The organism is Legionella pneumophila subsp. pneumophila str. Philadelphia 1, assembly GCF_000008485.1.
Taxonomy (GTDB): domain Bacteria; phylum Pseudomonadota; class Gammaproteobacteria; order Legionellales; family Legionellaceae; genus Legionella; species Legionella pneumophila.
Window position 1 is genome coordinate 1,302,059 of the sequence record NC_002942.5, and the last position, 115,343, is coordinate 1,417,401.

The following is a 115,343-nucleotide window of genomic DNA, read 5'->3' on the forward strand; positions in this document are numbered from 1 at the left end:
TTATTATTAGAGGCGACAGAAACTCTGATTAACTCTTTAAATAAGGCATAGTCCAAAGAATCAGTATAATGTTTTTTAGGCAAACGGCTGGTTCTGTTTTCAGCCTCAGCTATCCTGTCAGCATCCAGGGGGTGAGTCCGCAGTATTGCTGGAATATTGGCAGTGTAATAATAACGGGAATTTTCTTGCATTTTATTAAAAAATGCGGCCATACCTTGAGGATTGAAGCCTGCCTTAATCAGCATGTCTATACCAATTCTGTCGGCTTCTTTTTCTTTTGAGCGTGTAAAATTGATGTTGTCCTGGGAAAATCCGGAAACGGATGCCATCATAGCGCCCATCCCGACAGTTGGATTCAAGACGCCCAAGGCTGCAGACGCCAGAATAGAGGCTAATAATGGAACACGCATCTGTTTTTGGTGTTCTATAATGCTGTAAAGATGATGTAAGCGAACATGCGCAATTTCATGAGCCATTACAGCTGCCAGTTCACTTTCATTGCTGCTCGTTAAAATGAGTTGGGTATTAATGCCTATGTACCCTCCTGGACCTGCAAATGCATTGATTTCTTTGGATTTAACAATAAAAAAATAAGGTGTTTTGATACGGCCATAATGTGCCAGTTTTTTTCCTATGGAGTTGATGTATTGACTGGCCAAAGGATTGCGCTCTACGCTGTCCGACTGATTAATAAGTTGAATAAATTCTCTTTCTAATTGTTCCAGTTCTTTGGTTGTATAGGGTGAAAGACTCCCGGCATTAGTTGTAGGTGCTAAAAAAAAGAAGACGATCCCCAAACCCCAGTAAAATAGTTTAGGTAATGTCTTTTTCGTGATTAACTTATAATTTAAGTTCAATTTAATCATTAGGCTACTCAATAATTGAATAATTTGTTATCATTCGACCACATTAAGAAGGTGGTTAATATATGCACGAACAGTTTCTGCTTGCAGCACTTGAACAAGCCAAACTGGGGAGAGGCTTTTGTGCCCCCAATCCCAGCGTTGGGGCGGTTGCTGTGCAAAATGGTAATATTATAGCACAGGCATGGCATAGAGGTGCAGGTACACCGCATGCAGAACAATTATTGTTATCACAAATTCCACCCCAAACGCCAGGGGTTACGCTTTATGTCACGCTGGAGCCTTGTAATCATTGGGGCAAAACTCCCCCTTGTGTTGATGCTATTATCAATCATGGTATAGAGGAGGTTGTTTTTTCCTATTTTGATCCAAACCCCATTGTTGCCAAAAGTAACTCCTCAGAAAAATTACGTGAACATGGAATACAAGTCAGGCATATTCCTGTAAAGGCAATTGATGTGTTCTATAAAAGCTATGCTTATTGGACTATGACCCATAAACCAAGAGTCACTGTTAAAATAGCACAAACTTTTGATGGTAAAATTGGAAAGTCTGAGGGAGCTCGAGTGGTTTTGTCCAATGCTTTATGCGAACAGTTCACTCATCAAATGCGTGCTGCCAGTGATGTCATATTAACCAGTGCCAAGACAGTTCAAATGGATAATCCAAGAATGAACGCCAGATTAGATAGTGGATTGGTAGCAAAGCCAGTTGCCATTGTTGACCGCAATTTAAGTTTGTCTGATGACACAATCATTTTTTCGACAGCAAAACATTGCCACATTTATCATCAACCACAAGCAAATCAGGCAAAGACTTATCCTAATAGCACTCATTATGCGATGCCTTTGCAAAATGGGTTGATGGACCTGGAGGCAATAATAACTCATCTTGGTCAACTGGGATATCATGACGTATGGGTTGAGGCGGGCGGAGCTATTTTTTCTGCGTTACATAGTAAGGGATTGGTGCATAGAACCTATTTGTATTTAGTTCCCGGCAGTTTAGGGCATCAAGCGATTTCAGCTTATCAACAACAGGGGATTTTTGAAAAAGCTCATACGGTGAGTTGGCAAGCTATGGGTGACAATATGATAGCATGTTTGGATTGGCAGGAGGATGAGTGTTTACCGGATTGATAGAAAATACAGGCAAAGTATTAATGAATAGGCAAGGAGAAAATTCTAGTCGTTTAGTCGTATCTTCAAGCTATCAGGATTTGAAACCTGGTGAGAGTATCGCTGTAAATGGGGTTTGTTTAACCCTTTTGCCAGCAGATTTTCCTGAACTGTGTTTTGATATTTCACCTGAAACTCTGCATGTTACCACATTGTCAAAATTATCATCTGGCGACATGGTTAATCTTGAAAGAGCTATGCTGGCATCAACCCGCTTTGGTGGTCATTATGTATCGGGTCATGTAGACACCAGGGCCAAAGTGAAATCCATTCGTGCTGTTAATGAATTTATCGCGATGGATTTGGATGGTTTTATCCCAGAACATAATCATTATTTAATACCCAAAGGTAGCATTACAGTAGATGGAGTTAGCTTGACTATTAATACTGTATCAGAACAAACCGTCGGACTCATGCTGGTGCCACATACATTATCAATGACCAATCTCGGTTCATTGAGAGTGGGCCAGCAAGTCAATATTGAATTTGATTATCTTACCCGTATTGTGGCTCATCAGCTTCAAATTATCGGGAAATTGAACCTAGAGGAAGTGTCATGAAACATTCATTAGCAACAATAGAAGAGGCTGTGGCGACACTTAAAGCCGGTAAAATGATTATTCTAATGGATGATGAAGATAGAGAGAATGAAGGTGATTTGGTGATTGCTGCTGAGCACGCTACTCCTGAAGCCATTAATTTTATGTCTCGTCTTGGTTGCGGTTTAATTTGTTTGCCTATGGCTGAAGAATTGATAGACAAACTCCAACTGCCCATGATGGCTCGGCATAACAAATCGCCGTATGGAACGGCGTTTACGGTTTCGATTGAAGCAGCTAACGGTGTCTCCACAGGCATCTCAGCAAGAGACAGAGCTCGAACAATTCAAGTGGCTATTGATCCAAAAAGCGGGCCATCTGATATCATTTCACCTGGACATGTTTTTCCTTTACGGGCTAGAAAGAGAGGAGTTTTAGAAAGACCAGGTCAAACAGAAGGCAGTGTTGACTTGGTAAAACTTGCCGGATTGACCCCGGCCGCAGTGATTTGTGAAATCATTAATGAAGATGGAACAATGAGCAGACGTGATGAATTAGCTCTTTTTTCAAAAAAACATCAAATCCCTTTAGTCACCATTAAAGATTTAATTCAGTACAGAGTACGGCATGAAAATCTGATTCATCCCGTTGCAACCACACAAATTCCTCTGGAGGAGAACGGTGTTTTTACTATGACTGTTTTTGAGAATCAGATAGATTCCTGTGAACATTTTGTCTTGGTTAAACCCCCTTTGTATGGTAATCAAGTGCCTTTGGTTCGAATTCATTCTGAGTGCATAACAGGTGATGTTTTTGGCTCCAGAAAATGTGATTGTGGAAAGCAACTGGAGTTGTCTTTATCCCAGATCGGAGCGGAAGGCGGTATATTAATTTATTTGCGTCAGGAAGGCCGCGGAATAGGTTTGGCAAACAAATTAAAGGCGTATGCTTTGCAAGAGCAGGGGTTTGATACAGTCGATGCTAATCTGGAATTAGGATTGCCCGCTGACGATAGAGATTATGCCGTAGCATACCAAATACTGAAATATTTAGGGGTTGAAGCATTAAGGTTGCTGACAAATAATCCTTTAAAAATCGCTTCTCTTGAGCGTTATGGAATGAAGATTACTCAACGCATTCCTTTGGAAATTGAGCCCTCCAGAGAAAATCACAGTTATTTAAAAACCAAAAAAATAAAACTGGGGCATTTATTAGCCATTGATTAGGATAAACATGAGAGAGATAAAAACAATTGTTAGTGATGGTGTCACGTTTCCAATAGCGCTAGTTGTAAGTACTTTTAATGAACTGATAACCTCTGCATTAAAAAAAGGGGCGTTAGATAGATTGACTGAACTGGGTTTTAAATCGGAGGACATTACCTTAGTTGAGGTTCCTGGCGCAGTAGAGATTCCGTTTGTTGCACAGTTGCTAGCGAAAAAACAAAAAGTAGAAGTCATAGTGGCACTTGGAGCAGTTATCCGTGGTGAAACCTCTCATTATGATTACGTTTGTGATCAGGTCAGCCAGGGATGCCAAAGGGTTATGTTAGATTATAATATTCCGGTTATCTTTGGTGTATTAACTACTGAAAATGATGAGCAGGCTTTGGCAAGAGTGGGAGGAACTCACGGCCATAAAGGGAGAGATGCGATAGATTGTGCGGTTTCCATGCGTTCTATTAAACAACAATTGCAATAGTTCTATTAATTTTGCTCAAATTTCTGTTATTTATATCTTCATTTTGATAGAATTGAATCCCGTTTACATGCAAATTAAATTGAACACCAAATTGGTGGATTCGGCATTTTGAGCGGGGTCAAAAAATGACAAAATATATTTTTATTACTGGCGGGGTTGTGTCTTCTTTAGGAAAAGGCATAGCAGCCGCATCTCTTGCAGCTATTCTTGAAGCTCGTGGTCTTCGCGTTACGTTGATAAAGCTTGATCCCTACATTAACGTTGATCCTGGTACTATGAGTCCCTTTCAGCATGGCGAGGTTTTCGTAACGAATGACGGGGCGGAGACCGATTTGGATTTGGGACATTATGAGCGCTTTGTTAAAACAACAATGACCAAGCGTAATAATTTCACATCGGGAAAAATTTACGAAAATGTAATTAAGAAAGAAAGACGTGGTGATTATTTAGGAGGGACAGTTCAGGTTATTCCTCATATTACTAATGAAATCAAACGCTGTATCAAACTCGGTGCGGATGCATTCGATGTGGCTATGGTTGAAATAGGAGGAACTGTTGGTGATATTGAATCATTACCCTTTCTTGAAGCAATTAGGCAGATGCGTATTGAGTTAGGTTCACAACGAGCGATATTTATTCATCTTACTTTGGTTCCTTATATTGCTACTTCTGGGGAAACCAAAACCAAACCAACTCAACACTCGGTAAAGGAATTGCGTTCTATTGGTATCCAGCCAGATGTATTGATTTGCCGTTCAGAAAAACCATTATCCATGGCAGACAGGGCTAAAATCGCACTATTCACTAATGTTGAAAAAGAAGCTGTGATTTCTCTTGAGGATGCGAATAGTATTTATCAAATACCTATGATTCTACATGCGCAGCATTTAGACGAAATTGTTGTTAAGAAACTAAGCCTGGAAGCTAAGCAGGCTGATTTGAGCGAGTGGCAACGAGTAGTTGATATGCAAGCAGTTCAAACGATGACAGTGAAAATCGCTATGGTAGGTAAATATACGGAGCTGAATGATGCCTACAAGTCGATTAATGAAGCTTTATTGCATGCTGGAATTCATACTGAAACAAAAGTAGAAATTATCTATTTTGATGCTGAGATGATAGAAAAGCATGGCGCTTTATTGCTTGAATCCATTGATGCTATTTTGGTACCTGGTGGTTTTGGTGAGAGAGGAGTCGAAGGCAAAATTAAGGCTATCCAATATGCTCGGGAGCATAAAGTTCCTTTTTTAGGGATATGTTTGGGTATGCAAACAGCTGTTATTGAATTTGCGAGAAATGTAGTCGGTTTGACAGGAGCTAATTCGACCGAGTTCAATAAAGAAACATTGTATCCAGTGCTTGGTTTAATTAGTGAATGGATGGATGCCGATGGCAGCAAGCAGATCAGGGACGAAAATACTGACTTGGGTGGAACCATGCGTTTGGGCGGACAATACTGTCATCTTGCTGAAGGCACTCTGGCAAGAAAAGTTTATGGCAAACCACAAATTATAGAGCGCCATCGCCATCGATATGAAGTCAATAACAAGTATGTGGATAGTTTGGTAAAACATGGCTTAATTATTTCAGGGCGATCAGCAGATAATTCACTGGTTGAGATGATAGAATTAGCGGACCACCCCTGGTTTTTAGCTTGTCAGTTTCATCCTGAATTCACATCAAATCCAAGAGATAGTCATCCTCTATTTAAGGAGTTTGTACTTGCAGCTCGTATTCACCATCAAGAGAAGGACAAAAAATGAGATTATGTGGTTTTGAAGCAGGCTTGGATAAGCCATTGTTTTTGATTGCCGGCCCTTGTGTTATTGAAAGTGAAGAATTGGCTTTAGAGACCGCAGGATATTTAAAGGAAATGTGCAGTCAGTTGAATATCCCTTTCATCTATAAGTCTTCTTTTGATAAAGCAAACCGTTCATCTATTTCCAGTTACAGGGGGCCTGGCTTTGAAAAAGGGTTATCGATTCTGGAAAAGGTTAAATCACAAATAGGTGTTCCTGTTTTGACTGATGTTCATGAAGACACGCCCTTATTTGAAGTCTCCAGTGTGGTAGATGTATTACAAACGCCAGCCTTCCTATGCAGACAAACCAATTTTATCCAAAAAGTTGCTGCCATGAATAAGCCGGTTAATATTAAAAAAGGACAGTTTCTTGCTCCCTGGGAAATGAAACATGTTATTGCGAAGGCAAAGGCGCAAGGTAATGAGCAAATTATGGCTTGTGAGCGAGGAGTGAGCTTCGGCTACAATAATTTGGTTTCTGATATGCGTTCCCTCGTTATCATGCGTGAAACCGGCTGTCCAGTGGTTTATGATGCAACACATTCGGTTCAATTGCCCGGGGGCAATAATGGTGTATCCGGGGGGCAGAGAGAATTTATTCCGGCTCTTGCAAGAGCAGCTGTAGCTGTTGGAATATCAGGGTTATTTATGGAAACTCACCCTGATCCGGATAAGGCACTAAGTGATGGTCCCAATAGTTGGCCTCTAGATAAAATGAAACAACTTTTGGAATCATTGAAAGCAGCGGATGAAGTATATAAAAAGTACAGTACTGATTTCTAAATTAAATGATATCCCGTGTAAAAAGAAGTATGGCACGGGAATATTTTTTATTTTGCTCCTCGCTGTTATCTGATTAATCATACCGTTTTTGATTTGATTCGAAAGAGACAATGATGGTGTTAATATAATCACATTGATTCTAATGTTTTCTTGATGAATAAAATGTTACAATATGTGCATTGAGAAAATATTGGAGCCAGTCATTATGTCCGGTATTAAAAAATTCAATTTAACTTATCAGCAAGTACCTAAAATATTTTCATTGCCTGAAAGTGTATTTTTATCCAAAGATGTTGAGTTAATTCCTGAAGAAGTATTGAAACAAACCAAAACACAAAAAAATATTGTTGCTAAAACTATTGAGCAAATCGATAAAGATCTTGAAAGAACCTGTTACGTGGATTTTGATGGACTTACTGTTGCGCAATTAAAATCTGATTGGTTAACTGTCAATCCACAAGGTGATTTGGCGCTATCAGAAGGTGTTTATCCATCCTTTTCTCAGGGAGACAATACCGGTGCGGTAATAGGAGAAATTCTTCAAACCAAACATTTTTCGTTACCTTTGTCAGAAGAAGACCCTAAAGCATTCATGGAAGTAACAAGAAATACAACGAGAATTTGTTTTTCTTATAAAAATTCTGCTGGACAACCCTCAGGATTTTCCCTGGTTGCCGCTCCAAATGGTGATAGTGAAGGAAATCATAAAGGCTGGATTATTTCAGTTATCCAAAATACCGTTGGGAATTACAAGGGCAGGAAAGTATCAGTTCTTGCTTCTCCAAATTATGTAAGGTCTGAAGCTCAATCAACAGTCGATATGGACACTCCTGATGCTATTGAAAGAGAATTAAAGAGAGTCATTAATAATGATAAAGTCGCCAGTTTAATAAAAGGCATTTTTAAGGAAGATGGAACACTCAATGCGGATTATATTCGACAATTGGCTTCACGGATCAAAGGGAATCGAAATATAGACGATCGTGACCGAAAATCTGCACAATTCAATATTCTCATCGAATTGGCAGAACAATTGGATGATGAAAAATTAAGACACTATATCAATTCAATAAAAGCTGATATGGCTGCAGATATTGAGTTTTTCAAAGATGGAATTTATGAGCAGCATCTAAGTGAGTTATCCAACAAGATTTCCTTATCGTTAAGTAAGATGCCTTCTGTAAATAAAAAAACTACTGAAATAGGCAGAATATTAAATAATATTTCTGAGCGTTATGCACAGATTAAAATGATTGAGGATGCACAGAGAAAGAACCCGGAGTTATCCCATATTTTTAAGGCAATGGCTCAAAAAATAAAATCCGATTTCCATGATATAAAATTTGATGGAACACATCATGATAATCGAAATATTTTGCTCTTAAGTCAATTTGAAGTCGCAAGTGTTGAACAGAAGATTAGAAACTATTATCAAACCAATCCTCTGGTAAAACAATATTTTGTAGATAAAGATAAAGCAAATCATCATTTACAAGTTGAGCTAAGCCGGTTATCTCCTCCCAAAAATGAGGGTTTTTTCAGTAGAAATAAAGATTCATTTGGATTTAGTATTTTTATGGGTCTAATCGTAGGAGTCAGTGCGGCATTATTTTTGACTGGCGTTCTTGCCCCCATCGGAGTAGCTCTCATTGCTGTTGGAGCAGCCTTGATTACAACAGGACTGGTAGGGTCAATCGATATTTATGTCAATGAGAAAGAGTACGCTAACGAAACATCGCATTATTCTCATGAGGTAAAATGCTTAAGGAGTGCTCATAGGGAGCATTTGGTTCGTTTAGAAAAAAATTTACATGAGCAAATCAACCTTTCTGATTTTCTAACTCCTGATAAGCCGGAGTTTTTATCAGGCATCAAAGTCAATAAGAAAAAACCGCTGACTCCGGAGAGAGTGGCCCATGCTTTATGGCTACAGGATAAAAGTGCTCGAGATACTTCAGTAGCAAAAAATAGATTTTCGATATGGGCTGCCAAGCAGGAAAACCTGGATTTTGGTATAGAGGAAGTGGAAAGCGTAATCAAACAAAGATATGTCATGAAATCATAAAAAATATTGAGAATTCAATGAAGCAGACATTTATAACTCTTGGCAAAATATAGCAAACGAATCAGCTGATTGGATAATACGGTAAAAAAATATGTTAACTGATGCTCAAATTCAACACGCTATTAATAATCTTAATATACTTATTGCACACTATAACTCGCCAATATCCTGCTTTTCTTTTGACAATGAGCGAGTTACAAGGAACTGGTTTTTCAAATCTGAATCAACACATGCTACTGCCCTGAGTAATTATTTAAAGAAAATTATCGATGAAGTTTCAAGCGACAAAGTAGATAAGACTAATAGTTTATATTCTAGTTTGTTTATTAGCTTACAAAATTTCCTTCATTTACAACCGAATCGGGTAATTGAAGGCTTGAATTTTAATTTAGAGAATAGTCAGTACCTGAAACGCAAAAACTTGATTATTAAGAGACTGGAACATTTTCATATCGAGAATCAATTCAGGGATGATCTGAAACGACATCTTCTTCCTGAGATTCAATATGATACGTGCACTGGGCATTATACCTCGCCAGACGATGATAAAGCGCATCAACATGGCTCAGAAGCCCAGCGAATTTTCTTCTCTACTCAATGGGAAAGATTAAAAGCCTTATGCAATTGGTTATTGGCTAAAATGGGTATTCATATTTTTGAAACCGCACGTTATAAAGAACATGACTATTTGGATAGTGAGGTCTATGCCAATGATCCCGCGATTGAACCAGGGGTAAGCCCACAACAATCAGCCACTCATTACTGGATTGGCCATGCATCAAATCTAATGACCATACCGGCCCATGATTCGCCATTGCATGTAGTCACTGATCCTGTTGAAGGTGATTTGGCTCCATTTCTATACCCGCGTATGACAAAAGAAGGGAGTTTAATTGATGGAACTGGCAGTAAAAAATTACCCAAAATTGATATAGTAGTGATTTCTCACAATCACCATGATCATGTAAGTCAGTCCACATTGAAGCGCCTATTAAAACAGCAACCCAAGATGGTAGTTCCGGAAGGTGACGAATCATTCTTTTTAGGCATGGGATTTACCGATGTTGTAGGGTTGAAATGGTGGGAACAAGCAAAGATTACAGATTTCCAAGGGAATGAATTATTAAGGATAACTGCAGTGCCTGCCAGGCATTGGTCGGGTCGATCGCTGACCGATGCTCATTGCTCAGCATTTAATGGCTATGTGCTGCATGCAAATCAATTAGATGGAGATATTTATTTTGCTGGGGATACCGCGTTAATGGATGACATGTTATCACAGCCCATTTTTGAAAAATTCAATATCGTTACCTCTATTCAACCCGGTGGTCCAGATGAGCGGCGTGAAGACATGGAGTCTACTCATCAATCTTCTGCGGATGCAATTCTGATGCATTTTAAAATATTAGCTGCACAATATCAAAAAATGAAAGAGAAGAATGAGAGTTTATCTCTTGATGATTTTTTAATTGAAAATCAACATCTTAAAACTCTTTATAACCATACTGCTACTTTCAAATTAGGAAATTTACGTCTGAAAGATACCTATTACAGTTATCAGAGAATGGTTGCTGCATTTAGGGAAGATGCTCAATGGAGAGCTGATCATTTACCAAAGCATGAGCAAAAGGTTTACGATCATATTCAACTTTTGATAAGCAATATGGTTTTCAAAGATAATCAACAGCTTAGTAATCGGCAAATTGCCGATCTGATTCTGGGCAAGGTAGTTATTCCCAAAATTGGTCAAAGACAACCACTTTATTTTAAAGAAAAACCGATAAAGACAGAAACATTTCAATATCGTAATCTGATTACTAATCGTCGTGCTTTACTCGAGTTTGACATGTTGCTGCAAGAATCCATTGCTGAGTCGAATGAATTCTTTAATATCAAACGACTTATTTTAAATCTGTTGCGAGCCTATCAAAATCCCTGGCATGCCTTTTTTTCCCGAACGCATCTTGGAGTAGGTAATTACGAGCAAGATATCCGCAATTGCCAGAGTAATAGCGATTTACTCGCTGTATTAAACCATATGGAAAGAAATCTAGGCAAAAGAAATCCACATGGCCACATGCAGAGTTTGATTTATTATGCTAAATGGGTAATTGATTTTTCCAATAAATATCAACATGAAACTCTAATGAAATTTAAAGAATATTTTGCTTGCCAACAGATAAGAAAATTGGCTGATCAAGAGATTCATCATGCTGGCCTTATAGTGGGTTTCGGAGATCGCCAAGCGAAGCAACAGCGGTTTAAAGTACTTTCAAACGAATTGGCTGATTTGCCTGAGGATGTTGCAGAATATAGAAAAGCTATCGATAATTGGCTTGCCACACGAGTTAATGATGGACAATCTACCCAACAATTGCTTAGTGAAAATCGCTCATCTGTTTTTGCAAAAAAAGTAACCCGTGGAGAAAGCACCGTGCTCCATATCAAAACAACTCTTGATCTGGCAGTATCAAGTTAATAGATACAATGACTTTAGTCTTTTGTATTAATGGGTTGGATGTCATTCACTTACTTTTTGTACTTGAAGAATAGAATAACGCTAAAGTGAAATTGGTTGTCTCGGGGAAATATACCATGGTAATGTTGTCTGGCGGAGAGACAGGGATTCGAACCCTGGGAAGGTTGCCCTTCAACGGTTTTCAAGACCGCCGCAATCGACCGCTCTGCCATCTCTCCGGTCGAGAATACTATATGAACGCCTATCATTTTGCAAATGTTTTTTTATAGATAAATAAAAGAATAATAGGTTGTTCGCAAATTAACTGGTCCTAGGTATAATGTCCCAAATTTTCCAGTTGCTGTACTTATAAATACAGCAGATATAATTGATAGGTGTGCTTTATGAAACGAATTCATGTGTTATTTCTTATTGGGTTAGTTGTTGGAATCTCATCGTGTACTAAATGGGGAAAAGATGATGAGGATAATAACCCATATAAAGGCATGACAGCTAAACAGCTCTACACTGCGGCACAAACCTCTTTAAAAAAAGAGGAATATGCTACTGCTGCCAAACAGTTGGAAGCCATGGAGTCTATGTATCCTTTTAGTGACTATACTGAAAGCTCTCAAATGCAGCTTATTTATGCCTATTATAAAGACGAAGATTATCCTTCTGCTGCAGCAACGGCGGAGCGCTTTATTCATCTGTACCCACGCGCAAAAAACGTTGATTATGCCTATTATATGAGAGGTTTGGCTAACTTCCAGCAAACACGAGGCGTATTTGCCAAAATGCTTCCTATGGATGAATCCTGGAGGGACCCTGGAACACAAACTCAAGCACTGGTTGACTTTGCTACTTTAATTCAGAAATTTCCTGACAGCAAATATAAAGCCAATGCTTTGCAACGTATGATTTATCTACGAAATATGTTTGCTCAGCACGAACTCAATGTCTCTCTTTACTACTTCAAACGTAAAATGTATGTGGCTGCCATTGAACGGGCCAGTTATCTAGTGAAAAACTATCCTCAAGCTCCCAGCGCTCAAAAGGCTTTAGTGGTAATGTACGAAGCCAATAAAGCATTAGGGCTTAACAAGGCAGCGGAGGATGCTATGGCTGTTTACAAGGCTACTTATCATACTTCTAATATGATCAGAATTAATTCTTGATGAGTACAAAAATTTATAGAGTTTATTCTGTCAGCTGGGTTAAGCAAGTGATGTGCAATCCACTCGTTTTCTCTTGAATCAAGATGAGAGGGAGCTCTGTTAGCAAAGGAGCTCCCTCGATAGGTTACGGGTTAAAATGATACGACTTTATATTGTGCAATCTTCTGCAACTTTTTCAATTTGAGCCGATTTCATTTCTGCATGATTAACAAATATCTTCATTAATCCGTTACTAAGTTCTCTTAACTCCCCACTTAATAAGGTCAACGCGGCATCTTGTCTTTGATACTCTTCTTCCAATTGTCTGATCTCATTAAAATCGTCGATCAGATAATCAAGGCTTTTCAGTTTTTTAAAAGTAAAATCCTGCGTCAAGGTGAACTGAATCCGCTCTTTCCAAATTAATGAGATTTCTGCAGTCCCCATACCTTGAGCCAATAGAGTCAGGATTTCTTCGGCAGGTAATTCGTAGCCTTTACAATGGACTCGTTTTTTTTCATCTTCAAGAGAAAAGAGTAAACAATCGGAGGCTAATTGAAAGTCATCAGGTAGAGTTGCTGGAGAATGGATCCATTCTGCGAATCGCAAGGCAAGATTTTCGGTAAGGTTTAATGGTTCTATCACAATACCAGGGATTGATTTACGCAAAAAAGAAGTCAACTGAGACGCCTGATTGTTGCTTGAAGTATTAATAATTAATCTCTGACTGACACTATCAAGAATCGCTAAAAGTTTTTTTTGAACACAGAAGGATTTAGGCAATAGTTCAAATTCAAGATCCTCAGCCATTTGAGCCTTTTCTGCGCGTTTTACCGGTCGACCCTGGGCTGCTTCTATTTGCTGAATTTTTTCTTTGAGCATTTTATTAATGACTCCTCTAGGGAGAATTCGCTCTTCTTTACCCAGGCAAATAAGCGTGCTACCAGCTACTTCATGCACCATTTCCTGCTCAAACGCAGGAACCCAGCCATAAGTAAAGCGAGCATGGGGGGGGCAGGGCTTAAGCGCTTCTTCAGTCAAAGAATGGTTTAAATCACATCCACCGTCTAGTTTGTATTGAAACATCAGTGCATTATTGAACCACATAATCAGTCCTTAAAATAAATTTGCGATGTTATCACGGATAGCATTTTACTGCGATGATTAGGGGCTGTTGCCATTTCGACGCAAGAGAGCAAACTGCCAACAGACCCTGACCAAAACTCATAAAATACAATAGGTACCTATTGCTATAGTTCTATTGTAAGGTAATTTATAGAATTCAATATTTAAATTCGCTGAGTAATTGCGCATCAAGAAAGCAAACAGTTTTTCTTGCCAATAAAAACTTAGTGATCTTTTTTCTTTCGAAGCCATAATATTGGGTATTTCAACCATAAATGTTGCTGTGTCAACATTGAACTTAAAAGGAAGTATATTTTTATTGCAAGCTTTTTCCAGACTTCTTGGGATATTAATTGTTTCCATAAAGCCATAATGTATTACTAGTTTACATACTTTTTCATCAAGGCAAACAATTTCATAGCGCTGGCTATAATGAACATAAGGAATGTTATCAACAATATAATTTACAATTAAGACATTTTCCGGTACTGAGCGGTTTAGTTTAAGAAAATGGAGAAAGCTACCACCACTTTTGTCATAAACATCAGTAATAAAAATCGCCGAAACACCGGGCAGTTGATTTAAACTTTTATATTGTAGTTGTTTTAAAATTTTAGAGATATCTTCTTTGTTCATATAAAAATTATCTCTTAAATACTCTAACCCATAGCGCCAACTGTACATAATGAAGGCTATAAAGAAAGCTAAAACAATTGGAACCCAGCCACCTGTAATGAATTTATGAGTATTAGCTCCTAAAAAGGCTAAATCAATCAAAAGGAATAGACCAAAGAGAAATATCACATTGAATGTTGACCATCTCCATATTGAAACAGCAGCATAAGCAACCATGGCATCAACTAAAAGCATTTCAAGGTTTACAGCAATTCCATAAGCATGAGCCAGGTTATCCGAGGTTTTGAAAGCCAGGCAAAATGCCATGGTACCAATAAATAGAATAAAATTGATTTGTGGAACATAGATTTGTCCTGAATGTAGCATGGAGGTCTGGACAATTGGAATTTTGGGGCATAAACCTAACAACACGGCTTGTTTGGTTAGTGAAAAAGTTGCTGAAATTACTGCTTGAGATGCGATCACTGTAGCAACAGTTGCAATAATAATTAAAGGCAGATAAAACCATGGTGGCGCAATCATGAAAAATGGGTTGCTTATTTCTTCGGGGCGTACTATCAGGTTAGCGCCTTGGCCAAAATAATTTAATAGCAGGCAAGGAAGCGCTATAAAAAACCAGCTGAATCGGATTGGATTTTTACCAAAATGACCTATGTCTGCAAATAAGGCTTCACCTCCTGTTACTACAAGGAAAATACCCCCCAGTAAAAAATATCCTCTCAGGCCTTCGTCAACCAAAAATGCAATGGCATGGTAGGGGTTGATCGCTTGCAAAACTACTGGATGCTCTACAATTTGCAATATTCCTAATATGGCTATGGTTATAAACCAAATAAGTATAAGTGGCCCAAAAAGATAGCCTATCCTTGCTGTGCCTTTGGCTTGCAAAGAGAAAAGCAAAACGAGGATCACAGAAGCAATGGGGAGAACGTAAGGGTAGAGCTTATCCGAAAGAGTTCCAAGACCTTCTACCGCACTGACAACGGAAATGGCCGGGGTAAGCATACCATCACCTAATAACAAACCGGCTCCAAATATGGCGACTATGTAAAATAGAGGTTGATATTTGGTACTCTTATGCTTCATTAAAGCAAGAAGTGCCAAAATTCCTCCTTCCCCATCATTGTCAGCCCTAAAAATAATCATCAAGTACTTAAAAGAAACAATGATGATTAATGACCAAAAAATGAGCGATAATACGCCTAATATATTGAATTGATTGATAGGAATGCCTGATAAGGTAACTTTTAAAGCATACAGTGGGCTAGTACCTATATCACCAAATACAACCCCAAGAGCTCCAAGGGCAAGGCCATAAGTGAACCTGTTTTTTTTCATTTCATAGGAGGAATAACGCATGTGCTATCACCAAAAGGCATTAATTGCCAGTACATAGGTCATATAATGAGAAGTATTGATTCCACTCACGGGAAACCAAACTCCACCAATTACTCCAATGTTTTCATTGAAGTTGTATTCTATTGCCGGAGCTAGTGCTTCTTCTCTAAATGAGGCGTTGCCAATAACTACGGGGGCAGCATCCAAATCACTGACATTGACCGGCGGGCTGCCAATGTTGTTAAAGTTTAAAATACCGTTAAATCGAGTGGCTTTACCAGTTGCAATATAACCTTCCATTACGGCAACCCAGTGTTGAGTAAGAGTAAATTCGAAGGCCAAGTCTAAGTTATTTTCAATGCCGGGTTTAACCGTCCCATGAGTATTTATTGAACCACCATAACTACTTAGTCCATCAATATGAACATTACTGGAAAAAAGGCGTGATGCAATAAATCGTGTTCTTAGATAATGGGTTTTAAAAACTTGTAATAAATATTGAAAGTCTAAGCCCACTAACGTTTGGTAGCTTCCAAGACCAGTGGCATCCGTACCAAGTAAAGCCGGATTCAATTGGTCATAACGTCCAGTGGGTATTGTTTCCTGTAAAAGGACACGAAAATCGATTCTTTTAGGGGAACCTTTTTGCTCTAGGATTTGTATTCCCAATGCAGTTGAAACATCAGCCAAATGGTTCTCATGGACTCCGCGTGTCGAGTTGAATAAATAAGGCACGGTCAACTGCACATCCAGCCAGTCAGTAAAGCCATGAGTGAGTATTGGGTTGGCGGCAAAGGTTTTAAACTTGGGTGTGGATATTCTTTGTCCAGATGCATTGTATTGCCCATCAGTAAAGACATCAATGCCATAAACTTCGAGGTTGGTATGGCCCTTGGGGACGGTATGGCCTGCGGGTGCCAATAAAGGTCCAGTGAACCAGGGACCGGCATAAGCAACGCTCACTGAAGATGAAAATAGAAAAATGGTTAGGTATTTTGTAAATTGCCGCATATTTGTCCTTCTTTCCATTGCAAGTATAATTCTTGATAGTGTAGATTAACTGACTTTTAGGTTTTGGGAAATAGAGAATGAAAGCGAAAGTTATTTTAGTTAGTGGAAAGCAAAACACTGTATTAAGAGGTCATCCCTGGATTTTCCCCAAAGCCATAGCTCAATATTCTGGCAAGCTAATTACAGGTGAATTGGTTGAGATAATTGGCTCTGAAGGTGAGAGTTTAGGATTCGGAGCCTATAATGAGCACTCTTTATATAGAGTAAGGGTTCTTGCTCTCTCCAATGAACAGATAAATAGTTTCGATTACAAGTCTTTAATTACTCATAGAATCAAGCAAGCCAGTCTGGTGAGACGATGTCTTGATTTACCAAATGAACAGACTAATGCTTATCGATTGTTCAACAGTGAAGCGGATGGACTCTCTGGTTTAACGATTGATTGCTTTAATGACTATTGTGTTATAGCAAGTTCTGCCTATTGGGTAGAATTGAATAAATCGATTATTGTTCATGTATTACAAGAGTTACTCCCGCATAATCATATCATTTGGCTTCCTCAAAACAAGCCATTATCTCAAGATGGCTGGAAAGAAATTCATACAGAGAAAAGTCAGGGTAGCACTCAGGTTTTGGAAGAAGGTGTTCTGTATCATGTTGAATTTGCGCAAACCCAAAAAACTGGATTGTTTCTTGACCAAAGAGAAAATCACAAAAGGATAGCAAAACTATCCAGGGGAAAAAGAGTCCTGGATCTTTATACTTTTACGGGAGGGTTTGCTTTGCACGCAGCTAAAGCGGGAGCTCTTCATGTTACGGCTGTAGATAGCTCGGTGCAGGCAATAGAGCAGGCTAAAAATAATGCTGTTTTAAATCACTTAAATACCATTGAATTTATTAAGGCAGATGCCAGAGAATATCTGAAAATGGCTGGCGAATATGATGTGGTCATTCTTGACCCGCCAAAACTGGTTCCTTCACAAAAACATTTACAGCAAGCTAAAAATTATTACCGATTTTTACATAGAGAAGCATTTAAATATATGAAACCAGGATCTTTATTGATGACTTGCAACTGTTCTTCAGCGCTGTCATCCCAGGATTTTTGTTCCCTGGTAAGCGCTCAGGCTGTTGCGATGGGAAAGCAGGCGCGTATTTTAGGCGTATACGGACCAGCAAGCTGCCATCCTACCTTGGCAGCTTTTCCAGAGGGAAATTATTTAACAGCTATTTTATTGGCATTGGTATAAAGGGAACCTTGATTTTTAAATCAAGGATGGTATTAGGTTAATTTTTTTGTATAACATTTGATTGGTTTGGTCTTAATATGTATAATTGGCGCATATCGCAATAGAGAAAATTAAGCATTTTCTAATGAGTTTAGCATTGAAAATCAAGTCAATTATTTTATCTTTTTTTCTTGTTTTGGTGACTACGGTAGCTTGTGCCACACAAGTGAGTTTGAGAGATAAAATTGGGCAAATGTTAATATTAGGATTCCAGGGCAAAGTGGTTGACGAGAAATCACCTATTGCCCAGGCAATTGAGAAAAACAACATTGGTGGTGTTATTCTTTTTGATTTTAATCAGCAGTCACAAACTTTTGATAAAAATATAGAAAGTCCGGAACAAGTTAACCGGTTAAATAATCAGTTACAAACACTTACGCAAAAAGCCAATCGTAAATATCATAGAGATAATTTACCATTACTTATTTCTGTTGATTACGAGGGGGGAAACGTTAATCGATTGCATCCCCGTTATGGATTCCCTGAAATGCCTTCAGCAAAAGATATTGGCTCCATGTCTCTGGAAAGAGCTGATGCATCAGCAGAATTGATGGCAAATACTTTAAAATCAACAGGATTTAATTTGAATTTTTTCCCTGAATTAGATGTGAATATAAATCCAGATAATCCTATCATAGGCAAAAAAGACAGGAGTTTCTCTTCGATACCGGAAATTGTCACTCAATACGCGCAACTTTATACAGAGCAATTTATAAAACATCAAATACATTGTTCATATAAACATTTTCCTGGACATGGCAGTTCATTATCTGATTCACATTTGGGTTTTGTAGATATAAGTGACACCTGGAGCGAGCAAGAATTAATCCCTTTTTTACAATTATTATCTCAACCCAATCATTGCGATATGGTGATGATAGCTCATATTGTGAATAGAAAACTGGATATGACAGGGCTACCTGCCAGCCTTTCTTACCAGATCATTAACGGATTATTGCGTCGTGATTTAAAATTTGACGGGGTTGTTATCACCGATGATATGCAAATGAAAGCAATAACGAATTATTATGGATTAGAAACTGCTGTTACTCTTTCAATTAATGCAGGAGCAGATATGCTAATATTTGGTAATCAATTGGTAGAAAAATTTCAAGACTCGACAGAAATCATTGACATGATCGAGCAAAAAGTTCGATCGGGAGAGATTTCTGAACAAAGGATTAATGAAGCTTATCAACGAATTGTAAAAATGAAGAGGTCTTTTAATTATTAGAGATTTTTCTCGATTTACTCTGATAAAAGTACCTGATAATCTGCGAGCTATAGATAAGCTGAGGTATATATGCGATGCAGGTCAATTATCAAAAAAACTAATATAAAAAATGGGATTTTTCAGATTAAGGTGGCATTGCATGAAAAACGCGCTGAAAAGGGAAGATGCGGCGAATAAAAAATTGGGAGTTTTGATTTATGAAAACGTCCAGCCTATGGATGTTATTGGGCCGTGGGAAGTGTTTGCAACCTGGAAAACTATTCTTGATGCCTCTATTGATATGTTTCTGGTGGCAGAAAGCAGCAATGAAGTTTGTTGCGCAAATCAAATTAGCCTGAAACCTCATTGCGAATTTAACAATTCTCCACAATTTGATTATTTACTGGTTCCAGGTGGGGCTGGTAGAAGAGAGCAAGTAAATAATCCACGTTTGATTTCTTTTTTGAAAAAGCAGGCTCAAAACACTGACTATTTGCTTTCTGTTTGTACTGGAGCATTTTTATTGCATGCGGCAGGCCTATTGACTCATCATGAAGCAACAACTTATTGGCGCGCTATGCCTGAATTAAAGTCTTTTGAGGATGTCCAATTGGTTGAAAAGCGTATCGTTAAGTCAGGTAAAGTTTGGACTACTGGTGGAATTTCCAGTGGCATTGATCTGGCATTTGAATTTATTTCAACCATTGCTGGCAATGATGTTGCGGGAAAAATACAGTTGCTTTTTGAATACTTCCCTGAGTGCAAGCTGTATTCCCAGCCTGCTATGGTGAGTGAGTTGCCTTCTTACTATGCAACTAAAAAGGATGAGGCAGTGTTGGAAATGAATTTGCCTGATTACATTAAAGAGTATTTCAAGAAAAGTTAATTTCTTAATAGTAGTTTAAAAAATTAACTAGTCTTGATTGATAATTACTGAGGATTCTGGTTATAGAGATCTTCTATGGAATAAGCAATTAAGTATGTACACTTCTGTCTCTTGCCTGTAAACACAATAAAACATCATAAAAACTTAACTCACAAGCTTTGAGAAGCACTAATAAATGATAAATTAAATCAGACGCTTCGTTGATAAGTTCTTCTTTATTGTTACTCACAGCAGCGATCACTGTTTCTACCGACTCTTCTCCTAATTTTTGAGCACATCGGTTCACACCAGAATCCAAGAGTTGAGCAGTATAACTGTTTGGATTTTTTTCCTCAGCACGTTCATTAATTAATTCAATCAAACCATCAAGAAACCCAAGAGTATAATTATTATGTGGCTGATAACAGGTTGAATAACCTAAATGACAAGCGGGCCCTTTAGGAATAACCTGGATCAAAAGACTGTCATTGTCGCAATCGGCACTAATATGTTGTAGAGCCATACTATTGCCGGAAGACTCTCCCTTACGCCACAGTCTTTTCCGACTTCTGCTGTATAAGGTCAGTTGTCCTGTAGTTAGTGTGGCAATTAATGCTTCCTGATTCATATAACCTAACATCAATACTTTACCATTTTCTGCGTTTTGGATTATTGCCGGCAATAGTCCATTCATTTTTTGCCAATCAAGAGAGTTAATGTCCAAGTCACTCATAGTCTTACCTCAATATTTTCTGTTTGTAATGCTAGTTTTATGTCATTGATTGCCAGTATTTTGTCATGAAAAACGCTTGCTGCCAAAGCCCCACTGACATGAGACTTTTTAAATACCTCAACAAAATCATCAATTTTTCCAGCACCGCCCGATGCGATGAGGGGAACGTGGCAGAGGTTAATCATTTCTGATAGCTGTGCAATATCATATCCCATTCGAACGCCATCAGATTGCATGCAATTAAGGACTATCTCACCAGCACCGCGGTCTTGAATTTCATATATCCATTCTCGAGTTTTGCGTTTTGAATTGATACTTTTATTTTCATTGCCTGTATACTGATAGACATAATAATCATCAACTATCCACTGACTATCAACTCCTATTACCATACATTGTTTTCCAAACTCTTTGCTCAATTCATTAATTAATGAAGGGTTTTCCAACGCAGGGCTGTTGATTGAGATTTTATCTGCTCCGGCATTTAATATTAATCTTGCTTGATGCAAGGTTCGGATGCCTCCAGCCACTGTAAATGGAATATTGATAGTAGCCGCTACTTTATTGACCCAATCAGGACAAACAGATCGGTCATCGCTACTTGCAGTAATATCATAAAATACTAATTCATCAGCCCCTGATGCTGAGTAGTGAGCAGCCAAAGGGAGTATCTCTCCAATTATTCTATGGTTGCGAAATTTTACTCCCTTGACAACCTGATTATCACGAACGTCAAGACAGGGAATGATTCGCTTCGTTAACATAATAATTCCTCTAAATTCATATGATCTTGATAAAGCATTAGCCCAAGGATTACGGCGGATATTCCTAATGAATTCAGCGTTGTAATATCCTGCATATGGCGTACTCCCCCTGAGGCTTGCCAGGCAATCTGAGGAAAATATTCAACTGCTTGTTGATACAAATCGAAATTAGGACCATTCATCATGCCATCGCATGCGATGTCAGTACAAAGTATGTTCTTTATCCCATAGTTTTCGTAATAGGACACTACTTCCCAAAGGCTGCTTGTACTATTATTTTGCCAGCCATTAATCGCAAGAAGGGGGACTTTTGTATCAACACGAACGTCCAGAGCAAGAACAATATTTTCAGGTTTAATCTTTTCAATGATTTGTATTGTCAAATCAGGATTTGTAATAGCCAGGCTGCCAATGACCAATTGTGAAATTCCTGCGTTGCTGCATTCCAAAGCTTGTTCTATACTCCTGATTCCACCTCCGGCTTGAATTGGTATTCCTGTCTTTTGCATGGAACAAATGAGCTCCAACTGTTGCATTTTTCCGCTGCGAGCACCATCCAAATCGACTACGTGAAGGCGTTTGGCGCCTAGTTTGGCAAAATGCAAAGCCCTTTCTATGGGAAAAACGCTAAATTGCGTTACTTGATCAAACCGTCCTTGTTTTAAGCGCACACATCGTCCAGATTGCAAATCAATAGCTGGAATAACTAACATGTAGACTCCAAAGATAAAAAGTTATTTAGTAATACCATGCCAACATTGGCTGATTTTTCTGGATGAAATTGCATACCATAAAAATTACCTTTTTTTACAACTGCAGTGAACTCTTCATGATACTGACATCGAGCTAATGCATAATTATCTGCTTTTAGAGCATAGCTATGAACAAAATAAACATAATCACTATTATTTAATCCTTGTTGTAATGATGATGTTTTTTGCCAATGAAGATTGTTCCATCCCATATGAGGAACAGGATGATTTCTTTCAGCTTTTAATAACTCTGCAACTCCAGGAATCAAACCCAGGCAGGGTATGTCGTCTTCTTCGCTGTATTCAAGCAATAATTGCATTCCAAGACAGATGCCAAGAAGTGGTTGGGTTAAGGTTCTTAAAACGTCTATTAGCCCATTTTGCTGCAAAGCTGTCATACCAGAACGTGCTGTTCCAACCCCTGGCAAAATGACATGGCTTGCTTTTTGTATTTCTTCAGCATCATGGGTCAGTGCAAAATGCCCTCCCAATCGAATCAAGGCATTTGTCAGAGAAGTTAAATTATTCCCACTGACATCAATCACAGCAATCATAATACACCCTTGGTTGAAGGTAGATAATTATTCGTTCTTGAGCATGCCTGTCGCAAGGCTCTACCTAAAACTTTGAAGCATGCTTCGATCATGTGGTGATGATTGGTGCCTGTTACCTCGATATGGATAGTTGCCCCCAACGCGCTCGATAGCGATTGGAAAAAGTGAGGGATCATTTCTGTTGCCATACCGCCAATAAATTCACGAGTAAACTGACCTTTGAAGTCACAAAAACTTCTGCCGCTAATATCGATTGCAATGGTAGCTAATGATTCATCCATAGGAAGGGTATAACCGTAACGATTAATTCCCCATTTGTCACCCAGCGCTGTTCTAATTGCTTCCCCCAATGCAATGGCTGTATCCTCAATCAAGTGGTGCTCATCTACTTCCAAATCTCCGGAAGCTTGTAATCGTAAATCAAAGCCCCCGTGCTTTGCTACTTGTTCCAACATGTGAGTGAAGAAAGGGATAGGGGTGTCTATAACACTGGTTTGATCGCTATCCAGTTGAACTGACAAATCTATTGTCGTCTCTTTTGTTTTTCTTTGCACAGACGCTTTGCGAGCATCGTTGATAATTGCAGAAGCCACCATTTCCCAAGTATGTGTTTTCGAAATGGGCAAGAAATTAACGCCCAGATTATCAGCAAACTCTTTATCAGTATCCCGGTCGCCAATTACCCATGAATATTGTTTGGCAAATACTGTTTCTTTTAAGTAAGGTTCGAGCAAGCCAGTTTTAGGTTTTCTACAAATACAATTGTTTTCTGGGGTGTGAGGGCATATAAAAATCTCATCAAAAAGAATCCCTTGAGAGGAAAAGAGATCCAGGATAAATTCATGGCAAACAGCAAAATCCTCTTCTGGAAAAGCTACGGTTCCTATGCCATTTTGATTGGATACCATAATGAAGGTAAAGCCAGCTTTTTGTAATTGCAATAGGGCTGGTATTACTCCAGAAGTTAATTTAATTTTATCCAGAGAATCTACTTGAAAATCAAAGGGTTCTTCAACTAAGGTGCCATCGCGGTCAATAAATAAAATCTTTTTCATAATTTAATCCTGCTACATCAGCGTTAAATGAGGATAAGGTATTAATCAATAATTGATTTTGCTCATCATGACCCACCGTAATACGAAGGTGATCATGCAATAAAGAGGACGAAGGAAAATCTCTTACTGCGATGCCATAATGGGCAAGCCAAGTGGTTAATTGTTTTGAAAATCGTGTTTGAATGAGAATGAAATTGGTTTCAGTAGGATAAATTTTTTCAATGATTGGATTATCGGCAAATTTTTTTATAACCCAGGCACGAGATGATTTGATTTGCTCAATAGTTTTTGTGAACCAATCGCTATTATTCAAAGCTCTTTTAGCCAGCTCCATACTAGGAGTGGCAATGGAATAGGGGGCAATGATTTTATTAAAAGCTTGAATAATAGGACTCTGGGCTATAATGCAGCCTAAACGTAATCCAGCCAGCCCAAAGGCTTTCGACAGGGTTCTTAAGACAATCAGATTTTCAAACTCTCCAATTAAGGACGTAGCGCTTGGTGCATTTGCAAACTCTATATACGCCTCGTCCACAACTATAATAGATTGATTCGCATACAGTTCACATGTCTTGGCAATTAAATTTAAATCCACCAAATTACCAGTCGGGTTATTGGGACTACAAAACATGATAATTTTGCAGTTTGGTTTCCAGCTATTTTCAATTTGATCCAGGGTGAGGCGAAAATTAGTCCTTCTATCCAAAGGACATTCGATCAATTCTGCTTGTTGTAGCCGAACATAAAAAGCGTACATAGGAAAAGTAGGGGGAAATTGCATGAAAGCGTCTTTTCCGGCGGTTAGAAAAAGTCTGGTTGTCAAATCAATGCCATCATCACTTCCTCTGGTCAGTATGATTTGATCGGAATAGATTTGATAACGTTTTGCCAATTGCTTTTGCAGCTCTATTTGTAAGCCAATGTTTGGGTAATAATTTAAATTGTGCTCCCCCATAGTAACTGGTGACCAAGGCAGTTCATTGGCATGTGATCGATAGCGAGCACTCTCACCACCGGGGACATAATTTTTACTATTTAATAGATCTGCACGAACAAGATTGAGTATGGACATTTAATCCCCCAGAGTATTGAGTCTTATTTGAACGGCATTGGCATGAGCATCCAAACCCTCTAATTCCGCTAAAGTCATTGCCGCTGGACCTAAATTACGGATAGCCTCTTGATTTATGGCTTGCACGGTAAATCGTGTCATAAAATCAAGAGTAGAAAGCCCGCTATGGTTTCTGGCAAAACCACTGGTAGGTAAGACGTGATTGCTTCCTGTTACATAGTCCCCCATTGTTTCTGCGGCCCAAGAGCCAAGAAATACTGTTCCGGCAGCCACGATTTTCTCAACCCATGGTTCGGGGTTTTTTCTGTTAATGATCAGGTGTTCCGGAGCGTAGGAGTTGATAATATCCAGCTGTTCCGATTGATTAGAACAGATAATTATCCTGCTATTCGCGAGAGATCGTTTGATAAATTCTATTCTTGACAAATAACTCATCTGAATTTCCAGCTGTTGATTAACCTGGTTTGCCAATTCACATTCATCACAAATTAAAATAACCTGTGAATCCGGGCCATGTTCAGCCTGGGCTAATAAATCTGCAGCAATAAATTCAGGGTTTGCCTCAGTATCTGCAAGAATCATCACTTCAGATGGCCCAGCGGGCATGTCAATCGCAGCTCCGTCGGCGTCAATTGCAACTAAAGTTTTTGCCTGAGTGACATAGCTATTACCCGGTCCGAATATTTTATCCACTTTGATGACACTTTCAGTGCCATAAGCCATAGCCGCTATGGCTTGAGCTCCGCCTATAGCGTAAATTGTGTCGATACCACATAATCTTGCGGCTACGAGTATATGTTCGTTAATTTCCCCTTCTGCATCAGGGGGAGTACAAAGCACTTTTATTGGGCAGCCCGCTACCTTTGCCGGTATTGCTTGCATGAGAAGCGAAGAGACTAAAGGTGTTTTATTTCCTCCAGGCACATACAAGCCAACTTTTTGGATTGGTCTGTAGACATTGCGGATTGTAATTCCTGATGCAGTAGAAATCTCGGTATTTTCAGGTAACAAAGACTGGTGATATGACGAGATTGTTCCAATGGCTTGTGTTATAGCATTGAGGGCATTTTTCGGTATGTTTGCCTGTTCAATTTTTTCCTGAGGAACCTGTAAATATTGTAAATTGACTCTATCAAACTGTTTAGTTAAATCATAAAGTGCTTTATCTCCTGATAATTGAACTTGATTTATAATTTCCAGCACATTTTCTTTTATTGCAGAACTCTGTCGCGGTCTTGAAAGGCATAGCTTTTTATCGTTTTCAGAAAGTAATTGCCAGTTTTTAATTGTTAACATATGAATTACTCCAGCATTTTTTCAATGGGTAATACCAGGATGGAGCTGGCACCTAAATATTGAATTGTCTCTAACGTATTCCAAAACACACCTTCACTGGAGACTACATGCACTGCAACTTTTTCATTGTTTCCCGGTAATGGAAGAATGGTTGGGGACTCAGCGCCTGGTAATTTCTGAGCAATTCGCTCAAGGGCGGATTTGGGCGCATGAAAAACTATGTATTTTCTTTCCTGAGCTTGCTGGACAGCCTGGATTCTTCTGGCAAGCATGGCAAACAACTCTTGAATATCAGGATCCAATTGTCTCTGAGTTTGAATAAAGACGGCCTGACTGTTAAGAACAGTATCGACTTCTTTGAGTTTGTTATCTTCGAGTGTTTGGCCAGTGGATACCAAGTCGCATATGACATCAGCCATTCCCATTCGTGGCGCTACCTCAACCGAGCCGGATAATGTCAGAATTTCCGCACTAATTTTTCGTTCAGCAAGATAATTGTTGAGTAAATTTGGATAGCTGGTTGCAATTCGCTTCCCATCCAAACTACCGGCTCCTTGATAGTCGAATGCTTCTGGTACTGCTATCGATAAACGACAAGTACAACTGCCTAATGCCAATATTTTTCTATAGGCTTTGTCTGGTCTGTTAAAAGAAGCTTCCAGCAGCACATTTTCTCCCACGATGCCACCATCACATAAACTGTCGAATACGAGAGTAGGGATGTCATCATCGCGAACAAATAGTAAATCGATTGGAAAATTATCAACATGAGTTAATAATGCGTTTGGTTTAATACGAAACTTTAAACCACAGCGTTGTAGGAGATTTAAAGATTCATCTGATAATCGGCCTTTTTTTTGTAAGGCCAGACGTAAACGATTTTTCACAACTTCTCCAATCTTTCGGCTATTAAACGATAACCGCCTGTACCAAAGCTTAAACAACGCGCAACTCGCGTGATGGTTGTTACACTGACCCCTGTTTCTTCATGAATCGTTCTGTATGGGATGCCCTGGCGTAGCAAAGGAACTATTTGCCATCGATCAGCCATAGATTCTAGTTCAGCAGGAGTACATAAGTCTGTAAAAAACTGCATGGCTTCGTCTTCGTTTTTAAGCAAGCTGATAGCTTGCATCAAATTAGGCAGCGCAGATTTTTTAAAAGATCCGTGTATTTTCATGTTAATGTATTAACGTATTGTAACATTTTAATGATGATAATGATTATCTTTAGCATTGTCAATAATTTAGTGAAAAAAAATTCTGGATGGGGTAGAGTATACAGGTCTCTTTCCGGGAAACTGGATTGACTGAAAATCAAAAGGCAGAAGTAAATATTTTTATCAGAGACTGTCGATATGATAAATCCTGAGGAAATGTCATGAAACCACTTACCAGAGATATTGTATTTACCCTTTCATTTAAAATGATATTGCTCGTTTTATTATGGTATTTCTGTGTCAGAGGAATGCATCCTGAGTTGTCTAGTAATAAAGAATGGTTGTTAGGAAAAGAAGAACAAACAGTACTTACCCCAAATAACAAGAGGTAGTTTTATGATTCCAGCTGCTGAAGTTGTTGATTTATCAAGGTTACAATTTGCATTAACTGCACTATATCATTTTCTATTTGTACCCCTTACGCTGGGGTTATCGGTTATGTTAGCTATCATGGAGACAGTTTATGTAATGACTGGCCGTGATCTCTGGAAGAAAATGGTCAAATACTGGGGTGTTTTGTTTGGGATTAATTTTGTTTTGGGAGTTGCAACCGGTCTGACTATGGAATTCCAGTTTGGTACTAACTGGGCTTACTATTCACATTATGTGGGAGATGTATTTGGTGCTCCACTGGCGATCGAAGGGCTAATGGCCTTTTTTCTGGAAGCTACCTTTGTGGGTTTATTTTTCTTTGGCTGGAATAGATTGTCAAAATTGCAGCATCTGACCTCAACATGGTTATTAGCTTTAGGCACTAATCTTTCAGCATTGTGGATTTTAATTGCTAATGGTTGGATGCAACATCCTGTAGGCGCCTATTTTGATTACCAAACGATGAGAATGGAGGTTAGCAGTTTCTACGAAATGCTGTTTAATCCTGTTGCTCAGGCCAAGTTTGTGCATACCATCAGTGCGGGATATGTAACAGGAGCCATGTTTGTCTTATCCATAAGCGCCTATTTTCTTTTGCGGGGGCGAAATAAAGCGTTTGCCAAACGCTCAATGACGGTCGCAGTTTCTTTTGGTTTGGCTTCGGCATTGTCTGTTGTGGTACTGGGCGATGAGAGCGGTTATGTTGCCAATGAAAACCAAAAAATGAAGTTGGCTACTATGGAGGCGATGTGGCATACCGAGAAAGCTCCCGCCAATTTGACTGTTTTTGGAATACCAGATGAGAAGACTCTAACGACAAAATATGCAATAGATATTCCTTATGCCCTTGGTATTATTGCCACGCGTTCGTTTAATACCCCTTTACAAGGTATTATTGAATTAATTGAGGAAGGAAAATTAAAAATCAAAGATGGGATGATTGCATACGATGCATTGAAAGTTCTTCAGAAAGATCCAAAGAACGAACAAGCCAAGGCTGTTTTTACAAAACATAGCGAAAATCTTGGTTATGCTTTATTGCTTAAGAAGTATACTGAGAATGTGACGGATGCTACTGAGGAGCAAATAAATCAAGCGGCGAACGATCTCAAACCTAAAGTCCTGCCAATGTTCTTCTCATTTAGAATTATGGTTGCTTGTGGGATATATTTTATACTTCTTTTCGCAACCGGTTTTTATTTGTCTGTAAGACATCGATTGGAAAAAACATCTTGGTACCACAGGGTTGCATTTTACTCTTTGCCTTTACCTTGGATAGCTGCTGAATTAGGGTGGATAGTAGCAGAATATGGCCGTCAACCCTGGGTTGTTGAGGGTATTCTGCCTACTTTTATGGGGGCCTCCTCTTTAACATCAGGACAAGTAATGACTTCAATCGCAGGTTTTGTATTGTTTTATACTGTTCTTGCAATTGTTGAGATTTACTTGATGGTCAAATACATACGTCTTGGCCCAGATGGTATGAATCATCATTGATGAAAGGAGAATCAAATGCCTTTGGATTATGAAACACTCAGAATAATTTGGTGGTTGTTAATAGGTATTTTGCTTATTGGCTTTGCCATTATGGATGGATTTGACCTTGGTGTGGCAATGTGGCTTCCCTGGTTAGGTAGAACAGATATTGAGAGACGGATATTAATTAACAGCATTGGCCCAACATGGGAGGGTAACCAGGTTTGGTTTATACTGGGCGGAGGCGCTATTTTTGCGGCTTGGCCTACTCTCTATGCCTTATCTTTCTCAGGTTTTTACTTGGCTATGCTGGTTGTTCTTTTGGCGTTGATTTTAAGACCCGTTGGCTTTAAATACAGATCAAAGCTGGATAACCCCATATGGAGAGCATTTTGGGATTGGGCTTTATTCATCGGTGGATTTGTTCCGGCTTTAATCTTTGGGGTAGCGGTTGGAAATGTCATACAAGGTGTTCCATTTTATTTTGATGAGAGTTTAAGAGTATTCTATACGGGAAGTTTTTTTGAATTACTCAATCCGTTTGCTTTAGGGTGTGGATTATTATCTGTGCTTATGCTTGCCATGCATGGTGCTTTTTTTATTCAAGTAAAAACTGTAGGGACTTTGCAAAATAAAGCAAAAGACAGGGCTCGCTGGAGTGCTCTTTTGGTTATTTTTTTATTTATTGGATTAGGGGCTTGGGTTTATTATGGTATTGATGGTTATGTTTTAAAAGGAACAGTTCCCCATGATGGGCCATCAAATCCTTCTTACAAGGACGTCATTATTCAAGCCGGAGCATGGTTTAATAATTATAAAGAGTATCCAGTATCACTTTTAGTGCCTGTTTTATGCATAATATCCGCTTTTTTAGCGATTATTTTTGCGAATAAAAGTGTGTTGGCTTTTGTGCTGAGCGGATTGAGCGTTGGTACTTTGATTGCAACGGTAGGGGTTAGTATGTTTCCTTTCATATTACCCTCTTCTTCAAATCCTAAATACAGTTTGATCGTTTGGGATAGCTCTTCCAGCCAGGTTACTTTGTTTATTATGTTAGTGGCAACGGTATTATTATTGCCTATTGTGCTTGCATACACGGCTTGGGTTTATCGAGTATTACGAGGTAAGGTAACTGAAAGTTCTATTAAAGCAGAGCAAGATTCTGCGTATTAGGAGGTTTTTCTATGTGGTATTTCTCCTGGATTTTGGGCACAGGACTGGCTTGTGTGTTCGCGGTGCTTAATGCAGTATGGTTGGAACTTAGAGAAGAAGACGTCAAGCAATAGACGGAGGCAATCTCAGTGTAAGTTGCTGATCTTCATGGATAGCTCAGCAACTGAAAACACAATGAGTGATGATTGTCTTACTCTTTTTTAAGGAAAATCTGTAATCCTAATATTATGCGCCATAACGCTCTTGATAGGACTCCAGTTTTTGTACCTGTTCGTATTGATTGTCATTTTTCAGAAATTCTATTAGATCAAACAAATTGATAATTGAATAGACTTCAATTCCTTGCTCCCTGATTTCTGACAGGGTTGATTTCTCAGTTAATCCTCGTTCGCATCTGTCCAGAGCGATAATGACACCACGAAGAATCCCTCCATTCTCTTTAATCAGGGTTTGTGATTCTCTGAATGCTGTGCCCGCTGTAATCACATCGTCAATGATCACTGTCCTTCCTGTTAGCGGCGAACCAATTAATTGTCCGCCTTCTCCATGAGTTTTTACTTCTTTACGATTAAAAGTCACTGTAATGTCCCTGCCTAACTCAGCCAAGGCCACTGCAGTTGCGGTAGCGAGTGGGATACCTTTGTACGCTGGTCCAAACAAGTGCTCAAAAGAAACTTCTTGTTCTAAAAGGGTTTTTGCATAAAATTGACCTAACTTACGTAAGGAATCACCGTGATAAAATAAACCAGCGTTAAAGAAATAGGGACTTATTCGTCCTGATTTTAAAGTAAATTCACCAAATTTAAGTACTTGACACTCCAGAGCTAATTTTATAAAAGATGATTTGGTATGATTCATTCTGGTTTCCTAATACAAAATTTTATTGAAAACAATCACATATTTTAAAAAAATCCTTAACAATCAACAAAAAACTGATATGCTAATCATAGTGCAGGATTTATCCTTGCATGGAAAAGGGTTTATTATAGCGTAAATTCCTTATTAGGGAGTGATTTATTTTTTCACTTTAAGTTGCGCTAAAGTGAACTTTTATTTATTCAAATAACAATTTTGATGTATCTGTGTAAGTCAAAGGGGAAATGCGAATGTCGCAAAGAGAAACAGGCCATGTTAAATGGTTTAATGAAAAAAAAGGATTTGGTTTTATTGTTAATCAAAAAGGCGAAGATATTTTCGTGCATTACAAAGACATTCAGGGAGTTGGTTTTAAAACGCTGCATGAAAATGATCCAGTCACCTTTGAACTTGATCGAGGACCTAAGGGTTTGAAAGCACAAAATGTGGTAGTGGCTAGCGAATCAGTACACACAGAAGAATAAGCCAGATGATTTTATCTGGTGAGGCTACGCTTTATTTTTTAAAGCCTCGTTAAAGTACTTAAGAGCATGTTTATAGAAACCTGAGAGTTTGACATAAAATCCGGTAATTTTATAGTCTACTGCCGAGTCAAAAAGTACAGCTGTTCCAAATCTAAAATGAATGGAGAAGGTGGCTGACTTGAGGACGAGTGTAAGTTAAAGAGAATGGTCTGAAGCGATCTTGCTTCGGAGTGCAGCGTCGAACTCTTAGGCTTATCCACGTATGCAATCCCCCCAAAAAGCATCAGTCTCCTGTTGTTATATGCTCATTAAGTTTCTCAGATATAAAGTATTTGTATGTCAACTCAATTCATTTTTTATACCATTTTTTAGTTTGGTTTTAATAATTTTATTTTTATTGTTAATTCAAGTGCTTATCATTTTTCTATTGAAAGCAACATTTTTTTTGTCTATAGATTAGTAAATAAGATCTGAAATTATTCATAATCAAAACATAAGGGAGGTTAAAAATGTTACTTCCTATTCAGGTGACATTCCGAAATATGGATCCATCAAAAGCTGTTGAAAGCAGGGCTATAAAACTTGCTAAAAAGCTTGATTGTCTTTATGACAAAATAATGGGTTGTCGAGTAGTCATTGAGTCTCCTCATCGCCATCATAACAAAGGAAAGCTTTATCATGTACGTATTGATCTGACAGTTCCTGATGCTGAGTTAGTTGTGAGCCGTGAATCATCAAACAAGCATGCGCATGAAGATGTATATGTTTCTCTAAGAGACGCTTTTAATGCGATTGAGCGCCAGCTTAAAAATTATGCAAATCAACGGCGAGGCCATGTCAAGCGTCATGAGGATTCTATTCGTGGTGGGAGAGTTCTTGAAGTATGTCCCATTGCTGATTATGGCTACATAGAAACAATTGATGGGCGTCTGATACGATTTACAGGCCAAAGTGTCGTTGATTATGACATCAATAAATTAGAGGTTGGTGACCGAGTACGATTTGTTGAAACGGTTAAAAACACACAGGAGGCTGCTGCAAGTACGGTTTACGTTGAAGGTAAACGCCATATTATGAACTAACAGGGGTATCAGAGGCCTATTGGTAATTTGCAGTTTGCTGTTGAGTAATTGTTTAGGCGAAATGACTGCTTCCAAACAAATGATTCAAAATTTTAAATAAGGGCACTTGAGAGAGGGCATTTTCTGAAAGAATGAGTTAGTATCGAAAAGGAGTTTGTCATGCCAGTTAAAAAGCTTAAACAATTTTTGGACAGCCATAAGATAAAATATTTGTCTATAGCTCATTCACCAGCGTACACTGCACAAGAAATCGCTGCTTCTGCTCATGTTTCAGGAAAACAACTGGCAAAGACGGTTATTATAAAAATGGATGGACGTTTAGCCATGGTAGTATTACCTGCAAGTGACCATATTACCTTTATGAAACTTAAAGAAGCTATTGGTACTTCTGATCTTGAACTTGCTACTGAATCAGAGTTTGAAGGGAAATTTGCGGAATGTGATGTTGGAGCTATGCCCCCATTCGGTAATTTGTATGGTTTACCAGTATTGGTGTCGACTAAACTGAGTGCACAGGATAATATCTTATTCAATGCGGGTTCTCATTCGGAATTGATGCAACTCTCTTTTGGTGATTTTGAAAAATTAGTAAAGCCCACATTGGTGACGCTATAGAATGAAGCGATTAGTAATATCATTATAAATTATTCAATGGGATTCCTTAAATTATCAAGAACGCGATGAGTAAGCTCTTGTAATTTTGTTTTTTCATCTTCTGAAAAACCAGCGAGTATCTCGTGGTTAAGCATTCTAGAACATTCATCTAATTTTTTTTGCAAAAGTCTGGCTTTTTCTGTAAGAAAAATATGAACGACTCTTCTATCCATGGAGCTTGGTTTTCGAGTAATAAATCCATCTCTTTCCATTCGATCCAAAGTTCTTACAAGGGTAGGTTGTTCCACTTCAATCAATTGAACCAATTCAGATTGCGTCAACCCATTTTCATTATACAGTTCCATCAATATATAAGTGTAGGCATGATTCAGAGCATAAGGTTTAATTAATTCATTGGCTCGCTTGATTAACAAACGATTTGTTTTTTTTAGCAGAGAGGAAAGATACATAAATTTCTCACAATTAAATAGCTTGCTATATAATAACAAGCTATGTTATTATCTACAAGTTGTTTTAGGAGACATCTATGAAAAGCTTACCAATCTATCAAGTGGATGCATTTGCCTCAAATTTATTCAAAGGTAATCCTGCTGCTGTTTGCCCGTTAGATAAATGGTTAAGTGATGAGACTATGCAAGCCATTGCTGCTGAAAATAATTTATCTGAAACAGCCTTTTTTGTTCGAGAAGATGAGGGATACAGGCTCAGATGGTTTACCCCCAATGAAGAAGTGGCATTATGTGGGCATGCTACTCTTGCCAGCTCTTATGTACTTTTTAATCAATTGGGATTTTCTGGAAAAGAAATTTTATTTCATAGCTTGAGCGGTAAACTATGGGTTAAAAACACAGAGCAAGGCTTGGTTATGGATTTTCCAGCTCTACCTTATGAAGAAATCGATTTTAGAAGGGAACTAGAGCATTTGAATTTAAAAAAACCATTTAAGGTACTACAAAGTCAATTTGATTTGATGTTTGTGTATCAAAATGCAGAAGAAGTGAGTGAGGCCAAGCCTGATTTGAATGCTGTGGCTCATCTTGACTATAGGGGGTTGATTTTAACTGCTCCAGGAACATCAACCGATGTTTATTCTCGTTGTTTTTACCCTGGTTGTAATGTACCAGAAGACCCGGTAACAGGATCTGCTCATTGTGTTATTGCTCCTTATTGGTGTGAACGGTTAAAGAAGAACCATATAACTGCTTTACAAGGAGGTCTCAGACAAGGTGATCTTTATTGTGAAGTGAAGGAAAACAGAGTGTTACTCTATGGAAATTGCCATCTTTATTTGGAAGGAAGAATATATTTGCCATGAAATATTTAACAACCTCAAGGCTTTTGCTAAGAGCTTGGGATAGAGAAGATACTATCCCTTTCTATAGAATGAGTCAGGATCCTCGGGTCATGAAGTATTTCCCCGAATTGTGGTCTATGGATATGGTTAAAGATTTCATTATCAGAATGAATGAACAATTATCTCAAAAAAAATTTACTTTGTGGGCAGCTGAAGTGAAGGACAATAAGCAGTTTATTGGTTTTATTGGATTAAATGCTCCAACCTGGAATGCTCACTTCACTCCTTGTGTAGAGATAGGCTGGCGTTTGGCAACTGAGTTTTGGGGGCAAGGTTATGCTACAGAAGGGGCAAAAGCGGTACTTGAATATGCTTTTCTGGATATGCATATTCCCGAAATAGTTTCTTTTACCGTACCTGATAATTCCCGCTCAAGGGGTGTTATGGAGCGGATTGGGATGATCAGAGATTTTGCGGGAGATTTTTTACATCCTAAATTAGTCTCTGATCACAGGTTAGCGAAGCATGTTTTATATCGTATACAGAATTCCTTAATAAAAGTTTGATGGATTTTGTATGTTCTTCTATCTGAGCATTAGACCAATTGGCTTAGCAATAATTTTAATGCCAATGCAATTAAAATGACACCTGTAATACGCTCAATCCAATAGCTAATTCTTTGAAATTTCGTACGCGTATTTTTTCCAGAAAGACTGAATGCAACAAAAGAAAACCATAACAATGTTTGTAGAAAGAGGACAATTGCCAGGAATAATTTGGTGGAGATTGAGATTTCTCTGGGCATAAGCACTGAAAATAAACTGATAAAAAAGAGCATGGCTTTGGGATTCAATAAATTCGTTATAAACCCATTGAAAAAAGCTTCGCTTGGTTTTAAATCGTTGTTCGTTGTATAACTTCCTATTTGGTCAGCATTTGGCTTGGCACCAAGATTTTTAAGGCCAATATAAAAGAGGTATCCAGCGCCTAGATACTGGATGATATGCAGTATTATAGGCGTTTTGGTAATAAACAAGCCTAATCCAAGAAGAGTGTAACTGATATGAACCAAGCTGCCCAAAGCTATTCCTAATGCGGTTAATAAACCACTCTTTCTGGAATAAGCCAAGCTGTTTTTGACTGTGATAGCAAAATCTGGCCCAGGACTGATTAATGAAATAAAAACTAAAATAATTAAAGGAAATAGTAGAGTAAATTGATGCCATTGTTCCATAGAAACTCCAAGTTTTTTTATTAAGTTTTTCAGCCAATATCATAGCTAATTTTTAAACGCTCTTTTTTGGTTTTACATTTAGTGAATACGACATTATTTCTATGACTTAAACTCTCTAAATGTATCTCACCTCAGGGTTGGAAAGGGTGGTTTTCTATCCGCATTAAATAGATTTTCTCACTTTCTAACCAAGTAATTTAATAAAAATATATAAAATATGGAATTATTTTAATATTAATTTATAATATGTGCAATTATTAATATAGTTTTTATAGTATGAGAGGCAAGATGATTGATGATCCAATTGATTTACTCAGGCAATATTCAAGAAAATTGGTACGAGAATTAGGTATGTTGCAATTAAATAAGTTAGCTGCAAAGGAGCAGCCTTCTTATTGGCATACTTTAATTGAAATAAATAAAGAACCCAATATTACTATTTCCAAATTGAGTCAATTGTTGTTAGTTTCATTACCTACTCTGTCGCGGATAGTGAATTCTTTGATTAATGATGAATTGGTTACGGTAAACGAAGGGCTGGATAAGAGAGAGCGTTTTTTAAGAGTCACTGATAAGGGTAAGGAAAAGGTAAATTATATTGATGAATATTCTAATACTAAAATAAAAAGAGCATTTCATTATTTAACTGACGAAGAGAGGGAACAAGTAATTACTGCAATTGGAAAGTATGCTCAAGCTTTAGAACAAAGTCGTTTAATTCGTGATCAGATTAGAATTTTACGCTTGTCAACTTCCAGAGCTTTGCGTAAACAAATTGTTAATATGATTGAAAATATTCAAGTGAATGAGTTTCATCTTTCGATTACTCCTGAAATCAATGCATCAATTTTAAAGGCCGAAGAGGAGTATTGCTATTATAGCAGTTGTAATTTTTGGTATGCGGTTGACGAACAAGGGGGGATTATCGGTTCTATCGGTTTAAAGAAGTTAAATCATACTGAAGGGGAAGTAAAAAAATTTTTTATTGCGCCTAAGTATCGAGGGTTAGGATTAGCTCAAAAATTAATGCTGACTTTAGTTAGAAACGCCATGAAACATGGATTTAAAAAGCTGTTTTTGGGGACAGTAGCCCAGTTAAACGCAGCAAGACGTTTTTATGAAAAGAATGGATTTGTTCTTGTTAATAAGAATTCTTTACCTAAAGAATTTGAGCTGTGCCCTTTGGATACTCATTTTTATTATTGCGAAACAGATAAGCTGGATAAAAGCTTAAGAGAATTGATATGAGTACACTAAAAGCTTTGTAATTTAATTTATGAGCAATTTTTAAAGGTATGACAGGTTATGGTAGCGGATTTAATGCTATGCACTAATTTTTTTATATTTACGGGAGGACCTGGCTCTGGCAAAACTGCCGTATTGAATGAGTTAAATACTTGGGGCTATTTAACAGTTTCTGAAGTAGCACGTTCTATTATTCAAAAACAACAGGCTGATGGTGGTGATGCGATACATACTGGAAATAGAAAAGCGTTTCGAGACTTGATGCTTGAACAATCGATTGCAGATTATTGTAAGATGCAGTCAGAGGAAAAAATTGTATTTTTCGATCGGGGAATCCCGGATTTGTATGGTTACTCCAAAGCATTTTGTGGTGAGGCGAGTAAAGAAGTGAATGAGGCTGTTGGACGATTTCGTTATAATAAAACAGTCTTTATTTTCCCTCCCTGGCCTGAAATTTATGAAAATGACGATGAGCGCCAACAGGATTATCAAGAAGCGTTGCAAACTTATTATGCTGTAAAAGAGGGGTATTTTGATTGTGGGTATGTGTTATTAGAGGTTCCCAAATGCCCTATTAAAGACCGCGCTAATTTTATTTTTCAAATGATAAGTAAAAATGGATGAGCCGGTTGGGGTGTTGGCTAGTGTAAATCTCCTGTATGTTCTTTTGTCATTCCAATTCCTGAAATAAATTCGTCCAAAATTAATATCGCGAAATAACAATCACAATGTGCTGCATTTGTAAATTAAATAGTGGGAGTGGCATCCTATAAGCTTTTTATCTGGTATTTATCATTTACTTTCATTCAATACATAAATATCCTTGTTAACTTAACTTTAGTTTTAAAGCACAAATGGAGCTCTAATGGCAGCAGGTTTTATTGGTCTTCTCAAACAAAGAAAATTTTTGCCCCTTTTCCTGACCCAATTTTTTGGTGCTTTTAACGATAATGCTTATAAGCTAGCGATGTTGACTATGATTAGCTATCATTTAAGCCATACACAAGAACAGTCGGAATATTATCAGGCTATTGCAGGCGCTTTATTCATTCTACCTTTCTTTATCTTTTCCGCTACTTCCGGACAATTGGCAGATAAATATGACAAGGCTTTGTTGACTCGTCTGGTTAAGGTGCTTGAAGTGTTATTAATGATTATTGGAGGTATTGCATTATACAGTGGGAGCATTTTCTTGATGATGTGTACTTTGACTGGGATGGGGGTACATTCTTCTTTCTTTGGACCTATCAAATATGCGATTTTACCAGACCATTTGCCTAAGAAAAATTTATTAGCAGCGACAGGCCTAATTGAAGCCAGCACTTTTATTGCTATTTTATTAGGCACTACATTGGGTACGTTAACCGTTGGAGGGAAGGAGGCTACCCCTTATATCGCGATTATTATGACCTTAAGTGCCGCTTTTTCTGGTTTGGTCTCCAGCCTGTTTATACCTCCTGCACCATCAGCACTTCATGAATTAAAAGTGGATTTTAATTTATGGCGGGCCACAGTGAAGATGCTAAAGGAGGCGAAAAAAGAATATGGAATTCTTATATCCATATTAACTATTTCCTGGTTTTGGTTAATTGGCGCTATCATGCTGACCAAATTACCTGATTATACCCATTATGTTTTGGGGGCTAGCGCTCATGTTTTTGCTCTATTTCTTGCCTTATTTTCAATAGGCATTGCTCTGGGATCAATTACTATAAATTGGTTATTGAAAGGACAAGTTAATCTTTCTGCTGTCCCAATGGCCATGCTCGCTTTTACTTTTTTTGCTTTTGATTTGTATTGGTCATCTCCTGCGGGTCATGATTTAAAGACCCCCTTATTTAACTTATTTAATTTTTTTACTTCATTTACCCATTGGCGAATTGCTTTTGATTTATTTATGTTAGCATTTTGTGCAGGACTATTTGTAGTTCCCTTGTATACTTACTTGCAAATTATAAGTCCAGTTGAGAACAGGGCTAGAACGATTGCGGCGAACAATATTTTCAATGCCTTGTTTATGGTAATGGGAACTTTGTTAGTCATGCTGTTATTGTTTTTTAGCTTTTCAATTCCTCAGGTTTTTTTGATACTTTGTCTTTTAAATTTGGTTGCTGCGATGTTCTTGTTTCTTGGGTTAAGAACCTTAAGAAGAAGCTCAGAGGAGATAGCTTAACAACAGATCTCTTGCATAAACTGTCTCTTCCATTTTATTGCGCGTTGTAAACGTTTCGCGGTGCTTATTTACTGCATGTATACTGGCTCCTCGAAATTTTCAGGTAAGGGGAGAAGGATATCATTTATTTTTGAGTTTGGTGTTTTACTCCTTTTTCAACCAATCTTTTGCAGGTAAAAAATCCGTGTATAATTTTTCTTCATCACTGCCTTTTTCAGGATGCCAATTGTATTCCCAATGAACAATGGGAGGCAGGGACATCAATATGGACTCAGTCCTTCCGCCAGATTGCAGACCAAATAAAGTGCCTCGATCATAGACTAAATTGAACTCCGCATAACGGCCTCTGCGGTAATTCTGAAATGCTTTTTCCCTGTTGCCAAAAGGGATGTCTTTACGGCGAGCCACTATGGGTTCATAAGCCAGAATAAAATGATCGCCTATGCTACGCATGAGTTCAAAGCTGTGATCAAAGCTGATTTCATTGTAATCATCAAAAAATAAGCCGCCAATCCCACGTGCTTCATTTCTGTGCTTAATAAAAAAATAATCATCGCACCAACGCTTGAATTTTGGGTAAATCGTTTCTCCAAAAGGTAAACAGGCATTTAATGCCGTTTGATGCCAATGCTCACAGTCTTCAACAAATCCATAATAAGGGGTTAAATCAAATCCTCCACCAAACCACCAGACTGGTTCTGAATCCTCCTTTTCAGCGACAAAAAATCGAACATTGGCATGTGTTGTTGGCACATAGGGGTTTTGAGGATGAATGACCAGAGATACCCCTAATGCGCTGAAATGTCTTCCTGCCAATTCTTCTCTATGTGCACTGGCTGATGCTGGTAATTGTTCCCCTGAAACATGTGAAAAATTGACGCCGGCTTTTTCAAAGACATTCCCATTCGCCATTATTCTTGTTTTTCCTCCACCTCCAGCAGCTCGCTGCCAGGAATCCTCATGGAATCTGGTTTTGCCATCAATTGACTCCAGTGAGACACAAATTGTGTTTTGGAGTTGGAGCAGATAAGATTTAATTTGCTCTATTGCATTATAAGGAAGTGTCTTTGAGATTGGCATGATGAGACTCTGCATAGGGAATTAGCGCTTGGATGCTTCATTTTCTCATTTTTTGGATATTGGCACAATGTTTGCTTTGTTTAAATAGGTTTTTTTATCATTTTTATGTTTCAGTGAGGTTTGAAGACAAGTATGAAGCCATATAGTGCATTGGAAAATTGGCATAATGTCAAATGATGGTTAAGACTTAAATAACAATAAGACAGGAGTAAATATGGCCATTAATCTTGATTCTTATTTTGGGATTCATGCCAAGGCGTTGATTGCAAGAGATCAGAGGGCATCAGTTCTTGCTAATAACATAGCCAATGTTAATACACCGAATTTTAAAGCCCGGGATGTTGATTTTAATGAAGTACTGACAGCAACTATGGCCGGTAACAGCCAGCAGTTAAGGGTAACTTCGGACCAGCATATTAATACCAATGCCGATTTTATGACTCATTTGAAATACCGAATGACACATCATGCTTCTTTAGATGGTAATACCGTTGATAAAGATATGGAAACTACCGAGTTTGCTCGAAATGCATTGAATTATCAGGCCAGCTTGAGTTTCTTAAATGGCAAAATCAAGTCCATGCTGACCGCATTGAAAGGGGAATAATCATGTCATTAAATGCAATTTTTGACATTGCGGCTTCTGCAATGACCGCAGAAACAGTGCGTTTGACTACCAGTGCTGGCAATATGAGTAATGCGAATGTTGAAGCAGGTAGTCCAGATGAGGTCTATCAAGCCAAATATCCTGTTTTCAAGTCAGTCCAGGAGAATGCAAATCAATGGATGGGGGAGCAAATTAAGGCTGGCGTGAAACTGGATGGTATTTATGAGAGTGATGCAGAACCGCACAGAAGGTACGATCCAAATAGTCCAATAGCTGATAAAGACGGGTTTGTCTATACATCAAATATCAATTACGTTGAAGAAATGGCAAATATCATTTCAGCTTCTCGTTCTTATCAAATGAATATTGAATTACTTAATACAACCAAACAACTTATGCAAAGGACGCTGCAATTAGGCGAATAAGGGGGAAGGGAATGACTACCAATTCAGTAAATGGTTCCAATTCAGCAGGTGGTTTAGGCTTGAATCAAATTGATTCAGGTAAAAGACAAAACTTGGGGCAACAGGATTTTTTGCGTTTGATGGTAGCACAAGTTCAAAATCAAGATCCTCTGCAACCACAGGCAAATGGGGAGTTTTTATCTCAACTGGCTCAGTTTAGCACCAATGATGGAATCACAAAAATGCAAGAATCACTCCAACAATTAGCTTCATCTCTACAATCTAATCAAGCGCTTCAAGCATCCGCTTTGGTTGGCCGCAAGGTGTTAGTAAACAGCAATACCCTGAGCCTGGGTACAGAAGGAGATGTAAAAGCTGCCATTGATATGGCACCTGGTGTTTCTAATCTTCGTGCCGCAATCTACACGGAATCTGGCGAGTTGATAAAAACTATTCCCTTGGGACAACCAGAACCCGGGTTTTTCCAATTTAGTTGGGATGGTACTGACCAAAGTAATCAACGTTTAGCATCAGGAAGATATACAATAAAGGTTACTGGTACTTATGGCGGACAAGAAGTGGCATTGAAAACTATGACGTCAGCCAATGTCGATAGTGTTAGTCTTGGGCAAAATGGCGAGGATCTAAAGCTTAATGTAGCGGGCGTAGGATCAGTCTATTTAAGTCAGGTAAGGCAAATATCAGTATAAATCAATGATTTCAGTCACCGTGGCCTTATTGAAACGATGGCTTAAGTCATAAGCGCATTGCTTATAAAGCAGTCAAGGGCAAATGCTAAAAAATTATAAAGCAGGAGGCTATTATGGTTTTTAATACAGCATTAAGTGGAATTCAGGCATCAACCAGAGATTTGGAAGTTATAGGTAATAATATTGCAAACTCTGCCACAATAGGATTTAAAGGCTCAAGAGCCGAGTTTGCAGATATTTATTCATCCAGCGCTTATGGCTCTGGCAGCAACGCTGTAGGTGGTGGCGTTAAACTGTCACGTGTACATCAATCATTCGCTACAGGAACATTAAGTACCTCAAACAATACGCTCGATCTGGCTGTGAATGGTTCGGGTTTCTTTATATTAAGTGATCAAGGAGCCAAGATTTATACTCGGGCCGGGCAATTCAAGTTGAATAATGAGAACTATATAGTCAATGCAAATAATCAACGGTTGACTGGTTTACTAACTGATTCTAATGGGGCAATTACAGGAGCATCGGGCGATTTAAGAATAAACACCGCGAATATTACCCCCAGAGCCAGTTCAAATGTCTCAGTAGGCGTTAATCTGAATTCTCAAAGCAAAGCGCCGAATGTGGATTGGGTCGGAGGGGCTAGTCCGGCAACCGATACTTATAACAATGTCACCTCGTCAACAATCTATGACAGTTTAGGAAATTCACATGTATTGAGCATGTATTTTATTCATGCTGATTCTACTGCCTTGGCTGGTTCACCTAATGCCGCATCACCTGCTGGCACAGAAAATCAATGGTATGTAGCATTTCAGATAGACAATCAAAACGTTCCTCCTAATGTGGGGGCTCAAAATACAAATAATTTATTCCGAGCTAACTTTAATTCTGATGGCTCGTTTGCGGGAGTATTCGATACCTCAAACGCCGCTTTACCCAATAATTTAATTCCTTTGTCATTCAACTTAAACAATGGTTCCAGTCCTTTAAATCTAAATATTGATTTATCGGATAGTACACAATTTGGTAGTCCCTTTGCTGTTCAGTCGGCTTATAATAATGGCTATACTACCGGAAGCCTTGCTGGACTGGATATTGATGATTCAGGAATGATCTATGGTCGTTATACGAATGGCCAATCTTTAGCAATGGGCCAGATTCAGCTGGCTAATTTTGCAGATCCAGAAAGTTTGCAAAATATAGGCAATACCAGCTGGGCTGAAACTACTGCTTCAGGACAGCCATTGATTAGTGCTCCTGGGAGTGGCGGTTTGGGATTAATTAATTCAGGAAGACTTGAAGAGTCAAATGTGGATTTGACTGGTGAATTGGTCAAGTTAATTAATGCTCAGCGTAATTTTCAGGCGAATGCTCAAACAATTCGAACCGGTGATGCGATTACTCAAACGATCATCAATATTCGCTAGGAGGTAAGTCATGGAACCGATCCTGTATAATTCCATTTCTGGTAGCCGTTCAGATTTTAAAAGACAGGAAATAATTGCCAATAATTTGGCAAATATTAATACCCCTGGGTTTAAGGCTGATTTATATCAGGCACAAACCATGTACATGAATAATGCGAATGGAAATAACCAATTCAGCGCTCATTCATTTATCACTCAAAATGCGAACGGAATTGATACTTCTCCTGGAGAGATTATTACCACAGGCAGAGACTTGGATGTGGCCATTGATGGGGACGGATGGATGGCTGTTCAGGACAGCCAAGGTCGTGAAGCTTATACCAGAGGGGGCAGTTTGCGTTTGAATCCTAATGGGCAGTTAATTACTGCCTCAGGCAAGGTTGTTTTGGGTGATGGAGGCCCAATTTCTATCCCGCCTGCTCAATCCATAGAGATTGGTTCGGATGGAACTATATCGATTGTCCCTTTAGAAGGTGATGTCAAATCTCTGGCAATCTTAGACAGGATTAAATTAGTTACGCTGGATAGAAATAATATCTATAAAAATGATGAAGGTTTGATCCAACTGAAATCAGGTGCGGCTACTGCTAATAGTAATATTAAATTGCAAAGCGGTGCATTGGAAGGGAGTAATGTAAAAGCGATTGATCAAATGGTAGCTATGATTAGTGCTGGTCGTGAATTTGATGCCCAAATGAAGTTATTATCAACAGTCGATGATAATGGACAAAAATTGGCACAGCTATTGCAAGAGTAAACTTAATTAATTTAATTTGTTTCACTGAGGGCGAACCGTTTTCCAATAATTAGGTGTCACAGGTGATTTTAGGAACGGAAGGCTTTGATAAACTGAAATGATAATTAAGGCCGATATAATAATAAGAATAATAGCAGGAGGCCGTTATGGAACCAGCATTATGGGTGAGTAAATCAGGTTTGGAAGCCCAGGATAAGAATATTGCTACTATTGCGAATAATCTTGCTAACGTCAACACAACTGCGTTTAAAAAGGGTAGAGCTTTATTCGAGGATTTAATTTATCAAAATCTTCGCCAGGCTGGTGCTCAATCTTCACAAAATTCGCAAATTCCTACCGGTATAAACATGGGGACAGGAGTGCATCTGGTTGCTACAGAAAAAATATTCAGCCAGGGCAGTCTTCAGAATACACAAAATGCGTTGGATGTTGCTATCGAAGGACGTGGCTTTTTTACAGTCTTAATGCCAGATGGCACACAATCCTATACACGTGATGGAAGCTTTAAAACTGATAGTACAGGCCAGATTGTTAATAGTAATGGGTATCCTCTTCAGCCCAACATTACGATACCGCCACAAACAACCAAAATTACTATTGGGACAGATGGCACGGTTAGTGCTTTAGTCGCAGGGAATAATGCGCCATCCGTTATAGGAAATATCCAATTAACCGATTTTATAAACCCTGCGGGGCTGCAACCCATTGGTCAGAATTTATATACGGAAACTGTAGCAAGCGGTACACCGATTACAGATAACCCTGGCAACTCCGGATTAGGTACTTTATTGCAAGGTTCATTAGAAGCTTCTAATGTGAATGTGGTTGAAGAATTGGTTAATATGATTCAGGCTCAAAGAAGCTATGAAATAACAGCAAAAAGCATTCAGACCGTTGACAGTATGTTGCAATATTTAACCCAAACTCTGTAAGTGAGATAGGTTATGAACCGATTAAATATAGCTGTCTCTTGCTTAGCTACAGCCTTGTTGTTTGGGTGTGAAGCCTTACACCCACCGGCACCAGGCGACAATCCTGATTATGCTCCAACTTATCCTGTAACTCCGGATCCCAAGGAATTAAGAAAGGTAAGTGGTGCTATTTATAGTAGTGAAACGGCTCTCCCTTTGTTTGAAACACCGAGGGCAAGGCATCCGGGTGATATATTAACGGTGTATTTAATCGAAAAAACTGATGCTCAGAAAAATGCGACTACCACTCAGAGAAAAAATGATACGACAAAAATCACAAATAAACTCTTTTTGGGTAGACCCATCTCTTTGGGAAGTGGTTACAGCATGGATTTTGACTTGGATAACCAAAGGCAGTTTAACGGAGAAGGCAGATCAATACAAAACAATAAGTTAGCGGGCAGTATATCAGTGACGGTAGCCAAAGTGTTGGCGAATGGCAATATGGTTGTTCAAGGTGAGAAATGGGTCAGAATTAACCAGGGCAATGAATTCGTTCGTCTTTCAGGGATAGTTCGTCCCCAGGATATAAAAGCAGATAACACTATTACCTCTGACAGAATTGCCAATGCGAGAATTTCTTATGGTGGAACTGGCCAAATTAATAATACGAATGCTCAAGGATGGTTATCAAGGATTTTATGGGGGCCTTTATTCCCGACTTAATTGGTAATTATCGAGATTACAAACGACAAGGAATTAAGATGCGGCGAATGCTGGTTATTCGATGGATATTGGCAATTCATTTGATTGCAACTCAAGTTTTTGCTGAACGAATCAAAGACATCGCTACTTTAGCTGGTGTTCGTGTCAACCAATTGGTCGGGTATGGGTTGGTAGTCGGTTTAAGCGGTACAGGGGATAAGACTGGCACGAAATTTACTGAAGACAGTTTCGCTAATATGTTGACTCAACTAGGAATTAACATTCCTCCAGGAGTTAGACTCAATTCCAAAAACATTGCAGCAGTGATGGTCACTGCCAATTTGTCCAGCTTTATGAAAAAAGGACAGACTATGGATGTCAACATTTCATCAATAGGCGATTCTAAAAGCTTATTAGGTGGAACTTTATTACTTACTCCTTTGAAAGGAGCGGATGGTCGTGTCTATGCGATGTCGCAGGGAAACGTTGTAGTATCTGGTATCAGTGCTTCTGGGAGCGATGGTTCAAGTGTCACTGTTAACGTGCCAAGTGGAGGAAGAATTCCTAATGGCGCTACGATTGAAGCTGATATTCCTAATCCTTTTTATTACTCAAACTCACTGACTTACAACTTGCATAACCCGGATTTCACTACAGCGAAACGAATGAGTGATGCTATCAATGAGTTAATGGGACCAGGCACAGCCAAAGCTATAGATGCTGGGTCTGTGGTAGTAACAGCTCCTAAAAAATTATCCCAGCGCGTAGATTATGTTTCAGTACTTGAGAATATTGAATTTAAACCAGGCGAAGCCATGGCTAAAATTATTATTAATGCCAGGACTGGAACAGTGGTTATTTCAAGCAATGTGATTGTTAAATCTGCTGCCGTATCTCATGGTAATTTGGTCGTTAGCATTACAGAGACTCCCGTTATCAGTCAACCTAATGCCTTTGCTTCAGGGCGGACTGTGTCGACGCAGCAATCACAAGTCAATATTCAGCAAAAAAATAACCGTGCCTTTATCTTACCCAAGGGTACCACTTTGAAAGATATAGTCAGAGGGATCAATGCTGTTGGTGCAACACCTGCTGATGTGATTTCCATACTGGAAGCTTTACAACAGGCGGGCGCATTGAGTGCTACATTAATAGTCATATAAAGGTGATGGATATGACCATACAAAGTATTGCTACGAGTGATTTTCAAGGGTTAAATGAATTAAAAATTCAGGCAAAAAACAATGCAAAAGAAGCGTTGCCCGAGGTAGCTAAACAGTTTGAAGGAATATTCTTGCAATCCATGTTAAAAAGCATGAGGATGGGGCAACATTTCCTTGATGAATCGAGTCCTTTTAGTGGTAAGAATGAAGCAACCTTTCAAGAGATGCTGGATGCACAATATGCTAGTACTATTGCCGAGTCTAAAGGGATAGGATTGGCAGCTCTGCTGGCTAAACAACTGGAAAATTCAGTTGGGGATAAAGCAAATAAACCAGTTAATTCTTCTACAGAGGTCAACAATACTAAAGTGACTAATTCAGAAGAATCGTTATCTGTTGTTGATGATTTCGTAAAATCTGTGTGGCCCACAGCAAAACAGGCTGCATCATTAATTGGATTGGATCCCAAGCTGTTGGTAGCGCAAGCGGCATTGGAGACTGGCTGGGGTAGATTTGTTACAAGAGATGCAGATGGTTCAAGCAGTAATAATTTATTTAATATAAAAACCGGGTCGCATAGCGAAGTAGAGTCAATTCAGGTTAAAACAACAGAATACATTGCCGATACACCCATTAAGATCAATGCTTCCTTTAGAAAATATCCATCCATAGAGCATAGTTTTCATGACTATGTTTCATTAATTAAGGGAAGTGAGCGATACCAGATGGCCTTGGCCAATGCAGAAAATCCTGAGATTTTTGTCAGTGAGCTTAATAAGGCAGGGTATGCTACTGACCCAAATTATAGTAATAAGATTTTGTCTATTTATCATGGTGATGAATTGAACCAGGCAATACAACGATGTGAATCATTCGAACAAAGTTAATAGTTAGGCCCAAGTTAAAGAAAAAATTAGTTCAGGGAGTGAACAAAATATGTCTATACTTAATATTGCCTATTCAGGATTGAATGCTTTTCAGCGTGCCTTAGATGTTACTGGCAATAATATTGCTAATTTTAAAACCAGAGGGTATAGCAGACAATCTATCCAATTTACACCTATTACCTCAAATCGCTATGCTGGTTCATACATAGGAGCAGGGGTATCTGTTGCATCGATTTATCGAAACGTTGATCAATTTGCCAATGCTCAGGTTAGAAGTACCTTGAGTTATAGAACTCAGTATGATGCGTTTTATAATCAGGCAATTCAGATAGATAAATTGCTTTCACAGGATGGATCAAGTATTTCGGTTCCTTTACAAACTTTTTTTGATTCAATAGGCCAATTGAACAGTACTCCCGATAATATAGCGACAAGAGGTGTGGTACTAAAACAGAGTCAGTTATTAGCTCAGCAATTTAATTCGCTACAAACAAAACTTGAAGAGTATGAGCGTAATTCAACATTGCAACTAACAGAGTCAGTAAAAATAATTAATCGCATAACAAAAGAGTTGGCTGAAGTCAATGGAAAATTATTAGGGAATAACAACATACCTGAATTACTTGACCATAGAGACGAGCTGCTCAAACAATTATCTGGTTATACTGATCTTAGTATTTTTGATCAGGGTGATGGTACGATTAGTGTTGGAATTGCCAGCGGAGATATGCTAGTGGCAGGAACCCAGCAACGCGATTTGCTAGTAGGTACAGGTAAAGATTCTATTTTTGGAACAAGGATCTTTTTAAGTAGTGGAGGAAATAACCAAGTCGATATTACAGACAGGCTCACTACCGGTATGTTAGGCGGTCTTATAGATTATGAGAAAAATGTTTTGGGACAGGCCAGCCAATTAATAGGTCAAATGGCCATTGGTTTAGCTCAGACATTTAATACCCAACATAAGTTGGGAATGGACATGAATAGCCAAATTGGCAAGGATTTTTTTACTGATTTTAATTCCCCGGGACAAATGCTGAAACGATCTACAGCTTCAGCTGACAATAGTGGAACTGCTGTCTTATCTGTCAATATCTCAGATATATCCCAAGTGAAATTAAGCGATTACGATCTGATAATTAGCGATACTGGGGCTAATGAATTGCGATTGATAAGAAAATCAGATGGTACTTCTACAACCTTAACCTGGTCAAGCTCGCCACCAGCCCCACCAGCAGGGCAAGTAGTTATAGATGGAATGACGATTACAGTAAACGATTTATCGCAATTGGCAAATAATGACCATTATACTCTAACCCCTACCAGAGGAGCAGCCAGAGATTTTGCCTTGGAAATTAAGGATGCTTATGAAATTGCGCTGGCTTCTCCAGTGAAAACAACGGCGTCATTAAATAATACCGGGCAAGGTCAAATTATTTTAGGGCCAGTATTGAATACGGCTTCTGTTAACAAACAATTCAGGATAGATTTCATTTCGGATACTCAATACAACCTGGTTAATGTAACGGACAGTACAACAGCCGGTCCGTTTGCCTTTATACCAAATACAAACAATGTCATTCAAATTCCCGATGGAATAACTCCTTCTTATTCAGTTGTTTTATCCGGAATTCCCAAATCCGGAGACCAATTTACTACTGATTACAATACTGGTGGATTTGGTGATAATCGCAATGGCTTGATCCTTGGCAACATACAACAAAACAAGATTTTTTCAAATGGCAGCGAAACCTTATTTGATAGATATGGTAATTTGCTTGCTGAAGTGGGAGGCAGAACCAATCAAGCTAAAACCAGCTTTGAATCTGCCGATATACTTCATAAGCAGGCATTGGATTTTCAGGATAGCAAAAGTGGGGTCAATCTGGATGAGGAGGGAGCCAATTTGCTTGTCTTTCAACAGGCTTATCAGGCAGCGGGAAAATTGATGGAAATATCCAATCAAATTATGAACTTGTTATTCGATATCATGAGGTGATGAATGCGTATTTCAACCAATCAGATATATCAGCGGGGTTTGGATAATTTGTTGACCCAACAAGAGAGATTGGCAAGGCTTCAGGATCAACAAGCCAGCGGCATAAGAGTTCGGACTCCATCTGATGATCCAGTGGCATCGGCACAAATTGAGCTGATTAAACAGCGAATTAACAACATAGAGCTGTTCCAAAATAATCGTCAAGCAGCCGACAGTGCCTTACGTTTAGAGGAAGGGATATTATCCAATGCAGTTAATTCACTTCATCGCTTACGAGAAATACAAATTCAGGCTGGTAATCCCAGTCTTTCCGAAGAGGATAGAAAAACCCTTGCTGTTGAAGCCCAGGCTTTATTAAATCAATTACTTGATTATGCCAACACCAAGGACAGTAATGGAAGTTATATGTTCAGTGGTAGTAAATCGCTAACACAGCCAGTGTCATTGAATCTCTCGGGACAATATGTTTATAACGGAGATAGCACACAGCGTTTTCAAGCAGTTACAACGAGTTTGCTGGTAGCAGTTAATGATACCGGTGACAACGTATTTATGCGTATTCCAAGCGGAAATGGGCGTTTTGCCATAAGGGAAACGCTAACGCCTAATACAGGAACAGCTTCAGTCAGTTCTGGTTCCGTGACTAATGAAGCAGCTTTTGTGCCTGATAATTACACAATGACTTTTGCTTTAAATTCTCAGGGTAACCTGGTAGTCATGGTGAGTGGTACTCTCAGTGGTAATGTGATACCCCCAAGCGGTTTACCGGATGATGCACCATTATATCAGGAGGGTAGTGCCATTGGTTTTAATGGTATGGAAATGGTAGTATCTGGCTTGCCCAAAGCAGGGGATTCATTTTCAATTAGTCCAGCAAAAAATGAATCTATTTTCTCTACTGTACAGCGCATGATAAATAACTTAAATAAACCCTATACCTCCTCTGTAGAAAAAGCAGCTACTCAAACTGAAAATAATCAATTGTTAGCTCAGATTGACAGTGCTTTAGGTCACATTTTGAGCGTACAGTCTGATTTGGGCGCAAGGCTCAATCAATTGGAAACTGCTGAAAAAGCGAATAATGATTATTTGGATATCAGTGCTGCGACATTAAAAAAACTCAGAGAAATTGATCCTGTTGCTGTTGCAACGGAATTGAATTTACAACTAGTCAATCTCCAGGCGGCTCAGTTAAGCTTTACACGAATTCAAGGATTATCATTATTTAACTTTTTGTAAAAGCATATCAAAAATAGAGTATTTCATCTTTTATACTGAGTAGTGTTGAATAAACTGATGCGAACTTAACCATTGCTGTAAATCAATCAACATAACTATAAGTTATAACCTATAAAAAGAACTCATAAGCATGTCACATCCTGTTCATATTCACCTGTTACTATGTATTAAATACCCAATAAGCAGGTGAAATTATGAAAACGGTAAATAGTCAAAATGGTACATCAGCAGAGCCATCTGTAAATCTAGGAAAATTGAGTACTGCAAAAAACCTCGTATTTCGCGGAGGAGGCTCTAAAGGGATAGCTTATGTTGGAGCATTGCAATCCTTGTCTGAACAAGGGGTATTAGAAAACATTGAAAATGTTGCTGGAAGCTCTGCGGGTGCAATGACCGCAGCGATAGTCGCTTGCGGTGGCTCAGCCGATTTAATGGAATATTTTTGTAGTGCGAATAGCTTAGAGGATTTTGTTGATAATCCATTAACTAGAAAGTTAGCAAAATTATTTATGGACAAAAAAGGTTTTCTAGCTGGAATATTAATAGAATTATTTAAAAGCAATAAAATGCTACCATCAGATTCTTCTGCAGCTTATACTTCATTAAGTCATGAGCAAACGGACAAGCAGTTAGATGCTAAGTCCAGTCTTGCAGAAGCAAAACTGGTCACAAAACCTTCCAAGTTAACTTTCCCTGTTGCTTCTAAAGGAACCAAATTAGTTGAAGCGATGGAGCATGTCATGAGGATGGCTATTTTCACGCATTTTCCTGAATCTCTGGATAATGAATTGAAAAATGTCCGCGAGAAGCTCAATGCAATTGAGGATAAAGGGAGCGCTGAATATATTAATCTTGCAAAAAGACAACAGATTGTAGAAGACACCCAAAAAATCATAAACGGATTGCATGATCCGAATTTTGATTTAACTTTTGGTCATTTACACACGTTACATCAATACGATCCTCAGCGATTCAAGGAATTGCACATTACCGGAACAGATGAAAATGGCGAGTTACGGATTTTTTCTCATGAGAAAGATGCTGACATGCCTGTTTCTATTGCAGTTCGTATCTCTGCGTCATTGCCAGGAGTTTTTGATCCGGTAATCTATGAAGGAAGAAAATATATTGATGGCGGTGCTGCCAATAATTTACCAGTCAATATCTTCTTTAATAAGGAAGAAGCTTATACTCCAGGCGTTGTAACTACAATTGGGGTTTCTTGCGAGAATCAATTGGACATCACAGAAAAGGAATTTAAAAATCCATCTTTTATGGAAAGGATTAAGGAGTATTTAGGAGATTTTGTTAAAAAAATATTATGTAAACTTGATGTTGAGGGTGCTGTAAAAGAACAGAAAAGAGAAATGCTGAAATACATAGATAATGGAAATCTCTTTGTTATGGTGGCACCTCCCATTTCCGTAACGACTGCGCAAATGCATATTAATGATAAAGAAAAAGAGGGCGTGATCGAGGTAGGTAAAGCATTTTGTGATATGCAATTGAAAAGTATGATTGATGCAGATTATAAACCACAGCCATTTGATGAAAAAGCAGCAAAAATATTGACAAACAGCAGTCAGCAACAAGAGCAATTGAAAGAAAAGACCATGTTATTTAAATCAAGATTGCAAAGTTTTAAACAAGGAGAGGGAGTCAAACCTTGGTCTCAGCATGTGGAAAACGCTATTGATCGATTAATGTCACTCAAAGGAGAGATTACTAAAGCTCAAGTAGATCTGGGTAGAACATGGTTTGATATAAAATCAGAAAATGCCGACCCGGCAGTTAGATTGAAAAAATTTAACGACGCATTCCTTGCTTCTCCATTGGCGAAACCAAGCAGTAATCAACAGGAGATTAATTTCAGTAAAGAAATAAGAAAGGAAATTGATCTATTAAAAGGTCTGCCAGGATTAAATAACACCTCTTCTCATTGTACAGAAGAGTTTAATGAGCAGAGTACACCATCCCTATATAGGGCGTAAAAGTTTAATAGGCTGTGAAATGTAAATTAAAGCAAGGGTGCTTTAGGTTACAATATTTTTAAAGCTCCGATTTATTAAATTGTATAATCTTGTAAGTTTCTTTGGAATAGACCCTTTAATAAATGGCGTCCCGGGCAGGATTCGAACCTGCGACCTGCCCCTTAGGAGGGGGATTTAATAAATATCCCGATATATCTCCATGTGTCTCTATGCAAATCAATTTCTTATAAATAAAGGGTTTTATTGCTTTTTCATTACATGGAAATACATTGTTATATAACCATACGCAATTAATTTGCACCCTATATGCACCCTTATGGGAAAAGTATATACTGCTTCTATAATTTTTTAAAACGAAGAATACAATAATAATTTATGGATAGAGAGCAGTTATGAACGAATTATCACTTCAAGATTTACCAGAATACCAGAGCTTTTTAGTCGAAGCTATGCAACAGATCACTCAATCTCGTATTAAAGCTGCTTATTCGGTCAATAGAGAACTGATAATGCTTTATTGGTGGCTTGGAGAGCATATTGTGACTCAACAAAATACCTATGGNTGGGGAAAATCATTCGTAGAAAGATTTTCTTTGGATTTAAAAAAGCACTATCCTGATGCCAAGTTTGGCTTCTCTCCACAAAACTTATGGTATATGCGTCAGTTTTACCTGGAATATAAAGATAAGCCAAATCTCCAACAGCTTGTTGGAGAAATTCCTTGGAGTCAGAATTTACTTATTTTAAGCAAGATAAAGGATGACAATGAAAAGTTATATTATTTAACTGCCGCGAAAGAACAATCTTGGAGTAGGGAAACATTAAGAGAACAAATAAACTCACAAGCTTATCAGCGGCATTGTTTATCGGAGAAAAACCATAACTTTAAAAACACATTACCTCGAGATTTAGCAGCTCAAGCTCAACAATCAATGAAAGATGTGTATATGTTCGACATGCTTGGTATTACTGAACCAGTAGTTGAGGCTGAAATTGAACGTAGAATGGTAGAAAAGATTAAAGATGTTATTTTAGAGCTCGGCTATGGTTTTAGCTTTATCGGTAATCAATACCGCATTGTTACACCAGATTCAGAATACTTTATTGATTTACTATTCTATCACCGCAAACTGCAAGCACTTGTTGCACTAGAGTTAAAACGATCAAAATTTAAGCCGGAATATGCTGGTAAAATGAATTTCTATTTAAATTTGTTAGATGATTTTGTTAAAGAACCTCATGAAAATCCATCTATTGGTATTATTTTATGTGGTGATCATAGCAAGTTTGATGTGGAGTATGCGTTACGTGGCATTGATAAACCTGTTGGAGTAGCAGGGTATCAATTAACACGTGATATACCTAAACAGTTGAGAGATGCTCTACCAGATGCAGATCAATTAGAAGAAAAAATCATGTTTGAGTTGGGGCTAAATAATGAAAGCCAAAATTAATAACACCCTGCTAAAAAAATTAGTTCCTCAAGACAAAGAATATGAGGTACACGACACCGATTTAAAAGGATTTATTCTTAGAGTCTTTCCCTCTGGAACAATGCGCTATGTCTGTCAGTACAAGCGAGGCGGCAAGATTAATATTGGGACTGTGGGAGTGATGACTCCAGCTCAGGCTAGAGAAAAAGCAGTCGAAATTTTAAATGACTTTAATAAAGGCATTGATCCAAAAGCGAAAAGAGGAAGTAATAAACTTAAAAGCCTAGGCGAGTTCTTTGAAAATGAATATACGCCTTGGGTTTTAACTCATCATAAAAGAGGGGACAAAACGCTCGCTACAATTAGACGCTGTTTTGATAAATTATTTTCCAAGCCTTTGGAAGAAATAACACCTTCGATTATAGAGCAATGGCGCATCAAACGATTAAATGATGGTATTTCTAATGCAACACTTAATCGAGATATTGGTACATTAAAATCTTTATTTACTAAAGCGGTAGAATGGGGATTTATTAAAGAGAACTACTTAAAAAATTTGAAACTTTCTAAAATTGATAGAGCACCCAAAGTGCGTTATTTATCTATTGATGAGGAAAGAAATTTAAGGCGAGCCCTATTTGAGCGAGAAGGGAAGTTAAAGCAAGATCGGAAAAGAGGTAATGAGTGGAGGCAAGCAAGAGGATATGATTTGCTGCCGGAGTATGAAGAAAATGAACTTTGTGACTATCTGACACCAATGGTTTTGATTTCAATTAATACTGGATTGAGGCAAGGTGAGTTATTTCATTTAACGTGGGAAATGATTGATTTACAAGAGCGATCCATCATTATTGCTGGTCAGATTACAAAAAATAGCAGTTCGCGCTATATACCTCTAAATAATGAAGTTTATGGAATAATAAAGCAACTTTATGAAAAAAGTAATTCAAAGAAGGGGCTGGTATTTCTCAGTAAAGACAATAAGCCTTTTAATAATATTAAACGATCTTGGACAACAATCTTAAAAAAGGCACAAATAACTGAATTTCGCTGGCATGATTTACGGCATCATTTCGCTAGCAAACTTGTTATGGCGGGTATTGATTTAAATACTGTGCGAGAGCTATTAGGTCATTCGGATATAAAAATGACATTAAGATATGCACATCTAGCACCTGAGCATAAAATTAAAGCAGTTAATAAGATCAATTGGACTGATTAAACTTACATTTATTAAATGCTTTCCAGTCTTCGACACCTTGGTTCGAAGCCTGATACTCTAATTTTAAATTCGTTATAAATCAATAACTAGTGAAGCGTCAAACTCACTTGTAACTGCCTAGAACGGCCTATTACAGTATAGTGCTGTCACAGTTGAGACACGTTTTGATTGCAGAAGACTATCAACCATTTTGATAATGCGGTTCATTGTTAGGAAATAGATATCTTTATCTTAATATTTAAATTTTAATGATAGTAGAAAAATACAACAATCTTTAATTTTTAATTAGTCACATAAGATCAATTACAAAGTGCAAAGGTTTAAGTAAATTAGGCTATTCTATCGATAGACAATGAAAAGAAAGAGATACTAAACTTAAAAAACAGCTGAGAATGATATGTGCGGTCGTTTTGCTTATATTGCTTCTTATGACAAACTGAAATACCAATTTCATCTAGCCAATGCGATTGAAGTTCCACCTCGCTTCAATATTTCTCCAGGAGCTGATGTATTATGTCTTGTTGAAACCGATGGTCATAAAATTCAATGCGTATTATTGCGTTGGGGATTCATTCCCTCGTGGGCAACGGACAGAAAAAAATTAGGAAATCTCATCAATGCACGAGCCGAAACAGTTTTTGAAAAACCGACTTTTCGTCAGTCAATAAAATCGAAACGATGTTTAATCCCTATGAGTGGCTTTTATGAATGGCGCCAAGAGGATGGTGTAAAACAGCCTTATTTTTTTCAAAAAAAGAATCATGATTTGCTGGCTGTTGCTGCTATTCGAGATACCTGGCAGCAGAGCGATGAGGTGATTCATTCCTGTTGCCTGATTACAACGGATGCTAATGCATTTATGCAACCAGTGCACAATCGCATGCCAGTAATTTTAGGTGAAGAGGCTCAAGCTATTTGGCTTAACAACACGCAATATGATAAAGCACAATTAATGGCGTTAATGAAACCTTATCCTTATGAGGATTTGGAAGGCTATCGAGTGACTACTTTAGTGAACAAAGCCAATTTTGACCATCCCTTGGCGATGGAGCCATTATCTGAATAAAAAAATTTAAAAATAATTTTCCTAATATTCTCGAAGGCTTAGTGTGGTTTTCATTTCCAGTTGTTCTGAGATGGGATTTACAGTTTATTTTTCCTTGTCTATGATATTTGTACGTAAATCAAAAAAAGAATCATCATGTCACCACGAGGCGGAAAAAGAGTAGGGGCGGGTCGCCCAAGGGGTGAGCCTACCAAAGCAGTTCGTATATCATTATCCCAACTTGCTGAATTAGAGCGTCTAAAGAGTCACGCATCGTATCAATTGCCGGTATTTGCTAGCAAAATTCAAGCAGGATTTCCATCACCGGCCGATGATTACATCGAGGGGTATCTTGATTTAAACACCAAATTCATTAAACACCCATCGTCTACCTTTGTTTTGCAAGCCACAGGGGAGTCTATGGTGGAGGCTGGAATTTTTTCTGGCGACTGGCTGTTAGTGGATAGAAGCATAGAACCTTCGGATGGACGCATTGTCATTGCAGCTGTGAACGGTGAACTCACGGTGAAACGCTTGTCGAAAAAAGGGGGAAGGGTGCAATTACTTCCTGCTAATCCCAAATTTCAACCCATTGACATTACAGAGGACAGTGAGATGGTGATTTGGGGAGTGGTGACTTTGGTTCTACATGAGCTTGCCTGAGATGTTTGCCCTTATCGATTGCAACAATTTTTACGCCAGTTGTGAGCGTTTGTTTCGTCCTGATTTAAAGGACGTCCCCATCGTGGTGCTATCCAATAACGATGGCTGTTGTATCGCACGCTCGAATGAAGCCAAAGCATTGGGCATTGCCATGGGCGAGCCGTACTTCAAAATTAAACATTTGTGCAAACAGCATGGAGTGAAAGCTTTTTCCTCAAATTATACGCTGTATGGCAACATGAGTCATCGTGTGATGTGCACTATTGAAGAAGCCTGGCCCCATATAGAAGTTTACTCGATTGATGAAGCGTTTCTTGATTTAAGGAGTTTACCGGTTGATAGCTATGATTCGTTTTGCGAGCAGTTACAAAAGAAAATCTTGAAGCACACAGGAATACCCACTTCCATCGGTATTGGACCTACTAAAACACTAGCTAAAGCCGCCAATCATTTATGCAAAAAAGTTTATAAAATTCCTGTGTTTAATATCACCTCGAATCGTGGGCGGTTATTGCAACAGATTTCCGTTGGGGACATTTGGGGAGTAGGGCGGCAATGGGCCAATAAATTAATTTCGCGAGGCATTCATACGGCTTATGATTTGGCAATGACCAATCCTCACCTTCTGAAGAAATGTTTTAACGCCGTGTTGATGCGAACTGCTATGGAGCTTCAAGGAATTGCTTGTGGCGGTTTAGAGGTAATAGAGCCTAAGCAAAGTATTATGTCATCCAAAAGTTTTGGTCAGATGCAAACTCAAATTGCTTCGATTGAGGAATCAATCAGTAGCCATTGTGCTCGTGCGGTGGAGAAAATGCGTCGCCAACAATTGGTGGCGACGCGTCTGGTTGTATTTGTGCATACGAACCGATTTCGGGAAGATTTGGCTCAGCACTTTCAGTCCATCGAATTTAAGCTGATTAATCCTACAGATGATTTGCGCTTAATTACCAAAATAGCCAAAAGATGTCTGCAACGCATTTTTAAACCAGGGTATTACTATAAAAAGGCAGGGGTATGTCTTGAAGACTTAATTCCTAAAAAACCACGACAGCTGGATATGTTTCATCAACCAAGTGATGAGCATCTAAAACACACCGAACAATTGATGGGTGTCTTTGACCAAATCAATCAAAAGTATGGAAGAAGCACGATTCGGTTAGCCGCCGAAGGCTATTCAAAACCCTGGGAGATGCGTGCTGAGCTGAAATCACCTGCTTATACCACGCGATGGTCTCAAGTTCCCAAAGTTCATTTGTATTAAGAAAACTCACAAAATAACTCAGTTTTTGGTGTTCACCTTCCCAAGAATACACAATAGCAAGAACATGCTTACTTAAAGGCTCTAAAACTTTGGATCGAGCAATCTTGTCAACTTGTTTGCAGTAGGTAAATTATGGTGTATTTTGATATGGTCTATTATTGCCTGAAACTGTCTAGTACTGCGTTAGTTATATTTAAAACTGTTACAAAAATGCTACAGTGAAGTGTTTAAAAAGGCCGCGGGAATCGAACCCGTTACCATGGGTTTTCGATATTTAATGAAATACAACTAAAGACCATGAAAAACCATACAAATTCTGTGTTATCGTACTTTCACAAAAATACATCAAGTTGTCTTTCATGGTCTAGAATTGTCTGAAAATAGTGCTGTTTTGGTGCCGATAAATGCATCGTATTCAAACAGCCTTATTTTTAAAAATCCGACGCGTTTAGAGTCAATGATTTTATTATAGGAAAAAAATAATAGGTTACAAAATTCATGATTCCAATACAAATAACGCTGCTTCCTAAGGAGAATCTATGCAAAAAATACTTGGGAAATTGACTTAAAGAGAACACTTAGTTTAAAAGGCTATTAGTAAAATATTAAGTGTTCACTTTAGCTCAGAATATAACGTATTAAAAGGCTTTTTCTGCATAATGGAGAGATAAGGGATACTTGATGTTGTTTTATTAATTTTTACTACGTTTGGGTTGGATAGATCAAGGCTCACTGTTCCTAGTTGCAAGCAATCAAATCCATCCCGACATGCGCTAGATTCTCCTATATCTATAATACATTCTGATGTTGAGCCACATAAGTCATATAATTCATTATATGACAAAATAGATGAGGATTTATATTTAGGCTCCCATTCAGAATCATTCCCACTGGCGAAATAAAATACCATGTCAAAGCTTTTTGAACCATTTGAAGTTACAGTTATTTCAGGTTCCTCTGTTAACGGACAATGTTTTGGATCATTTGAAGAACACGACATTCCAAAATTAGTACCTGTCCAGCTAGTCCCCTCTGCAAGAAATGGATTAAATTTGTTAATATATCTAGTGGTGGTGGTTGGATAATTACTATTAGGATCGTTCAAACTTATATCTAATGGTGCTGGTTGTTTATCATTTAAATAATATTTGCATACGGGACGTTTTTCAGCTGAAACCTCGACTCTTTTAAATTTATAAATTCCTTCCAGAAGTTTTGGTCCTGAAAACGTATAGCCTCCCCATACCTCTGAGGGGTTATCCATAACGCGGCAACGTTCTGTGCCATACAATTTAAAATCACATTTAACGCTATTAGGGCAATACAATATAGGTTGGCCATCAGGAGTCGATTCGGAATAAACAGGCAGCGATAGCGAATATAAACAAATAGCGGATGTGATAATTTTTTTCATTTATAGCAACAAAAACAACCATTTCGGAAAATAATATGGCATTTATTTGTTCAAGTCAATTTTCTTTTGGGAAACAGCTTAATTTTTAATACCCCGCGCTTATTACTTCTATTCATAGAGGCAATATAAGTTAGGAGAAACACACTTAGCCTGTTGAATTTTAATTTTAAGACTAAGTGCCTGAAAAACCATAGTTCTCATATCTCCGTAAACAACTTTCAACTATAACTCTGCCTTTGCTAACGGCTCCCATAACGTGGGTTCTAATGATGTCTCTAAACCACCAACTATGGATCTAATTTTTCTTTCATTTGGAATAAGCAAATCTAGAATTTGAAATTTTCGGTTTTACTTTAATGATCTCCTAGCATATCCCTCTATATTTTTCACGATAGTTGATTTAACTATTCTTTTAAACTCTTAATTTTTCAATTTTAAATTCTCTGATTTCTCATAATTATTCATGTTATTAACTGACTATAACCCTGTTATGAAAAAATCTCACATAATATGGATAAGCTACCTTGAAATAATCGATTAGCTCTTTGAGAATTCACTATTAAGCCAGGCCAAAACAGCATCGGTTGAATTAATTCCCTTTTTGATTAAAATTCTAGAAATATCTCCTCCAGATAAAAAAACTATAGGATGACCATCCTCTCTAACCTCTCCATAAGCTTGTTTCGCAATAAAAGAGGTTGTAACCAAAACCCCAAACTGTCTATTTTTTATTCTAGAAATTAGTCTTGATACTTCTTTAACCCCAACAGAATTTATATTTTGACCATTTAAACCTGGTTGATAACATTTAGCTTCTAAAAAAAATTCAGCATATACAGGATCTTCCTTAATGCCAAGAACATAACGCCCAATTGCATCCTTTCCCCCATCTACTGCGCTTCGAGTTATTTCATCAATAAGTACATTTTCATCATAAAGTTGGAATATCTTTGCAGCACAAGCTTCAAATTTTATAGGTGCCTCACAAAAATAATCAAATACAGCTTGCAATATTTCTCTTTCAAGTTTAGTTCTGGGCATTTGCTCTATTTGAGTTCGTATCGTTTTAGTACTAGGTGCAATCAATACATCAGCTTTCCCACTAATTTTCCATTGATAGAATGGATTAAGAGAATTATCTTGGCCAAAGGGATCGAACAAAGAATTAATCCATTTCCTAGAAACCATAGGGATATTGAGAATCGTAAAAATAGCTCTATAATTTTGGAAACGTTGCCCATTTGTTGTTTTCCAAACTGCTATAAGATCGTCGGTAGCAGATAGCCCGGGATACCCAGGAACTGCAACTCCTTTAAATTGCACTGATCTAGAACTACTCGCTGTAGGATACTTAACAAAAATAAATATAGGGGGAACAATTCGCCTTGCATCTTTTTCGTTGTGTGTTGAGTCAAAAAGCATTTTTAATGTTGCATTCCCCTGGCGAGGGGTATCATGAATATCATGTCCAGGATGTTTATTGTCTCCATAATAGATAAATTGTCCTTTAGATGTGTCTATAGAATCAGGCCAATCACCATCTTCCATATTTGTATATAATACAATCAATTTTTTAAATATTCCTTGACCTGCTGACCGAAACCCTCCCATATTACCTATTCCTTTAATTATTTTTGAAATAGGATCATCACTTGCATTTCCTGAGCTTCCACCTTCATAAACTGCATCAATAATCAAATCAGCATTAGCAAGAGTATCAAATGAGTATATTTTCATATTTCCTTTATGCTTATTTAGAATTAATATGCAAGTTTATGTTTATATTATAGAGCCTGTAGATTGGAATATTAGCTCAAATAAATTTCCATCCTTATTTTTAATTTTAGGAAATAGTTTTTTATCCTGAGGAAAAAATATTTTCACAACATAGAATTACTCGCTTTTTATAGAAGCTAATAGTTTCAACAAAAAGCAATGATTTTTTAATTCGCATTCCCAAATCATAAAAACACGCCAACCGAGTTGTTTTAATATCTCAATATTTTGTTTATCTCGACTCTTATTTCGTTCAATCTTATTCCACCAATATTCAAAATTTGTTTTAGGGATATGAGAATTTTTACATAATGGTTCGTTATGACCATGCCAAAAACACCCATTAACAAAAACAACCGCGTTGTATTTTCTAAACACAAGATCAGGCTGACCAGGAAGGTTCTTGCTATGCAATCTAAATCGAAGACCCTGGCGGTGTAGAAAAGAACGCACAATTATTTCAGGTTTAGTATTTTTCCCTTTAATTGAGCTCATTATGTGACTACGTTGTTTTTTACTAATCATATCCAAAAAATTGCCCTCCATATCCAAAAGTATAAGATATAAAAAGCTTATTAATGTGAGGATTTAAATTGATACCTCCTCAAAAAAATTATATTTGATCCAAATTAACTGTAACCTTTACATAGGCAATGGTTATATCTATTATATTGATATAAGAATAAAAATAAGGAAAAACAATGAGCTACGATCTTATTGAAGATGCTCCTTTTGTTTCAATCAGTGAAGCAGCAACTGCACTGGATGCTTCTATCGACACCATAAGGCGTTGGGAAAAGAAAGGATTAATAAAGGCACACAGGAGTGATACAGGGCATCGGCTGTTTCAAATAACTGAACTCCAAAGGTTAAAAGCCAAATTGTTTGGTGCTGGTGATGATCATTGTTATAAGATATTAACAGCCCCTAGCAGGACACAATTCAAGGTAGTTGAACTATTTGCTGGTGCTGGTGGTTTGGCGCTTGGTTTCCATAATGCTGGTTTAGATTGTTCAATGTTGGTTGAAATTGATAAGAACCCAGTCGAAACGTTAAGGCATAATTGCCCATCATGGAATGTTATTCATGATGATATTGCAAATGTTGACTTCCAAGGAATTACTGCTGATGTAGTTGCAGGAGGATTTCCCTGCCAGGCATTCAGCTATGCTGGGAAAAAACTTGGTTTTGAAGACACCAGAGGAACCTTATTTTTTGAATACGCTAGAGCGATTAAAGAAATAAACCCTAAAGTAATTGTCGGTGAAAATGTTCGTGGATTGGAAAAACATGACAGTGGCCGGACATTAAATACTATGCTGCAAATTTTAGATCAATTAGGTTATGACGTTGAATACAAAATCCTCCGTGCCCAGTACTTAGATGTGCCTCAAAAACGCGAACGCCTTGTTATGCTGGGCATCAGGAAAGATCTTAAAGGCACTATCGCATTTCCCAAAGAACAGGATTATACAATTAGCCTAAGAGAGGCTTTAAAAGATGTACCTGATGCTCCTGGCCAAAAATATACTGAGAAAAAATCTAAGGTAATGTCGCTAGTTCCAGAGGGTGGCTATTGGAGAGATTTACCAGATGACAAACAAAAGGAATACATGGGAGCCAGTTATTTTTTGGGTGGAGGAAAAACAGGAATGGCCAGGCGTTTGGCATGGGATGAACCATCCTTAACCCTAACGTGCAACCCTGCCCAAAAACAGACTGAACGTTGCCATCCTAAAGAAACTAGGCCATTAAATGTTAGGGAATATGCAAGGATCCAAACCTTTCCTGATTCATGGATGTTCTCTGGCACAGTATCATCGCAGTATAAACAAATCGGTAATGCTGTGCCTGTAAACTTGGGCTACCATATTGGCAGGTGTGTTATTGCTATGCTTACCCAGAGGTTTGATAGGAAAGATCTAATTATTTGCTCCCGAAAGCCTGATTAAAATATTTCATAACACTATGCAATTCAGCAAGATTTATATCAGGCAGAATTTTTTGAATCACTAAAGGTAATGCTTGATAAATGGCTTCAAGTGCATTCTGAATTCCTGATGCTAGGCTATAAAAGCTATAACCATCAATGACTCTGATTTTTTCATTTGCTGCACATTTAGCTCCTTTACGAGAATCTGATGGAGTGAAGGGTTGATTATACCTTTCTGGTTTTTTAGGAATAATTTCTACATAATAGGCAGTGTATTCTTTGTATTCTTGTTTTTTTTGCATCACGAGATCGTCAAGATCATGATACAGTTTTGCTTTGGCAGATCCTTTAATTGTATTGTACTTGTTTTTAATTTCTGCAATTATTCGCTTTTCATGATTAACTATGTCTACGATGTGCCCTGTTGGTAAACACTCCCAGCCATTTATACTACCTAATAGTTTTTGATGAAAAATCCCGATACTATTGGATAAAGACTTTTGTGCTTGACGCCATTTTTCATGTTCCAACCATTCTGTTGAATCAATACGAAATCCCGAAATTTCAAAAATAGTTAAGAAAGGATCAATTACATTCTTTTCAAATTTTTTTTTTGAATTAGACATGGCATTACTTGCAACATTAATAGTATCTGAAACGATATTTTCAAAAGTATTATCATCAATAAAGCTAACGTAAGGCATTTTTCTGGCTTGGAGGATTATAAAATGAGCATCATATATCAATTACCGAATTGAATCAAAATTTGGTTGAATTTTTAGCACGAATTAATTTTCAGTTCAGATTGTACATAGTGATAGATGTAGTAAATGGCTTGGTATTGGCTACAAGTTGAGAACCAGGACAATTCATTGACTATTATCGGTAAAAATTTATCAGTTGCTTAATAGTGTTATCACTGGTTTGTGGAATATCATTTCTTAAGATACAACAATCGCTATGTGGGTAGATTAAAATCTCCAAGCGTTTTTTTAGATCTACATGATTAAGAAAATTTTCCAAATCACGTTCGTATTCGTTTGAATCTTGAGCAAGATAAACAAAAATTAATTTACATGTTTTTCCATCACAAATAGAAAAATAAGATATGTATGGCATTTGGAGCATAAACCTTAAAGGTAACCTTTCCTTACCAAATTGATGCAAAAATATTCCAGCTCTTCCAAAAAATAATGGATCACTCATTGTGCCTTGCAGGGTAACAAACTTAATATCATGCGTTGTACCAATAGCCAATATATCTTCACAGATCATTTTTCTCCTTACATAATCTGTTTCTGCCATTTTTAACCTGCGCTCATAAAAGCCATTTTTAATTTTTCTGTAAATTTCATTTATTTTTTTTGTTGCAGCTCCTACAAATTTAGCACCTCTCAAAAATTCATTTTGTTTTAATTGGAGTCGGATGGTGTTTAGCCCGTAACAAATTATTCGATAATGCCCAAGAAGAGCGATCTGCGGGGTTATATTGCCATCGTAATTATCTAATTCATAGAAGATGCTATTATCATGTTCACTACAGAAGCCATTGAAGGTTGATATTTTATTTAGATCACAGGGTTTATAATACTTGCGATTTACTGTAGGCTTTATATTTTCAAACAGGTCATGGTTAATCGTCTTTAAATTAATAATTTGATTATTTGCATATTTCCGGATAGATGCTTTCGATAAAGTATGAGAATTTATCGTTGGCTGATTACATCCAGGATACATGCAAGCCCTGTTTTTATATTTTACCTTACACAAATCCTCAATGAGGCCATATGGCCTCGGAGAGACAATTTCAAAATCGTTATTTTCGTTTTTTATAACATCAGGTGGTGAGGACATGGGAAAAGCTTATGATTCATTTTAAAAATAATTCATTACCAATTTCTTCAAAAAATTTTTTATATTCGGGTTGCTTTTCTATAAGTTTGGTAGTGAAGCCCAAGCATCCAAGTATAATCGATTTATTAAAATGTACCATCCCCGCTTTAATAACCAATCCACCCAACTCAATCTTACACCGAGTATCCGCCCGGCGTTTTTTGAGTTTTGCTAAAGCCAGTGACTGTTTACTTTTTGAAATGGCCTGTTTTTCTTTTTTGATTTGTTCAAGCGTGTTCATGGATTAACTCCTTAGCCATTTGGGCAAAGGCATTATCCAGTTGCTTGGTGTCGATATTTTGCAAGCCGTGTTTATAGGCGAGCATGCCTATTTCGATCTTGTGCTTTTGTTGAAGTTTATCAAGCCTTACTTTGGCTTGTTCGATTTTATCCATAAGTAGTGCTTCCATTTGGGATACTGTCTTCTTTGACATTTTATTTCTCCGCAATAATGGACTAACTTGTTCAGCATAACTAGCGGGATCTCGAAAATCAATAGGCTGTGCCAATCTGTGAGCGTAGCTAACTTCAAAATCCCGAAGCGAAAAGCAAAGGGCGCAATATACAAACTTTCGTTTGTTTGCTAGTATCATGATTCAAACACTTAAAAATCTTTAATGGACAAAGGTTTTTTCATTATAAAAAGCAACCGATGGATTCATTCTCTTTGGGGATTCCGTGGCGATTGCTTTTGCACAAGTTTCTATTCACTCTCGTTCAAAAGGTCATAGTGCTGTAGCTGCGGCTGCTTATCGTTCGGGTGCTCGGCTTTATGATGATCGCATTGGTCGCGCTTACGATTTTTCAAAGCGAGATGATGTTGCTTTTTCTGAAATTCTTTTGCCTGATGGTACTACTGACTCATTTCTGGAGCGTGATTATTTATGGAATGAAGTAGAGCGGGCTGAAAATCGATCGAACTCTCAATTATGTAAGGACTTTGTTTTAGCATTGCCGCGTGAATTGAATTTAGAACAGCAGATTGAATTGGCAAAACGGTTTGCTCGAACGCATTTTGTGGAGAAAGGTTTACCAGCTGATATCGCTATTCATGATCATGGGGATGGCAATCCACATGCGCACATTCTGATTCCAACACGAAGATTGGAGAATAACCGATTTTCCAAATACAAAGCTCGCGATTTAAATCCAGTTTTTGCCAAGGGGTTTTTGGTGGAGCAAGATTACTGGGGTGAACAATGGCGGGAGATGCAGAACGAATTTTTTATTGAGAACAATCTCGATTTACAGGTGGATGCAAACCACCTGATTGCAGAACGTCATCGCGGTAAGCATCACAATGCTAATGCACACTACCTGCTTGAAGAAAACCAATTGATTCAACAGGCGCGAATGGAGCTCACTCGAGATAATATCGATTTGGTGATTGACCATTTATCTACGCAATACAGTGTTTTTACTCGCAGGGATGTTGAACGTTTATTATTTAAAACGTTTCAAGCATCGGATAGCCCACAAGAATATTTACAGTTTGTTGAAAGAGTACTGGGTCATCAGGATCTAGTAGCATTGGGAGATAATAATAAAGGGGAGCCAAGCTTTACTACACGCACACATTTAATGCAGGAAGCCCAGTTGTTACATGATATTGAAGCGATGATGGTTTCTAAAAACCATGTAGTCCATCAACCCATAGATAGTCTTGCCCAACAATATCGATTAAGTGAAGAACAATACGAAGCCTTTCGTTATATTACTCAAAGCCCTGATATTTCGGTAGTGATTGGACGGCCGGGAACAGGTAAAAGCTATTTGCTAAAGCCATTAAATGAGTATTATATCCAAGCAGGGATGGAGGTTATTGGTGCTGCATTATCTGGTAAGGTTGCTAAAGCCTTGCAAGCGGAAACAGGCATTACTTCTTCTACGATTAAATCGCTATCCTATCGATTAGCCAATGATATGATGCAGTTAAGTGATAAACATGTCCTGATTATTGATGAAGCAGGGATGGTTGATTTTTCCAGTATGGGGTACCTGATTAAAGAAGCACACAAGGCAGGTAGTAAAGTGGTGCTGATTGGTGATCCGGATCAATTAAAACCTATTCAAAAAGGTGAAATATTCAGAGGTATTGCTGCTCGCACGGGTTATATTGAGCTTGAAAACATCAAACGACAACAAGATTTGGGGGATAGGCAAGCGAGCCTCAATTTAGCCAAAGGGGATATAGACAAAGCCATTCAGCATTATCAAGATAAGGGAGCGATAACAATTACTGATACCAAGCTGCAAGCCATAGAGCAAGTAGTTGCGGACTGGAAACAAGATCTTGAGTCAACGAATATGGCGGACTCTATCATGTTGTCTTATACCAGAAAAGCAGTTAATCACCTCAATGACTTGGCTCGTGAAGCGTTAATAGTTGAGAATAAAATTGGTGAAGAGAACATCGTCTATCAAGGGTTAGAGCGGAGCCTCAAGATATCAACAGGTGAGCGATTATTGCTTAGGGAAAACAACAAAGTCCTGGGGGTTCGTAATGGAGATACAGCTACGGTTAAAGAAATAAATGTACAGCAAATGAAGATTCAATTGGATAGTGGTGAGTTACTGATTATTCCAAAAGAATATAAGGCATTAGATTATGCATATGCACTGACCGTTCATAAATCCCAAGGCATGACTGCAAAAAAAGTGCGCGTTCTAATTGATAGCAAATACTGGGATAGAAATCTAAGTTTTGTTGCTATGACACGTCACAAAGAACAACTTAATATCTATGCGGACAAAGAAAATCATCCAACAGAGCAGGCTTTAAAACAAACTTTATCCCGCAGCAGTACTAAAGATAACGTAATTGATTGGCCATTGGATTTCGCTATCCGAGCAGGGTTTGATTCTGATTCATTGATTAGTAGAGCGTTGAATCATATTGTCGGAGTGGGGCATAAGATAAAGCAGGCTTATAACTTTATTGTTAATTATGAAGCCTCTCTTTTGAAAGCAAGGCATCAGGAACGGTTTCAGGATATCGGACAAGCAATAGCTGATGCTAAACAGGAAGCACTTAAAGTTGATACTAAAGAGTTTGAGAGCAATGATTGCAAAACATCTGAGCAATCCTTTGGAATTTTGAAGAAAGATTTTCCTCAACTTGTTGAGCTTGAAACACTTATCAAGAGGCGACAGCGAATGACTGGTTACTTTGCTGAAAAAACTGATAAACAAATTATGGCTTTGACACAGCAGTTATTAACGAATAAGACCTTCGCCAATCAAGTCAAATACCAAGTTCCTGAGTTTTATCAAAAGTTACAAAGTATCGATAATAAACAGAAGGAAAAAGCCTTACTTCAGAATCACTGATGCTAGCAATCAACTATTAAATGCCTCCTTATACCGCAAGTTGGTAATTTTAGGGTGCATTACTTTTACGAGTATTTGTTTATACGATCAAGACTTAGATTATAATATGAATTAGTTTCGACTTAATCTGACACAACTACTTGAAAAAGTGAGAGTTTCCGGTTTTGATAGAAGTGCGAACTTTAAACAAAACCAAGAGGAAAACTCTCATGATAGATAATACAGTTAAAATCATTAAACATAAAGTTGGCTTATTAAACCTTGCTGAAGAATTAGGAAATGTTTCTAAAGCATGTAAAGTAATGGGCTTATCCAGAGATACTTTTTATCGCTATAAGTCGGCGGTTGAATCGGGAGGCATTGATGCTTTATTCGATCAAAACCGAAGAAAACCTAATATCAAAAATAGAGTAGATGAATCAGTCGAGCTAGCAGTCAAGGAATACGCGATAGCATTTCCAGCACATGGTCAGCAGCGCACGAGCAACGAGCTTCGTAAACAAAGTATTTTTGTTTCTCCTAGTGGTGTTCGTAGTATTTGGTTGCGGTATGAACTTGCCAATTTTAAAGACCGTTTAAAAGCATTAGAGGCTAAAGTAGCCTCTGAAGGGATTATATTAACAGAGGCGCAAGTTAGCGCTTTGGAGAAAAAGAAATTTGATGATGAAGCATGTGGTGAAATTGAAACAGCCCACCCTGGTTACCTCGGCTCTCAAGATACTTTTTATGTAGGTACGCTTAAAGGAGTCGGTCGTATTTATCAGCAAACCTTTGTTGATACTTACAGCAAAGTAGCTTTTGCCAAGCTTTATACGACAAAAATACCGATTACCTCAGCAGATATACTCAATGACAAAGTCTTACCATTCTTTGAGCAATACAACTTGCCTATACTGCGAATTTTAACTGACAGAGGCACGGAATATTGTGGAAAGGTAGAGCATCATGATTATCAGCTTTATTTGGCGATTAATAATATCGACCATACGAAGACAAAAGCAAACTCACCTCAAACAAATGGAATTTGTGAGCGTTTCCATAAAACGATTTTACAAGAGTTCTATCAAGTAACATTTCGAAAGAAAATTTACGAATCAATCGATGAATTACAAAAAGATCTGGACGAATGGATGGATTACTATAATAATCAACGAACTCATCAAGGTAAAATGTGTTGTGGTCGTACTCCAATGCAAACTTTGATAGAGGATAAACAAATCTGGATGGAAAAATTTATAAACTAAATTTGACCTGACAGACACTTCTTGAAAAACCGGTAACTGTCAGATCAAGTTTGAACTACTACATATAATAGTTTACTAACCATTCCCATTTAGATAAAACTTCTATAGAGTCCTTTGATTCTTCAATTCTTTTTTGAATGATATCGTTAAAAAGATTCAGCTCATTTTCAATGGAATCTTTAAATTTTTGACTTATATATTTAGCATCAAGAAAATTCAAAAACTTAACCCCATCAAAGTCACTTTCTAAAAAGCTAAAATCAATTTTTTCTAATTTTTTAATTTCGAGTAAATCTTTTACGCTTTTACAAATAATTACTCTAGGATATTTAGCAACACAACTTTCACCTTCAATAGCTTCAATTAATGCCTGACCAGCAAATATTTTTTTTTCTTCATCGTAAAAAATTTCGCCGTGAGCTATTGCACCTCTAAGAGCAAAACCCCGTTTTAATGCTAAGAGTTGTATATCTATGATTGTATATGAGATATAAGCCAAAGAGGTTGTTATACTTTGTAATGAATCTAAATTAATTGGTGCAGAAATTAGTAAATGATCAGAGTAACTTGAAATATCGGGGTGTATTTTAGTTACAACAATATACCCGTTTAGAGTTTCGCGATTGATGAAATTTTCTCTAAATCTAGAATCTATGTTTCTTAGCTCATATAGAAAATCTATAACTTTATTTTTTTCAGCGCTATTAATAAGTGTTTTAAAACCTAAAATATCAACAAAAGCTATTATTCTATTTCTTTGAATATCTTCCATACTAATCCTATATAACCTTTATCATCTAACATAAGTATAGTTGTTGTCATTAACTACCCATTAATAAATGAGTAGTTAATCCTTGAACTTAAAAACGACTCACAGCCCTAACATGCCCCAAAGTACTAGCTTTCCCGCTGGCCATTAATTCCCCGGTAGAAAAATTTTGCAACCATGCTTCGCCCACACTGGATTCAGTCGAACTCCAATAATAGTCCGGTGCAAAAGTACTAATGCCCTGACGTTGCAGATTATTGTGAAGCAAGGTCAATTCATAGGCTGAAGGCAAATACCATCCCCCGTAACAAGTGGGTGATTCTGTAGTTGGGTTTGGGCAAGGCGTTATGCCATCGCCTAGCACGCGATAATTTGCAGCCAGAAGTGCGGCAAAGGTACCTGATTGGTTGTCTATGGTTTGTTGGGCAATGATGAGTTTGGTATTGGATTCGCCTGCGTAAATCCCATCAGCGCGGGCATTGGTTACTTTATTGCCACTTTCGCCGTTTCGCCATTGTATCCCTTCATTGTTATTGAGGTCGGTTTTGGAAGCAATTAATCCATGCTGTCCTGTTTTATCGACCCAGAAGATAATGCCCCCGTTATATTCTTCGCCAATGTGGTGGGTTAGAGTCGTTTTTATTTCACCATTGCTGATCGAAATGCCTTCTCCTGCTGTATAGGTTCCGGCAGGTCCTCGCTCCCCTTTTGGTCCTGCTGGACCCATTGGACCGGGTGCACCTTGGGGTATCGAGTTAATTTGCGTTTGCAAAGTACCAATTTTACTGTATAACGCCTCAATATGAGCCCAAAGTTCCTTGTCATTTGCCTGAGCTGCACATGACATCATGAAAAGCCCTGCTGTACCTATAATTTTAAGATGATTCATTTTGATTCTCACATCAATTAAGTCTGTATGAATCCATAATCTCTTTAAAGAGCATCCTTTGTGATTTTGTTACTGGCTTTGTTTCCTCCTGTGTGGTTTATAGTTCGAGTGCTTCAGGCATCAGCGATTTATCCGATGCCTGATGGACAAATGGATGATGCGTAACATTTTGGCGCGGTACTTCGGTACTGCCGCAGGCTAAATGCTTCATTGTGGTATCCAAATACCAAACCATTTGTTCTGCTTTTACTGGCGCATGGCCTGTTCGCATAATCAGGGTTTGATCTTCGGGTAAACGCATGACTTCATCCGGTCTTAATAAAGGGATGGCCTGATAGTTATAGCTTTTAGACTCGGAATAACCTTGGGTTTGGGTACTGGTGGAGCCTGCGGATACTTTCACGGTGCGTGTACCTAACAATTTACTGACATACTCCGCATCAAAGATGTCTTCGGTAGCAAAAGCTATTTTAGTTTTAATGTTGGTAAAGGCTTTGGCTTCATCATGGGTGTATTGTTCATAGGTTTGGGCTATGTATTGCATGATGAGTACACAACGCACACGGTATTCGCGCAATAATTTAAGCGAACGCCTTAGCCTTTCAATACGGCCTAATGATGAAAACTCATCAATCAGGCATAACAGAGGATAGGGTTCATCCACTGGGTCGGGGATGTTTTTAATCATGACAGAAATAAGCTGCTGCCAAAACAGTGTTAGCAATGGTGAGAGCCGTTCCATATCATCATCGGTAAAGCCTATGTAAATCGTTATTTTTTCTCGTCTTAATTGGCGCAGATCAAAATCAGAACGTGCTGTGGCTGCGTCAATGGTCGGATCATCGAATAACTCAAAATATCCCGAAAAGGTTTCAAGAATTGAGCTTCTCGTTTTTTCATGATTATTCAGATAAGAGTATCCGTTGCGATAAAACTCTGGGTCGAGATGATTGGTTTCTTCCAAGACGGAAGCCAGCCAATCATCAAATCCAGCCTGTTTGACCAAGCGATTTATTTCGCCAAGCGTGGTGGGCCTTTCAGGTGTGTCCAGCAGGTACAACACAGCCACTTTAAATAACTTACGTGAGGCTTGCTGCCAAATGGGGTCGGATTTTTTATTGTCTGGCATTAAAATATGGGCTATGCGCTGAATATCGGTCAGGCGTTGAATTTTGTCCTCGGAAATTAAGGACAATGGATTGTAGCAGTGGGTGATTCGGTTCTCATCGGCAGGTGCCCAGCAAAAGCATCGATGTCCTAATACTCGCTCACGGTAGCCTGATGTGGTCCTAAACAGCGTGAGCTTTACATCATTACACACCACCGAATAGGGGTAATTAAAAAGATTGGGTATGCCGATACTTCGTGTTTTACCGCTTCCCGTGGGCGCAAAAACCAAAACATGTTCAAAGCCGTTGGAGTAAAGTGGCGCACCGTATTTTTTACCAATAACGATGCTTTGATCCTGACGCTCGAAAAATCCAGCCTTTTTAGTTTCAAAACCATTTGAAAAATGCGCGTTACCGAGTGCCTTATTGTTGGGCTTAAGCCAATGAAACAGATAAAGCGCAATAGCCAAAAACGTCAGGATAAACACAATCCCCTCGACCGTCAGGAAAAGATGCCACAGCTCAGGTTCTTGATAACGAAGGAAGGCAAGCTCCATGAGTCCTGAGAGGCTTTGTACAGAACTTAAAAAAATCCAGCTATAAAGCTCAAATCCCAGTAGAAACACAACCATTCCACCCAGCAGAATGCTGCTGATTAGAAACGAAAGGTATCGGTAAAATCCCTGTTTCAAAAAGCCAACCACACAACTCATCAAAAGCGCAGTGATACCACTTGCTATGGCTGTTTCCCAATAAAATCCCCGTGTTAATAAATCAACCAATACCAACGGACTTGCCCATTCTGCGATCCCAGTTAACAGCACTGCCATTTGGCCGGTTATAGCAAGCCCACCTATCAAGGTAATGGTAACAACCCATGGATTACGCCTGTTTATAATACACCTCCACCAAACGCCTGCCGTCAGGCGTTTTTTGTAACTGGACGATGACATCAATGACTTCATGTAACACCTTGTAAATATCAGCTTCATCCATGCCTGCAACCTGATTAAGCTTGTAGAGTTGCGCCATGCGCATGAAGGCCACTTTTGGGTTATTGGCATGGATGGTAGCCAGTGCACCGCTATGCCCTGTGGAACAGGCTGATACAAAATCAAAGAGTTCTCGCCCACGAATTTCGCCCATGATGATGCGGTCGGGTCTGAGTCTTAAAGTGGCTTGAACCAAATCCTGCATGGTGATTTTTTGTGTTTGCTCTCCAACTTGTTTTAATGCTTTTAGACGAACGATATTGGTGTGGGGGACATCCATTTCATACGTATCTTCAAGGGTAATGAGGCGTTCATGAAGTGGTATTTGTCCGACACAACTGTTTAAAAAGGTCGTTTTACCCGAAGAGGTTCCACCCGATATGATAATGTTTTTTTTACTCACAATAGCTTGCCTTATAAATTCCTGCCAGTTTTTCGTATCGTAGAGTTCAAGCAGCTCATCGGATTTATCAAGGCACTCGGAATGCTCCTTAATTCCAACCCCACGCGCCGATGAAAAAAAGCCCTTGGTTTTGTATTCGTCGAAGCTGACCTGTTTTAAGCTAAATTTTCGGATGGACAGTGTTTCATATAGGGAAGCTGGTGGAATCACCAGTTGTACCCTTGAGCCATCGGCCAGATTTCCAGAAAGCACGGGCGTTGACTCCGATAAAGTTTGTTTGTTTTCATTGGCTATGAGTAAAAACAAACGCCGCAGGTATTGAGACGTTAATACCGGAATATCAAAACGAGTCAATTGCCCGTGTCGCTCGATAAAAACCTCTTTGGGCTTATTGATTAAAATCTCAGAAACGTGCTCATCTTCCAGAAAATCCTGCAATGGAGATAAAAGTCCTGTTGCGCCGGGCGAGAAGCAGGCGTTGATGGCTTCCATATTATGCCCTCCCAGCCACACGGTAGAAATCAAGGTCGTGTGCTACAAACACGTTAATGGCAGCTCCCTGATTGATTTGCAAAGTCGGGCGTGTTTGCATATCTTGCTGTAGAGTTTGATTTGCCGCTTGTTGGAAACTGCTCGCAATGTTCATGCGGTACTGTGACATGGAGTTGTATTCGTCCTGACCATGAACGCCACCTGTTGCGGTATACGCGCCCAAAACAGACAAAAGCGCACCGGTGCCGAAACGCTCGAAGAAATGGCGGTCAATGTAATCAGCCGCTTGTCCTGAACGACCAATAGGGTCACTGCCGGGGCTATTTAAGGTCACGATGATGCCATTGGTCATCTGCAAACGATTCCATACGACAAAGATTCGGCTTTGGCCTTGGGTAATTGCGGTATTAAATTGTCCGACTAGCGTGGAGCCTTTGGGGATTAGTAATTTACTGCCTTCCAAGGCAAAGATATCCCTTGTTGTAATTGCTCGTACCATACCCGCCAACTCCGAATTAATGGCGGTTTCGAGCGTTGCTGGAATCATTTCTCCTGCAGGTACGGTCATGGCCGGATGCGGTAATCGTTTTGCAGAAACCGATGTAATATCATTTTGCTGATTCAAAAACTCAGAATTTCCATCACGGCCTGTCAGGGTTTTGCTGGCTTGAACTTCGCCACCCGTTGTATTACTTATCACCTCATTACCGCCTGAACTAAAAAAGGTGGAGGGTGCATTCATTCGGGCTAGAGTTTCCTTGCTGACCGTTTGGGTTTGTATGGTTTTTAGTAAGGGGGGACGCCTTGGGTCGCCACCTTTATAACCCGATTGCGCTTTGGCATTGTTCTCCTTAAGGGCTGCAATCAACTCCAGATTTTGGTTTAAGGCCATGCTTAAACTTTGTTTTTCATCGGGCTCACTCACTGCATGTGCTTTTCGTTTAGGGAATAACCCGCCAATACCGATGACAATACAAATCACCACAACGCCTGCGAGCAATAACTTGTCTTTGATTGCTGTGTGCTTTGGATTTTTGGCAACCTGAGTTCGATTGCCCAAAGAGTCTTCCCGCTTTTTATCATCAATGCTCATTTTGGCCTCCTGTTGGCTCTGATTCGATTGATTTCCGGTGTATTAAAAACAGAAGCGGTAAGGCCACCTTGTCTTAAAGTAAATTGCGGAGCTAAACGCTGTACAACAATGAATTTCCCTTCGCGCCTTGTATTGACGGTTGATTCCTTTCCGCTTTGGTCATCCACCGCAAAAATCGCTGGAACGCTGCCCTGAGCACTTAGCTCAAAATAGGTGAACTTGCCGTCATCAAATACATGACGAGGAACAAGCTGCGGACTGCCACTAAACCGATAAGCGGTGTTGACCACTTTTGGATGCACCGTTTTATTGGGAGTCGTATTTTTTGTGTTAACGGGTTGTGGTTGGGGGTATTCAAATTTCAAGGCATAGGTTTTTTTACCTGGCTCCTGCTCCAGTTTTTTAGCGCTGGTCAGGCTAAAATAGTAGGCGCGTTGATTGGTAATCACCGTCATATTAGTTTTGGAATCAAACATTGTGGGTTTTATAAAAATCATATTTTCCAGTTGTGGATGATAGGTCACCATCCATGCGGTGGTGTCACCGCCTTCAATATCAAGTACTCGCTCTTGCTTCGCAAATTGAATTTGCGTGGTGGTAAAGGGAATGCCGTGCACTGGAATCACATCGTTTTCCCGATAAACCACTTTCTTGATTCGGATGTCGGTTGGTAAGGACGTTGGGTTATTTTGGGCATAGGTGCCTAATGACAAGAGCAGGACTGCCGCACTCAACAGTATTTTTTTCATGCTTGAGCCTCCATTAAACGGGTTTGCCTTGAGTAGCGCGTGACTTCAAATCCATCCCAGTTTTTCCAGCGGGTTTCAGGGGAATCCGGGGGATTGGTGTATCGCCATGAAATCATGGCGTTGTAATGCGTAGAGGTGGTTTTTCCGCTGGTTTTGTCGGTATCAATCAAACTGAATACCACTTCTGCCAATGCGTGGTGGTCTTTATGAAGGTCTTTTTCATTCGCCAAGACGGAATCAAGGAAGTTAATGCTGTAAATGCGAACCTCTCGCTTGATATGATTCCCCAAGGCATGAATGGGTGAGGCAGTATTTGCAGCATCTTGCTCTTGCAAATATTCCTTGGCAACCGTGCTATTGGATAACAAGTGCACCAATTCAAATTGAGCGCGATAGCTTGATGCATCATAAGACTCACGGTATTGAATGTAACGGGCGATGTCGCTTTCAATCTGTGCGCGATTTATCGGTGTTAGTTTATTTTCCATGGGTTCAACGGTAGTAACCCCATTGTCGTAATGATGAACCAGCATCGGCACTACGGTTTGATAATGTGCGAGCATGCCTATCACGATGAGAGCTACCACATTCAAGCCCATGGCTGAGAAAAATGCGGCTTGATAGCGGTTTCGCGATTGTTCGATTCGGCCAAACTGGTCGTCTGCCCAACTTCGAGCACGCTTAAAATAATCATTCCAATTGGTTTTACTCATGATGCTCCTCTTCGCAGGTTTTTATGCAGTTGTTTGAATACGTTATGACTGGCTGTACCCAGTTGTTTGCCTTTTTCCACGAGACGCGATGCGCCTCCTAATCCTTGAGTCAGCGTATTTATTGGTTTTTGAACGGAAGACTTGGAAAATCCCCATGCCCCTAAGCCTCCACCAATAAAGCCTCCCACCATGGCTGAACCTGCTGATGTGCAAACCGAACCACCAATGCTTTTACCAATAGCCACGGCTTGGGTGATGCCCATGACACATAAACAGGCCACGATAAAAATCGGCACCCAAATGGCCGCAGTTAGCTCATCCGTATTGCCCAAAAAAGCATAAGTCACCCAATGCAATAAGTGGATGCAAAGGCCTACCACACTGGATACAAAAATAAGCACAAAGGCAAATCCGGCGAGCACGCCAAGCCACCGGTCAAAAAAAGATTTGGTTTGGTCAAACAAGGTAAACAGGATGAACAGAGGTGTAGTGCACAAGGTCACGGCTAACATCAGTTTGGCGATGACGATTTCAATAAAGGCAAGACCTATCGTGACGCTCCCCGATAAAAACACCATCATGCCTGCAAAATAAGGTGTGAGTTTTCGAAGTGAGCCTGCTTCAAATAAATCCGAACCTAATTTGAGGATTTCGTTTAATACATTTTGTAACCCCTGATTGATTGAGCCGCTTGAAGGATTTTTTTGAACGGCCTGCATTAATTGAGTTGCGATGGATTCACTACCCGATACAAACAAATCGCGCATATAAGACGAAAACAAATCCCAGTTCATGGCCATCATGTAAATAAGTCCCGCCCGCATACTGAATCGAAACAATTCCTGCTGGGGTCGCTCGATAACACCCAATGCAATCCCATAGCCTTTCAAAATGATGTATAGAACAATCATGGCGCCCAATGGGGCTTTAAGTAGTGAGGCCAGTGCCGTGTAGCCATCAAAAACAAAATGATTGGTCAGCTTATCGATTTCACCGGCAAGCTGGATGATGAAATTATCAAACTGTAGTGTGCTCATGATTTAGGTTCTCGAAACAAAGTGAGGCCAAATGGTGGCTGCTGTTTCGGCATAGGTATCTGCCAGAGTTTCAAAAAGACCGTGGTCTGTTAAATCATCCAGGGTTATCTTTTGAAAACCTGAGTAATGACCTTCTTTGGCAAAGGCAATCATGCCTTGGTATAGCTCATCACATCGGATTTCATGGCTTGTTTTGCCTTCCATGCATTCCAGATAGGCGAAGCCGTAAGCATCTTTGTGAATGGCAAAATGCAATCGCTTCTCAGCATTGGCCGAGGCATTAATCAAAAACGTAACACTGATCTTGGCGGGTTGCGTTTTTAATGGATTTTCGTGAAGACAGGCACTTAGTGTTGCAGCCATTAAAACAAGCATTAGACCTTTTATGAGTGTGTTCATTTTGTAAGCTCAGTAATGGGTTCATCGTTAATGGGATACTGAGGGCAATACTGCCCAAAGTGATGGCAGGGAGAATCCAAATCGGGGGGCTTTGAACAGCCGCTCAGTAATGAGATCATCAATACACTCAAAAGCCATTTCATGTGGTTACTCCTTGTCACTTGGGTAATCGATTAAACTTTGCCATTTCAGCCCTGTCTTGGAGCGCAGATAAATTTTCCTGTGCTGCTTGCTGGCTGATTAACGCCTGAAGTCTTAAGCTCATTAATTGAATAAACCCGATTTCGGTAATGAGGCGGGAATTTAAATCAATAGCTCCCTTGGTGTTGGGTGTTTTTTCAATTTGTTGCGAGAGCTTATGGAGGGCTTCCATATGCTTGTTGATTTCGTTATAGCTTTCGGTGGTTTGCACCATCACCGCACGATTGACGGCCTTATCTTCTTTAAAGCGAGCGGCATTGGCAGGAGTAGTGAAACGCGCATAACTGTTTTCATCCAGTGCGGGATGGTTCTTTTCATAGGCATCCATGAGTGCTTGATATCGTTGTTGATTGCCACCAGAGAGGTTTTGCAATGCATCCTGCCAAGTGCTTACAGGGGATTGCCAGCTTTGTAATGAATCGAGACTATTATTAAAATCTCCAAATCCATAATGTCCAGAGTTCATGGATTTAAGTTGATTCAGGTTATCAAGTTGGTTTTTCGCTGTTTGGTAGGTATCGGATAAAACGCGGTATTGCTCTTTGAGCTCACCTAATTGTTTCATCGCTAATACAATCAACTGCGCATCTTCGACCCCTAAAATATCCGCATGACTGGCGCTGCTGATACCCATTGCTGCAATTAAGAAACAGGCTGCTCTTTTCATTTTTTGCTCCTTTCATAAAAGACAGGAAGCCAAAGTTCTGGGTCATGACCGACCTCTTGCATGATGTCATCCAGCAATTTAACCGATTGAGTATTGGCAGAAAGCACCCTGATGTATTGGCTTAGACCGCTTAAATCGAGTTTGCACAAAAAGGCTTTGTGGTCTTGTTTATAAAGAAAAATGCGTGATTCTGGCGTGTTCTCTTTAATCGCCTCAAATTGAGCTTCGGTCAGCTTTAAATGCTCCATGTAAGTTTCTTTATCTGCAAGCGGATTAGGAAAGGCAATCAAGGTGGCCAGGTTATCCAGAACAATGTGTTTAATGGGGGAATCAGTAATCGTTTTTGGGGATTGGGTATCAAAAATAAAATGCCCGTTTTTCTTTCGAATCGTAGGCAGCCATTCCCGAAGTGCTTTTTCCCAAAAAGGAGATGCAAAGAGCTGCCATGCTTCGGCGATAATAAAAGAAGTTAACCGACCATCGAGGCATTGGCGCATACGATGCAGCAAATACAAATAGACAGGCGTTGCAATAACGCTGTGCACTTGGTCCATCATGTAGGTCACATCAAATCCCACCTTGTCAAAATCAAGATTTAAGGCATCATTTGGGTTATCAAACAGCCAATGAAACTCGCCATCAATTCTGGAGTCATTCTGCTTTAACCATCTTTTTAAATGTGGCCAACGTGGAAAATCAACAGGTAGAAATTGGCTCAAGTGACTTAGCGTTCTGAACTCCGGTGCAAGTTGTTCAAAGCTGTAATCGATACAGTCATTGATGATTTCAGCAATTTGGCTTGGGATAACACATTCGCTTTCTTCTTGTACCAAGGTTGCAAGCCATAATTTCAGAAAAGAGCGATTTTCTGATGTGTCTGGGAGTTGCAAAGGATTCATAGCGATTGGATTGGATGGCTCTATTTTGATGTAAGAGCTGTTACCGGAAGCTAAAACATAAATTTTGGAGGACTCATCCCTATCAATGAAAAAACTTCTTCCACCAAAACGCCCCATTTGTGCATCAAGGAAATTCACCAGTGTGGTTTTTCCTGCATTGTTTCCTCCGAAAATGGCGGCGTGTCCTTTGGAGGGGTTGGTTTTAGAGCCTCGTGCATGGTAGTTGAAATAGACTGGCGTTTTCGATGGGGTTTCCAGAAGCGTAACCGCGCCACCTAAAAAGTTCTCATTGGAAAAGCCCGTTTGGGTGTTATGTAATGGGCAAAAGTCCACAAAGTTTTGAGAGGTAATCAGAGAGGCTCGTGTTATAAAATGCTGGTTGCATGGCAATTGGCTCCAGAAGGCTGGCTCTTGTCCTAACGTTTCTTTCACCACCACAATTCCTGAAGCCCCGTAGCGTTTGGTGGCTTCCAGTATGGCTGTATCCAATAATGGCTTGTTGGGTGCCAATAACATTACCGTGTGATGATGTGCGCCCAGCAACAGGGTTTCACTGGCAATTCCATCTTCCAAATCGCTTAATGCCGTGGTTTGGCTTAATGCCTTGTCCTCCGCACTTAAGAGCTTGGAGCGTTTTTTAGAAATCATATTCAAGGCACTATCTCGCCCAATGGGGGCAAATGTATGTGTGGCAATAAATTCACAATCCAGAGATAACATGGAGTCCAAGAGGATGCTGGCGGTGTTGGTGGGATATTTTTTGAGTGACAGCATCGCACCAAACACGCAATCCTTTTGAGTATTGCCTTGAAACTGGATGCACTCCCCAAATAAAAGCTGACAACTACTTAAATATTGGCCGAGATGTCCTTCAGGGTATTTGGCTTCCTGTCTGAATGACTGAGGGATCGAGTTTGCTATTGGAGGGCTGTACACAGGATGTTTGAATGAAATTGTTTGACCTGCATTCACCACCAACCCAAGGAACTGAAGCAGCTCGCTAAAACCTAATGCTTCATCCTGCTTGCCAAGTATCGTTGCCCCGAAAGGATTGAGGTTTGCTTGTAACTGCTCAACAACACGATTTAAGATTTGGATGTTTTGTTCCCTGTGGTGTTCAGACAACTCACTATTGCCCTTCATCGAGAGGCTTTTTGCCCACTGCAACCAAGATCCGGTCTTACTGGAGTCATCTCCTTTAAGGACAATGGTGATGTACAGAGTATTTTTATACAGGTTTTTATCTTTAAAGCGTTGTTGGTAATGCTCATCCAGATCCTTGGCAAAGCCTGGCTTAAATTCCCCAATCAAAGGGCATGATATTTTTTGTCGGTGTGTGGTCACATAAATAATGAAACGCGAATCCAAACTCACTAATGCCTGATGGAGCAAGAAGCTTTGGTGATTTAGAGTCTCAGCTTCTTCGATTTCAAAAGCCGCACCATTCACCTTAATCACCGACCCAACCAAGCCTGATTGCGATTCAAAAATGCTGGGGCTATTAAGATGCGTTACGGGAAACAAATCTGACACTTTTGCTTCCTGATAAACGTGCTTCAATGTCTTAGAAAGGTTCATAAGCGCGAACCCTCCATAGTGATGTATTGGGAGCTTCTGGCAATAAGAAACGCTTTGCGCAGATGGTAAAAAAATGGGTGTCGTATCGACACACTAGCCATCCAAAAACATGCAGTGGAATAAAAATCAGCCCGTACAGTGGAGAGAACCCAATAAATGCGCACATCGAGACAATGAGGTTTAACATGTGGTATTCAAAGGTCACCCCAGCCGTCATTGCCGGACGGGTTAGCGCATTAAATATGGGGCTTATTTCCAAATCGCTCACAAGAATCTCCTATCCAATGAGTGTTGAATACAGGGAAGAGCCGCCAAAAATGATCCCCATTCCTACAAGAATCATCACAAAATATTCTTTAGGAAATTTTTGACGTGCCAAACACAGGTAACCTGCAATGATGATGCAAAAAACGCCCACGGTTCTGGCAAGCCCACCCTGAAGGTAATTGATGGTTCTGTTGATGATGCTTTCTATTGATTGGGCATGTGACAGCGTTGGCAGCAAAGTGCAAACTGCTATTAAATAGAGGTTGCCAAGGGATTGGCTCCATCGTTTTAATTTGCTCATGGCGCCACCTTTTGCATGGAAGATTCAGCCTGCTCCTGTTGGAGTTTTTTCAAATAAATCTCTTCGCGGTCAATATCGATATGCTGGGGTGCTTTAATGCCAATGCTGATGATGTCATCATCGACCTTGAGTACCTTCATTTGAATCAAACCCTTACCGATTAAAATCTGTTGCCCTGCTTTTCGTGTTAAAACCAACATGGTGTTCTCCGGTTATTTTGCTAAAAGTTCCTTGCACTTCTGCAAACAGGAACTTACAACGGCTTTGTTTGCAGGTTGATACACATCCTTGACCACATAAAACGACTCTTGTTTCCTAATTTGTCTGCAGCAATACAACATTTGCGGCAGCGTAGGCGGTAACTCATAAAACTCACGGCAATTTAAAATCGCCTTGGTCAGTACCACATCGGTAAAATCCGCTAATGCTTCTTGCCATTCTTTTTTGGCAAATTTCAAAAACACTTCATCCTTAAACTGACTTCTCCAAACATGGCCATAAAAGGCTGCAAACTTGGAGAACAGCAAATCAATACGTCTCTCAGCTTTGAAGGTATCTTTGGAGCTGGATGACATTGGTGTACTCTCGGTCTTCGACATCACAGGGTGGGCAGAACAGGTCTTCTGTGGTGTGACGTTTACGAGTATTTTTTGTATGCTCTGCATGGTGCTTCTCCTGTAATGCATCCGTTAATTCATCCTCCCAGCAGCGTTGAGCAAGCCAATTTGCTGGGTATTTCCAAGGTGGCACCCAAGTGCCTTGTAGTTTCATGGTGTCACGATGATTAATTTGGGCTGTCAGTGCGTTGATGATGGAGTGGCACAATTCAGCATTAGGTTTAAGCTCTTCAAATACAGCTTGTGCGTTGTTCTTTGATTTTTTCTCGGGATAAAGCGACCAAAATTTTTCGAATTGCGATAATAAATAAATATAATAATTATCTTTATGAGGTATGGCGGCTTTTTGGGATTCTACTGTGTCGGCTTTTAGTGCCTCAACCTCGGATAATCCAGTATTATCAAGGGATTCCACGCGCGGCTTTGTGGTGGCTTTCTGTGGCGGGTTTATGGCGGCTTTATTTCGGACAGAATAATGCGGTGAAGCCAAAAGGCATTTTAAAATCAGATGCATCCCTTCGGATTGCACTTCAATTAAGCCCGCACGAACCAATCCTGAAACCGAACGCCGAACCTGATCACGCGAAAAATTCTGGCTTTTTATGCCTTGATGCGGTTCAACATAAAGCTGCTCAGAAATAGACTGATGACTGATGCGCCTTTTGATGCCGACTATTCCGGTTTTAACGTCCATATAAGGTCGTATCCCTCTTAAATAAGTAAGCTGCTGGATGTGAGGTAACCCACATAATGCGGCCAATTCATTTTGGTTAATTAAGAAATCCAACATCCCCGCACTTCTCCATATGCCAAGTCCAAATTACAATAAACTCTTTATGAGTAAAAATACACGAAACGAGTAATTAAAGTTTAAAGTTAACACACATTGAGAATGAGTCAATATCTGTTATCATATTTTTTAAGAATATTTTTGTATGCCAACCGAATGAGTATTAAAGAAAAAATTGGATTAAGGATTAAACAAGAGCGCATGAGCAAAAAGCTCACTATGAAAGCACTTGCTGAGCTAACAGATAACCTAAATATCTCTCGAATAAACAATTATGAGAGGGGAGAGCGAACCCCCGGGCCAGAGGAAATTAAACAGCTAGCAAGGGCTTTAGAAGTTTCTCCTTCGTTTTTAATGTGTCTCTCTGATGATCGCCAAGGTAGTTTTAAAACCCCAGGCTTAGGTGGTCTGTTGCCTATATTAGATTATAAAAGTGCTTGTTATCCTGCTCTAGTAATTCAAAGAATAAAAGAAGAGTCTTACTCTGAAAAATTAGATTTAATTCCGATTAGTTCTACTGTTCAAAAGCGCATAGGGAAAAACGCTTTTGCGCTTGCAGTTAAAGATGAGAGTATGGCTCCTGAGTTTAAATTTGATGATATTTTAATTGTCGATCCCGATACTCAGCCAAATCCCGGTGATTATATCGTTGCCAGATTGGAAAATGAGCCTGAAATAATTATTCGCAAGTTTAAACAGTTATCAGTATCCAAAGAAAAACCTGAGTTTGAATTAGTTGCAATCAATAATGATTGGCCGGATGTTAAAATTTCAAAGGAATTGAATGAAATTTTTATTGGCTCAGTTATTTCATTATTTAGAACTATTAAACGTTAAATCCTTAGTCCAAAAACATTTAGGGCTAGATATATAAAGCAGTTTTTCCTGTAACGGTTAGCAATTGCCTACTTGCATTCTAAAACCATGCCTCATGCGAAATGTTTGTCAGCATCATTCTTCTCAAAATAGGAACCTAAATTTGAATGAACAAATAGCTTATTCTCAAAGGTGATTTCGATAATGCTCCATGGTAAAAATCCCTCCCACTCACACAGAGTCCCCTCTCTTTCACACATTACTAAAATTGAAGAGTTATTTTCCCCCTGTGCAACTTTTAGTATTATTAGGTTTGGGGAATGATCGTTAAAGGCAAATACCGACCCAACTTTTAAATTGTTGAAATACGTTTCAAGTGAATTTTCCTCAATTTCTTTAGGGCAACAAGGAAAGTTATATTTAGAACTCCATCCTGACTGCATGCAGTGCTTTGTAAAAGCCATTTCTATACGATTAAAATCAGGCATTTTAATATCTATCATTTCTTATCCTTATTCTTTTAGGGTTGAAAACTACAATGTAACGGGATATAAACATTAAATGCGTTACACCTTCAAGAGAGGATTTAAGTGGAAAAAACGTTACATGACTATTTCTGTATTAATACAGGTGAGGAACTCAAGTTTTACAGCGCTAAAGAATCATCATTTTTAGTAGAAGCAGCAAATTTTCATATAGACAGAGGGAATGGAATCGATGCTCCAAATACCTTGCCTGAGCTGGATGCTATCATTTATGAATGCATGGATGAGTATTTTAAAAATGGTCTTACTGATTATTTATTAAATAAGCTAAATGAAATTCTTATAAATGTAAAAATTCAATGCCTCGTAGAAAATATGGAAAATAAACTCTCTGCCATTCATGTTGCTTATATACCCAAGAAGCCATCTCCCGTAGTTTTCGGAGCTTACATGTTCTCTCATGTAACCTCACTGAGTGGTCTTGAAGGATTGAAAAGATGTTATAACAAAGGTTGTCTTAAGTTTTTCATAGGTCGATCAAATGCCAAATGGTGTTCAAGCTCATGTGGTTCTAAGTATAGGGTAAATAAAATGAGGAAAAAAAAGAAAGTTTCATAATTGCATTGCAGTAACAGGAGGAACAGTTTTGAGTATTTAGCGCATAAATTTAGCTTAGGAGATGATAGCCCATATTCAGATTTTCTGTTATCTACGTACACACATCAGACTCTTCTAAGTTCAAAACGCGGTGAAGTATGCCCTATGAAAAATGATTCTTAATTTATTTTTTATAAAGTCGATAAGTCGACTATATATAATGAGGTTTGCTGCATGAAAAAAAGTATAAAAAAAGTCTTTTTGGATTGGCTGTATAACTTTTATGTTTATGTAAAAATAAAAAACATTCAGTATGAAGGAAAAATTTTAAGAGAAATTAAAACTTCTTTGTCTTTAGCTATTAGGCAGTTACTAGATAAAAGCATACCAGGCTATGATCCGAACGCTGATGATTTTATAAATAAGCTATGCAATGAGCTACTACATATAAAACGAATTACCCCCAAAGATTTAGATTATATGCAAATTAAAGAACTAAAAAAAAGTGTGGAAGCAGAGCCGACAGTTAAAAATATATTATCTTATAATATTCAGTTAAAGGCTTTAAAAGCTTATGTAGAACATAGCGACACTCTATTGAATAGTGAAAAAAAAAGGAAGCAAGCACAGAAAAATTACATAAAACTTATCCAATTAGCTAAATCCATGGGTTTATTAGCATTTGATCCTAACAAACCACGTCATAATCAGCTATTACAAACAGTGAAAAAAAATAAAGCTAATAGTTTTGCAAAGCTTCTAACAAAAAATGCTAATTATGATAATCAATTGTTAAAAGATTTTTTAAATAATTTTAATAAAATATTGTCACTCAGTATTATTATTATAATTATTGGCTCATCTACATATGAATTTGGATATTTTTTTAATTTAGGATTGAGGATAAATGACCTGCCTGTTGGCTATACAGATTTATTCTTTATTTCTTTAAGTTGGGCTCCTAAGATAATATTCGCAGTGTTTATAATAATGCTTTTAGAAATATATTATTATCGGAAATCTGTTACGCAAGGTCTAAGTTATTCTTTATTAGATAATGAAGATAAATGGTTTACTCACTATTTATTGTTTTGTTTTTTTTCATTGGTTATTTTTATTTCTTCATCTTTTTCAATTCGATATTATTTCTATCTCTTATTCGTTTCTTTTTTATATAGCTCTGTAATTAAGTTTTTATTTAATGTTCCTTCTATGATTATTAGGACGCCAGTATTTATAAAATATACAGTAACTTATGTTCCGTTATTGGCTTGTGTTTTTTTTGTGCATGGATGTCTTCAGGCTAGAGAAGATATTATTCCAAACAGGGCCAATGCAATACAAATACTTTTACAAGACTCTTCTAAAATAAAAGATGCGTTAATATTGAAAAATTTTAATTCAGGGATTCTATATGTAGATGTTTATAATAAAATTCACTATTTATCAAAATCAGAAATAATAAAGTTAACATTTATGAAAAATAAAATTAATTCTGATTAGTTAATAGTAATTTCTATTGGAATTAGATGTTGATTTAGAAAGTAAATAAGACTTTATCTATTTTAATTACCTATAAAAACATAAAGCCAATCCATCATTTTTGAAGACACAGTTTCGGATAAATATTCTTTGCCATTTAGAACCTGATTTAAACAGAAGGGGGTTACTTCTAGTAACTCAGATAGTTCCTTTAAGTCATACTTGCTATAGGTTAATAAAAATTCCAAAATGATTTTTTGAGCAGATTTTTTGCATTTAAAACGAATATCAAACTCTGATTCCCAAACTTCTGCTAGACATCCCATGTCACAAACTCCAAAGCTTATTCAATCCATAAAAATGAAGTGTTAGTTAAACATAGCGAGTCAGAGAATAAAATTATGTTTTTTGCTTGGAAAATGATAGAGGTAAAATGTAATTTTGTTTTAATTGTAATCATCTTAAAAAAATTATTTCTATTGATGAAGTAACTCAGGAGATGCGGAATCATTTTTATTTGACCTTTCATTCATGAATAAACGTAATTTTCCTGCAATTAAATACAAAAATAGTGCGCCTGCTAATCCCCACACTGCGAGCTCATTAAATACGTGATAATAATCTGAATTACTTAACAAAGGATCTGATGATTCAGATTGAATCATTGAATTCGAAAAATAATGAGATAAGGATGCAGATACACCTGAAACAAGCATCCAGCTTCCCATTAGAAGCCCTTGTAAATGGTTTGGAGCTATACGGCCAATCATTGCATAGCCCACAGGTCCTATAAATAATTCCGCTACTGCTTGGGTCACTAAATGCAAAATAATCCAGCTAAAAGCCGTATAGCCTGCTTCATTAGCAAAATGAATTCCACATGATAAAGAAAAGAATGATATCGTTAAGAAAAGAAATGCCCAAATGAATTGGGTTGAAACAGAAAACGTGTAACCTTTATTCTGTAGTTTGCTAATTAGTAACGCGATCAACGGGCTGCCAATAATGATAACTACGGAGTTAATATTTAGAATCCATTGTGTGGGAATTTCAAAACCTAAAAGTTGTTTATCAACATTATTTTTAATAAACAAAGTAATACCCATTGGACCCGTATAATAAATCATCCAAAACACAGTTGATGTAATGGTTAAAATTAAAAAGGCAGTAATTTTTTGTCTGTCTGAGAGTATTTTTTGATTGTTTCTGATAAATAAAATAACGAAGAACATTAGCACACTAATCGTTATTACTAAGCCATTACTAAAATCAGGTAACTTAAAGCAAATATTCAAGACAGGTATGAGAAGTAATATAAATAAAATACCTCCAATACCTTTTATTCTTTGTTTTTGCGCAGGGTTTAAGGCTAGGGCGGTATTTATGTCAGTTATGTTTTTCCAGCAATAGAGAACTAATAATGTGGTAATTATGTTAGTTGCTATACTAGCGTAGAAAATTTCTTCGTAGTGATTGGAGGCATCATAAAAGCCACTACAAATAAAACCAGCCCAAAAGCCTATATTCATAGTGGAATAGCTCATAAAAAAAGCTTTGTCTCGTCTTGGATCGGAAGATGAAAAACGTTGGGTGAGAATCGTGTTATAACACGTTGTATTTAATCCGCAGCCGATTAAAAACAAACTCAATCCTAGATAAAGTGAGGGGGTTTCTGGAAATACTAGGCATAGAATGCCAAAGGTTTGCAAAATAGTAGTGAATAAGAAAAGAAATCGATTACTTAACCAATTGCCGCCTATTAGCCCGCCAAATAGATGCAAAACGAAATTAAATGCTAAAAATAACCCAACAATACTATTGGATATGTGGTTTGATAAACCTAGTTGGTTAGTGATGTACAAGGACAATGAGGAATAAAGCACTGCAAATGAGAATGTGGAAAACATTTGTATTAAATAAAGAGACATTATACCTTTAGGCATTCTTTGCTCTACAGTACTCATTTGACCTCCTATCCGTGAGCCGTGACTCTAACATTAGAATTAGTTAAGATTAAGTGTTTTTTTAATTTTTGATGTAATACTGTTCACGAGTGGAACAAGTTGTTGGGTGTTTATGGAATGAACAAGATAGAAAGAACTTCATGGGACGAGATCAAGCAGGTTGTTTTTGCAGTAAACCCTGCGCTGTATGAAGTTATTGAAAAAATTTCACCAAATAAAAATATCCCTTTTTTTCTAGCTCACTATTCGTTTGGTTCTCATTTTGGTATTAAAAATCATGCCTTCTTGCCTACTCCAGAGGGAACTTTAGAAAAAATTGATAGTAAGCATACCTCCAATGAGCTATTCGAGCACTTAGGATATGGGAAAAATAGCCTGCCGTTAGGTATGATTTTAAACAAATATTGTGAGTGGCATCACTTCGGTTCTGATGATCATATTTTTCCTGACTGTGTTCAAGGGCCTGGGGCCATATTCAATATGCAGGTGGTATTTGATGAAGATCAAACAGTAGATAATAATGTTTTGTCGGTCTCATCAGGAGCCTTATCATCATTCTTATTACCTAATATAGGTTGTACAAGAAGGCACTCTCGAATTCAAAAATATTTTAATGTAGATGTACCTGCACCTAAATCGCCTTACGAACATCATCTGATTTTTAAAGAAATTTTACAGGATAAAACACTCCGTTCTGATTGGACTAGTCAAATTTTATATTTCTCTCAAGAGTTTATTGATGAAGTTAAAACGAATGATAATTGGTTGAAATTAAAGCTTTATTTTTCTGAATCCTTAAGAAAAAAATTAACTCAAAATGCTTATGATGCATCTTGTAATGAGCTATTTTTGAGAGCAAAAAAAATTAATAGATTCAGGCCTACACCATTTGTTATAGATACTGCTAAATATATATATAACATTTGTATGGGTTCTGGTATTGGAGTAAAACCAGCAATAGATGATCAATATTTTCCTGTCACAACTATACAAAAAATATATGATGAATGTTACCAGTTAGAGCATACGCCAACGGTAATGGTGCCTGCTCCTTTGTCTGAAAAAGATGATAGTGTCTATTATCCCTTGCAATGCCCATTTTCTAAAATTAATACATTTAAAACAAATCAAAGTAATAGCACTATAAATGAGTTAGAAACTTTAAGAAATGTTCTGCTGGCCTATCAGGAAGAGTTTATCGATGTGAATGGGGATGCCTACGGCAGCCCTCTGTATCATATGAGCAAACAAATAAAGTTTAACTTCTACCATTATAAAGCCCCGGGTAATGGGGTTATTATTAACTCTGCTAGCTTATTGGATACTGATAAACGATTTTCTTTTATGTTTGATAAATCCAACAGGAGTTTTGCTACCGATGCCAAATTATTTAGGGGCTGTGTGAGTCTCAGTAGATAATTTAAAATTGTCTAAATCAATTTCTAATAGAGCAATATATTTCGCGCTCAACTTTTTGGTAGAGGAGGGGGGAATATAAAGCGAGGAAATAGGACTTACCTTCACATTTCCTAAATCAGATAGTTTGAGCCATTCAATTCTAGGTTTTTGAGTTGGGTATAGGGCTGCCTCATATAAGCAAACAAGCTGTTCTTGTGAGTAATCACTACAAAGGTAATCTTTTAATACATTTAGTTTAGTTGTCTTTTCTAGATTAAACATACCTAGATTTGCAATTTGCCATATGATTACATGGGATTGAATATCTAATTTACGTTCATAAATTAGTAGCTCAGTAGCATCAATACTAAAACAACCTTGCTCCCCGGGATCTACTTGTAAATCAGAAAATAAGCAATCCATCGAGGATATTGCAGGGAGTATGATGGCATTGCCCTTTTCTGCTTGGATTATTTTAACAGCTTTTAAAGCTGATTCAGCGAAGATTGTGGGATGCCCATAAAAAATGACGCATAGACTAGTATATTGATAATAACTACTTACAATTTTTGAAGTTATATTAGCGTAGGCATCTATTCGCTTGGTTGAATTAAAATAAATAGGTTCCAAGGACTCTGCACTTTTTGACTCTCTTATAATCCACTGTTTTAAAAATTCTTCATTAACCAAATAAAGCACTTTATCTGAGTTTTGAATGATTTTTTTAGTTTCTTCAGTCAGGTGTGCAACAGATTTTATACCGGAACCAACAACAATTAGTTTATGCATTTAATTATTGTATTAATGCAATTTTATTTGCATGGGGTTGTTCGGTTTGTCTAGCTTCTGTAGTAATTTCTATTATTGTAGATTCATTTTCAATTAAAAACTCAATACCGATCAATGCTTCCAAGTCATCAAGTAAGTTCATCCTTTCACCCTTAATTTAATTGATTTTTGCGATCATTGTATAAACAAATGGAACAAAGGTATAGCGAGATTTAAAGATCTTTAAAATCATCAAAAAAAGAATTGCGTTAAAAAACTCGTTATGTTTAAATAAATACACGAAACGAGTAATTGGCAAATCTAAAGATAGTAATGAAAGAATTCATGAATGGACAACTGAGTAACTCCCAAGTCTCTCACTTTAATCCAATGAATATTAATCAAGCCTCAAGATTTCTGGGTACTCGTAAAAAATAATCAGTCTATTTGTAGCAGAAGACACATTATTTGCTGTTAAAAGTGGCATTGGTGTGTTTATAGATAACTCGTTATATAAGGATGTATATGATGGATAAAAGAGTTTTTAAAGAAGTTGAAGCCGCAAATTATATTTGCATGAGTCGATCCTTTCTTTCTCAAGACAGAGTGAATGGCACATTAAAAAATAGAACTCCGGGACCTAAATTTATAAAAATAGGGCGAGCAATTCGTTATTTAAAAGAAGATTTAGATATCTGGTTAGATCTTCATAGAAAACCGTAAATGCGGTTTTCTATTCTATGAACAATAATAATTTTTATTTGATGTAATCTACTTATATTTACTTTGTCTATAATTTAATCACATGTGGCTTCAAAGGAAGAGTCTGAAGCATAAAAGTATGTGTGATCCAGTACATGGAATTATGTGCGTTGAAAATGAGCTATATATTACGATTAAGCGAGTTATCGATTCCCATTACTTTCAAAGACTTCGTCAAATTAAGCAATTATCATTTGCAGAGTTCGCCTATCCCGGCGCAGTTCATAATAGATTTAGTCATTCAATAGGGGCTTGCTATCTTTCGACAGTAGTTTTTTCGACGATTTACAACGATTCTACAAATAATGAGGATCAAAAAATATGTCTAGCGCTTACAGCTTTAATACATGATATAGGGCATGGCCCATTCTTTCATTCCTTTGAAAAGATATTCAATTATGCTTTAAACTTTGTTGATAACAAAATAGGCAAAATTAGTCATGAGGATTGGACTCAAGTTTTTTTAAAAAAATTAATAGAGGAAAATTATATTGAAAGAAATTATGGAAGAGTAGTAGAAGATATATATACAAAAGAAACTAATAAATTACATGGAATTATCTCATCACAACTCGATGTAGATCGGTTTGATTATTTACTAAGGGACAGTCACTTTTATGGTGTTAGTTATGGAAATTTTGATTTACTCTGGTTAATTAATCGATTATGTGAACAAGATGGAGTGACGTAATAGTATGGATCCCTCATCTTGATTGCATGAATGTTGACACCTTCATTCTGGCTCAAATAGAAGCCTTTCGATAGGTGGCGGGGTCCATACTATTACGTCATTAATAGCAATATTAAATATAGAAATTACTAATAAGTGCTAGGTCGATTAGTGGAATTTTTTGGAACAAAGAAAAATGGTAATTAAACAACAGGTTGTTTAATTGAAGAATTTTTTACCATGGAGTTGTATATAAATTGCTTGATACTACTTCGCATTTAAGGTTTTATTATTAATTGATTTTTCTATACTCAATTTAGTCTCTTGATCTAGTCCTGAGTGAAGGATAACCTTTTTTATATTTCGAAGGGAAAAATACACTCTTTTCCCATCCTCCACATTTTTCAAATTATTACTTCTAATAAATTCAATAAAACTGGCAGATTCATCGTTGTTTAAGAATATTACCCTATCTCTTGAAGTTTTGATAATATGACTGTCTTTCATATCAATCCTAATGCAGTTTCTCGGTGTCACGGTATTAGGTGGATAATATTGTATTTGGTTTTCATTAATAAATTGATGAAGCAACACAGTCCAATTATTATCTACAGAACTAATAATAGCTCTCACTTCTTTTTCATTTTTATAAGCTATTCGCTTTAAAAAATGACTTTCTTCAAAATGAAATGACCTTTTATTTGAATGAGAACATTCTTCTGGTTTCATTGATTTCGCTTTGTCATCACTTAAATACTTTACTTTAGATAGATATATGTGCTTATTTTCTACTTGGTTAACCGCATTATACAAATCACCACTATTTATAATAATGATGACTCCATAATTATCATGTTTCGGTGTAAAGACTTGCCACATATGATCATTTTCTTCACCATCCCAAATAGCAAAACAGCAACCAAAATTTGTTTTAACACCCTGCTCAACCACTGTTTTATAGAATTCGTACTCTAAGCTATCCTTGTGTTTCGATGCTAAATATTTTTTAAAAACTGGCAACATTTCTCCTTCACAGGGATCTATTGATTCCCACTTCAACACTCTGTTAAACCATAGTTTCTCCGTATTCAGATAATCTAAAAAGTAGTTAGTCTTAATGTACTTTCATAATGACTGGTCTGTATTTAAACTACCTACATAAGGATTGATACTAAATCCTGTATGAATTTTATTCATAATTTGGAGAATCCTAAAAAATTACCTTCTTTATCAAAAATACTTCTTGAATTAAATTTCACCTACTCCTAATTCATCCTTCATGCAAAAAGCTCTTCAATTGTTGTTTGCATCTCTTCTTGACTAGGTTTCGCATAGCGAAATATTTCTTTAATAGAGACATTACCACTTAATACTGACCCAAAATACACTCCATGCATATTAGTAAGCTTTTCAAAGAAATATGACCTAATCTATGGAGTTTAATAACTGTATATATTTTAAAATGGGAGTAGAAAGCACGAATCGTAAAATTGGAGTGTCGTGCAGTCCTAGTTTTAATATTTTATTTAACTTTCCACTCATGTTTATCATCAGGAATATATACCAATCCTCTTGCTAAATAAGCTCTATACGTAACTAACCAGCCATTCGGTACTCGCGTTCTAATAATATCTGAAGTTGAACTTGGAGTTGGAACAATTTCCCAAGCTGGATCTGAAAATGATGGTTTGGGAGTCAAGTTTACCAATGCAATGATTAAAATTATGATTATCCCAGGGATGCAACCCATTAGAAATTCTTTCATGAGAACTCCAAGTTAAGAAATTATTGTTGATTTGCTTTTTTTGCATTCTTTGCACCATCTTCCTATATTTTTAATTTTATCTGGGATTGCTAACCATTGATGTCCTGCACTACATTCCCATAGAAGCTTGGTTCTAGCATTTACATACACAGTAGATAAGCATTTCCCTCCTTTGAGTTTTGCCAGTTCTTGCATTTGCTCAATTGTTAATTTATTGCTTCCTCCACATACAGGACACCATGCACCACGATTTTTAATGCTAGATGGAGTCGCTTGCCAAATATGACCTAAGTTACACTTCCAAATTAAATTAACCTTATTTCCATTATATTGATCTGATAAGCATTCCCCATTTCTTTTTTTAGCTAATTCTTTCATATTGTCTATGGTTAGTTTTTTACTACCAGAGCATTCTAAACACCATGAGTCATTATTTTTAATACTAGATGGTATGGCTAGCCATCGATGTCCTTCACTGCATTCCCATAGAAGTTCGGTTCTGGCATTTATATACTCAGTAGATAAGCATTTCCCACCTTTGAGTTTTGCAAGCGCTTGCATTTGCTTAATAGTTAACTTTTTTCTTCTAGCGCAAGACGGACACCAGGTATTTCTTAAAATAACCTGAGATAAGCTCGCTGACCAGCGATGGCCTAGATGGCACTCCCATTCTACAAGCTGCTCTTTGTAGAGAATATTTTCACTATGACACATTCCTAGGTTTAATTTAGCTATTTCATAGGCTTCCTGCGTGTAATTACCTGAGGAATGATACTCAACAGCACCAAAAGGGATAGCATCATAATTTGAGGGTATTGCAATGTCTTTAGATATCAATATTCTCTTTATGGTATCTTTCCATTTGTCAGGATTGCTTCTGGGATTCAGTTCATTTATCTCTATTAATAAGACTTTATTTTCTTCACATGTTTTTCTTTTGTATTCATCTATTAACTGTCGTCTTTCGAAGCTTATACTTTTATCTGGATACCAATATGCGGTTTTATCGAAATGGTATTGACCTTGATACTCAAAAGCTATTTGAAGCTCTTCGCAATAACCATCTAATTCTAACCTCCCGCCTTCATACATAAGCCACAAAGGTCTTGAGGAAGGGAATTTTTTATTGAATATTTTTTCAAAAAAACACCGTATCGCATTTTCGCCTTTACGTTTACTTTTATAACAGTGACGACACCATTTTCCATTTTTTATATCACTTGGGGTAGCTTCCCATTGATGCCCTAAGTGACATTGCCAAGTTAATTTACTGTGGCTGTTCGTATATTCTACAGACAAACATTCGCCATTTCTATTTCTAGCTAATTCTCTCATTGCTTCTATTGTTTGTTTTACATTACCAGCACAGTCAGGGCACCACGAATTACCATTTAGAATACTTGATGGCGAGGCATTCCATTGATGACCAAATTCACATTCCCATTTTAATTTACTACGATTATTCTTATATGAAGCAGATAAGCATTTCCCCCCTTTGCTTATAGCTAATTCTTTCATTTGACTAATAGTTAATTTTTTTCTTTCTGCGCATTCGGGGCACCATGATTTCTTGTTTTTAATCGAGTTTGGCAATGCATCCCATTGATGACCAAATTCGCATTCCCATGTCAATTTTGAATCTGAATTAATATAAGCATTCGAAAGACATTTCCCTTTTTTTCTCTCTGCTAGCTGTTTCATCTCATCAAGTGTTAATTTGGCAACACCCGCACATTCAGGACACCAAGATCCGATCTTTCTTACATTATAAAGTGTAGCCTCCCATTGATGACCAAACTCGCATTCCCATTTTAATTTTGTATCAACATTTTTATACTTTTCTGAAAGACACTTCCCATTTTTGTTTTTGGCAACTTCCTGGGCATGATGTAATGTTAGTTTTTGATTGCATGTCTTAGGCTTGAGCCCTGAACCCCTATTTGAAAACATGGTGATTTCTTGCTCTTTCTTTGTGATGTAATTATTCATTAAAGAGCCCCTTGTGATATACATTTGCCAGCATTCTATTGACACTAAAAACATAATCATCCGAAAATTTTAAGTTGATTTTTAAAACAAAATCGTCCCAGTTAATGGGGGCCCACGTCTCTAGTCCTTTATCAATATATTTTTTAAGAAATGTTATGTAGTTGTGGTTTCTTCTATAAGACATATCACATTTGTTCCTACGTCCATCAAGAATCTTATTGATAATTCTATCCAAGCGCTCAGAGTTTTCTGCAGGATATGCTGAGGAATTGTAAGGTGTGTCTTTTAGCTTTGCAAACGCGGTATTCCAATCTTTGAAACCATAATACTGTGCAAGGGCTTCTAGAACATTACCTAATGTTAATTCTGGATTATGATAATTCTCTTTTATTATTTTTGCGCGTGACTTGAGTTCGCATGTAACTGTAGTTTTAATTTTTTCAGGTGACATTGATTGACTCCAATTATATATCAAGTTTATTCAGAGCCTGTATTACTGAAACTTAATAAAAAGAGTGAAACCAATATTTAGATAACTAGAGCTATTCACCATATTTACAGGCGGCAAGCTAGCCCAATGCTCGGCGAACATTCTCTATATAATAAGCATACGTGTCAAGTTAAAATTTTAATTTTGTCGCGGATTAATGGCTTGTCCAGAATCTGTAGCAAAAGATAACAAAATTATAATAATTTAAAGTTGAACTAGGGCCTGTTTACAATTCACATTGGTAACCACATTAACCCACACGCTAAGTCGACCATAGAGGCATAATTTCTTTTTAATTTATCGTACCTTGTCGCTATTGCACGAAAATGTTTTATTCTTGCGAAGATATTTTCAACCAGATGCCGGTACTTGTATAAAGCCCAATCCATATCATCATTTCCTATCGTTGAATTACTTTTTCTTGGGATAACAGGTTGCGATGATTTCTGCCTGATGATATGGCGCAAATCCTCCTTGTCATATCCCTTATCAGCAATCGTATAATCAGCAGATGGTAGCTGAGTGATGAATTGAGGTGCAACTTTGCAATTATGTACTTCACCACCGGTGACTATGAAATCAATTGTCAAACCATGTGCATCAGCCGCCATATGTATTTTTGTTGTATTCCCAGCTACAGATTTCCCAATAGCTTCATCATCCGAACTAGCAGCACCTGTACTATGCTGATGAGCCTTTACAATGCTTCCATCAATAAATTCCCACTCAAGATCTGGGTCCTGAACAAGGGTTTTAAAAATAGCCATTAGTTTGTTTTTCGAGGCCCAACGGTTAAATTGTTGGTAAATTGAAATCCATACACCAAAGAAAGTTGGTAGGTCTCGCCAAGGCAATCCTGTTCGCATACGGTATAAAATCCCTTCGACTGTTTTTCGCAAATTGGGTTTGTCATAAATTCCGTGTTCGCGAATGATCGTTCTTAGCTTTGACCAATGCTCATCTGTGAGCATAAGCCTTAGCATTGCAAACTCGTTTTTTGCTGATTGTGAGAATCGCAAGTTTACGAGTTTGTTCTTATAAATCTATCGATTACAGCGAATTGTAAACAGGCCCTAATTTAGAACTTAATAACAAACTTCAGGGATTTATTGAGTCTCTAAATGCGTATATTTATTAGATATAAGTATTAGCAGACACTTTTAATTTGCACCCTGAGTGCACCCTCAAAAGTTAGTATGGACAAAAGTAAATTTCGCAACTCATTGATTTCATTGGCGTCCCGGGCAGGATTCGAACCTGCGACCTGCCCCTTAGGAGGGGGCTGCGCTATCCATCTGTGCCACCGGGACTTTGACTTTATTTATCAAACGCAAGTCTACCCTTATAGCCAGAAAATGACAACGGGGAAGCAAACTTCTTCTATGAAAATGTAAAGATTATTGATTGGGCTGGTTGGATTGGAATGTGTTCAACTATTCTGTCATTTCTTAATTCCGGATATTGATAAGTTAATTTTTATTAAACTGAGTGAAAGTTCTTGTGGTTGGCCATCAAGATGGTTATAACCTGATAACAGCATGACATGAAAGAATATCTATTGACCAAATATTAATAATTAAGATACCTTGCGCTAGTTGATAATGGATTGAAAATTTGAGTCATTAAAGGAGATGTTAAAATATGAAAATTTTTAAAGGATTAAAGAAAAACACTGGTTTTAGGAAGCAGTCAAATACTCAAAAAATATCTAATTCATCGATTCAATCATCCATTACTTCTTTATCTGGTGATGCAAGCCAACCCCGATTTGATTTTTTTCCAATAAACAATAGAGATGTTTTATTAAAAAGCCCCTCTTTCAATCATATCGGTTCAGAATTTCAACCCATGGTATCCAAGAGGGATGTAAACTCAATCTCGATTACATTACCAATTAAACACAATGTTCATCGAAATCATAATAGTAATTTGCCAGTTGACTCAATATCAGTCGTGGACTCATCTAATCAACAGGATCATATTTCCTATTTACATATATGCTTTACTCATGAGGAAGGAAAATGGTATTTATTTTTAAAGTGTTTCACAACGCCGGATGTTTTTAATTATGATTTTGCACCATTATTGAAAATACTACATAAACCAGACATAAGAACTTATCCCATGAGTTTTGGTTACCCTGGTGTTATTGACAGGACAGAGCTCATTGACAAGGATAGAAAAATTTATGCTAGGCAGTTTATTATACATGGCCCTAATGATGAGGCTAAAATCTTGCAAGATGTTCATGATTTCAATTTGAATTGTTTGAGGCGTTTTGAAGAGTTAACCTATGGTAGAGATAATAGTGCTTATAGAAACTCTCAAGCGCTAGGGAGAATTTTGCATAAAATTGTAACTGCTTATCAAGAAGTAACGGTAAATGAATATGATATAGCATTGAATAGGCTTAAGATTGTATTTCAAGATCAAGTATTTCAAAATGATCCACAAATTTGTTTGTCTTTGACTCACATAGTCAATGCATTGATTGTTTTAAGTCAAAAAAAGGAACTTAATAACAAGGGAATTGAAATGGATGAACACCAATTACATCTCATTTTAAAAGAACTTGCAAAACATGAAGGTAAAAAATTTAAAAATAATCTATGGTTTCCTGTAGGGACTGTTGAGACAATTAGCCAAGAGGTAGACGAACTGTTTGATTTAAAGCAAACTACAGCCGCAGCATCTATAATGAGTTAATAGTGATTTAAGCACTACCAGTTACAATTTAATTAAGGACGATAAAAATGAAACAAATTAAAGGAATACTATTATCAATAATATCTTTATCATTCTTGCCGTTTCTGGTGTTTGCTTCTGATGCGTCGATTAGTCTGGTTGGTGTTCAAGGCTATGATTTGGTTTCTTATCATCAGAAAAATGGTCCTGTCCGTGGTAGTGGTAACCACACTGCTTATCATAATGGAGTAGCTTACCTATTCGCTACTGATGAAAACAAGAAAGTGTTTCAGGCTAATCCTGAAAAATATTTGCCAGCATATGGTGGTTATTGTGCTTTTGCAGTTTCAGTAGGTCGGAAAGTAGTGAGTGATCCATTAGCATGGAAAATTGTTGATGGCATTTTATATCTCAATCTTAATAAACAGGTACAAGAATTTTGGTCAAAAGATATTCCCGGGAACATAAAAAAAGGCAATATTCAATGGGAAAAAATTAAGGATATTGACCCTCAAAAAATTTAATGCAATTGCAATATCCCTAACCTGTACCATTCTGTTTTATCGATTATTATACAGGTTTAATGCAAATTATTTTATTTTTATAATGGCCACACCCATAAAATCGTTCGAATAGAAGCCATTATAACAATAAGTTCCAATGGTAATCCCAAACGAAAATAATCAGAAAATCGGTATCTTCCTGGCCCCATAACCATGGTATTGTTCTGATGGGCAATTGGAGTTAGGAATGAACACGAAGCACCAATAGCAACTGCCATTAAGAAAGAATCCACATTCAGATGGGCTGACTGAGCAATTTTGATTGCAATGGGAGCCATAATTAATGCCGTTGCTGCATTGTTTAATAAATCGGACAAAGTCATAGTGATAACCAGAATCGCAAGCAAGGCAAAGATAGGGGGGAATATTGGCCAGCAATTTTCATAAATCCATTTGCAATCAAATCTGCAGCAGCAGTCGTTTGTAAAGCTTCTCCAACAGGGATAAGAGCAGCTAATAATAGTACCGACCAATCAATAGTAGGATACAAACTGCATCGTATCTCTAATAATTCCAAACGAATAAAATGAGAGAAAGAATTAAAATGCCAAATAAAAGATAAGGTTGGTACATGCAATAATCCTTATTTTCATGTTCAAGATATCAACATCCCTGCTAATAACTACAGGACTTTACTCGAAAATATTATTTAAGTTTGATTGGTTACATTCCTGAATAATTCGGTCCACCTCCACCTTCTGGTGCTTGCCAAACTATATTTTGACGAGGATCCTTAATATCGCACGTTTTACAATGAATACAATTCTGGGCGTTAATTTGTAATCGAGGTCCTTTTTCAACGTCCTCAATTATTTCATAAACAGCAGCCGGGCAGTATCGACTTTCCGGAGAAGCGTATTGGTTTAAGTTCACTTCAATGGCCAGCTTGGGTTGTTTTAATTTGAGATGACAGGGTTGATTTTCCTCATGAAATGTATTTGATAAAAATACAGATGAGAGTTTATCAAACGTGAGTACGCCATCTGGTTTTGGGTAGTTAATTTTTTTAGCTTTGTCTGCTGGAATTAACGACTTATAGTCAGAATGATTTTTTAAGGTCCATGGAGAATATCCTCGAGTCACATAAGTCTCGAAGGCAGCATTAATTAGACCTGGAAATAAACCGTATTTGAATCCTGGTCGAATATTTCGCACTGCATAGAGCTCTTGCTTTAGCCAGGATTGATTGATTTTCTTAGGGTATGCACTTAGTTCAAATTGACCGCTCTTTTCTTCACTTAGCGCATCAAAGCAAGCTTGTGCAGCAAGCATTCCAGATTGCATTGCGGTGTGAATTCCTTTGATTTTAGGCACATTTAGGAAACCGGCAGCATCTCCAATCAAGGCGCCGCCAGGAAAGGTAAGTTTAGGGAGAGATTGCCATCCTCCTTCATTAAGTGCTCTGGCTCCATAACCAATTCGCTCACCTCCTGTTAGAACAGATTTAATAAGGGGATGCGTTTTAAATCTCTGAAATTCGCCAAAGGGATTGAGCCATGGGTTCTTGTAGTCAAGCCCAACAACAAAACCTATTGCAACTCTCTGCTCTGAAAGATGATACAAAAAGGAGCCTCCATAAGTCGCATGATCAAGAGGCCAACCAACCGTATGGATAACTTTTCCAGGTTCATGGCGCGATGCATCAACTTGCCAGATTTCTTTAATCCCTATGCCGTAAGTTTGTGGCTGCGAATGATCTCTTAAATGATAGCGACTCATTAATGTTTGACTTAATTGCCCGCGACATCCCTCAGCAAATAAAGTTTGTTTGGCTAATAAATGCATTCCAGGTTGATAATTATCAGTTTTTTTCCCTTGTCTATCAATTCCTACATCCCCAGTAGCAACACCTATGACTTGATTTTTATCATTGTAGAGAATTTCTGCTGCAGCAAATCCAGGGTATATTTCACAGCCTAGAGACTCTGCTTGTTCTGCAAGAAACTTACATAGTTCCCCTAAACTGATAATAAAATTTCCTTCATTATGCATAGGTTTTGGAGTAGGGAGCTTAAATGATTTATTTTGAGTCAAAAAATAAAACAGATCTTTGTTAACAGGAGTATCCAGTGGGGCCTGTTGCCAATTATCTGGTAGTAATTCTTTTAAGCTTCTAGGCTCTAAAACTGCGCCAGAAAGAATATGAGCGCCAACCTGAGCTCCTTTTTCCAGGATACAAATAGTAATTTCTTTTTGTGAAGCTAAAGCCAGTTGCTTTAATTTGATTGCAGCGGATAATCCAGAAGGCCCTGCACCGACTATGATAACATCAAATTCCATCGTTTCGTGTTCCACACGTACTCCTCTAACTTACAAATGAAAAAATGATCGCCTTTATAAGGTTTAAGATCAAGATTAAATTTTATATTTTCAATTTTTGAAGGGCTAATTTTATTTCATGGCAATGCAAATCTGAGAGAATAGCTGAATTGATAGGGCATATAATTGTTTTTTAAACATAAATTCTCCAATTAGCAAATATTAGGTTAGAATAATCGAACCTTGTCAAAATTCATTGAAGGTATGGTTTATGAATAGCGATAATAAAAAATCTGAAGAGTTGCCAAAAACACTGGGTCGGTTTTTCTGGCATTTTATAAAAAAACAGCCTTTGGCTTTTACGGTATTTTTTGTAGCACCGATTGCAATGGTGCTTGAAAATAATGCTATTCCCTATTCTTTGAAAATGATCATTGATGCTCTTGGGATGCACTCCAGGGAAGAAAATATTTTTTCAGTAGTTGCTCCGGCTTTATGGTTAGGTGGCGGTGCCTGGTTCGTTTTGATCGTGATTTTACGTCTGCAAAATTGGTGGCAAGGTTATGTGATACCAAGATTTCAGGCTGATGTCAGAATGTCTGTTATGGAGCATTTGAGTCGCCAGTCTTATCATTATTTTTCCAATCAAATGGCGGGTGGTTTAGCTAACAAAGTCAATGACTTACCCCGTGCTCTGGATTCCATATTCAATATTATAACCTGGTATGCAATCGCCGCATTCGCTTCTATCATTGTGGCATTAATTTTGATGTGCACTATTAACTACTGGTTTGCGGTTATTTTGTTAAGCTGGATTATTTTTCAGCTTTACATCAGTTATAGATTATCTAAAAAAGTTGATCAATATGCAAAAGAAAACGCAGAAGATAAAAGTCAGTTAAGCGGTAAAATAGTTGATAGTTTGAGTAATGCCAGTGTAGTGAAGCTTTTCGCTCGATCTCGAGATGAGCTGGCTTATATTTCCGCAAGTCAGAATATGGAGGTACAAAGTAATAAAAAACTGACGATTTATATGAACATATTTCGTTTGTATCTGGATATTCCAGTCACAGTCATGCTAGTGGCTATGGTGTATTTCCTGTTAACTTTTTGGAATAAAAAACTCATTACAACAGGCGACTTGGTCTTTATATTCAATGTATCGTTTTCTATCATGACTCAGATTTGGTATTTGTGCCATGCTATTGCTGAATTCTTTCGAGAGATAGGCATAGCAAGACAAGCTATTGCTTTGCTTAGTGCACCCATAGAGGTTCAAGATGTTCCTGATGCCAAGCCATTGAATGTTAAAGAAGGCAAAATAGAGTTTGATAGCGTTACATTTCATTATAACCAGGGTAAGAAAGTATTTGAAAATAAATCAGTAATCATTAAGCCGAAACAGCGTGTTGGCTTGGTAGGTTTTTCGGGAAGTGGTAAAACGACGTTTATCCATTTAATTTTACGTTTATTCAATGTGGAATCTGGAAAAATTTTGATTGATGGTCAGGATATCAGTCTGGTAACTCAAGATTCCTTGCGCTCAGCTATCAGCCTTATCCCTCAAGATACCACTTTGTTTCATAGGACTTTGATGGAAAACATTCGTTATGGTAATCCTGATGCGACTGATGATGAGGTTGTGATGGCATCAAAACAGGCATGCTGTGATGATTTTATTTCACTTTTACCGGATGGTTATAATACTTTGGTGGGTGAAAGAGGAATTAAATTATCAGGAGGACAAAGACAACGCGTTGCAATTGCTCGTGCCATTTTAAAAAATACGAAGATTTTGATATTAGATGAGGCTACTTCACAGCTGGATTCCCTAACCGAAGAAGCCATACAAAATTCATTGTGGCAACTCATGGAATCAAAGACTACAATTGTTATTGCCCACCGATTATCAACACTATTGCATATGGATAGAATTTTAGTTTTTGAAGCAGGAAAAATAATTGAAGATGGAAGCCATGAAGAGTTATTAGCGAAGGATGGTTTATATAAATCCATGTGGGATGCTCAAGTAGGTGGATTCTTGCCTGAATCCGATCGAGACAGAGACAATTGGGATGAATAATCAGATACCAAGTGCTATGCTATAAAAATAGACTTTTTGAAAATTTTGTTGCAAGGAGCATTGAATTCTCAAGGGGTAGGGAATGATCATCCGGAATTATTTGTTGGCTATTGTCTTTTTAATGATTGTATATCCTAATGCGTATGCAATGAGGTGTGGAGATAAATTGGTCTATGAAGGGGATAGTAAATACACTGTTTTGTCTAAATGTGGTGAGCCACTTGATAAATTGGTTTATGAGGAGAATGTGCCATTATACAACGCGGCTGGTTATCAGATAGGTTATGGTACTAATACAGTCGAAACCTGGATTTATCAAAAATCTCCTGTTGATTTTCAATACGAATTAATTTTTGATTATGGGAAATTAAAACAGATTAACGTAAATCGTAACCCATAATGGTGAGCGTGTAAGAAGCTTTGTGAGGAAAAAAATATGAAAAAATTATTCAGCGGATTACTTATGGGCTTCTCTGCTCTGGCCTATGCAAATAACGAGGTTGTCATCAATGTCAGCTCAAAAAATCCCAGTTTCGTTGTCAGTCTTGCAGCTAATCCAACTACAGGTTATCAATGGTCTGTAGTAGAATTTGACAAAAACTTGCTTACCTTAAGTAATAGCATTTATGAAAAGCCCAAGACTAATTTGATAGGTGCGGGTGGTAAAATGCTATTTACTTTTAACTTGAATAAAGGTAAAACCTATCCCGCTCAAACCAAAATGGTCTTTAAATACGCTCGTTCCTGGGAGCCAGAGAGCGGGACTATAAAAAATGTAACGATTAATTTCGCCAACCCCTCAGACTAAGAATTAAGAAAATTTATTTTTCAATAATATAGTCATAGAGCTTTATTCTATTCACTCCATCCTTTTTTTCTAAAAGGCAGATATCTAGGCTCCCAAAAGAGTTCATCAATTAATCGAGGTAGCTCCTTGTCTTGATTTTTTTGAGCATAACCTGAGTCTATTGCACACTGAGCTACTGCAATAGCTATTTCTTTGGCTACAATTTGCGCATTGTCTAATGAGGGTAACAGGGGCAAAAAGCTGTCCTTTTTACTTGGCGCAAATTTACTTAAAGTCTGGGCGGCAGCCAATATCATATCTTTGGTTAAACGAGAGGCGCTTACCGCCAAAACGCCCAATCCAATTCCAGGGAATACCAAGGCATTGTTGCATTGAGCTATTTGCACCATTCGGTTCTGATATTCAATAGGGGCAAAAGCAGTTCCAGTAGCAATTAATGCCCGTCCTTTACTCCATGCCAATATATCTGAGGGCTGTGCTTCACATTTTTCATCAGGATTTGATAAAGGGAAAATGATTGGTCGCTCGCAGGATGTCGACATAGTTTCCACAATATCTTGTGAGAATGCACCCGTTTGCGCTGAACAGCCAATTAAAATGGTAGGTTTGACATGCCTGATAGTGTCAGTAAACGAAGGATGTTGTTTATTATTAATTTCCCAGGATTGTATATCTATAGGATTCCGTGCATAGGGTTTTTGAGCATCAGTAAGCTCTTGGTCAGTCGCAAGTAATAACCCCTGTTTGTCTATTAACCAGAATCTGTCATAAGCATCAGTTAGGCTCAATCCGCTTTTCACCATCGCATCAACAATTTGGTCGCTAATACCAGTACCTGCTGAGCCAGCTCCAAACACAACGATTCTGTGTTCATGTAAGGGTAGTCCAGTTACATCACATGCTGCCAAAATTGCTGCCAGAGTTACTGCACCAGTTCCCTGAATATCATCATTAAAAGTACACAATTCATCTTGAAATTGATCCAGGATTCGTCGAGCATTGCCTCGACCAAAGTCTTCCCAATGTAAAAAAGCATTTGGAAATTGCTTATGAATTTCATTGACAAAAGTTTTGATAAAATCGTCGTATTCTGAGCTTTTTATTCTGGGGTGACGGCAACCCAGATACATAGGGTCATTTAATAATTCTTGGTTGTTAGTTCCTACATCAAGAAATATGGGTAATGTGCGAGTTGGATCAATCCCACCACATAAGCTGTAAACCATTAGTTTTGCAACAGGTATATCCATTCCTCCTATCCCTTGATCGCCAATGCCTAGGACTCCCTCACCATCGGTCACTACAACAAGGTCTATGTCTGGATTCGAACGGTTATTAATTATTTCCTCAAGCTGGTTTTTATCCGAATGAGCAATATACAATCCTCGTGGCTGTCTGTATTCATGACTAAACCTCTTGGCTGCAGCACCAACGATTGGTGTATAGATGATGGGAAGCATTTCCCCCAAATGACGACTTAGCAGTTTGTAAAATACTATTTGGTTTTTATCATGTAAATTATTCAAATAAATATGTTGCTGCAAACGTGTCGTGTAACTTGAATATTGAAGATAGGCACGTTTTACTTGTTCATCAAGAGTTTCTACGCGGTGTGGTAACTTGCCTAAAAGACCGAAATCTTTTCTTTCTTCCTGAGTAAATGCTGTTCCTTTGTTTAATTGCGGTGTAGTCAGTAAAGGCTTCCCACATAATGAGGTTTCTATGTATAACTCGCCCGTTTGGGGATCACGATTCAAACTAAAATCAAGCATATGGTATTCTCATAAGATAGCGTTACTTGCTGACTGGTGATAATATCGACTTTTTGTAGTTTACATCAAGAGGGCGGGTATGAATAAGTACTTAGTGATAATATTAATAACTTTGGGATTGGTTTCATGTCAGTTTAAAAAAGACGAATCCTATTATCGTTCCCACCCATCCGAACTGCAAAATGCTTTAAAATTGTGCCCTGGCACGCAACCCGATGGATTGAGTTGCCAGCAACTGGAGGCAATTGGCAGGAGGATGAATGGTCTTGCTTATCAACTACAATACAATCCACAAGAGTTTGGTAACAAAATTTTGGCTTTGCAGGAGGTTATTGCCAATCAGCAACGGGAAATACAGAGTAAAAAGGATAACGCTGAATTACAAGATTCATTGAAAAGAAATCAAGAAGATCTTGCTTACTATTTAGCAGTTGTAAAATGGTTAGAATCCCCTGAGAGTTAAACATGAAAATATTAGTAAGCAATGACGACGGGGTTTTGGCGCCCGGTATCAAAATTTTAGCTAATGAGCTGTCCACTTTAGGAGAAGTTAAAGTGGTTGCGCCTGATAGAAATAGAAGTGGCGCCAGTAACTCTTTGACTTTAACACAACCTTTAAGAGTTAAACAATTGGACAATGGTTATTATAGTGTGGATGGAACACCTACTGATTGCGTCCATCTGGCGTTAACCGGATTTTTAGAGCCTACAGACATAGTTGTTTCAGGGATTAATGAGGGTGCCAATTTAGGGGATGATGTACTTTACTCAGGTACAGTGGCAGCGGCTATGGAAGGTCGTTATTTAGGGTTGCCTGCTATTGCAATCTCAATGGTAGGGGACAACATACAACATTATGAAACAGCTGCAATTATTGCCAAACAATTGGTTATAAAATTAAGTGCTAACAAATTACCTTCTCAAACTATATTAAATGTTAATGTTCCTGATTTACCTTTGAATCAAATAAGAGGATTGCAGGTTACGCGATTGGGAACTCGCCATAGCGCTGAGCCTATTATTAAAGAATATGATCCCAGAGGAAGGCCAATTTATTGGGTTGGTCCACCGGGTATAGAAGCAGATGCTGGTGCTGGTACTGATTTTTTTGCAATTAAAACAGGTCATGTTTCGATAACACCGCTTCATTTAGACATGACTCATTATAAGCTATTTGATCATTTATCTAACTTACTTAACGAAATTTGCATAGAAAATTAATAAATAATAAATGAGATAATGATGCGCCTATTTCGCAAACAATTAATTTGTATTTTTTTTATCTTAAGTGCTGCTGGTTGTGGGACAAGAAGTGATTTGGCTCCTGTTACCGAGCTAAAATGGCAGCCTTATTCAAAATATCAGAAATTCCATACGGTGCGATCAGGTGAGACCCTTTATGCTATAGCATTTCGTTATGATACTGATTATAGGCGGCTTGCGATCAACAATCACCTAAGGCCACCTTATTCTTTGCGAGTAGGACAAGTTTTAAGTTTAAAAGGCATCGTGCCAAAATCAAATCACTTTCATTCAGCTCCCAGAGCTAACTTACATATTACCCATAAGCCAAAACAAAAAACTATTTATTCTCCAGCTTATAATGTACGTTCTTCCTCTGGTTGGCTATGGCCAGTTACTGGTCGTGTTGTTACAACATTCATTCCTTCTCAGGGGAAAAAAGGCATAAATATTGCATGTAACAGAGGAGACAAAGTTAGAGCTTCAGCGAGTGGAGTTGTGGCTTATGCTGGCAGCGGTTTGGCTGGGTATGGTAATTTAATTATCATTAAACACAGTAATGAATATTTAACTGCATACGGCAACAATGCCAGAAACCTGGTGACAGAAGGACAGCGCGTTAATGCAGGGCAGGTAATAGCAGAAGCTGGGTTAATAGATAGATCATACTGGGGTGTGCATTTTGAAATTAGAAGAGCAGGGGTGCCAGTTAATCCATTGAATTATCTACAAAAAGGTTGACATATAACTCATAGTTATAGCAACAATAGGCTTGTTAAGAAGTAAAAAACTATTTCAAGGCATAGCTAAACATATAGGTGATACAATGCAAGATGATGAAGAGCCAATTAAGGACAAGGAATTTAAAGAAGAGGAATGGTCTGAGCCAGATGATGAATCTCTGTTGTCAGAAGAAGATGTTGAACCTGATATCGAAAAAATGGAAGAAGAGCTTGATGAACTTCCAGAGTTTACTGATGATGAAACTTTTCCTTCATTCCAGCGCGGGAAAAATATTGCCAAGGCTTTAGATGCGACTCAACTTTACTTGGGTGAAATTGGTTTTTCTCCTTTGTTAACGGCTGAAGAAGAAATCCATTATGCGACTCTTGCTTTAAAAGGTGATATGGAAGCACGCAAGAAAATGATTGAGTCGAATTTGCGCCTGGTGGTTAAAATAGCCAGACGTTATCTTAATAGAGGATTGCCTCTTCTTGATCTAATCGAAGAGGGTAACCTGGGTTTAATGAAGTCTGTTGAGAAATTTGACCCCAAGCGAGGATTCCGTTTTTCAACTTATGCGACCTGGTGGATTAGGCAAACTATTGAGCGCGCAATTATGAATCAAACGAGAACTATCCGTTTGCCTATTCATGTCGTGAAAGAACTTAATGTTTATCTCAGAGCGGCAAGGCAATTGACGCAAAAACTGGATCATGAACCATCACCTGAAGAAATAGCAGAAATGGTGGATAAGCCTTTGGAGGATGTCCAAAAATTATTGGGATTGAATGATAAAGTCGCTTCAGTTGATACTCCAATTGGATTTGATGAAACCAAATCTTTATTAGATACAATTGCTGATGAAAACAGTTTAAATCCTGCAGAGCTGCTAACCAATGAGAATTTAAGGCAGCATATAGAATCTCTTCTGGATAAATTAACTGAGAATCAACAGCAGGTTATCGCAAGACGTTTTGGGTTAAGAGGTTTTGAAAAAGCGACACTGGAAGACGTTGGTAAGGAAATTGATTTGACCCGAGAACGCGTTCGCCAAATTCAAGTTGAAGCGTTGAAGACACTTAGAACTTTGTTAGAGCGGGTTGGACTAACACAAGAGGATTTGTTTTGATTTAACCAGTTAATTAATTACACACAAGTTGGGTCAAATTTGACCCAACTGAAACCAAATTAATTAATTACCGTCAATTTTACATCTTAAAAAGCAGTCAATTTATTGACTAAACTCTATTTTAAAGCCTTGCCAACAATTAAGATAATCCATTTGCCTACTGGGATGTCGATAGGCTTGCTCAGTTACTTGCCAGTAGTCTTTGGTTTCAAACATAAAGGCTAGGGAGTTGATGTAATTTGGTTTTAGATCCTGCGACGCTGCAATTTCGTAAGATTCATAATCAGGTCCGTGTGGAGTCATGCAATTATGGATGCTGATACCACCCGGTATGAATCCTTCCTTCTTGGCGTCATATTCACCATAGACAAGTCCCATCAGTTCATTCATGTAGTTTCTATGAAAATAAGGCGGTCTAAAAGTATGTTCGGCAACCATCCAGCGAGGTGGGAAAATAACAAAGTCCAAGTTAGAAACACCGGGTATTTCGCTTTCTGAAGTTAATACAGTGAATATGGAAGGATCAGGGTGATCAAAACTGACTGTGTTAATTGTATTGAACAAACTGAGATCATAACAATATGGTGCATAATTGCCATGCCAGGCGACGACATTTAAAGGAGAGTGGTTGCATACAGTAAACCATAATTTTTTCTGGTTTTTACAGATTATAGTATGCTCGCTGCCAGAGTTTTCAAATGCGGCTACTGGATATTGAAAATGTCTTGGGTTTGCCAAACCATTGGCTCCAATGGGGCCTAACTGAGGTAAGGTTAAGGGATTTCCGCTATTTTCACAAAGATAACCTTTTGCCTCCTTGCTGATTACTTCCACTTTAAATTTAACGCCACGAGGTATCACCGCGATCGATCCGGAAGAGAGCATTAATTTGCCAAATTCAGTATGCAGATGAATCTCGCCTGCATAGGGAACAAATAATAACTCACCATCATTATTGGCGAAATATTTATCGCTCATGGAGTGGTTGCAATAATAAGTATAGGTATTAACTAACGGGCTACCGGCAATATGAAATAGTCCTTCAACAAAATCACATTTAATTTGAGAGCTGTTATAAAGAGGTGACCAACGCATGGCATTGGGTGACAACTCATCAACAAAAGGTTGCATAATATTAAACTCATAGGGGTAATACGTGCCCTGGGTAACAGTAGGAAGTATTCTATATAGCCAACTTCGAAGATTATTATGTCGGGGACGAGTGAATGCGGTTCCACTTAATTGTTCTGCGTAAAGTCCTAAGCTACAGTGTTGCGGTGAGTTTTGATTTGGGGGTAGTGCTCCTTTAACAGCCTCGCTGTGGTGATAATTACCAAATCCTTGCAAATACACAGTTCAATCTCCTTCAAGATTTTTGATGGTGCTAGCATAGTCCAAAAAAGTTCAAATTGTCGAGAGCATCGATGGCTTTAGTCATTCTTTTTGGTGTTAGAGCATTGTATAATCTCCAAATAAAAATTCATTTAGAGGTGATGTAATGGCTGGTCATAGTAAATGGGCTAATATCAAATTCCGTAAAGGTGTTCAGGATGCCAAAAGAGGAAAAATATTTACTAAATTAATTCGTGAAATTACTGTAGCTGCCCGTATGGGGGGAGGAGATGAGTCAAGTAATCCACGCTTGAGAGATGCTGTTAAAAAGGCTCTGAATGCTAATATGAAGCGTGATACCATAGATAATGCTGTCAAGCGAGGGGTAGGGGGAGTTGATGGTGAGGCTATGATAGCCATGCGTTATGAAGGTTACGGGCCAGGTGGTGTTGCTATACTGGTAGATTGTTTGTCTGACAATAAAAATCGAACCGTATCGGAAGTTCGACATGCTTTTTCAAAACATGGGGGTAATTTAGGCACTGATGGTTCAGTATCCTATCTTTTCACTAATCAAGGTGAAATTCTCATGGCTTCTAATCAGCCAGAAGATAAAGTGATGGAGATTGCAATCGATGCTGGCGCTTCTGATGTTGCTGTAGAAGATGGTCAGATAGAGATCATTACCCCTGTAGAAGCTTATCACACCGTCTTAAATGCTTTACAGGATGCCGGTTTGGAGGTTGAGCAGTCTCATTTAACTATGCGTGCACAAACCTTGGTTCCAATTAATGATGAAACGGCTGAAAGTTTAATTAAACTGATTGACATGCTGGAGGATTTGGATGACGTACAAGAAGTTTACAGCAATGCTGAATTCTCTGAAAAAATATTAGAATCAATGAATTAATGACGATTATATTAGGGATAGATCCAGGCTCACGGGTTACAGGATATGGATTGATTAAAGAATCTGACCGTAAAATTGCGTACATCGATAGCGGCTGTATTCGCACATCAAACGATACGGAATTAAGTCATAAATTATTGCAAATATATGATGGAATATGTGAGCTAATGGATCACTATTCCCCAACTGAGGTTGCTATTGAGCAGATATTTATGCATAACAATCCTAATTCAGCTTTGAAATTAGGACATGCGCGGGGGGTTGCCATGGTAGCAGCAGCCTCACATCGTGCGAAAATCTTTGAGTATTCAGCAAGAGAAATAAAGCAAAGTGTAGTTGGTTATGGGGCCGCTGAAAAAGATCAAGTGAGTCATATGGTTGTAGAGCTTCTTCAGCTCAATCGAGCTCCTCAAAAAGACGCTGCCGATGCTTTGGCAATAGCAATATGTCATAGCCATATGAGAAATGGTTTGTCAAAATTAATCGGTTCAAGAGGAACGAAACGCAGGAGGATGAGACTATGATAGGCTGGCTCCATGGTCAAATTATAGATAAGCATCAGCCAGGAAAATTGGTTCTTGATGTCAATGGCGTAGGATATGATGTAGAAACATCTTTGAATACTTTTTTTCAGATAGAAAATGGTAACCAACCTGTCGGATTACATATTCACACCATAGTTCGAGAAGATGCTTTGTTATTGTATGGCTTCCTGGATAAAGAGGAGCGTTCTTTATTCAGATCATTAATTAAAGTGAATGGGGTAGGCCCCAAACTGGCTATGACTGTTTTATCCAGTATTTCTCCTAAGGAATTTATTCAGTGTATTCACCAGGAGAATGCTGCTTTATTAACCAAATTACCTGGCATAGGCAAGAAAACTGCAGAGCGCTTAGTAGTTGAAATGAGAGACAGTATAAAACAATTTGATGGTTCGGTTTCCGATACCTTCCAAAAGCAGGCAGGTAGCACTCATAGTCAACAAGAGGCAATCAGCGCGTTGGAGGCATTAGGCTATAAGCCACAAGAGGCGTGGAAAGTTATGAATAAAATTGATAATGGCAATAAGAGTTGTGAGCAATTGATTCGTGAGGCTTTGCAAATTCTTTCTTCGCGATGAGATTGTAACTGTGATCTGATAAAATTCTCGATAATAAACAGGAGCATTTATGAAAAGAATGATCGGTTTTATGGTAAGTGTGATGCTAACCTTTGCTGTCAATGCTGCTGATTCTCAAGTCAATACTCATAAACACCAAACTGATAAGGGTAAAGTGACCCCAGGTATGTCAATTCAGAGAAACACAGAGCAATCAACGGCTATTACAGCCGATGCAGCCTCTTCAAATACCACAGAAAAGGTTACTTCCCAACAGATGAAAGAGCATAAAAAAAGTGTAAAGGAAGCGAACTATAATGCTCAAAAGAAGGAAGAAGAAGCAAAGACTGCGACCGATACCCAGAAACAGGAAGCAGATTCTCCAAGCTAAAGGTGGTACTATCATCACCTTAGAAGCTTTCTTTAAATAGGAAATCCTCTTGTATTTCTGCTTTGCTCATTCTCAGTTTTCTCAGTTTTCTCAGTTTTCTCAGTTTTCTCAGTTTTCTCAGTTTTTTCGCTAATTTGTGACTTTATTTGAGGAGTGTTTCTTTCTGTTTCTGCTGACAAGCTCTGTGCTCTTTGTCTCTGAGGAGTAGGTTGTGGTGCTTTTTCACAGAGCTTATCCAACATATGAGTGTAGGAGCTAGGATAACACAGGGTTTCAAAAGCAATGCTCTTAAGTTTTTCTTTTGCATGTCTATCATTTAAGTAATAGGTTAAAAACTCTTGAAAACTCTTATCGTCTTTAAACTGCATCCAACCTGCATTAGCATCAAAATAGTCGATGATGAAACCTTGAGGTGTCGGTTTAGTTCGTTTGTGGATAGCAACAACATGTCCAGAACTGCTATTAGCATAGCTAACAAAGGTAGCAGATTTACCATACTTGTCTAATTCAGACATTATTCGATCAGTGAATTCTTCAAACTGTTTTTCTGGTTCAGATCCCACTGTATCCTCATACTCAAGAAAGATATGTTCTTTTTGAGACTGTTGAGTTTCATAGATTTTAGGAT

Annotated in this window: 119 protein-coding genes, 3 tRNA genes and 1 pseudogene (2 of these 123 running past the window's edge); 63 read left to right on the plus strand and 60 right to left on the minus strand. The window is 38.0% G+C overall.

The features are described from left to right. Positions 1-866 carry the 5' portion of a M48 family metalloprotease gene (locus LPG_RS05860; RefSeq protein ID WP_015444590.1) on the minus strand. Its footprint begins 571 nt before the window's first position, so 866 of the gene's 1,437 nt are visible here — the first part of the coding sequence; it begins with the start codon at positions 864-866; its stop codon lies off the left edge, out of view. Between the two features lie 62 nt (positions 867-928). Between LPG_RS05860 and ribD the strand changes: the two genes are divergently transcribed. From ribD to LPG_RS05900, 8 genes are all read left to right on the plus strand, one after another. Next, complete coding sequence (gene ribD, locus LPG_RS05865; RefSeq protein ID WP_010946911.1) at positions 929-2,002, plus strand: bifunctional diaminohydroxyphosphoribosylaminopyrimidine deaminase/5-amino-6-(5-phosphoribosylamino)uracil reductase RibD; 1,074 nt, start codon at positions 929-931, stop codon at positions 2,000-2,002. Then, on the plus strand, positions 1,987-2,601 hold the full coding sequence (locus LPG_RS05870; protein WP_010946912.1) for a riboflavin synthase: 615 nt from the start codon (positions 1,987-1,989) through the stop codon (positions 2,599-2,601). The genes ribD and LPG_RS05870 overlap by 16 nt, the downstream gene beginning before the upstream one ends. Beyond that, positions 2,598-3,806, plus strand: coding sequence for a bifunctional 3,4-dihydroxy-2-butanone-4-phosphate synthase/GTP cyclohydrolase II (locus tag LPG_RS05875; RefSeq protein ID WP_010946913.1), 1,209 nt, complete (start codon positions 2,598-2,600; stop codon positions 3,804-3,806). Before LPG_RS05870 ends, LPG_RS05875 begins: the two co-directional genes overlap by 4 nt. A 7-nt stretch (positions 3,807-3,813) precedes the next feature. Further along, positions 3,814-4,281, plus strand: coding sequence for a 6,7-dimethyl-8-ribityllumazine synthase (ribH, locus tag LPG_RS05880; RefSeq protein WP_010946914.1), 468 nt, complete (start codon positions 3,814-3,816; stop codon positions 4,279-4,281). Between the two features lie 125 nt (positions 4,282-4,406). After that, entirely contained in the window at positions 4,407-6,044 is a 1,638-nt protein-coding gene (locus LPG_RS05885; RefSeq protein WP_010946915.1) for a CTP synthase, read from the plus strand. Then, positions 6,041-6,865: a 3-deoxy-8-phosphooctulonate synthase gene (gene kdsA, locus LPG_RS05890; protein ID WP_010946916.1), complete on the plus strand. Its 825-nt coding sequence runs from the start codon at positions 6,041-6,043 to the stop codon at positions 6,863-6,865. Before LPG_RS05885 ends, kdsA begins: the two co-directional genes overlap by 4 nt. A gap of 172 nt (positions 6,866-7,037) precedes the next feature. Beyond that, positions 7,038-8,930 (plus strand): Dot/Icm T4SS effector RavS, encoded by a 1,893-nt coding sequence (gene ravS, locus LPG_RS05895; protein WP_010946917.1) that lies wholly within the window; start codon positions 7,038-7,040, stop codon positions 8,928-8,930. A 91-nt stretch (positions 8,931-9,021) separates the two neighbouring features. Further along, on the plus strand, positions 9,022-11,409 hold the full coding sequence (locus LPG_RS05900; protein WP_010946918.1) for an MBL fold metallo-hydrolase: 2,388 nt from the start codon (positions 9,022-9,024) through the stop codon (positions 11,407-11,409). Between the two features lie 130 nt (positions 11,410-11,539). Here the strand turns inward: LPG_RS05900 and LPG_RS05905 are convergent. Further along, positions 11,540-11,627: transfer RNA gene (locus LPG_RS05905), tRNA-Ser, on the minus strand. 165 nt (positions 11,628-11,792) lie between these two features. On the opposite strand from LPG_RS05905, the gene LPG_RS05910 reads away from it, so the two are divergent. Next, the gene (locus tag LPG_RS05910; RefSeq protein WP_011946295.1) at positions 11,793-12,566 is read left to right on the plus strand and encodes an outer membrane protein assembly factor BamD; all 774 of its coding nucleotides are present in this window, start codon (positions 11,793-11,795) and stop codon (positions 12,564-12,566) included. Between the two features lie 147 nt (positions 12,567-12,713). On the opposite strand, the gene LPG_RS05915 is transcribed toward LPG_RS05910, so the two are convergent. From LPG_RS05915 to LPG_RS05925, 3 genes are all read right to left on the minus strand, one after another. Then, on the minus strand, positions 12,714-13,652 hold the full coding sequence (locus LPG_RS05915) for a recombination-associated protein RdgC (protein ID WP_015444588.1): 939 nt from the start codon (positions 13,650-13,652) through the stop codon (positions 12,714-12,716). A gap of 117 nt (positions 13,653-13,769) precedes the next feature. After that, positions 13,770-15,644, minus strand: a complete 1,875-nt coding sequence (locus tag LPG_RS05920; protein WP_050070678.1) for a potassium transporter Kup — start codon at positions 15,642-15,644, stop codon at positions 13,770-13,772. Positions 15,645-15,671: 27 nt separating this feature from the next. After that, on the minus strand, positions 15,672-16,655 hold the full coding sequence (locus LPG_RS05925; RefSeq protein WP_015444587.1) for a hypothetical protein: 984 nt from the start codon (positions 16,653-16,655) through the stop codon (positions 15,672-15,674). A 77-nt stretch (positions 16,656-16,732) separates the two neighbouring features. Between LPG_RS05925 and LPG_RS05930 the strand changes: the two genes are divergently transcribed. From LPG_RS05930 to LPG_RS05940, 3 genes are all read left to right on the plus strand, one after another. Next, positions 16,733-17,905 carry a class I SAM-dependent rRNA methyltransferase gene (locus LPG_RS05930; RefSeq protein ID WP_010946923.1) on the plus strand — a complete coding sequence of 391 codons (1,173 nt, stop codon included), beginning with the start codon at positions 16,733-16,735 and terminating at the stop codon, positions 17,903-17,905. Between the two features lie 124 nt (positions 17,906-18,029). Further along, complete coding sequence (locus LPG_RS05935; RefSeq protein ID WP_015444586.1) at positions 18,030-19,178, plus strand: glycoside hydrolase family 3 protein; 1,149 nt, start codon at positions 18,030-18,032, stop codon at positions 19,176-19,178. A 139-nt stretch (positions 19,179-19,317) separates the two neighbouring features. Then, on the plus strand, positions 19,318-20,043 hold the full coding sequence (locus LPG_RS05940; RefSeq protein WP_015444585.1) for a DJ-1/PfpI family protein: 726 nt from the start codon (positions 19,318-19,320) through the stop codon (positions 20,041-20,043). 88 nt (positions 20,044-20,131) lie between these two features. Here the strand turns inward: LPG_RS05940 and hisIE are convergent, their stop codons facing one another. The 9 genes from hisIE to LPG_RS05985 are packed head-to-tail and all read right to left on the minus strand — an operon-like array spanning position 20,132 to position 27,428. Then, the gene (gene hisIE, locus LPG_RS05945; protein WP_010946926.1) at positions 20,132-20,755 is read right to left on the minus strand and encodes a bifunctional phosphoribosyl-AMP cyclohydrolase/phosphoribosyl-ATP diphosphatase HisIE; all 624 of its coding nucleotides are present in this window, start codon (positions 20,753-20,755) and stop codon (positions 20,132-20,134) included. Then, entirely contained in the window at positions 20,752-21,519 is a 768-nt protein-coding gene (gene hisF, locus LPG_RS05950; protein WP_010946927.1) for an imidazole glycerol phosphate synthase subunit HisF, read from the minus strand. The genes hisIE and hisF overlap by 4 nt, the downstream gene beginning before the upstream one ends. Then, positions 21,513-22,232, minus strand: a complete 720-nt coding sequence (hisA, locus tag LPG_RS05955; RefSeq protein WP_010946928.1) for a 1-(5-phosphoribosyl)-5-[(5-phosphoribosylamino)methylideneamino]imidazole-4-carboxamide isomerase — start codon at positions 22,230-22,232, stop codon at positions 21,513-21,515. Before hisA ends, hisF begins: the two co-directional genes overlap by 7 nt. Further along, on the minus strand, positions 22,226-22,825 hold the full coding sequence (gene hisH / locus LPG_RS05960) for an imidazole glycerol phosphate synthase subunit HisH (RefSeq protein ID WP_010946929.1): 600 nt from the start codon (positions 22,823-22,825) through the stop codon (positions 22,226-22,228). The genes hisA and hisH overlap by 7 nt, the downstream gene beginning before the upstream one ends. Beyond that, positions 22,822-23,880, minus strand: coding sequence for a bifunctional histidinol-phosphatase/imidazoleglycerol-phosphate dehydratase HisB (gene hisB / locus LPG_RS05965; protein ID WP_010946930.1), 1,059 nt, complete (start codon positions 23,878-23,880; stop codon positions 22,822-22,824). The genes hisH and hisB overlap by 4 nt, the downstream gene beginning before the upstream one ends. Beyond that, positions 23,858-24,952: a histidinol-phosphate transaminase gene (gene hisC / locus LPG_RS05970; protein ID WP_010946931.1), complete on the minus strand. Its 1,095-nt coding sequence runs from the start codon at positions 24,950-24,952 to the stop codon at positions 23,858-23,860. The genes hisB and hisC overlap by 23 nt, the downstream gene beginning before the upstream one ends. Further along, on the minus strand, positions 24,953-26,248 hold the full coding sequence (gene hisD, locus LPG_RS05975) for a histidinol dehydrogenase (protein ID WP_010946932.1): 1,296 nt from the start codon (positions 26,246-26,248) through the stop codon (positions 24,953-24,955). Positions 26,249-26,253: 5 nt separating this feature from the next. After that, positions 26,254-27,135, minus strand: coding sequence for an ATP phosphoribosyltransferase (gene hisG / locus LPG_RS05980; RefSeq protein WP_025862427.1), 882 nt, complete (start codon positions 27,133-27,135; stop codon positions 26,254-26,256). Beyond that, positions 27,132-27,428: a YerC/YecD family TrpR-related protein gene (locus LPG_RS05985; protein WP_015444583.1), complete on the minus strand. Its 297-nt coding sequence runs from the start codon at positions 27,426-27,428 to the stop codon at positions 27,132-27,134. The genes hisG and LPG_RS05985 overlap by 4 nt, the downstream gene beginning before the upstream one ends. A gap of 200 nt (positions 27,429-27,628) precedes the next feature. On the opposite strand from LPG_RS05985, the gene cydP reads away from it, so the two are divergent. From cydP to cydX, 4 genes are read left to right on the plus strand one after another with little or no spacing between them, the layout of a single operon-like run. Continuing rightward, complete coding sequence (gene cydP / locus LPG_RS15245; RefSeq protein WP_015444582.1) at positions 27,629-27,799, plus strand: cytochrome oxidase putative small subunit CydP; 171 nt, start codon at positions 27,629-27,631, stop codon at positions 27,797-27,799. 4 nt (positions 27,800-27,803) lie between these two features. Further along, complete coding sequence (locus tag LPG_RS05990; RefSeq protein WP_010946934.1) at positions 27,804-29,336, plus strand: cytochrome ubiquinol oxidase subunit I; 1,533 nt, start codon at positions 27,804-27,806, stop codon at positions 29,334-29,336. 15 nt (positions 29,337-29,351) lie between these two features. Beyond that, entirely contained in the window at positions 29,352-30,488 is a 1,137-nt protein-coding gene (gene cydB / locus LPG_RS05995; RefSeq protein ID WP_010946935.1) for a cytochrome d ubiquinol oxidase subunit II, read from the plus strand. A gap of 11 nt (positions 30,489-30,499) precedes the next feature. Next, positions 30,500-30,601, plus strand: coding sequence for a cytochrome bd-I oxidase subunit CydX (gene cydX / locus LPG_RS06000; RefSeq protein ID WP_016356871.1), 102 nt, complete (start codon positions 30,500-30,502; stop codon positions 30,599-30,601). A 112-nt stretch (positions 30,602-30,713) separates the two neighbouring features. On the opposite strand, the gene pyrE is transcribed toward cydX, so the two are convergent. After that, the gene (gene pyrE, locus LPG_RS06005; protein ID WP_010946936.1) at positions 30,714-31,346 is read right to left on the minus strand and encodes an orotate phosphoribosyltransferase; all 633 of its coding nucleotides are present in this window, start codon (positions 31,344-31,346) and stop codon (positions 30,714-30,716) included. 248 nt (positions 31,347-31,594) lie between these two features. Between pyrE and LPG_RS06010 the strand changes: the two genes are divergently transcribed. The 3 genes from LPG_RS06010 to LPG_RS06020 all read left to right on the plus strand — a co-directional run bounded on the left by LPG_RS06010 (position 31,595) and on the right by LPG_RS06020 (position 33,525). After that, positions 31,595-31,828: a cold-shock protein gene (locus LPG_RS06010; RefSeq protein ID WP_011213557.1), complete on the plus strand. Its 234-nt coding sequence runs from the start codon at positions 31,595-31,597 to the stop codon at positions 31,826-31,828. A 509-nt stretch (positions 31,829-32,337) separates the two neighbouring features. Beyond that, on the plus strand, positions 32,338-32,910 hold the full coding sequence (locus tag LPG_RS06015) for an HPF/RaiA family ribosome-associated protein (protein ID WP_010946938.1): 573 nt from the start codon (positions 32,338-32,340) through the stop codon (positions 32,908-32,910). Between the two features lie 159 nt (positions 32,911-33,069). Next, a complete protein-coding gene (locus LPG_RS06020) occupies positions 33,070-33,525 on the plus strand; it encodes an aminoacyl-tRNA deacylase (protein ID WP_010946939.1) in 456 nt (151 codons plus the stop codon). A gap of 29 nt (positions 33,526-33,554) precedes the next feature. On the opposite strand, the gene LPG_RS06025 is transcribed toward LPG_RS06020, so the two are convergent. Further along, entirely contained in the window at positions 33,555-33,974 is a 420-nt protein-coding gene (locus LPG_RS06025) for a MarR family winged helix-turn-helix transcriptional regulator (RefSeq protein WP_010946940.1), read from the minus strand. Between the two features lie 77 nt (positions 33,975-34,051). Here LPG_RS06025 and LPG_RS06030 point away from each other — a divergent pair, with 77 nt between their 5' ends. Then, complete coding sequence (locus tag LPG_RS06030; RefSeq protein ID WP_010946941.1) at positions 34,052-34,840, plus strand: PhzF family phenazine biosynthesis protein; 789 nt, start codon at positions 34,052-34,054, stop codon at positions 34,838-34,840. Next, positions 34,837-35,385 carry a GNAT family N-acetyltransferase gene (locus LPG_RS06035; protein ID WP_016356874.1) on the plus strand — a complete coding sequence of 183 codons (549 nt, stop codon included), beginning with the start codon at positions 34,837-34,839 and terminating at the stop codon, positions 35,383-35,385. Before LPG_RS06030 ends, LPG_RS06035 begins: the two co-directional genes overlap by 4 nt. Before the next feature lie 29 nt (positions 35,386-35,414). Here the strand turns inward: LPG_RS06035 and LPG_RS06040 are convergent, their stop codons facing one another. After that, a complete protein-coding gene (locus LPG_RS06040) occupies positions 35,415-36,053 on the minus strand; it encodes a LysE family translocator (protein WP_015444579.1) in 639 nt (212 codons plus the stop codon). Positions 36,054-36,341: 288 nt separating this feature from the next. On the opposite strand from LPG_RS06040, the gene LPG_RS06045 reads away from it, so the two are divergent. The 3 genes from LPG_RS06045 (at position 36,342) to LPG_RS06055 (ending at position 39,471) form a co-directional block, all read left to right on the plus strand. Further along, positions 36,342-37,301 (plus strand): bifunctional helix-turn-helix transcriptional regulator/GNAT family N-acetyltransferase, encoded by a 960-nt coding sequence (locus tag LPG_RS06045; RefSeq protein ID WP_015444578.1) that lies wholly within the window; start codon positions 36,342-36,344, stop codon positions 37,299-37,301. 57 nt (positions 37,302-37,358) lie between these two features. Continuing rightward, on the plus strand, positions 37,359-37,922 hold the full coding sequence (locus LPG_RS06050) for an AAA family ATPase (RefSeq protein WP_010946945.1): 564 nt from the start codon (positions 37,359-37,361) through the stop codon (positions 37,920-37,922). Between the two features lie 241 nt (positions 37,923-38,163). Beyond that, positions 38,164-39,471 (plus strand): MFS transporter, encoded by a 1,308-nt coding sequence (locus LPG_RS06055; RefSeq protein WP_010946946.1) that lies wholly within the window; start codon positions 38,164-38,166, stop codon positions 39,469-39,471. A gap of 144 nt (positions 39,472-39,615) precedes the next feature. Here LPG_RS06055 and hemF read toward each other — a convergent pair whose 3' ends face one another. Further along, entirely contained in the window at positions 39,616-40,551 is a 936-nt protein-coding gene (gene hemF, locus LPG_RS06060; RefSeq protein ID WP_011946321.1) for an oxygen-dependent coproporphyrinogen oxidase, read from the minus strand. 214 nt (positions 40,552-40,765) lie between these two features. Between hemF and flgB the strand changes: the two genes are divergently transcribed. The 12 genes from flgB (at position 40,766) to vpdB (ending at position 53,351) form a co-directional block, all read left to right on the plus strand. Further along, positions 40,766-41,158 (plus strand): flagellar basal body rod protein FlgB, encoded by a 393-nt coding sequence (flgB, locus tag LPG_RS06065; RefSeq protein ID WP_010946948.1) that lies wholly within the window; start codon positions 40,766-40,768, stop codon positions 41,156-41,158. Between the two features lie 2 nt (positions 41,159-41,160). Further along, positions 41,161-41,583, plus strand: coding sequence for a flagellar basal body rod protein FlgC (gene flgC / locus LPG_RS06070; RefSeq protein WP_010946949.1), 423 nt, complete (start codon positions 41,161-41,163; stop codon positions 41,581-41,583). An 11-nt stretch (positions 41,584-41,594) separates the two neighbouring features. Further along, the gene (gene flgD / locus LPG_RS06075; protein WP_010946950.1) at positions 41,595-42,272 is read left to right on the plus strand and encodes a flagellar hook assembly protein FlgD; all 678 of its coding nucleotides are present in this window, start codon (positions 41,595-41,597) and stop codon (positions 42,270-42,272) included. 113 nt (positions 42,273-42,385) lie between these two features. Beyond that, a complete protein-coding gene (gene flgE, locus LPG_RS06080; RefSeq protein WP_010946951.1) occupies positions 42,386-43,699 on the plus strand; it encodes a flagellar hook protein FlgE in 1,314 nt (437 codons plus the stop codon). Between the two features lie 10 nt (positions 43,700-43,709). Further along, complete coding sequence (flgF, locus tag LPG_RS06085; RefSeq protein WP_010946952.1) at positions 43,710-44,456, plus strand: flagellar basal-body rod protein FlgF; 747 nt, start codon at positions 43,710-43,712, stop codon at positions 44,454-44,456. Between the two features lie 146 nt (positions 44,457-44,602). After that, positions 44,603-45,388 (plus strand): flagellar basal-body rod protein FlgG, encoded by a 786-nt coding sequence (gene flgG, locus LPG_RS06090; protein ID WP_010946953.1) that lies wholly within the window; start codon positions 44,603-44,605, stop codon positions 45,386-45,388. 12 nt (positions 45,389-45,400) lie between these two features. After that, positions 45,401-46,093 (plus strand): flagellar basal body L-ring protein FlgH, encoded by a 693-nt coding sequence (flgH, locus tag LPG_RS06095; RefSeq protein ID WP_010946954.1) that lies wholly within the window; start codon positions 45,401-45,403, stop codon positions 46,091-46,093. A gap of 38 nt (positions 46,094-46,131) precedes the next feature. After that, the gene (locus LPG_RS06100; RefSeq protein WP_015444576.1) at positions 46,132-47,235 is read left to right on the plus strand and encodes a flagellar basal body P-ring protein FlgI; all 1,104 of its coding nucleotides are present in this window, start codon (positions 46,132-46,134) and stop codon (positions 47,233-47,235) included. A gap of 11 nt (positions 47,236-47,246) precedes the next feature. Further along, on the plus strand, positions 47,247-48,122 hold the full coding sequence (locus tag LPG_RS06105; protein ID WP_015444575.1) for a flagellar assembly peptidoglycan hydrolase FlgJ: 876 nt from the start codon (positions 47,247-47,249) through the stop codon (positions 48,120-48,122). 49 nt (positions 48,123-48,171) lie between these two features. Further along, a complete protein-coding gene (gene flgK, locus LPG_RS06110; protein WP_010946957.1) occupies positions 48,172-50,121 on the plus strand; it encodes a flagellar hook-associated protein FlgK in 1,950 nt (649 codons plus the stop codon). Positions 50,122-50,124: 3 nt separating this feature from the next. Beyond that, positions 50,125-51,360 carry a flagellar hook-associated protein FlgL gene (flgL, locus tag LPG_RS06115; protein ID WP_010946958.1) on the plus strand — a complete coding sequence of 412 codons (1,236 nt, stop codon included), beginning with the start codon at positions 50,125-50,127 and terminating at the stop codon, positions 51,358-51,360. 194 nt (positions 51,361-51,554) lie between these two features. Further along, positions 51,555-53,351: a Dot/Icm T4SS effector VpdB gene (gene vpdB, locus LPG_RS06120; protein ID WP_010946959.1), complete on the plus strand. Its 1,797-nt coding sequence runs from the start codon at positions 51,555-51,557 to the stop codon at positions 53,349-53,351. A gap of 123 nt (positions 53,352-53,474) precedes the next feature. Here vpdB and LPG_RS06125 read toward each other — a convergent pair. Next, positions 53,475-53,550, minus strand: a tRNA-Arg gene (locus LPG_RS06125). Positions 53,551-53,800: 250 nt separating this feature from the next. Between LPG_RS06125 and LPG_RS06130 the strand changes: the two genes are divergently transcribed. The 5 genes from LPG_RS06130 to LPG_RS06150 all read left to right on the plus strand — a co-directional run bounded on the left by LPG_RS06130 (position 53,801) and on the right by LPG_RS06150 (position 58,978). Then, a complete protein-coding gene (locus LPG_RS06130; RefSeq protein ID WP_425276986.1) occupies positions 53,801-54,805 on the plus strand; it encodes a PDDEXK nuclease domain-containing protein in 1,005 nt (334 codons plus the stop codon). Then, positions 54,789-56,006, plus strand: a complete 1,218-nt coding sequence (locus LPG_RS06135; protein WP_010946961.1) for a site-specific integrase — start codon at positions 54,789-54,791, stop codon at positions 56,004-56,006. The genes LPG_RS06130 and LPG_RS06135 overlap by 17 nt, the downstream gene beginning before the upstream one ends. A 397-nt stretch (positions 56,007-56,403) precedes the next feature. Beyond that, the gene (locus tag LPG_RS06140; protein WP_010946962.1) at positions 56,404-57,072 is read left to right on the plus strand and encodes an SOS response-associated peptidase; all 669 of its coding nucleotides are present in this window, start codon (positions 56,404-56,406) and stop codon (positions 57,070-57,072) included. Between the two features lie 135 nt (positions 57,073-57,207). Next, complete coding sequence (locus LPG_RS06145) at positions 57,208-57,714, plus strand: LexA family protein (RefSeq protein WP_010946963.1); 507 nt, start codon at positions 57,208-57,210, stop codon at positions 57,712-57,714. Next, a complete protein-coding gene (locus LPG_RS06150; protein WP_010946964.1) occupies positions 57,701-58,978 on the plus strand; it encodes a Y-family DNA polymerase in 1,278 nt (425 codons plus the stop codon). The genes LPG_RS06145 and LPG_RS06150 overlap by 14 nt, the downstream gene beginning before the upstream one ends. A 613-nt stretch (positions 58,979-59,591) precedes the next feature. Here LPG_RS06150 and LPG_RS06155 read toward each other — a convergent pair. The 3 genes from LPG_RS06155 to LPG_RS06165 form a co-directional block, all read right to left on the minus strand. Further along, on the minus strand, positions 59,592-60,392 hold the full coding sequence (locus tag LPG_RS06155) for a hypothetical protein (RefSeq protein ID WP_010946965.1): 801 nt from the start codon (positions 60,390-60,392) through the stop codon (positions 59,592-59,594). A gap of 537 nt (positions 60,393-60,929) precedes the next feature. Continuing rightward, positions 60,930-62,129: a restriction endonuclease gene (locus LPG_RS06160; RefSeq protein WP_010946966.1), complete on the minus strand. Its 1,200-nt coding sequence runs from the start codon at positions 62,127-62,129 to the stop codon at positions 60,930-60,932. A 156-nt stretch (positions 62,130-62,285) separates the two neighbouring features. Beyond that, positions 62,286-62,714, minus strand: a complete 429-nt coding sequence (locus LPG_RS06165; RefSeq protein ID WP_010946967.1) for a very short patch repair endonuclease — start codon at positions 62,712-62,714, stop codon at positions 62,286-62,288. A 155-nt stretch (positions 62,715-62,869) separates the two neighbouring features. Between LPG_RS06165 and dcm the strand changes: the two genes are divergently transcribed. Further along, positions 62,870-64,120, plus strand: a complete 1,251-nt coding sequence (gene dcm / locus LPG_RS06170) for a DNA (cytosine-5-)-methyltransferase (protein ID WP_010946968.1) — start codon at positions 62,870-62,872, stop codon at positions 64,118-64,120. Here dcm and LPG_RS06175 read toward each other — a convergent pair. The 4 genes from LPG_RS06175 to LPG_RS06190 form a co-directional block, all read right to left on the minus strand. Then, positions 64,095-64,847 (minus strand): Eco47II family restriction endonuclease, encoded by a 753-nt coding sequence (locus tag LPG_RS06175; RefSeq protein WP_010946969.1) that lies wholly within the window; start codon positions 64,845-64,847, stop codon positions 64,095-64,097. The genes dcm and LPG_RS06175 overlap by 26 nt on opposite strands. A gap of 133 nt (positions 64,848-64,980) precedes the next feature. Then, entirely contained in the window at positions 64,981-65,955 is a 975-nt protein-coding gene (locus tag LPG_RS06180) for a hypothetical protein (RefSeq protein WP_010946970.1), read from the minus strand. 16 nt (positions 65,956-65,971) lie between these two features. After that, positions 65,972-66,235 (minus strand): conjugal transfer protein TraD, encoded by a 264-nt coding sequence (locus LPG_RS06185; protein ID WP_010946971.1) that lies wholly within the window; start codon positions 66,233-66,235, stop codon positions 65,972-65,974. Further along, on the minus strand, positions 66,222-66,428 hold the full coding sequence (locus tag LPG_RS06190) for a hypothetical protein (protein ID WP_016356878.1): 207 nt from the start codon (positions 66,426-66,428) through the stop codon (positions 66,222-66,224). The genes LPG_RS06185 and LPG_RS06190 overlap by 14 nt, the downstream gene beginning before the upstream one ends. A 244-nt stretch (positions 66,429-66,672) precedes the next feature. Between LPG_RS06190 and traA the strand changes: the two genes are divergently transcribed. Both traA and LPG_RS06200 read left to right on the plus strand, forming a co-directional pair. Further along, complete coding sequence (gene traA, locus LPG_RS06195; RefSeq protein WP_016356879.1) at positions 66,673-69,324, plus strand: Ti-type conjugative transfer relaxase TraA; 2,652 nt, start codon at positions 66,673-66,675, stop codon at positions 69,322-69,324. 209 nt (positions 69,325-69,533) lie between these two features. Next, positions 69,534-70,593 (plus strand): annotated as a pseudogene (locus tag LPG_RS06200) (IS481 family transposase). Between the two features lie 33 nt (positions 70,594-70,626). On the opposite strand, the gene LPG_RS06205 reads toward LPG_RS06200, so the two are convergent. The 17 genes from LPG_RS06205 to LPG_RS06280 all read right to left on the minus strand — a co-directional run bounded on the left by LPG_RS06205 (position 70,627) and on the right by LPG_RS06280 (position 84,533). Then, positions 70,627-71,340: a hypothetical protein gene (locus tag LPG_RS06205; protein WP_010946975.1), complete on the minus strand. Its 714-nt coding sequence runs from the start codon at positions 71,338-71,340 to the stop codon at positions 70,627-70,629. 88 nt (positions 71,341-71,428) lie between these two features. After that, entirely contained in the window at positions 71,429-72,226 is a 798-nt protein-coding gene (locus LPG_RS06210) for a DUF1566 domain-containing protein (protein WP_016356881.1), read from the minus strand. Between the two features lie 97 nt (positions 72,227-72,323). Next, the gene (locus LPG_RS06215) at positions 72,324-74,288 is read right to left on the minus strand and encodes a type IV secretory system conjugative DNA transfer family protein (protein WP_223804299.1); all 1,965 of its coding nucleotides are present in this window, start codon (positions 74,286-74,288) and stop codon (positions 72,324-72,326) included. Beyond that, entirely contained in the window at positions 74,218-75,222 is a 1,005-nt protein-coding gene (gene virB11 / locus LPG_RS06220; RefSeq protein ID WP_016356883.1) for a P-type DNA transfer ATPase VirB11, read from the minus strand. Before virB11 ends, LPG_RS06215 begins: the two co-directional genes overlap by 71 nt. 1 nt (position 75,223) lies before the next feature. Beyond that, on the minus strand, positions 75,224-76,315 hold the full coding sequence (locus tag LPG_RS06225; protein WP_010946979.1) for a TrbI/VirB10 family protein: 1,092 nt from the start codon (positions 76,313-76,315) through the stop codon (positions 75,224-75,226). After that, a complete protein-coding gene (gene virB9, locus LPG_RS06230) occupies positions 76,312-77,064 on the minus strand; it encodes a P-type conjugative transfer protein VirB9 (protein ID WP_010946980.1) in 753 nt (250 codons plus the stop codon). The genes LPG_RS06225 and virB9 overlap by 4 nt, the downstream gene beginning before the upstream one ends. Further along, entirely contained in the window at positions 77,061-77,777 is a 717-nt protein-coding gene (locus LPG_RS06235; RefSeq protein ID WP_010946981.1) for a virB8 family protein, read from the minus strand. The genes virB9 and LPG_RS06235 overlap by 4 nt, the downstream gene beginning before the upstream one ends. Further along, positions 77,774-78,814, minus strand: coding sequence for a type IV secretion system protein (locus LPG_RS06240; RefSeq protein WP_010946982.1), 1,041 nt, complete (start codon positions 78,812-78,814; stop codon positions 77,774-77,776). Before LPG_RS06240 ends, LPG_RS06235 begins: the two co-directional genes overlap by 4 nt. 3 nt (positions 78,815-78,817) lie before the next feature. Next, on the minus strand, positions 78,818-79,213 hold the full coding sequence (gene lvrD, locus LPG_RS06245; RefSeq protein ID WP_010946983.1) for a T4SS-associated protein LvrD: 396 nt from the start codon (positions 79,211-79,213) through the stop codon (positions 78,818-78,820). Beyond that, positions 79,210-79,356 (minus strand): T4SS-associated protein LvhB7, encoded by a 147-nt coding sequence (lvhB7, locus tag LPG_RS15250; protein WP_010946984.1) that lies wholly within the window; start codon positions 79,354-79,356, stop codon positions 79,210-79,212. Before lvhB7 ends, lvrD begins: the two co-directional genes overlap by 4 nt. Positions 79,357-79,370: 14 nt before the next feature. Beyond that, the gene (locus tag LPG_RS06250; RefSeq protein WP_010946985.1) at positions 79,371-80,081 is read right to left on the minus strand and encodes a type IV secretion system protein; all 711 of its coding nucleotides are present in this window, start codon (positions 80,079-80,081) and stop codon (positions 79,371-79,373) included. Continuing rightward, positions 80,078-82,558 carry a VirB4 family type IV secretion/conjugal transfer ATPase gene (locus LPG_RS06255; RefSeq protein WP_010946986.1) on the minus strand — a complete coding sequence of 827 codons (2,481 nt, stop codon included), beginning with the start codon at positions 82,556-82,558 and terminating at the stop codon, positions 80,078-80,080. The genes LPG_RS06250 and LPG_RS06255 overlap by 4 nt, the downstream gene beginning before the upstream one ends. Continuing rightward, the gene (locus LPG_RS06260; RefSeq protein ID WP_011214430.1) at positions 82,545-82,826 is read right to left on the minus strand and encodes a type IV secretion system protein VirB3; all 282 of its coding nucleotides are present in this window, start codon (positions 82,824-82,826) and stop codon (positions 82,545-82,547) included. The genes LPG_RS06255 and LPG_RS06260 overlap by 14 nt, the downstream gene beginning before the upstream one ends. 9 nt (positions 82,827-82,835) lie before the next feature. Continuing rightward, positions 82,836-83,126 carry a TrbC/VirB2 family protein gene (locus LPG_RS06265; protein WP_014843090.1) on the minus strand — a complete coding sequence of 97 codons (291 nt, stop codon included), beginning with the start codon at positions 83,124-83,126 and terminating at the stop codon, positions 82,836-82,838. Then, complete coding sequence (locus LPG_RS06270) at positions 83,123-83,326, minus strand: carbon storage regulator (RefSeq protein ID WP_010946989.1); 204 nt, start codon at positions 83,324-83,326, stop codon at positions 83,123-83,125. Before LPG_RS06270 ends, LPG_RS06265 begins: the two co-directional genes overlap by 4 nt. Positions 83,327-83,338: 12 nt before the next feature. After that, entirely contained in the window at positions 83,339-83,701 is a 363-nt protein-coding gene (locus LPG_RS06275) for a hypothetical protein (protein WP_025862375.1), read from the minus strand. Beyond that, complete coding sequence (locus tag LPG_RS06280) at positions 83,667-84,533, minus strand: hypothetical protein (RefSeq protein WP_010946991.1); 867 nt, start codon at positions 84,531-84,533, stop codon at positions 83,667-83,669. Before LPG_RS06280 ends, LPG_RS06275 begins: the two co-directional genes overlap by 35 nt. Positions 84,534-84,689: 156 nt before the next feature. Between LPG_RS06280 and LPG_RS06285 the strand changes: the two genes are divergently transcribed. Continuing rightward, positions 84,690-85,370: a helix-turn-helix domain-containing protein gene (locus LPG_RS06285; protein ID WP_025862374.1), complete on the plus strand. Its 681-nt coding sequence runs from the start codon at positions 84,690-84,692 to the stop codon at positions 85,368-85,370. A gap of 92 nt (positions 85,371-85,462) precedes the next feature. On the opposite strand, the gene LPG_RS06290 is transcribed toward LPG_RS06285, so the two are convergent. Continuing rightward, positions 85,463-85,852, minus strand: coding sequence for a hypothetical protein (locus tag LPG_RS06290; protein WP_010946993.1), 390 nt, complete (start codon positions 85,850-85,852; stop codon positions 85,463-85,465). An 87-nt stretch (positions 85,853-85,939) separates the two neighbouring features. Here LPG_RS06290 and LPG_RS06295 point away from each other — a divergent pair, with 87 nt between their 5' ends. Together LPG_RS06295 and LPG_RS06300 are read left to right on the plus strand one after the other, a co-directional pair. Beyond that, positions 85,940-86,452, plus strand: a complete 513-nt coding sequence (locus LPG_RS06295; protein WP_016356885.1) for a CGNR zinc finger domain-containing protein — start codon at positions 85,940-85,942, stop codon at positions 86,450-86,452. A 213-nt stretch (positions 86,453-86,665) separates the two neighbouring features. Further along, positions 86,666-87,934: a hypothetical protein gene (locus LPG_RS06300; protein ID WP_010946995.1), complete on the plus strand. Its 1,269-nt coding sequence runs from the start codon at positions 86,666-86,668 to the stop codon at positions 87,932-87,934. Positions 87,935-87,996: 62 nt separating this feature from the next. On the opposite strand, the gene LPG_RS06305 is transcribed toward LPG_RS06300, so the two are convergent. Both LPG_RS06305 and LPG_RS06310 read right to left on the minus strand, forming a co-directional pair. Beyond that, complete coding sequence (locus tag LPG_RS06305) at positions 87,997-88,239, minus strand: hypothetical protein (RefSeq protein WP_025862373.1); 243 nt, start codon at positions 88,237-88,239, stop codon at positions 87,997-87,999. 150 nt (positions 88,240-88,389) lie between these two features. Next, the gene (locus LPG_RS06310; protein ID WP_010946996.1) at positions 88,390-89,877 is read right to left on the minus strand and encodes a peptide MFS transporter; all 1,488 of its coding nucleotides are present in this window, start codon (positions 89,875-89,877) and stop codon (positions 88,390-88,392) included. 117 nt (positions 89,878-89,994) lie between these two features. Between LPG_RS06310 and LPG_RS06315 the strand changes: the two genes are divergently transcribed. Next, positions 89,995-91,296, plus strand: a complete 1,302-nt coding sequence (locus LPG_RS06315) for a hypothetical protein (protein WP_016356886.1) — start codon at positions 89,995-89,997, stop codon at positions 91,294-91,296. On the opposite strand, the gene LPG_RS06320 is transcribed toward LPG_RS06315, so the two are convergent. Next, positions 91,264-92,064 (minus strand): SAM-dependent methyltransferase, encoded by an 801-nt coding sequence (locus LPG_RS06320; RefSeq protein ID WP_010946998.1) that lies wholly within the window; start codon positions 92,062-92,064, stop codon positions 91,264-91,266. The genes LPG_RS06315 and LPG_RS06320 overlap by 33 nt on opposite strands. Positions 92,065-92,068: 4 nt before the next feature. Beyond that, positions 92,069-92,206: a hypothetical protein gene (locus tag LPG_RS06325; protein ID WP_153802425.1), complete on the minus strand. Its 138-nt coding sequence runs from the start codon at positions 92,204-92,206 to the stop codon at positions 92,069-92,071. Between the two features lie 362 nt (positions 92,207-92,568). On the opposite strand from LPG_RS06325, the gene LPG_RS06330 reads away from it, so the two are divergent. Then, the gene (locus LPG_RS06330) at positions 92,569-92,766 is read left to right on the plus strand and encodes a hypothetical protein (RefSeq protein ID WP_016356887.1); all 198 of its coding nucleotides are present in this window, start codon (positions 92,569-92,571) and stop codon (positions 92,764-92,766) included. Between the two features lie 118 nt (positions 92,767-92,884). Next, on the plus strand, positions 92,885-93,496 hold the full coding sequence (locus LPG_RS06335) for an HD domain-containing protein (protein WP_223804298.1): 612 nt from the start codon (positions 92,885-92,887) through the stop codon (positions 93,494-93,496). Positions 93,497-93,742: 246 nt separating this feature from the next. On the opposite strand, the gene LPG_RS06340 is transcribed toward LPG_RS06335, so the two are convergent. The 6 genes from LPG_RS06340 to LPG_RS06370 form a co-directional block, all read right to left on the minus strand. Further along, positions 93,743-94,537: a DUF2971 domain-containing protein gene (locus LPG_RS06340; protein WP_161513352.1), complete on the minus strand. Its 795-nt coding sequence runs from the start codon at positions 94,535-94,537 to the stop codon at positions 93,743-93,745. A gap of 460 nt (positions 94,538-94,997) precedes the next feature. Then, positions 94,998-95,240: a hypothetical protein gene (locus LPG_RS06350; RefSeq protein WP_027223825.1), complete on the minus strand. Its 243-nt coding sequence runs from the start codon at positions 95,238-95,240 to the stop codon at positions 94,998-95,000. A gap of 12 nt (positions 95,241-95,252) precedes the next feature. Further along, positions 95,253-97,229, minus strand: coding sequence for a zinc-ribbon domain-containing protein (locus LPG_RS06355; RefSeq protein ID WP_016356890.1), 1,977 nt, complete (start codon positions 97,227-97,229; stop codon positions 95,253-95,255). Beyond that, positions 97,222-97,680 carry a glyoxalase superfamily protein gene (locus tag LPG_RS06360; RefSeq protein ID WP_010947002.1) on the minus strand — a complete coding sequence of 153 codons (459 nt, stop codon included), beginning with the start codon at positions 97,678-97,680 and terminating at the stop codon, positions 97,222-97,224. Before LPG_RS06360 ends, LPG_RS06355 begins: the two co-directional genes overlap by 8 nt. Positions 97,681-97,952: 272 nt before the next feature. Continuing rightward, a complete protein-coding gene (locus LPG_RS06365; protein WP_016356891.1) occupies positions 97,953-98,702 on the minus strand; it encodes an IS5 family transposase in 750 nt (249 codons plus the stop codon). Positions 98,703-98,952: 250 nt separating this feature from the next. Continuing rightward, positions 98,953-99,029: transfer RNA gene (locus tag LPG_RS06370), tRNA-Arg, on the minus strand. Positions 99,030-99,360: 331 nt separating this feature from the next. Between LPG_RS06370 and LPG_RS06375 the strand changes: the two genes are divergently transcribed. Further along, complete coding sequence (locus LPG_RS06375) at positions 99,361-100,425, plus strand: lpg1273 family Dot/Icm T4SS effector (RefSeq protein ID WP_010947004.1); 1,065 nt, start codon at positions 99,361-99,363, stop codon at positions 100,423-100,425. A 47-nt stretch (positions 100,426-100,472) separates the two neighbouring features. Then, positions 100,473-100,928, plus strand: coding sequence for a YHS domain-containing (seleno)protein (locus tag LPG_RS06380; protein ID WP_010947005.1), 456 nt, complete (start codon positions 100,473-100,475; stop codon positions 100,926-100,928). A 77-nt stretch (positions 100,929-101,005) separates the two neighbouring features. On the opposite strand, the gene LPG_RS15340 is transcribed toward LPG_RS06380, so the two are convergent. From LPG_RS15340 to LPG_RS06390, 3 genes are all read right to left on the minus strand, one after another. Next, positions 101,006-101,290, minus strand: a complete 285-nt coding sequence (locus tag LPG_RS15340) for an SLC13 family permease (RefSeq protein WP_010947006.1) — start codon at positions 101,288-101,290, stop codon at positions 101,006-101,008. After that, the gene (locus LPG_RS15345) at positions 101,287-101,544 is read right to left on the minus strand and encodes a hypothetical protein (protein ID WP_015444573.1); all 258 of its coding nucleotides are present in this window, start codon (positions 101,542-101,544) and stop codon (positions 101,287-101,289) included. Before LPG_RS15345 ends, LPG_RS15340 begins: the two co-directional genes overlap by 4 nt. Positions 101,545-101,630: 86 nt before the next feature. Then, positions 101,631-103,262 carry an electron transfer flavoprotein-ubiquinone oxidoreductase gene (locus LPG_RS06390; protein ID WP_010947007.1) on the minus strand — a complete coding sequence of 544 codons (1,632 nt, stop codon included), beginning with the start codon at positions 103,260-103,262 and terminating at the stop codon, positions 101,631-101,633. A gap of 235 nt (positions 103,263-103,497) precedes the next feature. Here LPG_RS06390 and LPG_RS06395 point away from each other — a divergent pair, with 235 nt between their 5' ends. From LPG_RS06395 to LPG_RS06405, 3 genes are all read left to right on the plus strand, one after another. Beyond that, complete coding sequence (locus LPG_RS06395; protein ID WP_015444571.1) at positions 103,498-105,309, plus strand: ABC transporter ATP-binding protein; 1,812 nt, start codon at positions 103,498-103,500, stop codon at positions 105,307-105,309. An 82-nt stretch (positions 105,310-105,391) separates the two neighbouring features. Beyond that, the gene (locus LPG_RS06400) at positions 105,392-105,709 is read left to right on the plus strand and encodes a DUF2845 domain-containing protein (RefSeq protein ID WP_010947009.1); all 318 of its coding nucleotides are present in this window, start codon (positions 105,392-105,394) and stop codon (positions 105,707-105,709) included. A gap of 36 nt (positions 105,710-105,745) precedes the next feature. Beyond that, a complete protein-coding gene (locus tag LPG_RS06405) occupies positions 105,746-106,117 on the plus strand; it encodes a protease inhibitor I42 family protein (protein ID WP_010947010.1) in 372 nt (123 codons plus the stop codon). 47 nt (positions 106,118-106,164) lie between these two features. Here the strand turns inward: LPG_RS06405 and LPG_RS06410 are convergent, their stop codons facing one another. Further along, on the minus strand, positions 106,165-107,889 hold the full coding sequence (locus LPG_RS06410) for an NAD-dependent malic enzyme (protein ID WP_010947011.1): 1,725 nt from the start codon (positions 107,887-107,889) through the stop codon (positions 106,165-106,167). A gap of 79 nt (positions 107,890-107,968) precedes the next feature. Here LPG_RS06410 and LPG_RS06415 point away from each other — a divergent pair, with 79 nt between their 5' ends. The 4 genes from LPG_RS06415 to rpoS all read left to right on the plus strand — a co-directional run bounded on the left by LPG_RS06415 (position 107,969) and on the right by rpoS (position 110,983). Then, a complete protein-coding gene (locus LPG_RS06415; protein ID WP_010947012.1) occupies positions 107,969-108,352 on the plus strand; it encodes a hypothetical protein in 384 nt (127 codons plus the stop codon). A 2-nt stretch (positions 108,353-108,354) separates the two neighbouring features. Beyond that, positions 108,355-109,110, plus strand: a complete 756-nt coding sequence (gene surE, locus LPG_RS06420; protein ID WP_010947013.1) for a 5'/3'-nucleotidase SurE — start codon at positions 108,355-108,357, stop codon at positions 109,108-109,110. 18 nt (positions 109,111-109,128) lie between these two features. After that, entirely contained in the window at positions 109,129-109,872 is a 744-nt protein-coding gene (locus LPG_RS06425; RefSeq protein WP_010947014.1) for a peptidoglycan DD-metalloendopeptidase family protein, read from the plus strand. 85 nt (positions 109,873-109,957) lie between these two features. Then, complete coding sequence (gene rpoS, locus LPG_RS06430; protein ID WP_015444568.1) at positions 109,958-110,983, plus strand: RNA polymerase sigma factor RpoS; 1,026 nt, start codon at positions 109,958-109,960, stop codon at positions 110,981-110,983. Between the two features lie 102 nt (positions 110,984-111,085). On the opposite strand, the gene hmgA is transcribed toward rpoS, so the two are convergent. Further along, entirely contained in the window at positions 111,086-112,336 is a 1,251-nt protein-coding gene (gene hmgA / locus LPG_RS06435; protein ID WP_010947016.1) for a homogentisate 1,2-dioxygenase, read from the minus strand. A 145-nt stretch (positions 112,337-112,481) separates the two neighbouring features. Between hmgA and LPG_RS06440 the strand changes: the two genes are divergently transcribed. The 4 genes from LPG_RS06440 to LPG_RS06455 are packed head-to-tail and all read left to right on the plus strand — an operon-like array spanning position 112,482 to position 114,715. Continuing rightward, positions 112,482-113,225: a YebC/PmpR family DNA-binding transcriptional regulator gene (locus tag LPG_RS06440; RefSeq protein ID WP_010947017.1), complete on the plus strand. Its 744-nt coding sequence runs from the start codon at positions 112,482-112,484 to the stop codon at positions 113,223-113,225. Next, complete coding sequence (ruvC, locus tag LPG_RS06445) at positions 113,225-113,749, plus strand: crossover junction endodeoxyribonuclease RuvC (RefSeq protein WP_010947018.1); 525 nt, start codon at positions 113,225-113,227, stop codon at positions 113,747-113,749. Before LPG_RS06440 ends, ruvC begins: the two co-directional genes overlap by 1 nt. After that, a complete protein-coding gene (gene ruvA, locus LPG_RS06450) occupies positions 113,746-114,345 on the plus strand; it encodes a Holliday junction branch migration protein RuvA (protein WP_010947019.1) in 600 nt (199 codons plus the stop codon). Before ruvC ends, ruvA begins: the two co-directional genes overlap by 4 nt. A 49-nt stretch (positions 114,346-114,394) precedes the next feature. Then, the gene (locus LPG_RS06455; RefSeq protein WP_010947020.1) at positions 114,395-114,715 is read left to right on the plus strand and encodes a hypothetical protein; all 321 of its coding nucleotides are present in this window, start codon (positions 114,395-114,397) and stop codon (positions 114,713-114,715) included. A gap of 32 nt (positions 114,716-114,747) precedes the next feature. Here LPG_RS06455 and lem8 read toward each other — a convergent pair whose 3' ends face one another. After that, positions 114,748-115,343: the final stretch of a Dot/Icm T4SS effector Lem8 gene (gene lem8 / locus LPG_RS06460; RefSeq protein WP_010947021.1), read on the minus strand. Its footprint extends 991 nt past the window's final position; the window shows 596 of its 1,587 coding nt (coding positions 992-1,587); the start codon falls outside the window, past its right edge — the gene reads right to left on this strand; the stop codon is at positions 114,748-114,750.

Excerpts from the sequence above, each read along its gene's own strand:
- LPG_RS05935 (WP_015444586.1), top strand. The coding sequence starts at position 18,030 with ATGAGTTTAGCATTGAAAATCAAGTCAATTATTTTATCTTTTTTTCTT.
- LPG_RS06380 (WP_010947005.1), top strand. The coding sequence starts at position 100,473 with ATGAAACAAATTAAAGGAATACTATTATCAATAATATCTTTATCATTC.
- ribH (WP_010946914.1), top strand. The coding sequence starts at position 3,814 with ATGAGAGAGATAAAAACAATTGTTAGTGATGGTGTCACGTTTCCAATA.
- LPG_RS06225 (WP_010946979.1), bottom strand. The coding sequence starts at position 76,315 with ATGAGCATTGATGATAAAAAGCGGGAAGACTCTTTGGGCAATCGAACT.
- flgK (WP_010946957.1), top strand. The coding sequence starts at position 48,172 with ATGTCTATACTTAATATTGCCTATTCAGGATTGAATGCTTTTCAGCGT.
- flgC (WP_010946949.1), top strand. The coding sequence starts at position 41,161 with ATGTCATTAAATGCAATTTTTGACATTGCGGCTTCTGCAATGACCGCA.
- hisF (WP_010946927.1), bottom strand. The coding sequence starts at position 21,519 with ATGTTAACGAAGCGAATCATTCCCTGTCTTGACGTTCGTGATAATCAG.
- LPG_RS06315 (WP_016356886.1), top strand. The coding sequence starts at position 89,995 with ATGAACAAGATAGAAAGAACTTCATGGGACGAGATCAAGCAGGTTGTT.
- LPG_RS06335 (WP_223804298.1), top strand. The coding sequence starts at position 92,885 with ATGTGTGATCCAGTACATGGAATTATGTGCGTTGAAAATGAGCTATAT.
- flgE (WP_010946951.1), top strand. The coding sequence starts at position 42,386 with ATGGTTTTTAATACAGCATTAAGTGGAATTCAGGCATCAACCAGAGAT.
- LPG_RS06275 (WP_025862375.1), bottom strand. The coding sequence starts at position 83,701 with ATGTCATCCAGCTCCAAAGATACCTTCAAAGCTGAGAGACGTATTGAT.
- flgG (WP_010946953.1), top strand. The coding sequence starts at position 44,603 with ATGGAACCAGCATTATGGGTGAGTAAATCAGGTTTGGAAGCCCAGGAT.
- surE (WP_010947013.1), top strand. The coding sequence starts at position 108,355 with ATGAAAATATTAGTAAGCAATGACGACGGGGTTTTGGCGCCCGGTATC.
- hisD (WP_010946932.1), bottom strand. The coding sequence starts at position 26,248 with ATGTTAACAATTAAAAACTGGCAATTACTTTCTGAAAACGATAAAAAG.
- ribD (WP_010946911.1), top strand. The coding sequence starts at position 929 with ATGCACGAACAGTTTCTGCTTGCAGCACTTGAACAAGCCAAACTGGGG.
- LPG_RS06185 (WP_010946971.1), bottom strand. The coding sequence starts at position 66,235 with ATGAACACGCTTGAACAAATCAAAAAAGAAAAACAGGCCATTTCAAAA.
- hemF (WP_011946321.1), bottom strand. The coding sequence starts at position 40,551 with ATGCCAATCTCAAAGACACTTCCTTATAATGCAATAGAGCAAATTAAA.
- LPG_RS06025 (WP_010946940.1), bottom strand. The coding sequence starts at position 33,974 with ATGTATCTTTCCTCTCTGCTAAAAAAAACAAATCGTTTGTTAATCAAG.
- cydB (WP_010946935.1), top strand. The coding sequence starts at position 29,352 with ATGCCTTTGGATTATGAAACACTCAGAATAATTTGGTGGTTGTTAATA.
- LPG_RS06310 (WP_010946996.1), bottom strand. The coding sequence starts at position 89,877 with ATGAGTACTGTAGAGCAAAGAATGCCTAAAGGTATAATGTCTCTTTAT.
- LPG_RS06365 (WP_016356891.1), bottom strand. The coding sequence starts at position 98,702 with ATGCTAAGGCTTATGCTCACAGATGAGCATTGGTCAAAGCTAAGAACG.
- flgH (WP_010946954.1), top strand. The coding sequence starts at position 45,401 with ATGAACCGATTAAATATAGCTGTCTCTTGCTTAGCTACAGCCTTGTTG.
- ruvC (WP_010947018.1), top strand. The coding sequence starts at position 113,225 with ATGACGATTATATTAGGGATAGATCCAGGCTCACGGGTTACAGGATAT.
- LPG_RS05990 (WP_010946934.1), top strand. The coding sequence starts at position 27,804 with ATGATTCCAGCTGCTGAAGTTGTTGATTTATCAAGGTTACAATTTGCA.
- LPG_RS15340 (WP_010947006.1), bottom strand. The coding sequence starts at position 101,290 with ATGACTTTGTCCGATTTATTAAACAATGCAGCAACGGCATTAATTATG.
- LPG_RS06100 (WP_015444576.1), top strand. The coding sequence starts at position 46,132 with ATGCGGCGAATGCTGGTTATTCGATGGATATTGGCAATTCATTTGATT.
- hisC (WP_010946931.1), bottom strand. The coding sequence starts at position 24,952 with ATGTCCATACTCAATCTTGTTCGTGCAGATCTATTAAATAGTAAAAAT.
- LPG_RS06280 (WP_010946991.1), bottom strand. The coding sequence starts at position 84,533 with ATGTTGGATTTCTTAATTAACCAAAATGAATTGGCCGCATTATGTGGG.
- LPG_RS05925 (WP_015444587.1), bottom strand. The coding sequence starts at position 16,655 with ATGCGGCAATTTACAAAATACCTAACCATTTTTCTATTTTCATCTTCA.
- LPG_RS06140 (WP_010946962.1), top strand. The coding sequence starts at position 56,404 with ATGTGCGGTCGTTTTGCTTATATTGCTTCTTATGACAAACTGAAATAC.
- LPG_RS06355 (WP_016356890.1), bottom strand. The coding sequence starts at position 97,229 with ATGAATAATTACATCACAAAGAAAGAGCAAGAAATCACCATGTTTTCA.
- LPG_RS06145 (WP_010946963.1), top strand. The coding sequence starts at position 57,208 with ATGTCACCACGAGGCGGAAAAAGAGTAGGGGCGGGTCGCCCAAGGGGT.
- flgL (WP_010946958.1), top strand. The coding sequence starts at position 50,125 with ATGCGTATTTCAACCAATCAGATATATCAGCGGGGTTTGGATAATTTG.
- LPG_RS06375 (WP_010947004.1), top strand. The coding sequence starts at position 99,361 with ATGAAAATTTTTAAAGGATTAAAGAAAAACACTGGTTTTAGGAAGCAG.
- LPG_RS06010 (WP_011213557.1), top strand. The coding sequence starts at position 31,595 with ATGTCGCAAAGAGAAACAGGCCATGTTAAATGGTTTAATGAAAAAAAA.
- LPG_RS05985 (WP_015444583.1), bottom strand. The coding sequence starts at position 27,428 with ATGAAAATACACGGATCTTTTAAAAAATCTGCGCTGCCTAATTTGATG.
- LPG_RS06030 (WP_010946941.1), top strand. The coding sequence starts at position 34,052 with ATGAAAAGCTTACCAATCTATCAAGTGGATGCATTTGCCTCAAATTTA.
- hisB (WP_010946930.1), bottom strand. The coding sequence starts at position 23,880 with ATGAAAAAGATTTTATTTATTGACCGCGATGGCACCTTAGTTGAAGAA.
- LPG_RS06305 (WP_025862373.1), bottom strand. The coding sequence starts at position 88,239 with ATGGGATGTCTAGCAGAAGTTTGGGAATCAGAGTTTGATATTCGTTTT.
- LPG_RS06055 (WP_010946946.1), top strand. The coding sequence starts at position 38,164 with ATGGCAGCAGGTTTTATTGGTCTTCTCAAACAAAGAAAATTTTTGCCC.
- LPG_RS06290 (WP_010946993.1), bottom strand. The coding sequence starts at position 85,852 with ATGATAGATATTAAAATGCCTGATTTTAATCGTATAGAAATGGCTTTT.
- LPG_RS06210 (WP_016356881.1), bottom strand. The coding sequence starts at position 72,226 with ATGAATCATCTTAAAATTATAGGTACAGCAGGGCTTTTCATGATGTCA.
- LPG_RS06265 (WP_014843090.1), bottom strand. The coding sequence starts at position 83,126 with ATGAGCAAATTAAAACGATGGAGCCAATCCCTTGGCAACCTCTATTTA.
- LPG_RS06395 (WP_015444571.1), top strand. The coding sequence starts at position 103,498 with ATGAATAGCGATAATAAAAAATCTGAAGAGTTGCCAAAAACACTGGGT.
- LPG_RS06350 (WP_027223825.1), bottom strand. The coding sequence starts at position 95,240 with ATGAAAGAATTTCTAATGGGTTGCATCCCTGGGATAATCATAATTTTA.
- LPG_RS06300 (WP_010946995.1), top strand. The coding sequence starts at position 86,666 with ATGAAAAAAAGTATAAAAAAAGTCTTTTTGGATTGGCTGTATAACTTT.
- LPG_RS06285 (WP_025862374.1), top strand. The coding sequence starts at position 84,690 with ATGAGTATTAAAGAAAAAATTGGATTAAGGATTAAACAAGAGCGCATG.
- lvhB7 (WP_010946984.1), bottom strand. The coding sequence starts at position 79,356 with ATGAAATGGCTTTTGAGTGTATTGATGATCTCATTACTGAGCGGCTGT.
- LPG_RS06020 (WP_010946939.1), top strand. The coding sequence starts at position 33,070 with ATGCCAGTTAAAAAGCTTAAACAATTTTTGGACAGCCATAAGATAAAA.
- LPG_RS05900 (WP_010946918.1), top strand. The coding sequence starts at position 9,022 with ATGTTAACTGATGCTCAAATTCAACACGCTATTAATAATCTTAATATA.
- LPG_RS06250 (WP_010946985.1), bottom strand. The coding sequence starts at position 80,081 with ATGAAAAGAGCAGCCTGTTTCTTAATTGCAGCAATGGGTATCAGCAGC.
- virB9 (WP_010946980.1), bottom strand. The coding sequence starts at position 77,064 with ATGAAAAAAATACTGTTGAGTGCGGCAGTCCTGCTCTTGTCATTAGGC.
- LPG_RS05940 (WP_015444585.1), top strand. The coding sequence starts at position 19,318 with ATGAAAAACGCGCTGAAAAGGGAAGATGCGGCGAATAAAAAATTGGGA.
- LPG_RS06050 (WP_010946945.1), top strand. The coding sequence starts at position 37,359 with ATGGTAGCGGATTTAATGCTATGCACTAATTTTTTTATATTTACGGGA.
- LPG_RS06255 (WP_010946986.1), bottom strand. The coding sequence starts at position 82,558 with ATGAACCTTTCTAAGACATTGAAGCACGTTTATCAGGAAGCAAAAGTG.
- LPG_RS06270 (WP_010946989.1), bottom strand. The coding sequence starts at position 83,326 with ATGTTGGTTTTAACACGAAAAGCAGGGCAACAGATTTTAATCGGTAAG.
- flgF (WP_010946952.1), top strand. The coding sequence starts at position 43,710 with ATGGAACCGATCCTGTATAATTCCATTTCTGGTAGCCGTTCAGATTTT.
- LPG_RS06415 (WP_010947012.1), top strand. The coding sequence starts at position 107,969 with ATGAATAAGTACTTAGTGATAATATTAATAACTTTGGGATTGGTTTCA.
- hisA (WP_010946928.1), bottom strand. The coding sequence starts at position 22,232 with ATGTTAGTTATTCCAGCTATTGATTTGCAATCTGGACGATGTGTGCGC.
- LPG_RS06160 (WP_010946966.1), bottom strand. The coding sequence starts at position 62,129 with ATGAAAATATACTCATTTGATACTCTTGCTAATGCTGATTTGATTATT.
- kdsA (WP_010946916.1), top strand. The coding sequence starts at position 6,041 with ATGAGATTATGTGGTTTTGAAGCAGGCTTGGATAAGCCATTGTTTTTG.
- lvrD (WP_010946983.1), bottom strand. The coding sequence starts at position 79,213 with ATGAACACACTCATAAAAGGTCTAATGCTTGTTTTAATGGCTGCAACA.
- LPG_RS06165 (WP_010946967.1), bottom strand. The coding sequence starts at position 62,714 with ATGGAGGGCAATTTTTTGGATATGATTAGTAAAAAACAACGTAGTCAC.
- ravS (WP_010946917.1), top strand. The coding sequence starts at position 7,038 with ATGTGCATTGAGAAAATATTGGAGCCAGTCATTATGTCCGGTATTAAA.
- LPG_RS05915 (WP_015444588.1), bottom strand. The coding sequence starts at position 13,652 with ATGTGGTTCAATAATGCACTGATGTTTCAATACAAACTAGACGGTGGA.
- LPG_RS06410 (WP_010947011.1), bottom strand. The coding sequence starts at position 107,889 with ATGCTTGATTTTAGTTTGAATCGTGATCCCCAAACGGGCGAGTTATAC.
- LPG_RS06150 (WP_010946964.1), top strand. The coding sequence starts at position 57,701 with ATGAGCTTGCCTGAGATGTTTGCCCTTATCGATTGCAACAATTTTTAC.
- LPG_RS06045 (WP_015444578.1), top strand. The coding sequence starts at position 36,342 with ATGATTGATGATCCAATTGATTTACTCAGGCAATATTCAAGAAAATTG.
- LPG_RS05920 (WP_050070678.1), bottom strand. The coding sequence starts at position 15,644 with ATGAAAAAAAACAGGTTCACTTATGGCCTTGCCCTTGGAGCTCTTGGG.
- LPG_RS06180 (WP_010946970.1), bottom strand. The coding sequence starts at position 65,955 with ATGTCCTCACCACCTGATGTTATAAAAAACGAAAATAACGATTTTGAA.
- flgD (WP_010946950.1), top strand. The coding sequence starts at position 41,595 with ATGACTACCAATTCAGTAAATGGTTCCAATTCAGCAGGTGGTTTAGGC.
- virB11 (WP_016356883.1), bottom strand. The coding sequence starts at position 75,222 with ATGGAAGCCATCAACGCCTGCTTCTCGCCCGGCGCAACAGGACTTTTA.
- LPG_RS06240 (WP_010946982.1), bottom strand. The coding sequence starts at position 78,814 with ATGAGCACACTACAGTTTGATAATTTCATCATCCAGCTTGCCGGTGAA.
- cydP (WP_015444582.1), top strand. The coding sequence starts at position 27,629 with ATGAAACCACTTACCAGAGATATTGTATTTACCCTTTCATTTAAAATG.
- hisH (WP_010946929.1), bottom strand. The coding sequence starts at position 22,825 with ATGATTGCTGTGATTGATGTCAGTGGGAATAATTTAACTTCTCTGACA.
- LPG_RS05930 (WP_010946923.1), top strand. The coding sequence starts at position 16,733 with ATGAAAGCGAAAGTTATTTTAGTTAGTGGAAAGCAAAACACTGTATTA.
- rpoS (WP_015444568.1), top strand. The coding sequence starts at position 109,958 with ATGCAAGATGATGAAGAGCCAATTAAGGACAAGGAATTTAAAGAAGAG.
- LPG_RS06135 (WP_010946961.1), top strand. The coding sequence starts at position 54,789 with ATGAAAGCCAAAATTAATAACACCCTGCTAAAAAAATTAGTTCCTCAA.
- LPG_RS06215 (WP_223804299.1), bottom strand. The coding sequence starts at position 74,288 with ATGTCATCGTCCAGTTACAAAAAACGCCTGACGGCAGGCGTTTGGTGG.
- LPG_RS06325 (WP_153802425.1), bottom strand. The coding sequence starts at position 92,206 with ATGAACTTACTTGATGACTTGGAAGCATTGATCGGTATTGAGTTTTTA.
- LPG_RS06205 (WP_010946975.1), bottom strand. The coding sequence starts at position 71,340 with ATGGAAGATATTCAAAGAAATAGAATAATAGCTTTTGTTGATATTTTA.
- LPG_RS06190 (WP_016356878.1), bottom strand. The coding sequence starts at position 66,428 with ATGTCAAAGAAGACAGTATCCCAAATGGAAGCACTACTTATGGATAAA.
- LPG_RS06155 (WP_010946965.1), bottom strand. The coding sequence starts at position 60,392 with ATGAAAAAAATTATCACATCCGCTATTTGTTTATATTCGCTATCGCTG.
- LPG_RS05875 (WP_010946913.1), top strand. The coding sequence starts at position 2,598 with ATGAAACATTCATTAGCAACAATAGAAGAGGCTGTGGCGACACTTAAA.
- ruvA (WP_010947019.1), top strand. The coding sequence starts at position 113,746 with ATGATAGGCTGGCTCCATGGTCAAATTATAGATAAGCATCAGCCAGGA.
- flgB (WP_010946948.1), top strand. The coding sequence starts at position 40,766 with ATGGCCATTAATCTTGATTCTTATTTTGGGATTCATGCCAAGGCGTTG.
- pyrE (WP_010946936.1), bottom strand. The coding sequence starts at position 31,346 with ATGAATCATACCAAATCATCTTTTATAAAATTAGCTCTGGAGTGTCAA.
- LPG_RS06405 (WP_010947010.1), top strand. The coding sequence starts at position 105,746 with ATGAAAAAATTATTCAGCGGATTACTTATGGGCTTCTCTGCTCTGGCC.
- LPG_RS06360 (WP_010947002.1), bottom strand. The coding sequence starts at position 97,680 with ATGTCACCTGAAAAAATTAAAACTACAGTTACATGCGAACTCAAGTCA.
- LPG_RS06400 (WP_010947009.1), top strand. The coding sequence starts at position 105,392 with ATGATCATCCGGAATTATTTGTTGGCTATTGTCTTTTTAATGATTGTA.
- LPG_RS06105 (WP_015444575.1), top strand. The coding sequence starts at position 47,247 with ATGACCATACAAAGTATTGCTACGAGTGATTTTCAAGGGTTAAATGAA.
- dcm (WP_010946968.1), top strand. The coding sequence starts at position 62,870 with ATGAGCTACGATCTTATTGAAGATGCTCCTTTTGTTTCAATCAGTGAA.
- hisIE (WP_010946926.1), bottom strand. The coding sequence starts at position 20,755 with ATGAGTGACTTGGACATTAACTCTCTTGATTGGCAAAAAATGAATGGA.
- LPG_RS05910 (WP_011946295.1), top strand. The coding sequence starts at position 11,793 with ATGAAACGAATTCATGTGTTATTTCTTATTGGGTTAGTTGTTGGAATC.
- LPG_RS06425 (WP_010947014.1), top strand. The coding sequence starts at position 109,129 with ATGATGCGCCTATTTCGCAAACAATTAATTTGTATTTTTTTTATCTTA.
- LPG_RS06440 (WP_010947017.1), top strand. The coding sequence starts at position 112,482 with ATGGCTGGTCATAGTAAATGGGCTAATATCAAATTCCGTAAAGGTGTT.
- LPG_RS06330 (WP_016356887.1), top strand. The coding sequence starts at position 92,569 with ATGATGGATAAAAGAGTTTTTAAAGAAGTTGAAGCCGCAAATTATATT.
- LPG_RS05885 (WP_010946915.1), top strand. The coding sequence starts at position 4,407 with ATGACAAAATATATTTTTATTACTGGCGGGGTTGTGTCTTCTTTAGGA.
- LPG_RS06455 (WP_010947020.1), top strand. The coding sequence starts at position 114,395 with ATGAAAAGAATGATCGGTTTTATGGTAAGTGTGATGCTAACCTTTGCT.
- LPG_RS06320 (WP_010946998.1), bottom strand. The coding sequence starts at position 92,064 with ATGCATAAACTAATTGTTGTTGGTTCCGGTATAAAATCTGTTGCACAC.
- LPG_RS06015 (WP_010946938.1), top strand. The coding sequence starts at position 32,338 with ATGTTACTTCCTATTCAGGTGACATTCCGAAATATGGATCCATCAAAA.
- LPG_RS06035 (WP_016356874.1), top strand. The coding sequence starts at position 34,837 with ATGAAATATTTAACAACCTCAAGGCTTTTGCTAAGAGCTTGGGATAGA.
- cydX (WP_016356871.1), top strand. The coding sequence starts at position 30,500 with ATGTGGTATTTCTCCTGGATTTTGGGCACAGGACTGGCTTGTGTGTTC.
- LPG_RS06040 (WP_015444579.1), bottom strand. The coding sequence starts at position 36,053 with ATGGAACAATGGCATCAATTTACTCTACTATTTCCTTTAATTATTTTA.
- vpdB (WP_010946959.1), top strand. The coding sequence starts at position 51,555 with ATGAAAACGGTAAATAGTCAAAATGGTACATCAGCAGAGCCATCTGTA.
- LPG_RS06235 (WP_010946981.1), bottom strand. The coding sequence starts at position 77,777 with ATGAGTAAAACCAATTGGAATGATTATTTTAAGCGTGCTCGAAGTTGG.